Origin of the sequence: Cytobacillus oceanisediminis (genome assembly GCF_003182355.1) — a bacterium.
GTDB classification, from domain to species: Bacteria; Bacillota; Bacilli; order Bacillales; family Cytobacillaceae; genus Cytobacillus; species Cytobacillus oceanisediminis_A.
In genome coordinates this window covers 230,687-346,029 of record NZ_QGTW01000004.1, presented here as the reverse complement: position 1 = coordinate 346,029, position 115,343 = coordinate 230,687, and the positions used below count along the sequence as shown (strand labels likewise).

The 115,343-nt window shown below is 42.0% G+C and carries 116 protein-coding genes, 4 pseudogenes and 3 riboswitches (1 of these 123 cut by a window edge); of the genes and pseudogenes, 27 read left to right on the top strand and 93 right to left on the bottom strand.

The annotated features are described in order from the left end of the window. Positions 1 to 10 precede the first annotated feature (10 nt). The 3 genes from DFO73_RS10600 to DFO73_RS10590 all read left to right on the top strand — a co-directional run bounded on the left by DFO73_RS10600 (position 11) and on the right by DFO73_RS10590 (position 2,099). A complete protein-coding gene (locus DFO73_RS10600; protein WP_110064750.1) occupies positions 11 to 652 on the top strand; it encodes a hypothetical protein in 642 nt (213 codons plus the stop codon). A gap of 169 nt (positions 653 to 821) precedes the next feature. Next, entirely contained in the window at positions 822 to 1,298 is a 477-nt protein-coding gene (locus tag DFO73_RS10595) for a divergent PAP2 family protein (RefSeq protein ID WP_110064749.1), read from the top strand. Positions 1,299 to 1,313: 15 nt separating this feature from the next. Next, on the top strand, positions 1,314 to 2,099 hold the full coding sequence (locus DFO73_RS10590) for a cobalamin-binding protein (RefSeq protein ID WP_110064748.1): 786 nt from the start codon (positions 1,314 to 1,316) through the stop codon (positions 2,097 to 2,099). Between the two features lie 162 nt (positions 2,100 to 2,261). Here the strand turns inward: DFO73_RS10590 and DFO73_RS10585 are convergent, their stop codons facing one another. From DFO73_RS10585 to DFO73_RS10565, 5 genes are all read right to left on the bottom strand, one after another. Beyond that, positions 2,262 to 2,975, bottom strand: a complete 714-nt coding sequence (locus DFO73_RS10585; RefSeq protein WP_110064747.1) for a 3D domain-containing protein — start codon at positions 2,973 to 2,975, stop codon at positions 2,262 to 2,264. A 202-nt stretch (positions 2,976 to 3,177) separates the two neighbouring features. Then, positions 3,178 to 3,501, bottom strand: a complete 324-nt coding sequence (locus DFO73_RS10580) for a YuiB family protein (protein ID WP_110064746.1) — start codon at positions 3,499 to 3,501, stop codon at positions 3,178 to 3,180. A 377-nt stretch (positions 3,502 to 3,878) separates the two neighbouring features. Beyond that, complete coding sequence (locus tag DFO73_RS28600) at positions 3,879 to 4,004, bottom strand: YuiA family protein (RefSeq protein ID WP_158638743.1); 126 nt, start codon at positions 4,002 to 4,004, stop codon at positions 3,879 to 3,881. 160 nt (positions 4,005 to 4,164) lie between these two features. Further along, complete coding sequence (locus DFO73_RS10570) at positions 4,165 to 4,656, bottom strand: NUDIX domain-containing protein (RefSeq protein WP_110064744.1); 492 nt, start codon at positions 4,654 to 4,656, stop codon at positions 4,165 to 4,167. Positions 4,657 to 4,777: 121 nt separating this feature from the next. Further along, positions 4,778 to 5,995, bottom strand: coding sequence for an NAD(P)/FAD-dependent oxidoreductase (locus DFO73_RS10565; protein ID WP_110064743.1), 1,218 nt, complete (start codon positions 5,993 to 5,995; stop codon positions 4,778 to 4,780). A 394-nt stretch (positions 5,996 to 6,389) separates the two neighbouring features. Between DFO73_RS10565 and DFO73_RS10560 the strand changes: the two genes are divergently transcribed. After that, entirely contained in the window at positions 6,390 to 7,388 is a 999-nt protein-coding gene (locus DFO73_RS10560) for an NAD(P)/FAD-dependent oxidoreductase (RefSeq protein WP_110064742.1), read from the top strand. Between the two features lie 353 nt (positions 7,389 to 7,741). Here DFO73_RS10560 and DFO73_RS10555 read toward each other — a convergent pair whose 3' ends face one another. From DFO73_RS10555 to DFO73_RS10495, 13 genes are all read right to left on the bottom strand, one after another. After that, positions 7,742 to 8,104, bottom strand: a complete 363-nt coding sequence (locus DFO73_RS10555; protein ID WP_110064741.1) for a HesB/IscA family protein — start codon at positions 8,102 to 8,104, stop codon at positions 7,742 to 7,744. Between the two features lie 282 nt (positions 8,105 to 8,386). Continuing rightward, positions 8,387 to 9,811, bottom strand: coding sequence for a Na+/H+ antiporter NhaC (gene nhaC, locus DFO73_RS10550; RefSeq protein WP_258309379.1), 1,425 nt, complete (start codon positions 9,809 to 9,811; stop codon positions 8,387 to 8,389). Positions 9,812 to 10,082: 271 nt separating this feature from the next. Next, positions 10,083 to 10,364: a YokU family protein gene (locus DFO73_RS10545; RefSeq protein ID WP_110064739.1), complete on the bottom strand. Its 282-nt coding sequence runs from the start codon at positions 10,362 to 10,364 to the stop codon at positions 10,083 to 10,085. Between the two features lie 3 nt (positions 10,365 to 10,367). Next, positions 10,368 to 11,780 carry a lysine 2,3-aminomutase gene (ablA, locus tag DFO73_RS10540; protein WP_110064738.1) on the bottom strand — a complete coding sequence of 471 codons (1,413 nt, stop codon included), beginning with the start codon at positions 11,778 to 11,780 and terminating at the stop codon, positions 10,368 to 10,370. Positions 11,781 to 11,839: 59 nt separating this feature from the next. Next, positions 11,840 to 12,316: a GNAT family N-acetyltransferase gene (locus DFO73_RS10535; protein WP_110064737.1), complete on the bottom strand. Its 477-nt coding sequence runs from the start codon at positions 12,314 to 12,316 to the stop codon at positions 11,840 to 11,842. Between the two features lie 12 nt (positions 12,317 to 12,328). Further along, the gene (locus DFO73_RS10530) at positions 12,329 to 13,825 is read right to left on the bottom strand and encodes a M81 family metallopeptidase (protein WP_258309378.1); all 1,497 of its coding nucleotides are present in this window, start codon (positions 13,823 to 13,825) and stop codon (positions 12,329 to 12,331) included. A 19-nt stretch (positions 13,826 to 13,844) separates the two neighbouring features. Next, complete coding sequence (locus tag DFO73_RS10525; RefSeq protein WP_110064736.1) at positions 13,845 to 15,305, bottom strand: aldehyde dehydrogenase family protein; 1,461 nt, start codon at positions 15,303 to 15,305, stop codon at positions 13,845 to 13,847. Between the two features lie 4 nt (positions 15,306 to 15,309). Then, entirely contained in the window at positions 15,310 to 16,605 is a 1,296-nt protein-coding gene (locus tag DFO73_RS10520; RefSeq protein ID WP_110064735.1) for an aminotransferase class III-fold pyridoxal phosphate-dependent enzyme, read from the bottom strand. Beyond that, positions 16,602 to 17,978 carry an aminotransferase family protein gene (locus tag DFO73_RS10515; protein ID WP_110064734.1) on the bottom strand — a complete coding sequence of 459 codons (1,377 nt, stop codon included), beginning with the start codon at positions 17,976 to 17,978 and terminating at the stop codon, positions 16,602 to 16,604. Before DFO73_RS10515 ends, DFO73_RS10520 begins: the two co-directional genes overlap by 4 nt. Beyond that, positions 17,963 to 19,156: a thiolase family protein gene (locus tag DFO73_RS10510; RefSeq protein WP_110064733.1), complete on the bottom strand. Its 1,194-nt coding sequence runs from the start codon at positions 19,154 to 19,156 to the stop codon at positions 17,963 to 17,965. The genes DFO73_RS10515 and DFO73_RS10510 overlap by 16 nt, the downstream gene beginning before the upstream one ends. Beyond that, positions 19,156 to 19,830, bottom strand: coding sequence for a 3-oxoacid CoA-transferase subunit B (locus tag DFO73_RS10505; protein ID WP_110064732.1), 675 nt, complete (start codon positions 19,828 to 19,830; stop codon positions 19,156 to 19,158). Before DFO73_RS10505 ends, DFO73_RS10510 begins: the two co-directional genes overlap by 1 nt. Beyond that, positions 19,830 to 20,489 carry a CoA transferase subunit A gene (locus DFO73_RS10500; RefSeq protein ID WP_110064731.1) on the bottom strand — a complete coding sequence of 220 codons (660 nt, stop codon included), beginning with the start codon at positions 20,487 to 20,489 and terminating at the stop codon, positions 19,830 to 19,832. Before DFO73_RS10500 ends, DFO73_RS10505 begins: the two co-directional genes overlap by 1 nt. A gap of 383 nt (positions 20,490 to 20,872) precedes the next feature. Beyond that, on the bottom strand, positions 20,873 to 21,217 hold the full coding sequence (locus DFO73_RS10495; RefSeq protein ID WP_258309377.1) for a DUF3870 domain-containing protein: 345 nt from the start codon (positions 21,215 to 21,217) through the stop codon (positions 20,873 to 20,875). Positions 21,218 to 21,772: 555 nt separating this feature from the next. On the opposite strand from DFO73_RS10495, the gene DFO73_RS10490 reads away from it, so the two are divergent. Further along, positions 21,773 to 22,471 carry a DUF2225 domain-containing protein gene (locus DFO73_RS10490; protein ID WP_258309376.1) on the top strand — a complete coding sequence of 233 codons (699 nt, stop codon included), beginning with the start codon at positions 21,773 to 21,775 and terminating at the stop codon, positions 22,469 to 22,471. Between the two features lie 51 nt (positions 22,472 to 22,522). Here the strand turns inward: DFO73_RS10490 and DFO73_RS10485 are convergent, their stop codons facing one another. Beyond that, positions 22,523 to 22,762 carry a YuzB family protein gene (locus tag DFO73_RS10485; RefSeq protein ID WP_110064730.1) on the bottom strand — a complete coding sequence of 80 codons (240 nt, stop codon included), beginning with the start codon at positions 22,760 to 22,762 and terminating at the stop codon, positions 22,523 to 22,525. Positions 22,763 to 23,065: 303 nt separating this feature from the next. Here DFO73_RS10485 and DFO73_RS10480 point away from each other — a divergent pair, with 303 nt between their 5' ends. Then, positions 23,066 to 24,133: an NAD(P)/FAD-dependent oxidoreductase gene (locus tag DFO73_RS10480; RefSeq protein WP_110064729.1), complete on the top strand. Its 1,068-nt coding sequence runs from the start codon at positions 23,066 to 23,068 to the stop codon at positions 24,131 to 24,133. Between the two features lie 303 nt (positions 24,134 to 24,436). Here DFO73_RS10480 and DFO73_RS10475 read toward each other — a convergent pair whose 3' ends face one another. Then, positions 24,437 to 24,760, bottom strand: a complete 324-nt coding sequence (locus DFO73_RS10475) for a YuzD family protein (protein ID WP_110064728.1) — start codon at positions 24,758 to 24,760, stop codon at positions 24,437 to 24,439. 185 nt (positions 24,761 to 24,945) lie between these two features. Here DFO73_RS10475 and DFO73_RS10470 point away from each other — a divergent pair. Next, positions 24,946 to 25,167, top strand: a pseudogene (locus tag DFO73_RS10470) (NifU family protein); the annotation flags it as partial. A 59-nt stretch (positions 25,168 to 25,226) separates the two neighbouring features. Here DFO73_RS10470 and thrB read toward each other — a convergent pair. The 5 genes from thrB to yutH all read right to left on the bottom strand — a co-directional run bounded on the left by thrB (position 25,227) and on the right by yutH (position 31,013). Beyond that, entirely contained in the window at positions 25,227 to 26,168 is a 942-nt protein-coding gene (gene thrB, locus DFO73_RS10465) for a homoserine kinase (RefSeq protein WP_110064727.1), read from the bottom strand. After that, the gene (thrC, locus tag DFO73_RS10460) at positions 26,165 to 27,226 is read right to left on the bottom strand and encodes a threonine synthase (protein ID WP_110064726.1); all 1,062 of its coding nucleotides are present in this window, start codon (positions 27,224 to 27,226) and stop codon (positions 26,165 to 26,167) included. The genes thrB and thrC overlap by 4 nt, the downstream gene beginning before the upstream one ends. After that, the gene (locus DFO73_RS10455; RefSeq protein ID WP_110064725.1) at positions 27,223 to 28,521 is read right to left on the bottom strand and encodes a homoserine dehydrogenase; all 1,299 of its coding nucleotides are present in this window, start codon (positions 28,519 to 28,521) and stop codon (positions 27,223 to 27,225) included. The genes thrC and DFO73_RS10455 overlap by 4 nt, the downstream gene beginning before the upstream one ends. A gap of 440 nt (positions 28,522 to 28,961) precedes the next feature. Further along, the gene (locus DFO73_RS10445) at positions 28,962 to 29,930 is read right to left on the bottom strand and encodes a 2-hydroxyacid dehydrogenase (protein ID WP_110064723.1); all 969 of its coding nucleotides are present in this window, start codon (positions 29,928 to 29,930) and stop codon (positions 28,962 to 28,964) included. Positions 29,931 to 30,005: 75 nt separating this feature from the next. Further along, complete coding sequence (gene yutH / locus DFO73_RS10440; protein WP_110064722.1) at positions 30,006 to 31,013, bottom strand: spore coat putative kinase YutH; 1,008 nt, start codon at positions 31,011 to 31,013, stop codon at positions 30,006 to 30,008. Positions 31,014 to 31,213: 200 nt separating this feature from the next. Here yutH and DFO73_RS10435 point away from each other — a divergent pair, with 200 nt between their 5' ends. Next, a complete protein-coding gene (locus DFO73_RS10435; protein WP_110064721.1) occupies positions 31,214 to 31,717 on the top strand; it encodes a phosphatidylglycerophosphatase A family protein in 504 nt (167 codons plus the stop codon). Between the two features lie 35 nt (positions 31,718 to 31,752). Here DFO73_RS10435 and DFO73_RS10430 read toward each other — a convergent pair whose 3' ends face one another. From DFO73_RS10430 to DFO73_RS29265, 4 genes are all read right to left on the bottom strand, one after another. Further along, complete coding sequence (locus DFO73_RS10430; RefSeq protein ID WP_110064720.1) at positions 31,753 to 32,520, bottom strand: TIGR01457 family HAD-type hydrolase; 768 nt, start codon at positions 32,518 to 32,520, stop codon at positions 31,753 to 31,755. Between the two features lie 602 nt (positions 32,521 to 33,122). Beyond that, on the bottom strand, positions 33,123 to 33,749 hold the full coding sequence (locus tag DFO73_RS10425) for a helix-turn-helix transcriptional regulator (protein WP_110064719.1): 627 nt from the start codon (positions 33,747 to 33,749) through the stop codon (positions 33,123 to 33,125). 108 nt (positions 33,750 to 33,857) lie between these two features. Beyond that, on the bottom strand, positions 33,858 to 34,298 hold the full coding sequence (gene hepT / locus DFO73_RS10420; RefSeq protein ID WP_110064718.1) for a type VII toxin-antitoxin system HepT family RNase toxin: 441 nt from the start codon (positions 34,296 to 34,298) through the stop codon (positions 33,858 to 33,860). A 209-nt stretch (positions 34,299 to 34,507) separates the two neighbouring features. Then, positions 34,508 to 34,663, bottom strand: a complete 156-nt coding sequence (locus DFO73_RS29265) for an EAL domain-containing protein (RefSeq protein WP_258309373.1) — start codon at positions 34,661 to 34,663, stop codon at positions 34,508 to 34,510. Positions 34,664 to 35,130: 467 nt separating this feature from the next. Between DFO73_RS29265 and glpX the strand changes: the two genes are divergently transcribed. Both glpX and DFO73_RS10405 read left to right on the top strand, forming a co-directional pair. After that, the gene (glpX, locus tag DFO73_RS10410) at positions 35,131 to 36,099 is read left to right on the top strand and encodes a class II fructose-bisphosphatase (RefSeq protein WP_110064717.1); all 969 of its coding nucleotides are present in this window, start codon (positions 35,131 to 35,133) and stop codon (positions 36,097 to 36,099) included. A 54-nt stretch (positions 36,100 to 36,153) separates the two neighbouring features. Continuing rightward, on the top strand, positions 36,154 to 36,420 hold the full coding sequence (locus tag DFO73_RS10405; RefSeq protein ID WP_110064716.1) for a DUF3055 domain-containing protein: 267 nt from the start codon (positions 36,154 to 36,156) through the stop codon (positions 36,418 to 36,420). Positions 36,421 to 36,540: 120 nt separating this feature from the next. On the opposite strand, the gene DFO73_RS10400 is transcribed toward DFO73_RS10405, so the two are convergent. Beyond that, positions 36,541 to 36,816, bottom strand: a complete 276-nt coding sequence (locus DFO73_RS10400) for a YutD family protein (RefSeq protein WP_110064715.1) — start codon at positions 36,814 to 36,816, stop codon at positions 36,541 to 36,543. 167 nt (positions 36,817 to 36,983) lie between these two features. Here DFO73_RS10400 and DFO73_RS10395 point away from each other — a divergent pair, with 167 nt between their 5' ends. After that, entirely contained in the window at positions 36,984 to 37,670 is a 687-nt protein-coding gene (locus DFO73_RS10395) for a YhcN/YlaJ family sporulation lipoprotein (RefSeq protein ID WP_110064714.1), read from the top strand. A 121-nt stretch (positions 37,671 to 37,791) separates the two neighbouring features. On the opposite strand, the gene lipA is transcribed toward DFO73_RS10395, so the two are convergent. Beyond that, the gene (gene lipA / locus DFO73_RS10390) at positions 37,792 to 38,760 is read right to left on the bottom strand and encodes a lipoyl synthase (RefSeq protein WP_375137317.1); all 969 of its coding nucleotides are present in this window, start codon (positions 38,758 to 38,760) and stop codon (positions 37,792 to 37,794) included. A gap of 302 nt (positions 38,761 to 39,062) precedes the next feature. On the opposite strand from lipA, the gene DFO73_RS10385 reads away from it, so the two are divergent. Beyond that, the gene (locus DFO73_RS10385; RefSeq protein ID WP_110064712.1) at positions 39,063 to 40,055 is read left to right on the top strand and encodes a M23 family metallopeptidase; all 993 of its coding nucleotides are present in this window, start codon (positions 39,063 to 39,065) and stop codon (positions 40,053 to 40,055) included. Between the two features lie 53 nt (positions 40,056 to 40,108). Here the strand turns inward: DFO73_RS10385 and DFO73_RS10380 are convergent, their stop codons facing one another. Together DFO73_RS10380 and DFO73_RS10375 are read right to left on the bottom strand one after the other, a co-directional pair. Then, positions 40,109 to 40,216 (bottom strand): methionine/alanine import family NSS transporter small subunit, encoded by a 108-nt coding sequence (locus DFO73_RS10380; protein WP_110064711.1) that lies wholly within the window; start codon positions 40,214 to 40,216, stop codon positions 40,109 to 40,111. Next, positions 40,216 to 41,727 (bottom strand): sodium-dependent transporter, encoded by a 1,512-nt coding sequence (locus DFO73_RS10375; RefSeq protein ID WP_110064710.1) that lies wholly within the window; start codon positions 41,725 to 41,727, stop codon positions 40,216 to 40,218. Before DFO73_RS10375 ends, DFO73_RS10380 begins: the two co-directional genes overlap by 1 nt. A 532-nt stretch (positions 41,728 to 42,259) precedes the next feature. Here DFO73_RS10375 and DFO73_RS10370 point away from each other — a divergent pair. Next, a complete protein-coding gene (locus DFO73_RS10370) occupies positions 42,260 to 43,138 on the top strand; it encodes a YsnF/AvaK domain-containing protein (protein WP_110064709.1) in 879 nt (292 codons plus the stop codon). Positions 43,139 to 43,280: 142 nt separating this feature from the next. On the opposite strand, the gene DFO73_RS10365 is transcribed toward DFO73_RS10370, so the two are convergent. The 29 genes and pseudogenes from DFO73_RS10365 to DFO73_RS10220 form a co-directional block, all read right to left on the bottom strand. After that, positions 43,281 to 44,861 (bottom strand): Na+/H+ antiporter NhaC family protein, encoded by a 1,581-nt coding sequence (locus DFO73_RS10365; protein WP_110064708.1) that lies wholly within the window; start codon positions 44,859 to 44,861, stop codon positions 43,281 to 43,283. Between the two features lie 173 nt (positions 44,862 to 45,034). Beyond that, a riboswitch (Lysine riboswitch) is annotated at positions 45,035 to 45,241 on the bottom strand. 67 nt (positions 45,242 to 45,308) lie between these two features. After that, positions 45,309 to 46,055 (bottom strand): sporulation protein YunB, encoded by a 747-nt coding sequence (gene yunB, locus DFO73_RS10355; RefSeq protein WP_110064706.1) that lies wholly within the window; start codon positions 46,053 to 46,055, stop codon positions 45,309 to 45,311. A 71-nt stretch (positions 46,056 to 46,126) separates the two neighbouring features. After that, the gene (locus DFO73_RS10350; protein WP_110064705.1) at positions 46,127 to 47,221 is read right to left on the bottom strand and encodes an HD-GYP domain-containing protein; all 1,095 of its coding nucleotides are present in this window, start codon (positions 47,219 to 47,221) and stop codon (positions 46,127 to 46,129) included. A gap of 344 nt (positions 47,222 to 47,565) precedes the next feature. Then, on the bottom strand, positions 47,566 to 47,868 hold the full coding sequence (locus DFO73_RS10345; RefSeq protein ID WP_110064810.1) for a YunC family protein: 303 nt from the start codon (positions 47,866 to 47,868) through the stop codon (positions 47,566 to 47,568). A 129-nt stretch (positions 47,869 to 47,997) separates the two neighbouring features. Then, positions 47,998 to 48,843, bottom strand: a complete 846-nt coding sequence (locus DFO73_RS10340) for a DUF72 domain-containing protein (RefSeq protein WP_110064704.1) — start codon at positions 48,841 to 48,843, stop codon at positions 47,998 to 48,000. Positions 48,844 to 49,345: 502 nt separating this feature from the next. Beyond that, positions 49,346 to 50,251: pseudogene (locus DFO73_RS10335) on the bottom strand (Ger(x)C family spore germination protein); the annotation flags it as partial. A gap of 18 nt (positions 50,252 to 50,269) precedes the next feature. Then, the gene (locus DFO73_RS10330; protein ID WP_110064702.1) at positions 50,270 to 50,515 is read right to left on the bottom strand and encodes a hypothetical protein; all 246 of its coding nucleotides are present in this window, start codon (positions 50,513 to 50,515) and stop codon (positions 50,270 to 50,272) included. Next, a complete protein-coding gene (locus DFO73_RS10325) occupies positions 50,502 to 51,599 on the bottom strand; it encodes a GerAB/ArcD/ProY family transporter (RefSeq protein ID WP_110064701.1) in 1,098 nt (365 codons plus the stop codon). The genes DFO73_RS10330 and DFO73_RS10325 overlap by 14 nt, the downstream gene beginning before the upstream one ends. 336 nt (positions 51,600 to 51,935) lie before the next feature. Next, a complete protein-coding gene (locus DFO73_RS10320; RefSeq protein ID WP_110064700.1) occupies positions 51,936 to 53,501 on the bottom strand; it encodes a spore germination protein in 1,566 nt (521 codons plus the stop codon). A 561-nt stretch (positions 53,502 to 54,062) separates the two neighbouring features. Continuing rightward, positions 54,063 to 55,460 carry a Fe-S cluster assembly protein SufB gene (gene sufB, locus DFO73_RS10315; RefSeq protein WP_110064699.1) on the bottom strand — a complete coding sequence of 466 codons (1,398 nt, stop codon included), beginning with the start codon at positions 55,458 to 55,460 and terminating at the stop codon, positions 54,063 to 54,065. Positions 55,461 to 55,791: 331 nt separating this feature from the next. Continuing rightward, positions 55,792 to 56,241: a Fe-S cluster assembly sulfur transfer protein SufU gene (gene sufU / locus DFO73_RS10310; protein WP_110064698.1), complete on the bottom strand. Its 450-nt coding sequence runs from the start codon at positions 56,239 to 56,241 to the stop codon at positions 55,792 to 55,794. Further along, a complete protein-coding gene (locus tag DFO73_RS10305; protein ID WP_110064697.1) occupies positions 56,231 to 57,460 on the bottom strand; it encodes a cysteine desulfurase in 1,230 nt (409 codons plus the stop codon). Before DFO73_RS10305 ends, sufU begins: the two co-directional genes overlap by 11 nt. After that, on the bottom strand, positions 57,460 to 58,770 hold the full coding sequence (sufD, locus tag DFO73_RS10300) for a Fe-S cluster assembly protein SufD (RefSeq protein ID WP_110064696.1): 1,311 nt from the start codon (positions 58,768 to 58,770) through the stop codon (positions 57,460 to 57,462). Before sufD ends, DFO73_RS10305 begins: the two co-directional genes overlap by 1 nt. Positions 58,771 to 58,787: 17 nt before the next feature. Continuing rightward, positions 58,788 to 59,573 (bottom strand): Fe-S cluster assembly ATPase SufC, encoded by a 786-nt coding sequence (gene sufC / locus DFO73_RS10295; protein WP_110064695.1) that lies wholly within the window; start codon positions 59,571 to 59,573, stop codon positions 58,788 to 58,790. Between the two features lie 483 nt (positions 59,574 to 60,056). After that, positions 60,057 to 60,197: a hypothetical protein gene (locus DFO73_RS28595; RefSeq protein ID WP_181395979.1), complete on the bottom strand. Its 141-nt coding sequence runs from the start codon at positions 60,195 to 60,197 to the stop codon at positions 60,057 to 60,059. A gap of 389 nt (positions 60,198 to 60,586) precedes the next feature. After that, a complete protein-coding gene (locus DFO73_RS10290; RefSeq protein ID WP_110064694.1) occupies positions 60,587 to 60,958 on the bottom strand; it encodes a carboxymuconolactone decarboxylase family protein in 372 nt (123 codons plus the stop codon). Between the two features lie 150 nt (positions 60,959 to 61,108). Beyond that, complete coding sequence (locus DFO73_RS10285; RefSeq protein ID WP_110064693.1) at positions 61,109 to 61,954, bottom strand: MetQ/NlpA family ABC transporter substrate-binding protein; 846 nt, start codon at positions 61,952 to 61,954, stop codon at positions 61,109 to 61,111. An 11-nt stretch (positions 61,955 to 61,965) separates the two neighbouring features. Further along, positions 61,966 to 62,634 (bottom strand): methionine ABC transporter permease, encoded by a 669-nt coding sequence (locus DFO73_RS10280; protein WP_110064692.1) that lies wholly within the window; start codon positions 62,632 to 62,634, stop codon positions 61,966 to 61,968. Then, entirely contained in the window at positions 62,627 to 63,652 is a 1,026-nt protein-coding gene (locus DFO73_RS10275) for a methionine ABC transporter ATP-binding protein (RefSeq protein ID WP_110064691.1), read from the bottom strand. Before DFO73_RS10275 ends, DFO73_RS10280 begins: the two co-directional genes overlap by 8 nt. 177 nt (positions 63,653 to 63,829) lie before the next feature. Next, positions 63,830 to 63,933, bottom strand: a riboswitch (SAM riboswitch). A gap of 146 nt (positions 63,934 to 64,079) precedes the next feature. Then, on the bottom strand, positions 64,080 to 65,396 hold the full coding sequence (locus DFO73_RS10270) for an O-acetylhomoserine aminocarboxypropyltransferase/cysteine synthase family protein (protein WP_110064690.1): 1,317 nt from the start codon (positions 65,394 to 65,396) through the stop codon (positions 64,080 to 64,082). 380 nt (positions 65,397 to 65,776) lie between these two features. After that, a riboswitch (SAM riboswitch) is annotated at positions 65,777 to 65,880 on the bottom strand. A gap of 52 nt (positions 65,881 to 65,932) precedes the next feature. Continuing rightward, complete coding sequence (locus DFO73_RS10260) at positions 65,933 to 66,271, bottom strand: hypothetical protein (RefSeq protein ID WP_110064688.1); 339 nt, start codon at positions 66,269 to 66,271, stop codon at positions 65,933 to 65,935. Positions 66,272 to 66,678: 407 nt separating this feature from the next. Next, the gene (locus DFO73_RS10255; RefSeq protein WP_110064687.1) at positions 66,679 to 66,984 is read right to left on the bottom strand and encodes a thioredoxin family protein; all 306 of its coding nucleotides are present in this window, start codon (positions 66,982 to 66,984) and stop codon (positions 66,679 to 66,681) included. A gap of 10 nt (positions 66,985 to 66,994) precedes the next feature. Continuing rightward, entirely contained in the window at positions 66,995 to 67,348 is a 354-nt protein-coding gene (locus tag DFO73_RS10250) for a toprim domain-containing protein (protein ID WP_110064686.1), read from the bottom strand. Between the two features lie 599 nt (positions 67,349 to 67,947). Further along, positions 67,948 to 68,187, bottom strand: a complete 240-nt coding sequence (locus DFO73_RS10245; RefSeq protein ID WP_110064685.1) for a YusG family protein — start codon at positions 68,185 to 68,187, stop codon at positions 67,948 to 67,950. 370 nt (positions 68,188 to 68,557) lie between these two features. Further along, positions 68,558 to 68,941 (bottom strand): glycine cleavage system protein GcvH, encoded by a 384-nt coding sequence (gcvH, locus tag DFO73_RS10240; protein WP_110064684.1) that lies wholly within the window; start codon positions 68,939 to 68,941, stop codon positions 68,558 to 68,560. Between the two features lie 89 nt (positions 68,942 to 69,030). Then, a complete protein-coding gene (locus DFO73_RS10235; RefSeq protein ID WP_110064683.1) occupies positions 69,031 to 69,390 on the bottom strand; it encodes an arsenate reductase family protein in 360 nt (119 codons plus the stop codon). A 618-nt stretch (positions 69,391 to 70,008) separates the two neighbouring features. Then, positions 70,009 to 71,793: an acyl-CoA dehydrogenase family protein gene (locus tag DFO73_RS10230; protein WP_110064682.1), complete on the bottom strand. Its 1,785-nt coding sequence runs from the start codon at positions 71,791 to 71,793 to the stop codon at positions 70,009 to 70,011. 363 nt (positions 71,794 to 72,156) lie between these two features. Next, on the bottom strand, positions 72,157 to 73,332 hold the full coding sequence (locus DFO73_RS10225) for an acetyl-CoA C-acetyltransferase (protein WP_110064681.1): 1,176 nt from the start codon (positions 73,330 to 73,332) through the stop codon (positions 72,157 to 72,159). A 39-nt stretch (positions 73,333 to 73,371) separates the two neighbouring features. Then, positions 73,372 to 75,753, bottom strand: coding sequence for a 3-hydroxyacyl-CoA dehydrogenase/enoyl-CoA hydratase family protein (locus DFO73_RS10220; RefSeq protein WP_110064809.1), 2,382 nt, complete (start codon positions 75,751 to 75,753; stop codon positions 73,372 to 73,374). Positions 75,754 to 76,067: 314 nt separating this feature from the next. Here DFO73_RS10220 and DFO73_RS10215 point away from each other — a divergent pair, with 314 nt between their 5' ends. From DFO73_RS10215 to DFO73_RS10205, 3 genes are all read left to right on the top strand, one after another. After that, the gene (locus tag DFO73_RS10215; protein ID WP_110064680.1) at positions 76,068 to 76,199 is read left to right on the top strand and encodes a YuzL family protein; all 132 of its coding nucleotides are present in this window, start codon (positions 76,068 to 76,070) and stop codon (positions 76,197 to 76,199) included. A gap of 248 nt (positions 76,200 to 76,447) precedes the next feature. Continuing rightward, positions 76,448 to 76,720 (top strand): hypothetical protein, encoded by a 273-nt coding sequence (locus DFO73_RS10210; protein ID WP_110064679.1) that lies wholly within the window; start codon positions 76,448 to 76,450, stop codon positions 76,718 to 76,720. Positions 76,721 to 76,735: 15 nt separating this feature from the next. Further along, on the top strand, positions 76,736 to 77,089 hold the full coding sequence (locus DFO73_RS10205; RefSeq protein WP_110064678.1) for a spore coat protein: 354 nt from the start codon (positions 76,736 to 76,738) through the stop codon (positions 77,087 to 77,089). A gap of 174 nt (positions 77,090 to 77,263) precedes the next feature. Here the strand turns inward: DFO73_RS10205 and DFO73_RS10200 are convergent, their stop codons facing one another. The 5 genes from DFO73_RS10200 to DFO73_RS10180 form a co-directional block, all read right to left on the bottom strand. Then, complete coding sequence (locus tag DFO73_RS10200; protein WP_110064677.1) at positions 77,264 to 77,515, bottom strand: YusU family protein; 252 nt, start codon at positions 77,513 to 77,515, stop codon at positions 77,264 to 77,266. A gap of 13 nt (positions 77,516 to 77,528) precedes the next feature. Continuing rightward, positions 77,529 to 78,278 (bottom strand): IucA/IucC family C-terminal-domain containing protein, encoded by a 750-nt coding sequence (locus DFO73_RS10195; protein WP_110064676.1) that lies wholly within the window; start codon positions 78,276 to 78,278, stop codon positions 77,529 to 77,531. A 2-nt stretch (positions 78,279 to 78,280) separates the two neighbouring features. Further along, positions 78,281 to 79,099 carry an ABC transporter ATP-binding protein gene (locus DFO73_RS10190; protein ID WP_110064675.1) on the bottom strand — a complete coding sequence of 273 codons (819 nt, stop codon included), beginning with the start codon at positions 79,097 to 79,099 and terminating at the stop codon, positions 78,281 to 78,283. An 84-nt stretch (positions 79,100 to 79,183) separates the two neighbouring features. Continuing rightward, positions 79,184 to 80,239 carry a FecCD family ABC transporter permease gene (locus DFO73_RS10185; RefSeq protein WP_110064674.1) on the bottom strand — a complete coding sequence of 352 codons (1,056 nt, stop codon included), beginning with the start codon at positions 80,237 to 80,239 and terminating at the stop codon, positions 79,184 to 79,186. Then, on the bottom strand, positions 80,239 to 81,240 hold the full coding sequence (locus DFO73_RS10180; protein ID WP_110064673.1) for a FecCD family ABC transporter permease: 1,002 nt from the start codon (positions 81,238 to 81,240) through the stop codon (positions 80,239 to 80,241). The genes DFO73_RS10185 and DFO73_RS10180 overlap by 1 nt, the downstream gene beginning before the upstream one ends. A 294-nt stretch (positions 81,241 to 81,534) precedes the next feature. Between DFO73_RS10180 and DFO73_RS10175 the strand changes: the two genes are divergently transcribed. From DFO73_RS10175 to DFO73_RS10160, 4 genes are all read left to right on the top strand, one after another. Further along, complete coding sequence (locus DFO73_RS10175) at positions 81,535 to 82,506, top strand: ABC transporter substrate-binding protein (protein ID WP_110064672.1); 972 nt, start codon at positions 81,535 to 81,537, stop codon at positions 82,504 to 82,506. 438 nt (positions 82,507 to 82,944) lie between these two features. Beyond that, entirely contained in the window at positions 82,945 to 84,438 is a 1,494-nt protein-coding gene (locus DFO73_RS10170; protein ID WP_110064671.1) for a spore germination protein, read from the top strand. Between the two features lie 63 nt (positions 84,439 to 84,501). Beyond that, the gene (locus DFO73_RS10165; RefSeq protein WP_110064670.1) at positions 84,502 to 85,608 is read left to right on the top strand and encodes a GerAB/ArcD/ProY family transporter; all 1,107 of its coding nucleotides are present in this window, start codon (positions 84,502 to 84,504) and stop codon (positions 85,606 to 85,608) included. After that, on the top strand, positions 85,605 to 86,660 hold the full coding sequence (locus DFO73_RS10160) for a Ger(x)C family spore germination protein (protein ID WP_110064669.1): 1,056 nt from the start codon (positions 85,605 to 85,607) through the stop codon (positions 86,658 to 86,660). Before DFO73_RS10165 ends, DFO73_RS10160 begins: the two co-directional genes overlap by 4 nt. Positions 86,661 to 86,693: 33 nt before the next feature. Here DFO73_RS10160 and DFO73_RS10155 read toward each other — a convergent pair whose 3' ends face one another. The 3 genes from DFO73_RS10155 to DFO73_RS10145 all read right to left on the bottom strand — a co-directional run bounded on the left by DFO73_RS10155 (position 86,694) and on the right by DFO73_RS10145 (position 89,808). Beyond that, positions 86,694 to 87,866 carry an FtsW/RodA/SpoVE family cell cycle protein gene (locus DFO73_RS10155; protein ID WP_110064668.1) on the bottom strand — a complete coding sequence of 391 codons (1,173 nt, stop codon included), beginning with the start codon at positions 87,864 to 87,866 and terminating at the stop codon, positions 86,694 to 86,696. Between the two features lie 283 nt (positions 87,867 to 88,149). Beyond that, a complete protein-coding gene (locus DFO73_RS10150; protein ID WP_110064667.1) occupies positions 88,150 to 88,932 on the bottom strand; it encodes a DUF4931 domain-containing protein in 783 nt (260 codons plus the stop codon). Between the two features lie 105 nt (positions 88,933 to 89,037). After that, positions 89,038 to 89,808 (bottom strand): FixH family protein, encoded by a 771-nt coding sequence (locus DFO73_RS10145; protein ID WP_258309370.1) that lies wholly within the window; start codon positions 89,806 to 89,808, stop codon positions 89,038 to 89,040. A gap of 543 nt (positions 89,809 to 90,351) precedes the next feature. Between DFO73_RS10145 and spoIIP the strand changes: the two genes are divergently transcribed. Genes spoIIP through DFO73_RS10135 form a run of 3 tightly spaced genes read left to right on the top strand, consistent with a single transcriptional unit; the run spans position 90,352 to position 92,470 of the window. After that, the gene (gene spoIIP / locus DFO73_RS10140; RefSeq protein ID WP_110064666.1) at positions 90,352 to 91,488 is read left to right on the top strand and encodes a stage II sporulation protein P; all 1,137 of its coding nucleotides are present in this window, start codon (positions 90,352 to 90,354) and stop codon (positions 91,486 to 91,488) included. Further along, positions 91,472 to 91,657 carry a hypothetical protein gene (locus DFO73_RS28290; RefSeq protein WP_142669521.1) on the top strand — a complete coding sequence of 62 codons (186 nt, stop codon included), beginning with the start codon at positions 91,472 to 91,474 and terminating at the stop codon, positions 91,655 to 91,657. The genes spoIIP and DFO73_RS28290 overlap by 17 nt, the downstream gene beginning before the upstream one ends. A gap of 57 nt (positions 91,658 to 91,714) precedes the next feature. Beyond that, positions 91,715 to 92,470 carry a (S)-benzoin forming benzil reductase gene (locus DFO73_RS10135; protein ID WP_258309369.1) on the top strand — a complete coding sequence of 252 codons (756 nt, stop codon included), beginning with the start codon at positions 91,715 to 91,717 and terminating at the stop codon, positions 92,468 to 92,470. A 355-nt stretch (positions 92,471 to 92,825) separates the two neighbouring features. On the opposite strand, the gene DFO73_RS10125 is transcribed toward DFO73_RS10135, so the two are convergent. From DFO73_RS10125 to DFO73_RS10100, 7 genes are all read right to left on the bottom strand, one after another. Then, a complete protein-coding gene (locus DFO73_RS10125; protein WP_110064663.1) occupies positions 92,826 to 93,461 on the bottom strand; it encodes a histidine kinase in 636 nt (211 codons plus the stop codon). A gap of 74 nt (positions 93,462 to 93,535) precedes the next feature. Next, positions 93,536 to 94,216, bottom strand: a complete 681-nt coding sequence (locus DFO73_RS10120) for a GNAT family N-acetyltransferase (protein ID WP_258309385.1) — start codon at positions 94,214 to 94,216, stop codon at positions 93,536 to 93,538. A 50-nt stretch (positions 94,217 to 94,266) separates the two neighbouring features. Continuing rightward, on the bottom strand, positions 94,267 to 94,413 hold the full coding sequence (locus tag DFO73_RS28590; RefSeq protein WP_181395976.1) for a hypothetical protein: 147 nt from the start codon (positions 94,411 to 94,413) through the stop codon (positions 94,267 to 94,269). A gap of 234 nt (positions 94,414 to 94,647) precedes the next feature. After that, a complete protein-coding gene (locus DFO73_RS10115; protein WP_110064661.1) occupies positions 94,648 to 95,382 on the bottom strand; it encodes an amino acid ABC transporter ATP-binding protein in 735 nt (244 codons plus the stop codon). A gap of 24 nt (positions 95,383 to 95,406) precedes the next feature. Beyond that, the gene (locus tag DFO73_RS10110) at positions 95,407 to 96,108 is read right to left on the bottom strand and encodes an amino acid ABC transporter permease (protein WP_110064660.1); all 702 of its coding nucleotides are present in this window, start codon (positions 96,106 to 96,108) and stop codon (positions 95,407 to 95,409) included. Further along, a complete protein-coding gene (locus tag DFO73_RS10105; RefSeq protein ID WP_110064659.1) occupies positions 96,095 to 96,925 on the bottom strand; it encodes an amino acid ABC transporter substrate-binding protein in 831 nt (276 codons plus the stop codon). Before DFO73_RS10105 ends, DFO73_RS10110 begins: the two co-directional genes overlap by 14 nt. 187 nt (positions 96,926 to 97,112) lie before the next feature. Then, positions 97,113 to 97,937 carry a DUF2935 domain-containing protein gene (locus DFO73_RS10100; RefSeq protein WP_110064658.1) on the bottom strand — a complete coding sequence of 275 codons (825 nt, stop codon included), beginning with the start codon at positions 97,935 to 97,937 and terminating at the stop codon, positions 97,113 to 97,115. Between the two features lie 132 nt (positions 97,938 to 98,069). Here DFO73_RS10100 and DFO73_RS29260 point away from each other — a divergent pair, with 132 nt between their 5' ends. Continuing rightward, positions 98,070 to 98,201: a hypothetical protein gene (locus DFO73_RS29260; RefSeq protein ID WP_258309368.1), complete on the top strand. Its 132-nt coding sequence runs from the start codon at positions 98,070 to 98,072 to the stop codon at positions 98,199 to 98,201. Between the two features lie 36 nt (positions 98,202 to 98,237). On the opposite strand, the gene DFO73_RS10095 is transcribed toward DFO73_RS29260, so the two are convergent. From DFO73_RS10095 to DFO73_RS10055, 10 genes and pseudogenes are all read right to left on the bottom strand, one after another. Then, positions 98,238 to 98,450 (bottom strand): hypothetical protein, encoded by a 213-nt coding sequence (locus DFO73_RS10095; RefSeq protein ID WP_110064657.1) that lies wholly within the window; start codon positions 98,448 to 98,450, stop codon positions 98,238 to 98,240. Between the two features lie 105 nt (positions 98,451 to 98,555). Next, positions 98,556 to 99,134, bottom strand: a complete 579-nt coding sequence (gene def, locus DFO73_RS10090) for a peptide deformylase (protein WP_110064656.1) — start codon at positions 99,132 to 99,134, stop codon at positions 98,556 to 98,558. Beyond that, positions 99,127 to 99,318, bottom strand: coding sequence for a helix-turn-helix transcriptional regulator (locus DFO73_RS10085; RefSeq protein WP_110064655.1), 192 nt, complete (start codon positions 99,316 to 99,318; stop codon positions 99,127 to 99,129). The genes def and DFO73_RS10085 overlap by 8 nt, the downstream gene beginning before the upstream one ends. Positions 99,319 to 99,531: 213 nt before the next feature. After that, positions 99,532 to 100,890, bottom strand: coding sequence for a DUF4179 domain-containing protein (locus DFO73_RS10080; RefSeq protein WP_110064654.1), 1,359 nt, complete (start codon positions 100,888 to 100,890; stop codon positions 99,532 to 99,534). Continuing rightward, positions 100,883 to 101,404 (bottom strand): sigma-70 family RNA polymerase sigma factor, encoded by a 522-nt coding sequence (locus tag DFO73_RS10075; RefSeq protein ID WP_258309367.1) that lies wholly within the window; start codon positions 101,402 to 101,404, stop codon positions 100,883 to 100,885. The genes DFO73_RS10080 and DFO73_RS10075 overlap by 8 nt, the downstream gene beginning before the upstream one ends. Before the next feature lie 124 nt (positions 101,405 to 101,528). Then, positions 101,529 to 103,019 carry a potassium/proton antiporter gene (locus tag DFO73_RS10070; protein ID WP_110064653.1) on the bottom strand — a complete coding sequence of 497 codons (1,491 nt, stop codon included), beginning with the start codon at positions 103,017 to 103,019 and terminating at the stop codon, positions 101,529 to 101,531. 16 nt (positions 103,020 to 103,035) lie between these two features. After that, positions 103,036 to 103,593 carry a tyrosine-type recombinase/integrase gene (locus tag DFO73_RS10065; protein WP_110064652.1) on the bottom strand — a complete coding sequence of 186 codons (558 nt, stop codon included), beginning with the start codon at positions 103,591 to 103,593 and terminating at the stop codon, positions 103,036 to 103,038. Positions 103,594 to 103,705: 112 nt separating this feature from the next. Then, positions 103,706 to 103,867, bottom strand: a complete 162-nt coding sequence (locus DFO73_RS28585; protein ID WP_181395975.1) for a hypothetical protein — start codon at positions 103,865 to 103,867, stop codon at positions 103,706 to 103,708. Between the two features lie 4 nt (positions 103,868 to 103,871). Next, complete coding sequence (locus tag DFO73_RS10060) at positions 103,872 to 104,159, bottom strand: hypothetical protein (RefSeq protein ID WP_110064651.1); 288 nt, start codon at positions 104,157 to 104,159, stop codon at positions 103,872 to 103,874. Continuing rightward, positions 104,156 to 104,652 (bottom strand): annotated as a pseudogene (locus DFO73_RS10055) (HIT family protein). Before DFO73_RS10055 ends, DFO73_RS10060 begins: the two are co-directional and overlap by 4 nt. 174 nt (positions 104,653 to 104,826) lie before the next feature. Here DFO73_RS10055 and liaG point away from each other — a divergent pair. Next, a complete protein-coding gene (gene liaG / locus DFO73_RS10050; protein ID WP_258309366.1) occupies positions 104,827 to 105,684 on the top strand; it encodes a LiaG family protein in 858 nt (285 codons plus the stop codon). 129 nt (positions 105,685 to 105,813) lie between these two features. Next, a complete protein-coding gene (locus tag DFO73_RS10045) occupies positions 105,814 to 106,497 on the top strand; it encodes a C39 family peptidase (RefSeq protein WP_110064650.1) in 684 nt (227 codons plus the stop codon). Positions 106,498 to 106,933: 436 nt separating this feature from the next. On the opposite strand, the gene DFO73_RS10040 is transcribed toward DFO73_RS10045, so the two are convergent. After that, positions 106,934 to 107,926 carry an LLM class flavin-dependent oxidoreductase gene (locus DFO73_RS10040; protein ID WP_110064649.1) on the bottom strand — a complete coding sequence of 331 codons (993 nt, stop codon included), beginning with the start codon at positions 107,924 to 107,926 and terminating at the stop codon, positions 106,934 to 106,936. 140 nt (positions 107,927 to 108,066) lie between these two features. Between DFO73_RS10040 and DFO73_RS10035 the strand changes: the two genes are divergently transcribed. Then, positions 108,067 to 108,783, top strand: a complete 717-nt coding sequence (locus tag DFO73_RS10035; protein ID WP_110064648.1) for a 3-ketoacyl-ACP reductase — start codon at positions 108,067 to 108,069, stop codon at positions 108,781 to 108,783. Positions 108,784 to 108,819: 36 nt separating this feature from the next. Here DFO73_RS10035 and DFO73_RS10030 read toward each other — a convergent pair whose 3' ends face one another. The 5 genes and pseudogenes from DFO73_RS10030 to DFO73_RS10010 form a co-directional block, all read right to left on the bottom strand. Then, a complete protein-coding gene (locus DFO73_RS10030) occupies positions 108,820 to 109,776 on the bottom strand; it encodes a nuclease-related domain-containing protein (protein ID WP_110064647.1) in 957 nt (318 codons plus the stop codon). Between the two features lie 224 nt (positions 109,777 to 110,000). Then, positions 110,001 to 113,127: pseudogene (locus DFO73_RS10025) on the bottom strand (MMPL family transporter). Between the two features lie 3 nt (positions 113,128 to 113,130). After that, positions 113,131 to 113,592: a MarR family winged helix-turn-helix transcriptional regulator gene (locus tag DFO73_RS10020; protein WP_110064646.1), complete on the bottom strand. Its 462-nt coding sequence runs from the start codon at positions 113,590 to 113,592 to the stop codon at positions 113,131 to 113,133. Positions 113,593 to 113,778: 186 nt separating this feature from the next. After that, on the bottom strand, positions 113,779 to 114,720 hold the full coding sequence (gene rbsB / locus DFO73_RS10015) for a ribose ABC transporter substrate-binding protein RbsB (RefSeq protein WP_110064645.1): 942 nt from the start codon (positions 114,718 to 114,720) through the stop codon (positions 113,779 to 113,781). Between the two features lie 38 nt (positions 114,721 to 114,758). Beyond that, positions 114,759 to 115,343: the 3' portion of an ABC transporter permease subunit gene (locus DFO73_RS10010; RefSeq protein ID WP_110064644.1), read on the bottom strand. It continues 360 nt past the right edge of the window; only the last 585 of its 945 coding nucleotides appear in the window; its start codon lies beyond the right edge, outside the window; it ends in the stop codon at positions 114,759 to 114,761.

The following is a 115,343-nucleotide window of genomic DNA, read 5'->3' as shown; positions in this document are numbered from 1 at the left end:
GGAGAATTTTATGGACACGATTTTATTTGCCGGATTCGCCATCACTTATACACTGCTTTTCGTATGGGCACTGGTTTTGGCAAAAAACAGCGGTTCAGTGAGTGCTGCATTCTTGTTGCCCGTTATCGCCGGCCTGATTTATGATAACGGTATTTTGGCAGCCGGCCGTTTTATCGGAGAGGGGCATACGCTTGAAAACCTGAATTATGCCCGCTTCTGGATTCATGCCTTTTTCACACCTCTGCTTGTTTTTTATTCTTGGATTACCTTGAAGCAGGCAGGCATTGATTGGGCCAGAAAAGGCTGGCTGAAGACTATAGTATTTCTGCTGACTGCCGGGTTAATGATGTTCGGGCTTTTTACAGAAGTGTTTGGTCTTAAACTAGAGCCGCAATGGGAATACAATGTCCTGAGTTATAGAAGTGCGGAAACCGAGAGCAGCCCCCCAATCATGGTGCTGGTCGTTTCTGCTGTTTTGCTGGCATCCTCAATCATGGTTTGGCGCAAACAAAAATGGTTTTGGTTTTTTGCCGGATCTTTTATCATGATTATCGGGAGCGCCATAAAGCTCCCAATTGAAAGCACAGCAGCTGTCAATGCGTTTGAATTAATCCTTTTACTTTCCCTAACTGCTACATCACATTTTCATTAACGGGCAGGCTCTTCATAATGCTTCCATCAGAACTGCTTGCAGGAAGAAGAAAACTGTTAGAGAATATTAGATATAAGTTTTAAGAAATTTCAGCTAATCTGCTGAACTGCATTTTGTAAAAAAATGCAGGCTCCAATGAAAGCATCATACAACTTAAAGGTGGTCTCAAATGGAATTATTGACAAATTTTCCCTTATGGTCTGCACTCGCAGCCATCTTTTTTGCTCAATTTGTAAAAGTGCCAATTCAATTTATCGCTACCAGACGAGTTAATTGGTCACTGCTGACGAGTACCGGGGGGATGCCAAGTTCCCACTCTGCAGCGGTTACCGCCCTTTCCACTGGGGTAGCACTTGAAACCGGAATGGGCTCCGCTGTGTTTGCCATCTCTGCCGTTTTTGCCATCATCACGATGTTTGATGCTACCGGCGTTCGCCGCCAGGCGGGAGAACAGGCCATTGTCCTGAATCAGCTTGTTGCCGATTTTAATAAATTTGTTGAAGAAGCAAAGATGTGGCAGAAGAAAGAGGGACAGGAAAAACAGAGAGAATTGAAAGAACTGCTTGGCCATAAGCCAGTTGAAGTTTTATTTGGCGGCTTAACCGGCATCCTATTAACTTTATGCCTTCATTATTTATTATCCTGAAAGGTGTGAGCTGAAATGAAAATCCTTTCTTTATGCCCGAGCAATACAGAGTTAATGGAATATTTAGGGTTTACGCATATGCTGGCAGGTGTAGATGATTACTCGGATTGGCCTGATCAAATAAGCGGGCTTCCGCGGCTGGGGCCCGACTTGTCCATCAATATGGATAAGGTTGAGGAATTGAAGCCTGACCTGGTGCTTGCATCTTTAAGCGTACCGGGTATGGAAAAGAATGTGGAGGAGCTGAAAAAAAGACACATTCCCCATATTGTTTTAAATCCGCAAAGCCTTGAGGATATTGAGCAGGATTTAATCACAGTTTCCGAAAAAGTCGGAAAACCTGAAGCAGGCATTTCTGCCGCTAAGGGCTTTCGGGCAAAAACAGAAGAACTTAAGAAAATCTCAGCAGGTATAAAGGAAAAGTCCAGCTTATATTGGGAATGGTGGCCAAAGCCTGTTTTCACACCAGGAAAAATCAATTGGCTCACAGAGATCAGTGAGATTGCAGGAGCTAAAAATTTATTCAGTGATGTTGAGCTTGCAAGTGTTCAGACCGATTGGGATGATGTGCTGAAGAGACAGCCGGATTATATTTGCCTCGCCTGGGTAGGGGTCAGAAGGGAAAAGGTAAATCCGGAAATTGTGTTGAAACGTCCCGGCTGGAGCGAGTTAGAAGCAGTAAAGCAGAATAAGATTCTTGTCCTTGAAGAAGAACTCTATTGCAGGCCATCCCCACGGTTGATTGAAGGAGCCGTTGGATTAGCTAAGAAAATTCATCCAGAGGCATTCTCTTCGTTATAAAACCAGGCTGTATTAAAGCTAAACATTGATTTAGCACTTTTTGATTGGAGCGGAAATCAATACTCAAGTTTAGCAGATCCTGAAGCTGAAAAAGGCAAATCCGTTTTGATTGCGGATTTGCCTTTTTCATCTACTACTTTCAAGCGTTCATTAAACGCTTTTTTATTTTTGCTCGGATTTAATATATTTCTGCCTAAAAACCTGCATCGATTCATTTTCATTCAGTATTCTTAAATCTTCTTCCGTCAGGGTGCCATCGCCCATTTCAATGATATAGACATCAAGCGTCTTTTTTCCCCAATTATTATAAACATCATCGACCGTTTCATAATAAAGGTCCAGTTTATTTCCTTTGATGGCCCCGCCTTTATCGGCCACGACGCCATATCCATATCCAGGAACAAACAGAATTGTCCCAATCGGAAAAACATTTAAATCTGCTGCGACAGTAGAATATAAATCTCGTTTAACTTTAACACCTGAGTATGTAATGCCGAATGACGGGTGATCGGGATTTTTACCCGTGGATTCAAAATATGCCGTATATCCCGTCGCAATCACTTGCTTTGTCTGATATTGCGTCCAGTCAATCGATTCCTCCAAGGTTGGGGGCTGACTCGCCACCGCTTCGCTTGCAGAAATCTTTGGATCCAGACTGGCTGCACGCTGCAAAAATTTAAAGGCTACACCAACCGATTTAAATGTATGATCAAAACCTGAACGCTCATCCTTGCCAGCTTGTTCAGCTTCACTTTGATAAAAGTTAACGATCGATCTCGCTTCTACTCCAGATATCGAGTGAAAAGTCGTTAACAATGCTCCTAAAAATAAAGCTGACATGATAGAACGCTTTGTCCATTTCTTTAATCTGTTCATCTAATACACTCCTCCCAAAGTTATTCATTTCCCATCTTTCAGAGAAATATTCATAACTTTAAGGAGCAAAAGGCTTCCAGCAAGCATTTACAGACAGCAGAAAACCAATGATGCCAAGGGCTGATCCATTTTGAGCACACTATTCAAAAAAAATAAAAAACCCCTGCTATTAGCAGAGATTTAGTTTATATGAATGGAATTTTTAAAACATACGATAACCCTTTTTACGGAGCAGCCTTATTGTAATTCCAGCGACAATAGCCCCTGCCATCCCGCTGCTTAAAATGAGGATATCCGCCAAAGCAAGGCTGGATAACTCGACACCCAGACTTGAAAGGGCTTCACCCGTATTTTGAAAATATTCAATAAACCGGACCTTATCAATAATAAAAATCGCAATAATCGGATAAATAATGGCCATAATCCAGGACATTCTTAATAACATATTCAATATAAAACCTATCCCAAAAAACAGCACAAAAAACAGAAGCATAGAGATAGGCAAAACGAAAATCGTCATTTGCATGAACTTGTTTCCTCCCTTAACACATCAATAATTAGTGTACTTAATGTGGATTAGGGAGTCAATAAGAAAAGCACATGTACATAAAAGTCCCCAATTTTTGGACGACAGCTCTAAATAGAACTCCCGTCCTTCGGGCAACATACTTATTTTTCCAAATCTCTGCGAACTGGCCTGTTGAATTCTACTCCAGGCACTCAGCGAACCGATGGCGGTCTGGGAGCCTCCTCAAGCATTAAGCCTGTGAAGTCTCCCTTTAACTCGCTTTTGCCGCTGATGTCTTGCACCTTCCGTTCCAATCAACAGGCTGCCACTATCAACAACGAGCTTTAACAGACTCTTTTCAAAAGAAAAAACTTCGCTTCCCGCGAAGTTTCATCTTAGTCTTTTTTCTTGCCTGTACCGCCGCAGCATGAGCAGGTTTCTGAACCTCCCAATAGTAATTGGAAATATCCTTTACCTGAACAATACATACACTCTTTATTTTCATAATTCTTAGCTGCCATTTCGTTCATCTCCTTCGTTTTTTTGTAACTGAATTTTCTGATAATATACCAAGGATACGAATAAATGAAAAGCTTCAAATTTCTTGAAAAACTATCAATGGAAACGCATACAAGCATGTTTTGCTTCTGAAATCTCGCTGTATCTCAAAATTTCAGAAAATTATAAAAATACCTTGTAAGCTGTATAGCCAAATGTATCCCCCGGGTTAATTCCGTCTATTAAGGGTTTTACAGAGGAATCCGAAGAATTTAATATGTATTTTAGAAGGACAGAAGCATCCGGATCGCTTGCAAGCTCCCTCGGGTCACGGTATTGCACGTCAAAAAGCTCGCTCTCCTGAACATTTAAGGATTGCCCTGGCTCTGCTTCCAGCATAAAAAGGATCATATTATCACTGACTTCCCCTTTTATGACTCCTGTCCGCAAGCCAATCATGCCTTTCACTGTACATTTTACCCCTGTTTCCTCCTCAATTTCCCGAACTGCAGCTTCATCCGCTGTTTCTCCCGGCTCCACAAATCCAGCAGGCAGCGACCATTTTCCTTTCAATCCGCCGTATTTCTTTTTCACGACAAGCCACTTGCCATCATGAGTAATAACAAGCCCCGAAACAGCCAGCCAGACTTTACCTCTTTTAGGTTCCACTCCCATCTGATATCCCCCTTTTTAAAATATTGTATCATGAGCTTGATGGGATAGCTCTTTTATTAGGCATTAAAAAAGGGACAGACCTAATAGTCTATCCCTTCACTATTGTATAAGAGCAGTTATATTAAAGAACGTTGAATTTACCTTTTTTCAATACAAGGGAAGGTCCGCCAATCATATATAGAGCACGGTTATCAACCATTTTCTTCATAAATGATGCTTTGGAGCCAACCATCTTTTTGCCAAATGCAACACCAATTGCATCATCTTCACCAAGTGAGCAAACTGTTCCTTTGATATCAGGAGTGAATGTTTCCATCTCAGTCTTGTTTCGGATTAAAGCAGTTAAGTTTCTTGCACATACTTCACCCTGCTGCATAGCAATCTGTGCAGTAGGAGGATATGGACGGTTAATTTCTTCATTAATGATTAATGAGCAGTCACCGATGATAAATAGGTTGTCATGACCAGGAGCTCTTAAATCAGGCTGAACTTTTACACGCCCGCGCATTGCTTCAATCCCGGAATTTTCAATAATGGAGTTTCCGCGCACACCTGCTGCCCATACAACTGTTCCAGCTTTAATTTCTTCTACTTCATTTTCGCCTTTTCCAACGATGATGCCTTCTGGCGTAGCTTCCTTAATAGCCGTTCCGATCATGAATTGTACGCCTTTTTTCTCCAAGTGGGAAACAGCATAATTAACAAGCTCAGGATCGAATCCAGGAAGTACCATTGGCGCTGCTTCCACACATATTAATTTTACCTTATGGTAGTCAACATCGTACTCTTTGCAAAGCTCAGGAATACGGTTTGCCAATTCTCCAAGGAATTCAATTCCTGTGAAACCAGCTCCGCCGACAACGATTGTCAGGCGCTCGTCCTTCTTTTCAATTTCTGTATTATAAGTAGCAAATTGATACTCAATATGTTCGCGGATTTGGCGTGCTGCATTCACATTGACGATTGAAAATGCATGCTCTTTAAGCCCTTTGATTCCGAATGTTTCAGGCTCTGCGCCAAGGGAAACAACTAGATAATCATAGTCAATTTCGCCGCTCTCCATGATGACTTTCTTTTCTTCTGTTTTAATTTCCAGAGCAGTTCCCTGAACAAACTCTACCTTGTTGCGGTCGATAACATCTTTAATATCGTAACGTACACGATCATGATGAAGTGTTCCGGCTGATGCCTCATGCAGCCATGTTGTTTCGTAATGATAGTCATTTTTATTCACTAATACGATTTCTGCTTCATTCGTTCCTACAGATTTTTGCAAACGGGTTGCAACCATTAATCCGCCGTAGCCCGCACCCAGGATAACAATCTTTGGCTTTCTCAAGTGTATCACTTCCACCTTTTTTAAGTATTTTCTAATGTTTTTCTTATCTTCCGCTGCTTTATATTTTTTATTTCAAAAAATATAAAAAACTTTGTGATGTTATTCACGAACAAATTCAAAAAAATGACTTGAAATTGTCACAAAATATTAACATTATGCCTACAATACATATTATTCTACTTCCAATTGTTTTTCAAGCCTTAAAAAATAGTTGAAAAACTTAAAAATTTCGAGACTTTTTTAAGAGAATATACGTGTTTTTGATTATAAACCCTTTTGCTATCCTATTAGAGAGTTTTTATTATTCATAATATTTACCACGATTAGTGAGGTTTTTTTTGATTTATGATAAAATATAGATTGGAATTGCAATACATACTTGGGGGGATATAGCATGAAAGAAGATCAAAAAGTATATGACATAACCATTATTGGCGGGGGGCCAACTGGTTTATTCACTGCTTTCTACGGGGGTATGAGACAAGCTTCAGTAAAAATAATTGAAAGCTTGCCGCAGCTTGGGGGACAATTATCTGCTCTTTATCCTGAAAAATACATATATGATGTTGCTGGCTTCCCGAAAGTCCGCGCTCAGGAATTAATCGATAATCTGAAAGAACAAATGGCTAAATTCGAGCCGACTGTATCTCTTGAACAGTCTGTTGAAAAATTAGAAAAGCAGGCAGACGGCACTTTTAAGCTGACAACTAACAAAGAAGTCCACTATTCCAAAACGATCATTATCACTGCCGGAAATGGCGCGTTCCAGCCACGCCGCCTTGAACTGGAAAGTGCTGCACAATATGAAGGTAAGAACCTTCACTATTTCATCGATGACTTGAATAAATTCGCTGGCCAGAAAGTGGTTGTATTCGGAGGCGGAGATTCTGCTGTTGACTGGGCATTAATGCTTGAGCCAATCGCCGAAAAGGTAACCATTGTTCACCGCCGGGATAAATTCCGCGCACATGAGCACAGCGTAGAAAACCTGCAAAACTCCAAGGTGGAAATCAAAACACCTTACGTACCTGCGGAGCTAATCGGTGACGATGAAGGAATCAAGCAAGTCATTCTTGAAGGCGTAACAGACAAAGAAAAAGAAGTGTACGATGTTGATGCCGTAATCGTTAACTACGGCTTCGTTTCCTCACTTGGACCAATCAAGGAATGGGGATTTGAAATCGAAAAGAACTCAATTGTTGTTAACTCCCGAATGGAAACAAACGTTGAAGGCATCTATGCTGCCGGCGACATTTGCACATACGATGGCAAAGTGAAGCTAATCGCCTGCGGATTTGGTGAAGCACCAACTGCAGTCAACCATGCCAAATCCTTTATCGATCCAAAAGCAAAAGTACAGCCAATGCACAGCTCTTCCATGTTTGGGAAATAAGAATACGAAAGGGTGGCCCTTGATGGGGCCACCCTTTTTTGCTGGAATGAGATGATTAGTCTGGTCCGTATACTGTTTGCGTTGAAAATCCGATTTGGCGTCGATTAAGAGAGACTTTTATCGGGATTGGTTATGCGTCTTCCAACCTGCTTTAGTGTCTTTTCAGCTAATTTTTGAGTCCCGCCAAGCACATTTGCGCCTGGCCGATTTTTTGAGCCGTTCGTGACGTATTATGTGTCAATTCGGTACTGTATGCGTCACATCGGCCAACTTATGCATCAGCTTGCACGGCTTGTGCGTCACTTTTTAACATCACTCGTTGAATTACGGGGTCTAAGGATCTCCTGCCCCGATCAGCACTCTTCAGGCGTACCAGTATTTGTTGCCGTACGGAAGGATGATCCGCAGCCGCATGATGCGATGGCGTTCGGATTCTCGATGGTAAATCCACCGCCCATCATGGATTCTTTGTAATCAATTTTTGTGCCTTTTAAGATAGGCGCATCTTCCTTGCTGACAAGGACCTGAATGCCATGGTGTTCTGCCTGGATATCATTTTCCTCGACTTCATGGGCAAATCCCATACCGTATGAAAGACCGCTGCAGCCGCCTCCCTTTACCGCCACACGCAAGAAAGCATCTTCTTCTTCGTTTTGTTTCATCATTTCTTTTATATGCAAAGCCGCTGCTTCTGTAATTACCACTACTTGTTCCATTTCATTTCCCTCCTGTCAATGTAAGGATACCTCTATATTCATAGTATATACAGTAAATGTTATGCGCTCAACTTAAGAAGCTTAACTATGTTATCTAAACTTTCCATCACTCGCCAAAATCAGTTCTACTTACTTAGTTTTAAATTCAGCCTGATTTACATACCCGTATTTAAGGATGAACGAACAAGAAAAAAAACTGACTTAAAAAGACATGTTTAAATGACCTTTTAAGTCAGCCTCCTTTACGCTGTCCTTTCCAAGGAAAGCAAAGGTTGTTTTTTCTTATACAGCATCTTCCACTTCATTTGTGATTCTTTTTGCATTTATATCTGACAGCTTGACTACAGAAAAGCCAATCATTGAAAAAATAATAGAAATAATAGGAACCGAAAAATTTAAAATAGCATATGGGGCATAAGCAAATGCAGAAACGCCTAATGTACCGAATATGAAAACTCCACAGGTATTCCAAGGAACAAAAACGGACGTAATGGTTCCGCCATCTTCTAAAGCACGTGAGAGATTCTTTGGATGCAAGTTTCGATCCTTATAGGCCTTGGAGTACATACGAGATGGTACAACAATGGATAGGTATTGGTCAGCTGATGCAATATTGGAAAAAAACGCTGTCAAAACGGTGGAAGATAGTAATCCTTTGTCTGACTTTACCAACTTTAAAATTTGCTTTACAATCGCTTCTAGCATTCCGACACTCTCCAGTACACCTCCAAAGGCAGCAGCAACCAGAATTAAAGAGAGGGTATACATCATGCCATCAATGCCTCCGCGGTTCAGCAGGGTGTCCACCATCTCATTTCCCGATTCCAGGGTAAAGCCTGCCTGCAGAGCAGTAACGGCTTCCCCTACTGAACTGCCCTGTATGAAAACCGAAGCCAATGAACCAAGGATAACACCTAAAATAAGAGCTGGAAGAGCCGGGACCTTGCGTGCAACTAGAACAATAACAATAACAGGGATCAGAAGAAGAAATGGAGAAATTAAAAAGTGCTCTTGCAGGGTTTTCAATACACTGTCTATTTCTCCGGTCCCAGTTGTTGCAGATGAAAATTGTCTCCCAAGATACCAATAGACGCCAAGTGCAATAATGAGTCCCGGGATTGTGGTATAAAGCATATGCCTAATATGTTCAAACAAGTTCGAACCTGATAGGCCTGATGCTAAAACCGTAGTATCAGATAAAGGTGACATCTTGTCCCCAAAATATGACCCGGAAATGACAGCCCCTGCAATCATGGGAGCAGGAATCCCCATACTCATACCAATTCCCATTCCTGCTACCCCGATTGTAGCCATAGTAGACCAGGAGCTGCCGATAGCCAAGGATACAACACTGCAAATTATTGTAATAGCCACCAGAAAATAGGATGGGGATAGCAGCTTTAACCCGAAATAAGTCATTGATGCGATAACTCCGCCGCCGATCCATGATCCAATAATCATTCCAACCACAATAAGAATCAGCACAGCAGGTAAAACTAAACGTATCCCTTTGTATAATCCTTCTTCGATATCCTTCCAGCCATATCCAACTCTCCATGCGATGAAGGCAGCGATCAATGTACCAAAGATTAGCGGAACATGGGGACTGCCCTCAAAAACGATTATCGTAATAGCCATGGCAGCCATCATCGCAGCCAAAGGTAAAATAGCCAAACTAAAGGAAACTTCTTTCTTTTTAGTATCCAAGTGTTTTCCTCCTTCATTGAATATGGTGCCATTCCAGGTATTTGTGAAAGTTTCCAGCCATTTAATCATAAAATACAAGAAAATGGAATATTTTATCTCAATATTCAGATTATTTAATCCGAATTAATCCTAATTGGCGAATCTTACAAACTATCTTTCAATTATAGAAAAAATTTATACGTTCCAAAAGACGGCAGTTCTCCACTGGAACAGCTCGTCTTTCAGAACGAATCCTCTTGCCCTTCATTAATTCTGCCGTGAAAAAGATTTACTAGTTATTGCTGAAATCAAAATAGTTTCTTTTTAATAAGCGAGGCTTTGACATTAATTCTCCATAGCTTAATTTTTTCTCCATATTACGTGTATCAATTAAATAAAGTTGATCTTCAATGGCTTTTACTGTTTCTTCTGATTGGTAATTCATTCCGCAACTTTGGCAATAGATTGATGGAGTCTCATTTATTTCAATAGACAGTTTCCCATCAGGCAATTCCCAAAAAACAGTATCTCTTGACTCTGCTACGATTCCTTCCTCACACCATTCACAAATCAAAGCTTACTCCCCCTTGCTTCCTGCACCGGCAAAGTACTTTTTCAATTGTGTTTGATATTTTTTCTCCTTTAACTCATCACGTTTATCCCGTTTGTTCTTAAGTGAATCATGGTTAGGGTTTTCTTTATAGGATTCACGTTTGTCCAATCTTTTTAGTCCTTCCGGCACGATATTGAAACTCTTATCATCCAGAATCGATAAAACGCCAGTGCTTTCATAATTTTCGTAGACTTCAGGGTATAACTTATTATAATAAGAATCCGCCTTACCAGGTTCGTAGGTGCTTGGTTCCGGATAAGAGGTAATGACCCCTTCAAAGTTTCGAAGAACGACTTTACCTGCACTTTGTGAAATGATGTAATTTGGCTGAAGCGGTATTTTGCCTCCGCCACCTGGTGCATCTACAACAAACGTTGGCACTGCATAGCCTGATGTATGCCCTCTCAAGCCTTCCATAATCTCTAAGCCTTTACTAATTGGTGCTCTGAAATGCCCAATCCCTTCGGATAAATCACATTGATAAATGTAATAAGGGCGGACTCTAATTTTGACTAAATCATGCATCAGTTTTTTCATAATCGGGACGCTGTCGTTAATACCAGCTAATATAACGGATTGGTTACCTACTGGCACTCCGGAGTTTACCAGCATTTCACATGCGCGTTTTGATTCTTCAGTGATTTCAATCGATGTATTAAAGTGTGTATTTAGCCAAACTGGATGATATTTTTTTAGGATATTACATAAATTTTCTGTAATTCTTTGAGGGAATACAACTGGTGCCCTTGTCCCGATACGAATAATCTCAACATGCGGAATATCCCTTAAATTTTTAAGAATGTACTCTAAAATATTGTCGTTAATTAATAAGCCGTCCCCACCGGAAATTAACACGTCCCTTACTTCAGGAGTTTCGCGAATATACCCGATTGCTGCGTCTAATTGCTTTTTAGGAACGCCCATTCCTATTTGGCCGGAAAACCTTCTTCTTGTACAATAGCGGCAATACATGGAGCATTGGTTAGTTACTAGAAATAATACTCGATCCGGGTATCGATGGGTTAATCCTGGTACAGGTGAATCTTCATCTTCATGAAGAGGGTCCTCTAAATCATATCTTGTTTTATTAATTTCGCTTGAAATTGGTACAGATTGCATGCGGATTGGACATCTAGGATCATCCGGATCCATTAAAGAAGCATAGTAAGGTGTAATATTCAATGGAATTGTTTTTGTAGAAATTTTAACTCCTTCTTCTTCATCAGGCGTTAAATTAATGATTTTTCTCAAGTCTTCTACATTTTTGATTGTGTTGGTAAGCTGCCAAACCCAATCATTCCACTGCTCATCTGTTACATCCTTCCACAGTTCAAATTCCTTCCAATGCTTTTTAGGTTTATAAAGTTGCTGTAACATATTGTTCCCTCCTAAAATAGGTTTTTTATTTAAATCCTAAAATCCAGAAATGATTACTATCAGATTTCCTTCTCCATATAATATCGGTCTTCACCTGCACCAAATTCAGAAAATCTGGTTCCTTTGATCTTAAACCCTGTTCGTTCGTATAGCTTTACAGCACTAGTATTACGGGTGCTGACAGTTAAGCAGACTTTCTTAAAGCGATCTTCTTTTAATATAGGGAAAATATCTCCTAAGAATTTTTTTCCGATCCCTCTGCCTTGCTGATCAGAACGAACATAGAATCCAAAAATATAAGCCTTGTTAACATCCTTGTAGTCCCTCATTAATTCACAGACTGCAATGGGCTTTGAATCTCCTTCCTCCCGATAAAGAATGATTTTTCCATATCTGGCCAAAGGAACAAGAGTCTGTTCATCGATGGCACCAATTCCAGGAAAGGCATCCTTCTCCATGGCCATCATAATCTGTAGCTGATCCGGGTTTAAGGAAGAAGGAACTTCAATGTAAAATGATTTCTCGGCTATCGTCATGTATTTTCCCTCCTAATGTAACGAGTAGGTTGGGCTCTTTAAGGGCCACATATTTTCCGGTATATTCCGATAATTGAAATTTAATAGGTTATTAGACGATACACCTGGTGCATCTACGTAAATCACTTTGCTAACCAAGGGATCAAAAGCTGCCCGAAAATGATTTTTTGCCTTTAAACCAAGAATTTTTTTGTTTTTTGGTTCAATCCCTATGTGGCGAAACAATTGAGGATCGTTAGCTGACATCGGCCTTCCAATAAGTAAGATATCAACTTCACCGACCCGGATATGTGCAGCTCCCTTAACATCCACTCTTAGATGTTCGTTCATGGGTCCGGTATTAAAAAATACTCCATCTGATAAAGCGATTACCTTAGCCATAACAGGGACAGGGAGCCCGAACTCAGGAGAGGTTTTCCCCCCGAGATTCAATTGGACCATTTGATTTACACCGGCCTTATTACATGCTTTTATAGATTGAGGGTCAGTTAGTGCCCCAAATAATGAATTTGGAACATTTGCTTCAATCATCTCTCTTAATAAAAGAGTTGTATCTCCGCTTCCACAGCTTAAAGGATTATCAGATATATCAGCCAGTACAATCGGTTTATCCGCATTCAGAGATAACGCAAGCTGTAATCCTTCTTTTGCGCTTGGAAGCTTTACGATGAATTCCTCTCTAATATCCCAGTATTGCTTTGCAAGAAAATCAGCTGTATCTTCAGCCGCTTTTTTGCTCCTACCGATAACATGGACACTTGCACCAGCCATCGGGATATCTGAATAAGGAAAACCGCCAAAAACGGACACATTTGCGATTTCTTCCTTGCTTTCCATTTTAAAAGCCAAATCGATCATTTCCTTCATGGGACCTTCTTCCGTCCTCATATTGATAGAAGGAGGCATCATTGGGAGCTTCCGGAAGGCTGAATAATAGCTCGCGTCTCCCCTGAGATGTTCGGCTAAAATTCTGGCAGCATTTATTCCTTGTTCATACATATCGGTATGAGGATACGTTTTAAACCCGAAATGATACGGTGTGTAACCCATCATTTTCTCACTTAGATTAGCGTGCATATCAAGCGTAGTGGCGATTGGTGTCCCAGGACTCAATTCCGATTTGATTTTTCCCATTAATACCTCTTCAGGATCAAACATGTCTTCAACGACCATCGCACCATGTAAAGCAAGTAACATTCCATCCAGGTGTGAAGCTTGTTGAATTGAATTGAGCATATCCTCCTCTATCATCATGTAAGCTTCTTTCGAAACAATACCTGATGGAGTAGCAGCTGCGCATAATAATGGAACGATTTCAATATCCTTTTCCTTGCTAAGCTGATCCAGGAACCCGCCAACTTCCGTCTTTGTGCCTTTATAGGCTTTCACAATTTGTTTGCCTTTAAAATACCCTTCATTTTCAAAATCGCTAATTTCAGTTTTCAAAGGACTAAAACTATGTGATTCATGATAGAAAAATGCGATTCCAATACGATAAGTCTTCATCATTTGTCACATCCAATGCCGATTAATAAGACGTATAAATTGATTTCCATTCTGTCATCACATCAAAAGCGTGATAAGAAACCTCACGGTGGCCATTGCCTGATTGTTTCATTCCGCCGAAAGCAACGCCGAGCTCAGCATTTGAAGTTCCGTTATTAATGTAAACAAGTCCGCTTTCTACATCTCTTGCTCCCATGTTTGCAAGCTTAAGATTATTTGTGAAAATAGAGGTTGATAGTCCATACACGGTATCATTATTTACTTCAATGGCTTCTTCAAATGAATCTACCTCAATAAAGGCTAATATCGGTCCAAAAATCTCTTCTTGAGCAATACGATGATGTGGCCTGACATTCGAAACAATCGTTGGTTCATAGAAATAGCCTTTTAAGCCATGCACCCTATTTCCGCCGTAAACAATTGTTCCGCCTTCTTCTGCTGCAATTTGCACATATTCTTCAACAATTTTCAGCTGATTTTTATTAACAAGAGGCCCGATATCGCTGTCTTCATTAAGCCCATTACCAATCTTTAATGACTTTGTAAGATTTACTACCTTATTTAAAAGTTCAGAGGCGATATTCTTTTGGACAATCACCCTGCTCGCAGCAGTACATCTTTGGCCAGTAGTGGTAAAAGCAGACTTTACAATTGCTTCAGCCGCCTTATCCAGATCAGCATCCTCCAGGACAATGACTGCATTTTTTCCTCCAAGCTCCAAAGAAATCCTTTTAAGAGTTTTACTGCATAGCTCTGACAGTTTACATCCTACAGAAGTAGATCCTGTAAATGAAACTCCATTTACATGTTTATGCATGGATAGCTTCTCCCCAACGGTTCTTCCAGAGCCCATAATGAGGTTCAGCACTCCTGGAGGCAGACCGATTTCATCAAAAACCTCTGTAAATAGTTTGGCGGATAGCGCTGTTTCAGAAGCCGGCTTCCAGACTACTGTATTTCCAGTGATTAAAGCTGCCAATATTTTATATCCGGCAAGAGCAACGGGGAAATTCCAAGGTGTGATGCATGCTACAACACCAAGCGGTTCCCTGATCATTAAGATATTCCGGTCAGGGGAACCGGATGGAACCGATTCGCCAAAAAGTCGTCGGCCCTCACCAGCCATATATTTACATGTTTCAATTACAACATTAACCTCTCCCAAAGATTCTCCAAGAACTTTTCCCATTTCCTTTGTCATCATTTCAGCGATTTCCATCTTTTTCTTCTCAAAAGCGTTAGCAGCCTTCCATAAATAATCCGCTCTTACCGATACTGGGGTTTTGCGCCAAGTTTTAAAGGCCCTTTTTGAAGCATCGACAGCCAAATCTATTTGAGCTACCGAAGCACTGGCACAGACTCCTGCTAATTCAAGCGTTGAAGGGTCAACACTATCGAAATAGGACTGATCGGGATCACAAACCCAGTTTCCATCAATATACAAGTCTGCTTTTTCAAGCTCAGCCTTTACGTTCTCGTACATAAAATTACCTCCCCCTTAAAACTGTAATAATGGACTTCTCTAATATGGTTAAGCCCTGGTCTAACTCTGCTTCATCAATATTTAAAGGAAGCATAAGCCGAATGGTTTGGCCTTGAACTCCGCAATTCATAATAAGCAGATTATTTTTCAGTGCTTCCTCTTTAATTTTAGGAACAACCTCCATGGCTAGCCTGGTGTCAAATTCAATGCCAATCATCATCCCTAACCCGCGTATATCAATGATTCCAGGAAGGTTCTCCAGCGTTTCTCTTAATCTATTCACGATCCTATTTCCTACCTGATGACTGCGCTCAACTAATTTCTCTTCTTCAATAATGTTAATATTGGCCAACGCAGCAGCACACGAAATAGGATTTCCTCCAAATGTAGAACCATGAGCTCCTGCACTCCATTTCTCGTGGAGCTCTCTGTTTGCTACAATTGCACCTAAAGGCATTCCCCCAGATAATGCTTTTGCCAAAACCAGAATGTCCGGTGTGACATTAGCATGTTCAGCAGCGAACATCTTCCCGGTTCTTCCAAAACCAGTTTGTACTTCATCAAAAACCAGCAATATTCCATGCTCCTCTGTTATCCTTCTGAGTTCTCGCAAGAACTCGGCTGGTGCAGGGTAATATCCTCCCTCTCCCATGACAGGTTCAATAATAATAGCAGCAACTCTGGATGGGTCCACCCTTAGATCAAACAATTTTTGAAGCTGGCTGAGACAATAGGAAACAACCTTCTCTTCATCAACTTCTTTCAATTGATTTGGGTTTGGATATGGTACATGGTATACCTCTCCCAAGATTGGCTCATAATGGCGCCTATATTTTGAACTTGAAGCAGTAATGGCTGTAGCACCCAGAGTACGACCGTGAAATGAACCTTCAAAGGCGATTATAGCCGGTCTATTTGTTGCCGCCTTTGCTAGTTTAATAGCTCCATCAATGGCTTCTCCCCCTGAATTAGAAAAGAAGACAGTGTCCAAATTACCAGGTGTGATTTGGGCAATTTTCTCAGCCAGATTGGCTGCCGTTTCATAGTATCCATAATTTAAGCCAAAATGGATAAGCGACTCCGCTTGTTCTTTAATCGCTTTAACCATTTGCTCGTGGGAATGGCCAACCGCATTTACCGCAACCCCTGATACAAAATCTAAATATTCCTCGCCATCTGCCGTCCAAAACTTGGCTCCTTTGGCCCTGTCAATAACCATTTCCGTCACTCTTGTCATAACAGGTGAAAGGTGTTTTTTGGATTTTTCAGCAATTTCAATTGATTTATTCTTCAATTTCATAGGGCTAACGCCTCCTTTAATTCATGTATAAGCAGTTTTAGTGAATGATCTAATATGATTATTATTTCATCAATTTCATCCTTCGAAATATTTAGGGGCGGACTAATAATAAAATGGTCCCCGGCCACGCCATCTATGGAGCCGCTTCCTGGATATATAACCGCACCCAGCTCCATGGCTAATTCATTTAATCGTTCTGAAATCTTATAATCTGCAGGAAAAGCAGCGGAAGGCTGTATACTTTTCAATAGTTCGATTCCAATTAGCAGCCCTTCGCCCCGAACATCTGCAATAATAGGATATTTTTCTTTTAGCTCAAGTAATTTGTGACGAAGATACGATCCCATTACCTTTGCGTTTTCCACAATATTTTCTCGCTCGTATATCCTTAATGCCGACAGTCCTGCTGCAACTGAAACTGGATGACCACTATATGTGTACCCATGAATAAACTTCCCTTGGCTGTTCTGGATAAGACTGTCAATAATCTTGTCACTTGCGATCATTCCTGCTAAAGGAGCATATCCTGCTGATACCCCTTTCCCAAAAGTAATAATGTCCGGAGTAATCCCAAAATGTTCTAATGCAAAATGTTTCCCAGTTCGCCCAAACCCCGTCATTACTTCATCTAGAATGAGCAGGATATCATAGCGGTCACAAATATCTCTAATTTCTTTAAAATAATCTTGCGGCGGGGCCACAGCCCCTAATTGGCTCCCTGTGATCGGCTCAGCAATAAAGGCTGAAATGTTCTCAGGGCCTATTTGCAGAATGAGACGCTCAAAGTCTTGGACGCATGACCAATCCCGATGCTGTTCGCAGTCTCCTTTTACCCTGTTATATGGACAATGGCGGCAATTTGGAGAATAGATATGTTCAAATGGCAAGAGATTAGGTGTATACGGCTGCCTTCTTTTAATATCCCCTCCCGCGGAGAGAGAGCCAAATGTATTGCCGTGGTAGGATTGCCAGCGGCCAATTACTACGTGTTTTCCCTGCTTGCCGGAGTCTTTATGATATTGCCTTGCCAGCTTGATTGCACTCTCATTCGCTTCAGATCCACCAGTAGTAAAATAAACCCTATTCAGCCCTTCAGGTGCTAATTTTCCAATTTTTTCCGATAATAAATGGAGTATGTCTGTTTCAAATCTCATCGTATGAACAAATGCGGCCTTTTTCGCTTGATCAGCAATAGCCTGGGCAATTTCCTCGATACCATGGCCAAGGTTGGCTGCAACTGCACCTGAACAAGCATCTATATAGCTTTTTCCATTTTTGTCGTATAAATAAATTCCCTTGCCATATGAAATGATTGGGTATTCTTTGGTAAAATCGCGATGAAACACATAGTCATTTGTCAGTATTCTTTCCATCTTTCCACCACCATGGCTATTCCTTGCCCTCCTGCAACACAAAGAGTCGCAAGGCCATAAGATAATTTTGTTTTGTCTAGTTCATGAAGCAAGGTCACTAAAATCCGGGCCCCCGAGCAGCCTAATGGATGCCCAAGTGCAATGGCTCCTCCATTTACATTGACCTTGTCCAAATTAACATCCCAGTGCTTTAAAACGGCTAAACTTTGAGCAGCAAATGCCTCATTAAGTTCAATCAAATCGATATCTGATAAAGTAAGACCTGCTTTGTCTAACGCTTTTTTAGTTGCAGATACTGGGCCTATTCCCATTTCACGCGGTGAAACGCCGGATAAAGCAAATGAACGGATGATTGCCATTGGCCTGACGCCTAACTCCCTTGCTCTTTCTTCTGCCATAAGCAGCAAAACAGCCGCTCCGTCATTTCTGCCAGATGAATTTCCAGCTGTCACCGTTCCGTTTTCTAAAAAAACAGGAGACAGTTTAGATAATTTATCTAAACTGGTATTTCTAGGATGCTCATCAACTGCAAACAGTCCAACATCCCCTATTCTTTTCTGAATACCAATCGGGACTATTTCATCAAAAAATTGCTGTCTTTCAATGGCTCGCCATGCTTTTTCCTGGCTTTTATAAGCAAAACGATCTTGCTCGTCTCTGGTTATCTTGTATTTTTCAGCTAGCCATTCAGCTGTTTCCCCCATCGAAAATTTCCCATAAATGCTTTCAGGCTGGGAGCATGGCTGGCTTCTTACATTAGAGTCGAACAAGGTCAGGTCCCCAGGCTTTATTCCAAATCGATTGCCTGTAAAGTAATAGGGGGCCTGTGACATATTTTCTACCCCGCCTGCCAAAATCGCTTGAGCATTACCCGTTAAAATAGACATTGCGCCATTTATAATCGCCTGCATCCCTGAGCCGCATTGAAGATGGACTGTATGCCCAACCACTTTTTCAGAAAAGCCAGCTTTTAATGAAGCAACTCGAGCGATATTGGGTGTTTCAGCGCTTTGCTTTGTTTGGCCTATAATGATTTCATCGATAATTTCTGAACCGTATCCTACAGAAGAAAGGTTGTTATTCATTACGGTTGTGAGCAAATCTTCGGGCTGTATTTCGGCTAAGGAGCCCCCGTATCTGCCTATCGGCGTTCTGAAGGCGTTTACAATCGCAATCATTATTTTGCCACCACTCCATCCAAGTCACTAATTTCAATCAGATTTTGATCCACTTCAAAATGTGCTCCTGTTTTTTCAATGATTTCTTGCAATGTGACATTCGGCGGTTTATCTATTAATAATAGGCCCTCCTCCTGGACGCTAAAGACTGCCAACTCTGTAATAATGAGGTCTACCTTTCGCCAGGAAGTAATCGGATAGCATAATTCCTCAACGATTTTTGGCTCTCCTTCATTTGTTGTGTGCATCGTTGTAACAATGACTTTTTTTGAACCTTCCAATAAATCCATTGCCCCTCCGACACCTAACACGCTTTTACCGGGAACTGCCCAATTGGCAACACGCCCATTCCTATCAACTTGAAGCACTCCAAGAATTGAAACATCGATATGGCCGCCGCGAATCATTCCAAATGACGCTGCACTATCAAAAAAGGATGCTCCTTCCTCTATAGTGACCGGCAGTTTTCCCGCATTCACAATATCCGGATCCACAGCGTCTGCTTTTGGTGCTGGACCAACCCCCAGAATTCCATTTTCAGAGTGAAAGAATACTTGAATATTTTCAGGAATATATTCCGCCACAAGTGTAGGAATGCCAATTCCCAAATTAACAATGTCCCTATTCTTCAGCTCCTTGCTTGCCCTCCTGGCAATTCTCTCTTTTGGTTTCATTACCTTCCTCCTCCCTTTAAAACCAAATAATCTACAAATAAGTGGGGTGTAACAATTTCTTCTGGTGATAGCTCGCCAGCCTTAACGATTTCTTCAACCTCTGCAATGACTATCTCTGCAGATGAAGCCATCAGGGGATTAAAATTCCTTGCTGATTTCGAGTAAGTTAAATTCCCAAGTTCATCTGCTTTACAAGCTTTTATTAAGGCAAAATCCGCTTTTAAGGGGGGTTGAAAAAGATAATGCTTATTATCAATTACTCTTTCTTCTTTTGCTGCTGCAAGCTCTGTGCCAGCTCCTACGGGAGTATAAAATCCTCCTATACCTGTTCCGCCGGCCCTTATAGCTTCTGAAAAGGTGCCTTGCGGAAGCAATTCCACTTCCAGTTCCCCTCTTTGGTAAGCTTTCACTACATCAGGGTTAGATGTGAAATAGGAGCCAATTGCTTTTTTTACTTTTTTCATTTGGACTAGCACCCCAAGACCTTTTCCTGGTTCACCAAGGTTATTGCTGATGATCTCTAACTGGTTTACATTGGTTTTCGTTATTTCTTCTATAATCGTTAAAGGACTGCCAACCAATCCAAATCCTCCAACCATGATTCTTGAGCCATTTTTAATTAAATTAGCGGCTTCCTTACTGGAAATGATCTTGTTCAAAGAGCCTTTCCCTCCCTTTTCCTCAATTTATTAAGAAAAGCGCAAGCGCCTTCGGAACAAGCAAAAACCTCTTGTTCCTGCGAAGTTCATCCAAGGAAGCTTTCCTTGGTGCTCACCCCCGACAAGCACAAGGCGAGCCTCACGGAAAGGCATTCTTTGCCTTTCTGGGAGGATTGGCTTGTGAACTCGAGGGGGTAGGCGCTGGAGCTAGACAGTTATCGAAGCTAAAATTATAAATTCTGATATTATTAAAAAAAGCCGAGCAAAACATGGCTCAGTCATAAAGACACCCAGGATGGGGTCCAAATGATTCTGCATGTTTGCCCGGCTTTAATAAGACCATGGAAGAGGGTAATCTCCCACTTTATTAGAACCAAACTCTGCTATTCTTCTATTTCTTTCGTGTTTGATATATTATCCCAGTACCTTTGGATTGCAGCTTGCAATGCTACAATAATTGCTTGCTGTGATGGAGCAAAATAATGGCGTTTTATTGTTTCTAAAAGAGGCTCTACTCCATCTTTTAGTGAGTATCCGATCAAAATCCTTTCAAAGAAGTCTTTTGTCAGCTCCGTTATGAATGTAAAATCAGCTCGAATAATCTCATGGTTCGTAAAGTTTATTTCCAATACTATACCAGCATGCTTATATACCTCATGCATAGATGTCCCTTGTGGAGCTTTTGCATACCCAGTCACAACTACTGATTCTAGCGCCAGGATAATCATTCCTCCCCTACAAGAAGCCAACTATTGACATTCGAAAATTCAGAATATTAATTTAAATTTATATTAAAGCCTTAATTCTGCGATGTCAATAGTGGATTCTATTTTTTTATTAAAAATTGTTTCTCCTTCGTTTTAAAAAGCTCTTGTTTGGATTTTCCACTATTTTATATATAAACCTTTATACCTCCTCTAAAGTCATATTTTGTTAAATCAACTTAATGTATCTTTATTGCAATAACTGTGCCAAGTAAAAACATAGATTAAACCGGCATCGGCTTAATGACAAAACCGCAAAAATAAATTGCACTGCAAAAATCTTTTTGAAAATACTGCAAATTTTTTTACCTCTCCTTCTTCGATTTCATAGAAAATTTATAGGCTCACAAATATGATTATGCATTTAAAAGAACTTTTCCCGTATCGGTCTTGTTTTACCATAAATAAAATATTAAATATAATTATCCTATTTCACTAAAAAACTTCTTATATGGTACAATTATCACATAATTTAATAGTTCAAAACTCTTAGTCATTTTCCCCGGAGGTGAAATTCAAATGATGCAGCAATTAGAACCTGCCTATGATAAAAAATGTGAATGTAAAGTATGCAAAAAGGGATTCAACACTAAAAAACTTCGCTCCAAATTTGTGAAAGTCTCCAGTTATGACAGTGATTTTTGCCCCAATTACTCTGATGAAGGCATGAACCCTCTTTATTACCATATCCATACCTGCCCTCAATGCGGCTTTTCTGAATCAGAAGATTTTTCACCTTATTTTCCGCCTGGTGCCTTGGAGCTTATCAAATCAAAAGTAGCCAATGCCTGGAAGCCTCGTGACTATAGTAGGAAAAGAAGCATAACTGATGCCATCAGTACATACAAGCTGGCCATACTTTGCGGGACATTAAAAAAAGAGAAACATCTTACGCTTGCCGGATTATACATAAGGCTTTCCTGGCTGTATCGCTCATTGGAAAATGCTGAACAGGAACAGCGCTTTATAAAGCTCGCTATAAAGGAATATATGGAGTCATATATGGCGGATGACTTTAAAGGATCTTCCGTATCGGAAACGAGGCTTTTCTATCTTATTGGGGAATTATCGAGGAGAACGCATCAAACCGAGCAGGCTGTTAAGTATTTGTCAAAAGTCATTGAAACGCAAAGCCGCTCCACTGAGCCTAAACTGATTGAAATGGCAAGAGAACAATGGTATGAATTAAGAGAAAAGCAAAAAACTGCAGCTAACTAAATCTGTTATCTCCAACAAAAAGGAGCGAAATCAATTCGCTCCTTTTTTATATTAAAACATCGGATTTTCTTCCAGATATTGATATATATTTTCAACCAGTTCATCTGGTGTTTCTCCCGTAACGACCTCTCCATTGACAAGCGCAAAAAGAGTGCTTGCACATTTTCCGCAGTAGCCCAGGCAGCCGTATTCTATAACATCAAGGTCATAATCCTTTTCCAGTGTTTCCAACGCTTTCTGGGAGCCGCTGGCCAAATTGCTGATACAAAATTCGATGATTGGCTTGATCATTATCTATCACCTCTCTACCCTGTTAATGCTACCTTTTTTAAAAGAAATCCGCAAGATTTGGATACCGATTCCCTTATAAGTGCACATATTTACCACTTCATGTCGTATATTGTCAAGTTTCCTACTTATATGTGTTGTGATTTTGTCACAATTTCGTTATACTTTTTATGGGTTTAAGGTTATTAATATCATTAATTTATTTTTTTAAAATAATTCACAAACGTTTTATTAAAAGTTCGGAAAGAAAAAAGAGAAAAACTTATTTAACAATTAAACAGTACGGACATAAAGGGGAATTATACTATGAAAAATCTTGTGATACTTGGCGGAGGCTATGGCGGTATGAGGGCGCTTGCCCGTCTTTTGCCTAACCAGCTTCCTGATGATGTCTCCATTACGTTAATAGACCGTGTTCCATACCATTGTCTGAAAACGGAATATTACGCGCTTGCTGCCGGCACTATTTCCGATCAGCACGTACGTGTATCTTACCCTGAACATCCAAGATTAACGATTAAATACGGCGAAGTAACAAAGATCAATATTGAGGAAAATAAGGTGCATCTGGAAGACGAAGAGCCTGTTTCTTATGACGATATAATAATTGGCCTCGGCTGCGAGGATAAGTACCATAATGTTCCTGGCGCGGATGTCCACACTTACAGCATTCAAACGATCGAAAAGTCCAGAAGAACATACCAGGCCTTAAACAATTTATCTCCAGGATCTGTTGTGGCGATAGTCGGAGCAGGATTAAGCGGTGTGGAACTCGCTTCCGAATTAAATGAAAGCCGGCCGGATTTGAAGATCAAATTATTCGACAGAGGGAAGCATATTTTATCAGCATTCCCTGAAAGATTAAGCACCTATGTGGAAAATTGGTTTGAATCACATAATGTTGAAATTATTAACCAATCGAATATAACTAAAGTTGAAGAGAATACCCTTTACAACCATGAAGAATCCATCCATTGCGACGCGATCGTGTGGACTGCCGGCATCCAGCCTAATAAGGTAGTCCGTGATATGGATGTAGAGAAGGACCAGCAAGGACGCATAGTTTTAACCAAGTATCACAATATCCCTGACAACGAACATGTATATGTAGTAGGCGATTGCGCAAGCCTTCCTCATGCACCGAGTGCACAGCTTGCTGAAGGCCAGGCTGAGCAAATTGTTCAAATCCTATTAAAACGCTGGAAAGGTGAAGAACTTCCTGAGTCGCTTCCTGTTATCAAGCTTAAAGGGGTTTTAGGTTCTCTAGGCAAGAAACATGGGTTTGGATTGGTTGCAGAACGCCCAATCACTGGCCGTGTAGCCCGCCTATTGAAATCCGGTATTCTATGGATGTACAAGTACCATAACGGTTGATTCAATAGTAAATTGAAAAGAGCCTCCTCGAAAGGAAGCTCTTTTTTTTATTAGCTGTTAAAGCTAGATATTGATTTAGCTATTTGTTGATTGGAGCGGAAGGCGCGAAATCCTCGAAAATGAATTCTCATTTTCTTCGTACGGTGTTTATTCGAGGATGCTTATTCAAAGTCCTGCGGGAGAAGCGCGTCAAAGGGAGACCTCACAGACGCGCGTCATGCGCCGAAGAGGCTCCCGGACCGCCCGCGGTTCGCCTGAGCTCCTGGAGCAGATATCATCACGCAACTTTAACAGAGCTTCTTATTAAACTGCCTGATAGCCGTGCTTTTCCATTTCAGCATAAATCGTTTTCAGCTTCGGATTGCCCTCCCCGACGATTTCATTCTCAATAAGAACGACAGGGTAGAACATATCCTCCTCAATGACCCGCTGTGCAAATTCCTTTTTATCCTCTTCGTCAGGCGGATTATGGATATCCACATAAACGATTTTAAAAGGCTGAACTGGAAACTTCCTGGATAGGGCCGCCTCCAGCCATTCGTAGGTCTCCTTTGATGAAGGAAGGTTCACGCAGCTTGCGCAAAGCTGTTCTGCGCCATACACGGTTATTTCTATTTCTTTCTTCATTTCATACTCCCCCTCTTTGCTCTCGCACTTCTTAGCTCCATTTTACAATATAAACAAACAGTTAACATAAGAAAAAATTTTTCCTAATGTGTGGAAATTATGTTCCGGGAATAGATTTTTAGGTTCGATTTGATTATAATAAATATAAGGAAAGGAGTCGATTTCACATGGCAGAACAAACGACTATGACTGAACAAGTTCAGGAAGTATTAGATAAATTGCGCCCGTTCCTACTTCGCGATGGCGGGGACTGCGAATTGGTGGATGTTGAAGACGGTATCGTTAAATTGCGCCTTCTTGGTGCATGCGGAAGCTGCCCGAGTTCAACAATCACGTTAAAAGCCGGTATTGAGCGTGCTCTTTTAGAAGAAGTACCTGGTGTAGTCGAAGTAGAACAAGTATTTTAATTCAATATTATAAAAAGCGATGTCGGTCTGATGACATCGCTTTTTTTTGCTTTCTTTTATTAAATATGGCCAAATTCCGGCTCCTGTTCTTCAGCTAGGCTTTTTTTTAAAACACTGCTGCCTTCCTGGTCAATTTGGAGGCAAAGGATATCCATGTCCGGAAGCAACTTTTCCAGCCCACCTGCTACTGATGGAGCTAATCCGGCTTCCGCAAGGCAGAGTACTGCTGGTCCTGCACCACTTAAGGCTACACCGAAAGAGCCCAGCCCTGGAGCCACTGTTTCAATGACTTCCAAATGGGGAACCATTTTTTTGCGGTAAGGATGGTGGTATAAGTCGGCTTTCATCATCTTCCCTGCCAGTGGATAGTTTCCGCTCAGCAAAGCTGCGACCATAACATTTCCTACCGCACCAGCTTGTACCGCCTCTTTAAAAGACCATTCTTCCGGCAGAACGCCTCTTGATTCTTTCGTGAGAAGCTCTTCCTTTGGTACAACTGCAACGATATCCAATGCCAGATTTTTAATCGATTGAACATTGACCTCTTCCTCTGACTGGCAGCCAATCACCATCCCGCCCAGCAGCGAAGCTCCTGCGTTATCTGGGTGGCCCTCCATACGTGAAGAAAGCTCCAGCTTCTCCTGCTGGCTTAAATGAAGGCCACAGAGCGAGTCTGCCAGCTCGATTCCTGCTACAATGGCTGCAGCACTTGAACCAAGGCCTCTTGTCAGCGGAATATCACTTGAAATCCTGGCTTTGCAGCCCGGAAGCTCTCTTCCGTACTTCTTTGCTGTATCCTTTGCAACTTGAAAGATGAAATTTGATTCATCTGCAGGGTAAATACTCAAAGGTGCTGATAAGGGAATCATTTCAAATGTGTCGGCTCTCTCCGCTTCGATAGTTAAGTATAAGTTTAATGCGAGGCCAATGGAATCAAATCCTGGCCCCAGGTTTGCCGTGCTGCCGGGAACTTTGATGACGAGCATTTCACCTTCGCTCATACATGGACGACTCCCTTAATATGCTCAGCCACCGCTTGTTCATCATTTGGCAGCAGCACCGGCTTAACAGGACTGCAATCGATGGCTGTGTTCGGGTCCTTTAGCCCATTTCCTGTCAGAATCGCAACAACTCTTGTTTTATGCGGAATTTCGCCATTGCGGAGCTGCTTGTAAATTCCCGCCAGAGAAGCACATGAAGCAGGCTCAGCAAAAATCCCTTCTGATGAAGCAAGCTTGCGATACATGCAAAGAATTTCTTCGTCGCTGACTTCGTCAATTTTCCCATTGGATTCTGCTAATGCAGCATTCGCTAAATGCCAGCTTGCCGGATTTCCGATTCTGATCGCTGTTGCAACTGTTTCCGGATTTTCAAAAACGCGGTTATGGACAATGGCAGCTGCTCCTTCAGCTTGGACTCCGTGCATTTTTGGAAGTCCAGTCTGGCGTGCTTCATGGTATTCTTTAAAGCCTTTCCAATAGGCAGAAATATTGCCCGCATTCCCCACTGGCAGAGCGAGGATATCTGGGGCTCCTCCCAGCTGGTCACAGATTTCAAAGGCAGCTGTTTTCTGCCCTTCAAGGCGATATGGATTAACCGAGTTTACGAGAGTGATAGGTTCTGTTTCACTAATTTTACGAACCATTGCCAGCGCCTGGTCGAAGTTCCCTTCGATTGAAACGACCTCCGCACCGTACATGACAGCCTGTGCGAGCTTGCCCATGGCGATTTTCCCTTCAGGAATAACGACAACGCATCTCATGCCCGCCCTTGCCGCATAGGCAGCCGCCGCAGCAGACGTATTTCCTGTAGAAGCACAAATAATTGCATCGCTTCCCTCTTCCTTTGCCTTGGCAACCGCCATGACCATGCCTCTGTCTTTAAAAGAACCAGTCGGGTTAGCCCCTTCTGTTTTCACATATAGGTCAATGCCCCAATCTCTTGAGAGTTTATCAAGCCTGATCAGGGGTGTATTGCCTTCATTTAAAGTAAGCAAAGGTGTATTTTCATTAACTGGCAGAAACTCTTTATAAGTCTTTATAAGACCTTCCCATCTCATACTCTTGCGCTCCCTTCTACACGGTAAGAACTTTTAATGTTTTGTACCGCAGGCAAATCTCTTAAATTCACTAAAATATCCTCGTAATCTTGCAGTGAAGCCTGATGTGTAACCAATACGATTTCAGCAAGCCCCTTCTCCTTTAAAGGCAGCTGCAGGATTTTTTCGAAGCTGACATGGTGGTCTGAAAAAATGGAAGTTATATTGGCAAAAGTCCCTACTTCATCTTTCACATGCAGCCTTAGGAAATACTTTGAATAAATTTCATCTGCATTTTTTAATTTCTTTTCATATTGAGGAGTTACGGCGCTTTTACCGTTAACGCCAAGGCGCATATTTTTCATAACACCAACCAGGTCGGATACAACGGCTGTGGCAGTTGGAAGGCTGCCTGCCCCAGGTCCGTAGAACATGGTTTCTCCTACAGCTTCTCCGTAAACATATACGGCGTTATATTCATCCTGAACGGACGCAAGCGGATGGGATTCGGCTAGCAAGGTCGGCTGTACACTTACTTCCACCTTTTCTCCTTCCCGATGGGCGATGCCGATGAGCTTCATTGTGTAGCCAAGCTGTTTGCCGTATTGAAGGTCCTCTTCAGTGATTTCAGTTATTCCCTTTACCTTCACGTCATCCAAGTCAATATTCATGGAAAAGCCGAGCGTTGATAGAATAGCCATTTTTCTAGCTGCATCAAGGCCTTCTACATCAGCAGTCGGATCACTTTCAGCATAGCCCAGATCCTGAGCTTCCTTCAGAACCTCTTCGTAGGCGCTGCCCTGCTTGCTCATTTTTGTCAAAATAAAGTTTGTTGTTCCGTTGACGATTCCCATCATTTTTGTAATTCTGTCCGAGGCCAAGCCGTCTACAAGCCCTCTCAGAATCGGAATACCGCCAGCAACACTTGCTTCATAAAAAAGGTCACAGCCATTTTGCGAAGCAGCAGACAGCAGCTCCGGACCGTAAACGGCCATAAGATCCTTATTGGCTGTCACCACATGCTTGCCGTTATATAAAGCTTTCTTTAGATGATCCCTTGTATCTTCTATTCCGCCCATAACTTCAATTACTACATCTATATCATTGTCATTTAAAATATCATCCGGATTCGCAGTCAGCATATTCCGGTCCACCTTGACCGCTCTTTCCTTTTCCAAATCTTTAACAAGCACCTTTTTAACAACAACCGGACAACCGACTTGGTGCATGAGCTTATCCTGATGTTTCTCAATGATTTGCACGACACCCGATCCAACTGTTCCTAATCCTAATAAACCAATTGAGATTGATTCCACGCTAGCTCCCCCTTTAAATGTTCACTATGTAAGTACATTTGTATTTGTATAGTAGACATTATATGGCTGGCCACCGATTTTTACAATAGGGAATTTTCCGATAAATTATATTGAAAACGCTTAATCACCTATCATAATGCGGTTTTAACTATAAAAATATTTTTTCTTTTACTCAAGCCTCTTTTAAATTCGGGTGTTGATTTCCGCAGCAGGCACTCAGCGAACAGTGTGCTTCCGACGCTTCTCGGCTTTTCACGCCTGCGGGGTCGCCTTTCGGTACGCTTTTCCGCAGAACTTTGAATAAACACGGCATGAAGAAAATGGGAATGCATTTTCTAGGATCTCACCCCTTCCGTCCAATCAGCACAGTGCTAAATCATCAACTAGCTTTAACACATCTAATAGAAAAAGCACCCGGCTATTTGGGTGCTTAGTGTAATTCATTTCTTTTTGACTGGTGTTTTAGGCGGATTCCCCGAAAGAACAAGGTCGATATTATCCACGCAAAGCTTCATCATGGCAAAACGTGTCTCCATACTTGCACTTCCGATATGGGGCATAGCCACTACATTCTTTAGCTCTAGGAGCGGGTGGCCGGAGCCAATTGGTTCTTCTTCGAACACATCCAAGCCGGCAGCAGCGATCTCTCCTCCCTGCAATGCTTTATATAAATCCTGTTCATTCACAACAGGCCCCCTGGAGGAATTAACGAAAACCGCTTGTTTCTTCATTTTTTTAAAAGCATCACGATTAAACAAATTTCTTGTCTCGTCCGTTAAAGGAGTCAGGCAGACAACGAAGTCCGAGCGCTCCAAAAGCTCATCAAAGCTGACATACTTGGCTCCAAGCTCCTGCTCAGCATCCGGTTTCCTTGAGCGGTTATGATATAAAATTTCCATTTCAAACCCGGTTGCGCGTTTTGCTACGGTATTCCCAATGTTCCCCATTCCAACAATGCCAATGGTCTTATGATGCACATCCTGGCCAGCCAGAAGCAGCGGACTCCAGCTCTTCCAGCTGCCCTCCTTCACAAACTCGGCCGCCTCTACCATCCTGCGGGCAGCAGCCAGCACAAGTGCAAAAGTTAAATCGGCGGTTGAATCATTTAATACATCGGGTGTATTGGTTACTGTGACTCCCAGCCTCGATGCTGCCTCAACATCTACATTGTCATAGCCGACAGCCATATTGGCAACAATTTTCAGCCTCTCCCCTGCATTAAGAACTTCTTCATTGACTGGTTCGGACAGCATCGTCAATAGAGCATCCGCCTTTTTTGCTTCCTCCAAGAATATGTCGTAAGGGACAGGCACATCTTCCTGGTCCCACATACGGACATCGTACTTTTCCTTTAAAATGGCAACTGCATCTTCAGGCAGCTTTCTGCTTATAAATATATATGGCTTCATACAGCATCCCCTCTTTATTTTCTCGGCTGTATGTTTCTTTCGCCAATACAAGCCTTTATCCCTTCCTCTTTTTCTTTAACTCCTGATCCAATCCAGAACCGGAATCCTGAATTTTTTCACCGGAACCTCGGCAAATTCGAAAAATCCGCCAAGAAAGCGTTCATGGTCATCAGACTGCCAAAGATACTTTTGAAGGCGCTCCTGCAGCATTAGCTTCTGCTGTTCAGAATCTGTCACATAATAGTCCTCAATCGTTTCAAAATAATGAAGCGGGAACAGAAGACGGGCGTAGTAGAGCCTCCAAGAAAAAGAAGACAGCGGTGCTACACTTTGATAATCCGATAAAAATTGGCGAAGCTCAGGCTGGTAGGTTTTTATATTATGGAAGTACCTTTCCCGTGTCCACTCGGCCAAATCTCTGGAGGAGTGGTCAAATACCCAGTCAAATGGATTCTTCATATAATAGGAGTCTCCCCAGGTAGAAGATAATAACCTGACATGGCAAACCGTTCCGCTGTCAATCATGCCCGGCTCATCATCCAGCTCTGCATCAACCAGATACTGAATTGAATTTTCGGCAAGCCCCATATAGTAAGGAAAGGATTCCAGAAACATCCGCTCAAAATCATTATCGGGCTTCTGGAACAGCATATCATTCCAAACCGTCTCCATTTGGTCCAGCCTCTTTTCCCAAAGCTGTTTCCATTGCCCAATTCTGCTCATTTTTTTCACCGGAAAAGAAATAGTCCTTCCTCTATAATGAAATTTGGCCAGCTTTCGGCCAAACTTAGTTCGTTTTCGGTTTTGGACATGCTGATTGACGAGAACACAATAACGGCTGTCCTGCCAATCAATGTATTGCTTTCCATCCTTCGTTTTTAAAAAGGCGCTAATGTTTCTGTCGCCGTTTTTCACAAGATGCTCAGCGACTTTTTCCAATTCTTCCAATTCCTCTACAGCTACATGTCCTGCAGGCACAAGCAAGTACAGCTGCCCCTGCTTTCGGCAGGCATCATACCTTCCGATCCGCATGGTATCTTCTGCCTCTATGCCAAATTGCTCCTTCAGCAACTTTTTTAACAATTTTACCACCTCGTTTGGGAATGGGTCCTTATGGAATATATATGAAAGAGGGCGTTAAAACTTGTTGTTTTCTTGAATAAGACTGTGTGCCATGGAGATATTGATAAAAGGAATGAAATTAATCTCATTTACCGGCAGCGGGCATATTTTTGCAAAAAAGGGTATATACATAGGGAAAATAAATAGAAAAGGTGACGCCAATGAATAAAGAAGAAAAAGTAGTAAGTGTTACAGAACGAACAGCGCGGAAATGGCTCCATGAAAGAGGAGTGGAAATTCAGGATATAGCCGATTTAGTCTTCTTTCTTCAGGAAAAGTATCACCCTGATCTAAAGATGGAAGACTGCATCAATAATGTCCAGAGGGTCTTATCAAAAAGAGAAGTGCAAAACGCCATTCTAACAGGCATTCAGCTTGATATGCTCGCAGAGGAAAAAAAGCTTTTGGAGCCGCTGCAGTCAATAATTGAAACAGACGAAGGGCTATATGGAGCGGATGAAGTACTGGCTTTATCCATTGTTAATGTATATGGATCAATCGGATTTACAAACTTTGGTTATATCGATAAATTAAAGCCTGGTATTCTCAAGGAGCTAAACGATAAGAGCTCAGACAGATGCCATACGTTCCTTGATGATATTGTTGGGGCTATTGCTGCGGCTGCCTCAAGCCGCTTGGCACATAGCGCTGCCCATGTAGAGTAGAAAAAGGATGGAGAGAGTTCTCCATCCTTTTTTATTTATTTGAAATCCCATTCTGCTAAAGAACCAAGCACAAATGTCGGCTTTTTTTCGTAGCCCTTAAGCAGTTCTTTCGTTGTCACGCCTGTATGGACAAGCAGCGTATCCATGCCTGCGTTCATGCCTGCCAATATATCCGTATCATAGTTATCTCCCACCATAAGTGTCTCTTCCTTCGCTGTGCCCAGCACCTTTAAAGCCTGTTCCATAATAATCGACTCAGGTTTGCCGATAAAGATAGGCTGGGTCTGAGTGGACACAGTAATGACAGAAGTTAATGAACCATTTCCTGGCAGCAGCCCTCTTTCAGTTGGAATGGCAATATCACCGTTTGTAGAAATGAATGTGGCTCCATTTCTAACGGCCAGACAGGCGATTGACAGCTTTTCATAGTTGATGGAGCGGTCAATCCCTACCACTACATAATCGGCATGCTCCTCGGCAAAGCTTAATCCTTTTTCAGCCAAAGCTTCACGGATTCCTTCCTCTCCAATCACATGAACAGATGCATCATTTTTCTTTTCATATATGTAATTGGCAGTTGCCATGCTTGTTGTAAAAACTTGTCCCTCTTCCGCCGGAATACCAAACTTAACAAGCTTATCCGCTACCTGTGCAGGAGTTCTTGAAGAATTGTTTGTCACAAACAAATACGGCAAGCCATACTCACGCAGCTTGTTCACAAAGTCAGCAGCCTCGCTGATCAGCTCAGTCCCGCGGTACATCGTGCCATCCAGATCTATTAAGTAGCCTTCATATTTTTTCAAAATGATCACTCCCAAGTTTATCATGGCCAAATTTATTATTTGTATGAGATTGGTTTTTTACCTATGTAAAATGCCCATAAAAGTTATCTTAAAGGATAGCAGAGTTTTGTGCAATTTTTCACGATTGGCCCTTCTCAAATTTGAGTAGGAATGTGTCTCCATCTATAAAAACATTTGGTCCCTTTAATTTATTCTAAAATCCCTTTCTCAGGCTCGTTCATTCCAGTTGGCTCCAGTCATCAATCAAAACCAAATTCAAAGGGCTCTATTCGCTTGGAATGTTCCGGTTATCCAGTTAATAGAGTCTTCATCGGCTCTACTTCCTCCCATTCGTTCCGGTCATACAGTTAATAGAGACTTCATCGGCTTTATTCACTCCGATTAGTTCCCATCATCCGATAAATAGAGCCTTCATCAGCTTTATTCACTCCGATTAGTTCCCATCATCCGATAAATAGAGACTTCATCGGCTCTATTCACTCCAATTAGTTCCATCGGCTCTATTCACTCCGATTAATTCCGATTATCTAGTAGAATGAGCTTTCATTAGCTCTATTCATCAGCCTGCTCAAAAAGAAAAAACTCCTTTAGCAGGAGCCATACTAGTCTTGATTGATTATATAATGGCAGCAGCCGTCACCAGCGGCCATGCAGGATTTGATTTCGACTTCTTGGGTATCAAGAAAGTCTTTGATAAATTCTTTTTCAGATTTGCATATTTGTTTAAATTCTGCCGCTGTTTCGATATAGGGGCAGTTGTATTCTTTCAGATGGATTTGCCCTTTTTCTTTTCGTATTTCAGGCATAAAGCCTTCCATTGATTGGATTTCTGTGAGGATTTCCAGTTTTTCCTCAAAGGTTTTCTCGGATGTTTGAATTTCATACTGCTGTACCAGGCGGTTTTTTCGTCTTGTGAACAATTCTGTGATTAAGCTTTCCTGCCCCATGCTTTTTAGTTCTTTTAGCAGCTCGACACTCAATTGCTTGTATTTTTTGGGAAATAGATCTTCGCCTTTTTTTGTAAGCTGATAAAGCTTTGAAGGACGTCCTTTTGTTTGCCTTAGAATAACTGACTCTATATAGGAGTCCTTTTCAAGAATCTGGATATGCCTTCTTACTGCCATTTCGGTTATCCCTAATTCGCTGGCTATTTCGATAATTGACAATCTTCCGGATGTCTTGATTAATCGCAGGATAAGATCTTTTGTAGATTTTGCTCCAACAAGCATGAAATTCACCGTCCTTCCTTTTATATTAGCTTAAAACTGCAATCCATCACAATTATTTATATATTTGATCCGTCCAGTTAGAAAAAAAGACCGGATTGCTCCGATCTTTTATTGCGGTTTAAAAGCAGAAACCGGTCCTAATTCACTGATTAAATATTCCCTTACACGGCCCGGGAATTCTTTTATCATCGGCAAATGTTTGCTGAATGCCGCTTTTACTTCCTCATGATTAACATTTGTATAGCTTTGAACGAGCATTTTACGGTATGTAATCACTTCTTTAAAACTTTCGCCCATCTCTTTGCTGATTACTTTTTCATCGTCAAGAATGTCGACAATATCTTCGTAGCTGCCTGGATCCCTCATGATAAAGCCGTCGATCATTGTATTACCTGTATCAAGGATGGCTTCGATCATAATTTGGGCAATACGCTCCAGCGCTGCCTTTTCAATAGGGGATATCCACTCTTTCACATCTTCAAAAAGGGAGATTTGCTGTTCCAAGTAGTTAAGCGTATCTTCTATTTTTTCCCTGTCTACGAAATACATAATGCTTCCTTCCTCCTATGAAGATTTCAGGCTCCTGGTTAAAGTATCTGGCCAAGCATAAAAATATCCCAGTGCTAAATCGACCTTGTTTCCGGAGAGATCAGACGTTTCCCCTTCATTTTCAATTCCCTCGGCAACAACTGGAGAACCCGCACTTTTCCCTGCTAAAAAGCAGGCCCTTCAGCATGGATTCTTTCACTGTGCTTGTATCAATGCCCTGAATGAACGGAACGGTCGATTTTAATAATATCCGGCATAATCTCACTTATGGAATGTAAACTGGCGCAACCTATGCCAGTGTCATCCACAGCCACCCGAAATCCCAAAGTTCTTAGTACCCTTATATTGTATATAAAGTTTTCCATCCCTTCAATGGAATCCCGCTCTGTAATTTTCGAGTGTAATCCGGCTGGGTAAGATACTTTTATTTTGGCCAGCTAGCGGCGGAAAAAAATTTATTTTATTTACGGGCAGCACAAGTTTTCCCTATTTTTCCAATCGGGTTTATTTTCTTCATGCATCATAGGACCATTGCTTTCATTTTCTCGGCTGTCGGCAACTGTACATCCTAAAAAAACATTTTCTGCCTTTGTATTCTATTATATCGCAGTATTTTGAACTAAACATTTTTTCCTGTAATAGAAATTTTAATGAACTGGAATATTGTCGAATTTGCCGGAATGAAGTTCAGTATTATGAATAATTCTGATAAGATAGAATAGGAAACGGAAACTGCATGCCAATGCAAGAATTTTATGTAAGCGCATTAGCCTATATGGATGTAATTTTACAAACAAAAAAGATAGAGTATATTTAACGGGAGGGAAGCCTGGTGGAACGTGAGCTGGCTTTAGAGATTGTCCGTGTCACCGAAGCTGCCGCACTTGCATCCGCTCAGTGGATGGGCAGAGGGAAAAAGAATGAAGCAGACGGTGCTGCCACAGCCGCCATGCGCGGAATGTTTGATTCAGTCAATATGGACGGCGTTGTCGTCATTGGGGAAGGAGAATTGGACGAGGCTCCTATGCTTTATATTGGCGAGAAGCTTGGCACAGGCATGGGGCCTAAGGTAGACATAGCCGTTGATCCTCTAGAGGGTACAAGTATTGTAGCAAAAGGGCATAACAACGCAATGGCGGTTATTGCTGTAGCTGATCAAGGCACATTGCTGCACGCGCCTGATATGTACATGGAAAAGATCGCAGTCGGAAAAAATGCGGCCGGGAAAGTGAGTTTGCTTGATCCAATCGAGAAGACCATTGACATTGTAGCCGAAGCAAATAATAAGCGTGTCCAGGATCTGACGGTTATTATACAGGAACGCGACCGACACGAAGAATTAATTGAAAGAATCCGGGCTAAAGGCTCCCGCGTTAAATTATTTGGCGATGGTGATGTTGGTGCCGCAATTGCGACTGCACTGCCACATACAGGGATTGATTTATTCGTCGGCATCGGCGGCGCTCCTGAAGGGGTTATCTCGGCTGCAGCCTTAAAAGCGCTCGGCGGAGATATGCAGGCACGTCTCGTCCCTTATACAAAAGAGGAAGAAGAACGCTGCATCGGGATGGGCCTAGAGGATCCGCGCCAGCTGCTATTCCTTGACGACCTTGTTTCTGGTGATGACGCGATTTTTGCTGCAACAGGCGTTTCAAGCGGAGAGCTGCTTGATGGGGTTCGCTTTCTTGGCGGGGATTTAGTTGAAACACACTCTATTGTAATGCGTTCCAAAACCAAGACCGTCCGCTACATTACGGCGCATCATCATCTTGAGCATAAGCCTCACCTCGTAATGCTGTAAATACCCTGGCTGAATGGGCGCATATTATTATTCCACAAAGAGGAGAGTGCAAATATGGCTGAACGCTTTTTCTTATACGATGACCTTGAAAATACAAAAACCCGGTTTGTCAGCTTTATGGGTGAAAATCAACGATTTGATCTCGCAATTATTCGTTCTGATCGTTATTATGGCAAACAATTGGTCCTTGATATTCAGGGAAGCCGCTTCGCGATCATTGGGGAAGATGATTTGAATGAAGAAGGCTACCTGGAGCACGTATTTCAGCTGTCAGAAGAAGATGCTGAAGAACTGCGATCATTTCTGATGGAAATCGTTTAATATTAAATTATAAACAAATACTAAAAGAGAACCCTTGTATATCATGGGTTCTCCTTTTTTTTATTCTGGCTGAGTTAAAGCTCAATGCTGATTTTGGCATTTTGTTACTTGGGCCCTATTTTAGCTTTTTACCTTCTTAACAACAAAATAGGCACAGCCAAAGTTACAGAATTCATACAGATATTCTGTTAATGTACTGATTTTTGTATCAAAGGATGCTTTCTGATTCTGGTCATCAAAAAACCCCCGGAGACGAAGCTGGCCATAACCCCAGTCGCCAACAATGTAATCGTATCTGGATAGGATCTCACTATATCTCCCCCTGAAGGCTTCTTCATTAAAGCCGTCCCGCTGCTCCTCGATTACTTCATAACAAATATTGTTAATGCAGACCATCTTTTTTCACCTCAACTTAACAGCGTATGTACCAGTATTATATTGAAAAATAACGGGATATGAAAACTGATTCTGAATGTCCTACTTAAATTATAACTGATTCCCCATCAATTACTAAGAGAAAAAAATTTACGGCTGGCAATTCTATAGATGAGGAGGTGTTTACAGTGAAAAAATCACTAATCATTCTTGGAATTTGCGGTATGGCTGCACTGACAGCATGTCAAAACAATGCTGCAAGGGAAGATATTTACGAAGAAAGCGGCAATACCATTAACGTGAATGACCAGCGTGCAGATTTATATAACCGGGATATGGGCAACGGCAGAAACGGACGAAACAATGTAGGCGAAGACTTCGGATATGTTCGCCATCAAAAAAGCCCGATCATGGGGGATAATGTCTCCGCCGACCATTATGCTGCAATTGACCGCGAACAAGTTGCTGATATTATTGGCAAATACTGTACTGAAGTTCCAAATGTCGATGATGTTTCTACCCTTGTTACAGATGAAGAAGTCTTGATTGTGTATGATACAGATACTGAAAACCGAAATCAAACAGCCGACCAGATCAAGAAAATGGCTATGTCGGTTGTACCTAGATGGTACCATGTATATGTAAGCGATGACACTTCTTTAAGAAAAAATGTGGAAAACTTTGCAACTGTTGATTCTGATGGGCGCAATGCAGAAAACGGCATTAACCAGCTAATCAAGCAAATGCTGAATTCACCTCAGGGTGAAAAAATGAGTGAAAGCGAAAATGAAAACGGTGAAATGCAAGGAGAAAGAAATGATGATACGGATCAGGACGACCTTGGCGAGTCTGTCCGCAAAGCAGGAAGCCGTTAACAGAAATGCGGATAGGACGGTTTATCTCTTATGACCTTGAGCCGATGTTGCTCATAACTAGACAACAGTATTTTCAAAAAAAAGAGTCCAGCGATATGGCGCTGAACTCTTTTTTATTAGGTTACGCTTCCTTAACTTCTTGTTCTCCCATTAGCTGCTTCTGTTTGGAAGCGGCATTTACCTGCTCGTCTGCATGGTAAGAAGAGCGCACAAGCGGGCCTGCTTCACAGTGGCTGAAGCCTTTACTCATGGCAATTTCTCTTAGCTCCTGGAATTCCTCTGGAGTATAATACTTTACAACTTTTATATGTTTCTTGGATGGCTGCAGATACTGGCCGATAGTCATGATATCAACGTCATGTGCACGCAGGTCATCCATTACTGCAATAATTTCCTCTTTTGTTTCCCCAAGGCCAATCATTAAGCTGGACTTCGTTGGGATATCAGGCTGCATTTCTTTCGCACGCTTTAAAAACTCAAGAGAACGCTTGTATTTTGCACGGGCTCTAACTCTTGGTGTAAGACGTTCAACGGTTTCAATATTGTGGTTAAGAATATCGGGACGGGCATCCATCAAAGTTTTCAGGTTTTCGTAAACTCCGCCCATATCAGATGGCAATACTTCAATTGTAGTAAACGGGCTTTTTCTTCTGATTGCACGGACTGTTTCCGCAAAAACAGCTGCACCGCCGTCCTTAAGGTCGTCTCGTGCCACTGCAGTTACAACAGCATGCTTCAGGTTCATCAGTGCAACCGAATCTGCTACGCGTTCCGGCTCTTGAAGATCCAATTCTGTTGGAAGGCCAGTTTTAACCGCACAGAAGCGGCAGGCACGTGTACAAACATCCCCGAGGATCATAAAAGTGGCAGTTCTTCTTACTGCCCAGCATTCGTGGATATTTGGGCATTTGGCCTCTTCGCATACAGTATGTAGGTTTTTCTCTCTCATCATCTTTTTTAGGCCATTATAATTTTCGTTCGTATTCAATTTTATTTTCAGCCATTCGGGCTTGCGCAAGTACTCTTCTTTTTTGCTCATTTTCCCACTCCTTAGAAAATCATAAGCGCAGTTATCATGCGCCGAAGCTATACGTATTAAAAAAGCCAGTCCTAAAAAATTTCCGACTAAGCTGATTAGGCTTCACCTGATGCCACTTTATCATAATGAATTAAAGAGGACAAGCCGAAGATATTGGGATTACCATTAATTGATATTTATTAAATTTTCCATTACTCACAAACTATATTAAGTAAAACTTCACTCAGTGGTTTTTTCACTGAGTGTTAGTTGAACTTATCGGGCCTATACGGGCAGTTTCCCGCTTATAAAACTTCTAGCTATACTGCCCGTTAGACTGCGATAGGCAGACCATATAAGAAGGGAGGATTTCCGTGCGGATATTACTAACCGCTGCTGCGGCCTTATCGTTTTTTCTGACTTCCTTTTGTACAGTAAGCGCTCAGGAAAATCAGGCAGATCCATATAAGCAAAGGATGGAGCTATATAAAAAAGTTGAAGCCATCACAAATATTCCCTGGTACTACCTTGCCGGAATTGACCAGTATGAACGGAATGTCAGGCAGGCCAGAAGGGATATACCAAAAGCTGAGGGCATTACCGGGATTTATTTTAAGCCTGAAGAATGGGCAGGGATATTAAATCCAAATCCAAGTGATGAGAATCCTACATCCATTCAATTTTTTGATGGAATTGGAATCGACGGGGATGGGGACGGAAAAGCCAGCCTGAAAAGCGATGAAGATGTCCTTCATTCCTTTGCAAATTTCCTTCTCTCCTATGGTACCGACCATGACAATTTAAAAATCGGATTGTGGAATTATTATAAGCGCGATAAAACGGTTGGCATTATAATTGGAAAAGCACAAGTGTATAAGCACTTTGGACGCCTTAACCTTGATGACCACGCCTTTCCCGTTCCTCTAAGGAGCAATTACAGTTATAGAAATACATGGGGCGATGCAAGGGGCTGGGGCGGAAGAAGAATTCACGAGGGAACCGATATATTTGCCAATTACGGAGTTCCTGTCCGTGCCACATCCTATGGTATTGTGGAAATGAAGGGCTGGAACAAATATGGGGGATGGAGAATCGGCATTCGCGATATAAATAATAACTATCATTACTTTGCTCACTTAAGCGGTTTTGCCAAGGAACTAAAACTCGGGCAAATCGTTGAGCCGGGAATGCTGATCGGCGGAGTTGGAAGTTCAGGCTATGGCCCGCCGGGTACTTCAGGAAAATTCCCTCCTCACCTCCATTACGGTATATACAAAGATAATGGTTATACTGAATGGTCCTATGATCCATACCCGCACTTAAAGTTATGGGAAAGACAGGACAGGATAAAGGCAAGAAAAAAGTAGCATAAACTAAAAAGGACTGCCCTTTCATAAGGGACAGTCCTTCTCTTTTAATGCTACTTAGCTTTTTTTGCTTTAGCAACTGCATTCATAATACTAGCAGCAAGGCCGCCCCAAATAATGAGCATCCCAATCACCATCATTGTAATAGCGCTTCCGGACATTATTGAGATACCTCCTTGTTCTCAGGGATTTCAAGCGTATTTTTTTGCCATTTGATGGACATGAAGACAAACCCAAGGATAACCGCTCCGATCGCTACTCCCCAGCCGGAATATAGCAGGAAGCTGGTAGGGTATCCTTCATAATTGTCTTTAATATTGGTAATAATATTTTGAACCATCATATAACCTAAAACTGCTGGAGTAATGATGCCCAAGCATACTCTCCACCAGCCGCCAAGGCGGATGTCAGACATGCTGTCTGCATGGTTTTGAAGATTCTTAAGCTCTTTCAGTACCCAAGCCACAATTACAACTTCAACCAGGCCTGCAAGCGCAACGCCGAATTGGTTGATGAAATAATCGGCCGCATCAAGGAAGTATAAACCGCCCTGAGTGGCAAACAAGATCGAGATAACTGCAGATAATCCACCGCCGTATAAAACCGCTTTTGTACGGGAAATCTTGAATTTGTCCTGTACCCCAGCAACAAATGTTTCCACGATTGAGATTAATGAAGACAATCCTGCAAGCACTAAACAGATGAAGAACAATGAGCCAAAAAGGCCATTTAAAGCAGGGAATTCATTTATGATCTGCGGGAAGACAACGAATGCCAAACCTACACCGCCAGCTACAACTTCACTGACTGGAACTCCAGCTTGATTTGCCATAAATCCAAGAGCAGCGAATACTCCGATACCGGCAAGCAACTCAAATCCTGAGTTGGCAAAGCCTGTGATAAAGGCATTGTTTGTAATATCCGTTTTCTTTGGAAGGTAGCTTGAGTAAGTTACCATGATCGCAAAGGCAATGGATAAACTGAAGAAGATTTGTCCATAAGCTGCTACCCAAACTTTTGGACTGGCGATCTGGCTCCAGTCAGGCTTGAAGAAAGCATCAAGACCCTGTGCGGCACCTTCCAATGTAAGGGCGCGAACTACGATAATTAAGAATAAGATAACAAGTGCAGGAATAAAGATTTTGTTCGCAATTTCAATTCCTTTTTTAATACCTTTAAATAGAACACCAAGTGCAATGACCCAAACGATAACCAATGGAATGAATACGCCTGGAACAATTGATCCAACCTGGCCAGGAGCTTCAGCTAAGTTCAAATAGCTTCCGAATAGGAACCCTTCTGGATCATCTCCCCATTTCAGGCTGAATGAAAAACCTGCAAATGACATTGCCCAAGCAATGATAACTGCATAATAAGTGGAAATAACAAATGATACGGCTACCTGCCACCAGCCAATCCACTCGTATTTTTTGCTTAATCTTGCGTAAGACAGCGGTGCAGATCCGCGATATTTATGGCCGATTGTGAATTCCATGACAAGCAAAGGAATCCCTGCTGTCAATAATGCAAATAAATAAGGAAAGAAGAATGCTCCTCCTCCATTTTCATAGGCTACTGCCGGGAATCGCCAAATGTTTCCCAAGCCGACAGCCGAACCTACAGCAGCTAAAATAAAGCCTGCCCTTGTACCCCACTGTGGACGATTATCCATAGTATTTTCTACCCCCTGTAAATAAATTACTTTTTTCCCAATTAAAAAGAACAATGGGAACTTTTTATATTTTCAGATAATTCTATCTAACATAAAACTAGTATAGCTATTTTTTTAAATTCTGTCAAAACATTATTTTGGCAATAATGATATTTTTCGAAATCCTTTAATCAAACACTCTACTAAAGTAAATCTTCTTTCAAAATTAGTATTTTTCTATTTTAATTTTCAGCAAGACCCACTGCTCCAGGAGCTATTTTACAAAAAGTTAATCTATTTAAGTTTTATCTTTTGTCCACACCTCCTTTATTAAACTTTATTCCCGCAAATCAAAAACTTTCATTAATTATTCAGAAAATTCAAATGTTAACCTTGTAATTTCTATATAATAGCTTACAGTCAAAATTTTGGACTAGTTTCCAATATTGTCCTTGTTTGGTTTATCAAGACCCGGGAATAAAACCAATGTGCTTCACTTTATCAAACACAAGTAAAGCGTAGAGCGCAACTTTACCTATGGGAGGTTATACAAATGGATGCCAATATTATCGGAGTTTATAATTCACAGCGAGAAGTAGTAGATGCAATTCAAGAATTGCAGAATGACGGATACCCGGTTCAGGACTTATCCATCATTGCGCAAACAGAACATCTAGATTCATCTCTTGAAGATAAAACAGGTGTTCACACAGAGACCTTCGAAACAAAGGATAGGGACAGCAGTGAAAGCGCAGGATTCTTAAACAGCTTAACATCATGGTTTGATGATGATCGTACAAATCAAGGATCTACAGTGGAAAAATTCAGAGAACTGGGCATGTCTGACGATGAAGCCCGCAAATACGAAACATATGTGAATGAAGGAAAAATCATCTTATATAGCGACAGAATGGATACCGCAACAGGGTTCACAACAGGCGGAACAACTGAAGCTAGAATGGAAAGCACTTATACTGATGGTTATGACCAGCGAAATGGTCTAATTGAAGATGAAGAGCAATCACTAAAGCTTCGTGAAGAACAGCTGGATGTGACGAAGAATCGTGTCCAGGCTGGAGAAGTGGAACTCCATAAAGATGTTGTTGAAGAACAAAAAACCGTCAACGTGCCGGTTGAGCATGAAGAAGTATATGTAGAAAGAAGAAAAGTGGATGATCCGACTGCAGCAAGTACTTCACCAATTGAGGATGATGAAACGATCCGTATTCCGATTACAGAGGAACGAGTGGAAGTTTCAAAAAAACCTGTCGTAACGGATGAAGTTGTTGTCGGCAAGCGTGAAGTACAGGAAACACAGCAGGTAACGGAGAATCTAAAAAAAGAAGAAGTTCATCTAGAAGGCGGCCGTGAGTACGTATCTGAAGAAGATAGGGACTTTCCGGTTAATAGAAGAGATAACGATAAATTGTAATAGGGTAAAGGGTCTCCGTAAAGGAGATCCCTTTTTATGTGGCAAGGGGGCTTACAATTTAAACTATATCTGGATGAAATAAAGGTTACCCATATAAAAAGGCTCTCTCACAAAGAGAAAGCCTTTTTTAAAGAGATATATTTTAGCTTGCCGTTTTTTCTTGCATTGTGCCATCTTTTTTATTGCCTGCTGCCAATGCGAAGGCAATTACCAGGATTGCAACAGCCAGCAATGCGAAGATCGTACTTCCTGTAAAACCGATGATCAGGTATCCGACAGATGCGATCCCTGCTGAGATCAGCGCATATGGAAGCTGCGTCATCACATGGTCAATATGGTTGCATCCCGCCCCTGTTGAGGAAAGAATGGTTGTATCAGAGATAGGTGAACAATGGTCGCCAAATACTGCCCCTGCAAGCACTGCTGCCATTGCCGGCAATAATAGATTGATGTCCGTAGCAGCAGCAATATCACCCGCGATCGGAAGCAGGATGCCGAATGATCCCCATGAAGTCCCGGTACTGAACGCCATGATTCCTGCAATAAGGAATAGGATGATAGGAAGCCATGAAGTACTCATATTTGAGCTTTCAACAATCCCGGCTAAGTATGTCCCAGTTTCAAGACGGCCAATCAGATCAACGATCGCCCAAGCAAATAATAAGATATAAACGGCCGGAAGCATGGACTTGATGCCTTCCCATACTCCTCTTCCGAAAACATTTGAATTAATTCCTTTTAATACAAACGCCTGGCGGAGGAATAAAGCCATTGTGACAAATAGCCCAATTAGTCCTCCAAGGATAAGTGATTTCGAAACATCTGTGTTTTCAAAGATTTGCAAAATCGTTGCGTTTCCTTCAACTGCTTGTGAACCCGTCCAGATCATAGCGCCTACTGTACCAATTACAAGAGCAACAATTGGCCATACAAGATCACCGACAGAGCCTTTTGTGCTTGTTGGAAGGTCATCTTTTAGTTCACCAGGTGCAGGCTTATCGGGATCCATGACTAACCCTTCTTCAACAGCACGCTTTTCATGAACCTTCATTGGCCCGATCTCAATTCTTCTTAATGCTACGATAAACACAATAGCCAAAGTAGCCCAAACATAAAGATTCATAGGAATCATCTGAATGAAAGCCGAGAATGCAGAATACTCGGTTACATTATGGGCAGCAAGGATTGTACCAATTAAAGCAATGATGTATGCTCCCCAGCTTGAAACCGGCGAAACAACACAAACAGGTGCTGAAGTTGAATCAATCAGGTATGCCAGCTTTGCACGGGATACACGCTGGCGATCCGTTATAGGACGTGAAATCTGCCCGACTGCCAGAGCATTGAAATAGTCGTCAATAAAAATGATAATTCCTAAAACAGCTCCGACAATCTGTGCGCCTGCACGGGTTTTTACCCTTTTCATCGCCCATTCGCCAAATGCGCGGCTTCCACCTGAGATAGATATAAATGCAGTAATAACTCCTAATACAAGCAAGAATAATATAATATAAACATTCCAGGTGTTTAGCTCTCCGTCTGAAACAAAAATTCCTTTTACTGCATCAAAAATAATGCTAAATGTTTCTGTAATGCTGAATTCAGCCAGTAACAGGGCTGCTGTGACGATCCCCACTCCCAAAGATAGCAGAACGCGCCTAGTCAGGATGACCATTGCGATTGCTACCAGTGGCGGCAGCAGGGAGAAAATCGTGTTTTCCATTACTTGTCCTCCTCTTGAATTGGATATAGTGTCCAGCTCCAGGCGCCGAAAAGCGGGCGCCTGGAGCTTTTCGCTAGGGGGAACAACGTGGATGATGACAGAGTCAAAATAAAAAAGAGCAACGATAGAGAAAAATCTATCATTACTCTTTTGAAGTAATTAGTTTCTCCATCACGATCTGTAGCTCCCCATTATGAAGGCTTTTACAAAGTATATTCATACTTTCCCCCCATAATGACAGTGTTACTCCTATTCGAAGTAACCCCAGCAAAATAAGTGTTGACCCATTTATTCTGCTTCGGCAAAATTCCCTTTCAGCTGCGGTCATGGTTGTCATCCTCACACAGCTTACTCTTGAATCCTGCGCCTCTACCCCATCGGATATGATAAGGTTTTTATGCAATTGTATTTAAAAGTATAGCAAAATACTAGTATCTTGGCAAGCTTTTATTGTCCTGCAGGAACCTCTATGGAAGGTGAAGTATCACCGCCGCCATTATAAAATTGCGGAACCTTTCCTGGGTAAATTCCATAAGCTGCAAGAACATCTTCCTGAACAGTAATAATTTTGGTCGCAAAAGGAATAATGATTTGAACCTGTACATCCAAACGGACCAATACCTTCACCTCTACATTATTGATGCCGTGGTCCTTTGTTTCGGTAATGAAATTGGATGTAACAGAACCAACCGCATTAAATTTGACCGGTATCCTCGGTCCCAAGTTACCAAGCAACGCATTATTGGTTGCCTGGCCAAGCGGCACATAATATACTATCCCATTTGAACTCTGCTTTTGTTCCGTATTAATTTCAACATCTGTAAAAGACTCTAACGCATCAAGATCTCCCTTCTCTGCTTTCTTAATATTATCCTGAACGAGCTCTGTCACTTCCGCTTTCACTCTATTCAGCTTTTCGACATTGATGCTCACTACTCCGCTCTCGCTAGCTTCAAACATATCTTCCAAATCCATAACATTTGTTATTTTTTTATTAATCGCATTATTGATAACCAATGATGCAATTTTTCTTGTCTGAGAATCGGCATAGCTCATGAGTGTGGGTTTAAGTCCTTCATTGATAATCCATAGGCCGGCAGCTGTTGAAAAAACAAAAAAGACGAAGGTCAGCAGAAAAACATACCGAAACGGCAGAGGACCTTTCCGGGGCAGCCGGCCGCGAAATTTTGCCAAAACAAATCCCCCCTTTACAAGCTATATGTATGCTGTAAAGGAGGGAACTAGGCTCAAAAATCCAAAATAGTTTATTGTTTTACAAAAGTAGTATCACAGCCTGTGATCACGAAATTCAGCTCAGTCCTTAAATCCACTTCATACGGGTTCGTACTGCTGCCTTTTTCCTCTAAAATGCGAATAACCGGTCTGTCGCTCAACCCTGGATTTTGCCTGCAGACTACCCCTTTTCTTCCGTCGTTTAATTCTACCGTTATTCCCACTGGGTAAATCGCAACCGCCTGGCGAAAGGACTCGATTAGCTTTGTTTCAAAAAGCGTACCTGCTCCGCCATATAAAATCTCCAAACCCTCATGCGGAAGCATCGCCTGCCTGTAAATACGGTTGGAGGTTACCGCATCAAATACGTCCGCTACGGCTATAATTTTTCCATAGTCATGGATCTGTTCCCCTTGCAGGCCTCTCGGATAGCCTGAGCCATTAAGGCGCTCGTGATGCTGAAATGCACAATGGGCAACAATAAGCGGTATAGTCTGGACTCCCCTTAAAATATTAAAGCCCTCTTCAGGATGTTTCTTTATCTCACCAAATTCCTCAGCGGTTAATTTGCCTGGCTTTAGCAAAATATCGGCAGGAATCCTCATTTTTCCGACATCATGCAAAATAGCCCCCAGGCCTAAAGTTTCCAGCTCCTTTGGCGCCATTTTCATCTCCATCCCAATCGCCAGAGAATAAAGGGTTACATTAAGGGAATGGGTGAAAATATAGTGATCATAGGTATAAACATCAGAAAGAATCGTCAGCAGCTCTTTGTTTCCCCTTACTTCCCCCAGCAGCAGGCGGATTAATTCAGAGAACCGCTTAGAAGCTTTCTCAATCACTAAGGAGCTTGTTAAATTTCTGTCTTCCTCCACTTGCTGGAAAACGGACTCAATCGTTTGAATGGCCTCCTTGCGTATTTGGGGCGGAAGAGGATCCTTGTATTTAATATCCTCGGTGCGGTGATCCTTTACATAAATATAGGCGATCCCCATTTCCTGCAGCCTTCTAATCAGCCTCTCAGCCAGTTCCACCCCTTCATTCAAGAGAACCTGCCCTTTATCATTATATATAGCCTTGGCCAGAACGCTGCCAGCCTCAATCGTTTCCGTTGCAGCTAATCTCATATGTATCTCCTGTATCCATTTTTGAAGTTGCACCCTTTTTAATCATATCGGGTCTTTATTGGGTTTATTTACATTATACGACAAAATTTTCAAGGTTCGGGTGAAAGGGTGCGTTTTATGTATGAAAGTTGGCTTGTTATGTTCAATGAGATGGGCGAAAGCTTATATGTAACTTTTCTGCCGGATTTTTGGGTGGTTTTTGGATTTATGTGCGCATAGCTGGGGTTTATATGCGGATAAAAAATTTTTATGTGCGGATAAATTTATTTATGTGCGTTTAGGCATTATTTATATGCGGTTAAGCTTTTTCGAATTGAAAAAGGCAGCCCTTATAAGGGATGCCTTTATAGCATTTTCAGAAGGGCTTCCCTTCCGATTGTTCCTTTATAGATGCCAAGCTCTTCAGCTTCGTAAGTGACAGACTCGAGAGGCGCATTTAGCAGCTGCTCAATGGTCTTTACGCCAACTGCCCTGCCAGCTATGACTTTGCGGTCCTTCAGCTTCTCATTAAGCAAGCCGACATCCAGCGCACCGCACATAATATATCCTTTATCATTGGTTACAACAAGTAAATTCGTTTTCGGCAATTGTACCGAAACACTTAAAAAAGTATGGCCATCTATATCAATCGGCTTTAAATCAATCAATTTTTCCGCCACTCCTTTCCCTCTTTCATTACAAAATATGTGCGGACAAGGAAAAGCGTGTATTTTAAAAGCGAAAAGTACCAGGTACCTATACCAGTTGGCTGAAGTGGTATAGGTACCTGGTACCGTTTAAAATAAATCGAGCTGTCTGGGAGCCAGTTGTCCGTATTCGATGTTTAGCAGATCAATCATGTGCTTTGCATTGTCTGCGGCGTCTCCGCCAGAGTTGTTGTTGAATACGACAAAGACGTTTTTGCAGGTCTTCTCGAGCTCCCTTAAATGGGACGCCCATTCGGTTAGCTCCTTTTCGTTATAGCGGTAAAGATAGCGGACTTCGCGCCAGTTATCGGCATTCTTCTTTTGCCACCCATGTAAGTTTCGGCCATGGAAGCGAACAAGCACTTTGTCAGGGCTGGACGTTTCCAAAACGGTTGGAACAGAGCCCTCGCCTGCTTGCGGCTCATCGCAAATGCTATGAATCCAGCCTTCCTCTCTCATAAATCTTAGTGTACTTTCCCTAAATTCAGGCCTGAACCAGGATTGGTGCCTGAATTCAAGCGCACATGGAATGTCATCCATCTGCTCCTTGCACCAGCGCAGGTAGTCTACATTTGCCTTTTTGCAATCAAACCAGGGCGGGAACTGAAACAGGACCATGGCAAGCTTTCCAGCTTGGATATATGGCTCCAAAGAATCTTTAAAGGCCTCAAACATCTCTTCTTTGTTTTCAAAGGGGATTTCTCCCCTTTGGTGGCCTGTCATGCCCTGATACGCTTTTACAATGAATTGAAAGGATGCTGGAGTGTCTTTTACCCATTTGGAGGAGTTCCTTTTCGGCTGCACCGCATAAAAAGCAGAGTCCACTTCAACCGTCGGAAAATGGCCTGCATACTCCTTTAATTTATCTCTAGGTGAAATACTGCCTGTATAAAGGCTATCGTGATCGCCCCAGCCTGTGACACCAATAATAATCATGGAAACACCTCTATTTTCTTGATGTATTCTAAAGAACGGGTCCTCTTCAATAAATAAAGTTGTATTTTAGTATTAAAAGTCTCTTAAGTAGAGGATTTTTTAAAAAGCTCCAATTTTAGCCTTTAAATGCCTCCATTATAAGTATAAGGAAGGCGTTTTTTCAGAAAAAAGGTAATATATCCTCAACTTTAACAATTTTATCGTCAACTTTCAAAATATATCATCAACTAGGGAGGTATCATCAACTTTTTCAATATATCAGCAAATAAAAATGAGTCAAGCAGACTTACTAAAGGCCCACAAAGCTGCTTTTTATATGCAAACTACAACCTCTTATCAATTAAAAACCCGCTTACCATGCTGGTAAACGGGATTTAATAAAAATATCAAGTAACCAATGGGACATTCCATTTCGAACTAAAGTAAAACTATTTAAGTTGAAGTTTTCTTGAATTGCACTTGACTCCATCATTATACAATGCAGATTTAATGACTCTTATTCCTATTTATTCATTTTTCTACCTTGTGTCTGGAATTGTCCAATCTTAACTTTCACATTAATATCAATTGAAGCTTCAGGAAACCGTTCTTCCCAATCTTTTTTTACTTTTTTCCACACTTTAGGTTTATTGATTCGTAAACTTTCTCCAAATCCAGCGACATCTACTTTTAAGTCTTGTTGGGTCTTGGTTAGTCCTGCTTCCATTAATCGCTTAAATTCTCTTTCAACCTCCTTTTCAGCATTCCGAATAAACTCCTCCTTAAAGGCATCACTATTTGGAATCCAATCTTCAGATAATCGTCCTTCGGTATTAATGTTTACTGTAAACGAAATATCCTCTCCATTCACCTTAGGCTTAATTGAACTTTTTAAGCTATCAATTTCATATGCAATGATTTTGTCCGTTTCTTTATCAACTCCTGTTACAGCACCAGCTGTAGCTTCACCTGTAATACAATTAATGCCAAACGTTTCATCTTCATCTAACTCCCCAATCATTTTCTGTGTTTTCCCTTTAATAACTGCTGCTCCAATGATTTGAACTTCCTCTTTATGTTTTTGCACTTTTTGAACCATAAAACTTGAACTGGCCGACATTTTTTCCGAGAAATCACCTAAGGATAGTTTCTGGGACATTTTTGCAGTTTTCGTTTCCATATTTTCCGTTATATACAATAGATTTAAAGCAGGAATTGGATCTTGCGCTCCTTTTAAGCTTAATATCTCACTTGCTTTCTCCTCTGAAATCAATACGTGAACTGTCCGTCTTATTTCATGATCGCGAAAGAAAAAATTCATTAACTGAAGCAAATTAATGGATTGGGCCGCTTCTTTACTGATTATCAATACTTTTAAATGGGAATAATTCGGACTGCGACTTGAAATTGTGGAGGCTTCACGGCCCCCTTCAAATAAAGAGGTTTCCTAAATCGTTAAATTGTGAAAAGCCTCTTCTTTAGTGCCGCCTCCATTCTCACCAGCCAACGCTTTTGGTATAACAAATTGAATTGTAAATTCAGGAGTTTGGCCGTTTATTGAATTTTCTTGATTATCCACTCCGACTCCCACAGCCAGACCTATATCGTCAATTTCAATGCTGTCCCAACATCCTCCGGTAAAAAGGATCGACATGCAGCAGCATATCATAAAGCCTTTTTTAATTCTTCGCATTTCGTTTCCTCCTTATGAAGGCAATCAATAAAAAAAGGACCGGGATAACTCCTGCAACTGCAATGGACATATTGCCAATAAAATCACCTAATTTAAAAAGCCTATTTATATCTTCTGGATACATCGCACATATGTATATGACTGGGACAAGACCATACACGAAAGGTTTGTACGTTCTCTTAAAAGCTTGACTTAAACCTAAACTCGCTAAATAAAAATTCATAATAAAGGATGTGAACGTTGTAATCACCCAAAGAATGATAAAAAAACTTTCAAGCCTTTCTAAAAAAAACAATTTCATTTCAATAGATTTGACAAGTTCTATCGTCGGCCATGTTAACAGCCTGACCTCATCAACTGTTAGCGCACCAATAACAGCTACCACAATTAAAATATAGAAAAATACTGTGATAAGTAGTCCCACGGCTGCAGCTTTCATAGCTTTTTTCGGTTGTTCCATATACGCCATTAAAATAAGATAAATTTCTGCTCCAGCAAGAGATAATGTTGTTGGCTTAACCCCTTTAATTACTGGTTTAAATCCTTCCCCTAAAACAGGGCGAAGATTATTGAAGTCAATATTTGTTATGCTAATTCCAATCATGAATAGAATAAATACCAAAACAACCGGAAAGTAAATTTGGAGTAATTTAGCAATAGAATAAATGCCACTAATCACGATATACACACCTACGCTGATATATACGATAATCATTACTCCTAACGGAGTTTTATCTAACAAATAAGCACGAAGCACTTCAGCCATTGATCGCGCCTGATATCCTGCAAGTAATATAAAATACAAAATGATAAATAGATTACAAACCAATCCTGCCGATTTACCAACCAAAATGGGACTAAATTGATAAATCGTGATTCCTTTAAATTGAAGACATACCTTTGTTATAAAAAAAGCAACAACAATAGATATACCACCACCAATGATCATACTAATCCAAATATCAGGCGTTTGAACTTCCTCTGCAAGAGCGCGGGGTAATGTTACAATACCAACACCAGTGATCGTCATGGTTAAAGCGATTGCTGCTTGGGTAGATGAAATTTTTTCATTTGAACCATCCATTGCGACCTTCCTTTCATTTTATGTGGCTTTTTTTATAACTGTCACGACCTTTTCTTCTTAATTAATGCACGAATCCAAAAACTTCAAACATGATCTCTGAAACAAATGCCAATTTCCCAATATAGTCGCGATATTTAAAAACACCATTGATATCTTTTGGATTCATCGGCGATATGTAAATGAACGGAAATCCCATACGAAAAAGCATTGGTTTAAGCCATTTAATACGGGTTTTAGCCCATCCCCTAACAGAGGACGGACATTATTGAAATCAAAATTAGCGACATTCTTAGACAAACATTGCAAGAAAAAAAACAATTTTTATCTATAGAATGATTATTTAATTCGAGTAGAGTCTTTTGGTTTTAACATTTCAGGTCTCTGTTTTAGAACTTTATATGGTAACCGAACTAGTGCATCCTTCCAATCTTTGACTTGATATGGAACAAATGGAGAGGTATATTCCACACCAAAACTTTTAAGCTTGACAAGATGAATCGATAAGGCAATCGCGAACATAATAATTCCATATAACCCTAAAAAAGCAGCTGAAAGCATCATTCCAAAGCGTAAAATACGAATCGCTATCCCTGCCCCATACTGTGGTATAGAAAAGGATGAAATTGCTGTTACTGCCACAACAATGACCATCATTGGGCTAACTAATCCCGCTGTAACTGCAGCCTCCCCAATAACAAGCCCTCCTACAATTCCAACTGTTTGTCCTATTGGTTTTGGAAGCCTGACTCCTGCTTCCCGTAATATTTCAATTGTGACTTCCATCATTAATGCTTCCACAATGCTCGGAAAGGGAACCCCTTCACGGCTTCCGGCAATCGAGATGACTAAATCTGTCGGAATTAACCCTGGGTGATATGAAACAAGTGCTACATATAAAGAAGGACCGAATAACGACACAAATATTGCTCCAAACCGCATGAGGCGAATAAGCGTACCAACGAACCACCGTTCATAATAGTCCTCTGGCCCCTGAAGAATAGACGTAATCGTGATTGGCAGCAGCAATACAAAAGGAGTTCCATCAACTAAAATTGCGACACGGCCTTCTAGTAATCCACTTGCTACTTTATCTGGCCTTTCAGTTGTTAGGAGTTGAGGAAACGGTGATAAAAAGTCATCTTCAATGAATTGCTCAATAATCCCAGATTCAAGTGTTTGGTCAATATCAATTTTTTCTAAACGATTTTTAACCTCTTTAATGATGCTGTCATTTGTAATATCCTTCATATAAGTAACGATAACAGTAGTTTGACTTCTGCGTCCGATTGTATATTTGTCTAATACTAAATTTGAGTCTTTAATCCGCCTTCGGATTAAAGACATATTTACAAGAATATTTTCTACAAATCCTTCTCTTGAGCCCCTAACAGTAGCTTCTGTAATTGGTTCTTCGATTTGACGTGATGGCCAATTTTTTGTTCCAAGTAAAAGGGATGTATCAACGCTATCTAGTAATAATGCGGTATCTCCATTCAAAATGTCCATTACGCATTCTTCTATATTTTTAATTTCTTTAACATCTGTAAGCGTTACAACATGGTCTTTAATGGTTTCTTTGATATTAGAGCGGCCGGCACGATCTTCTTTTTCAAAGCATTCTCTTTTTTGAAGTTCAAACATGATTGACTTTAATATTTGCTCATTTATTTGCTCTTTATCGGCAAGCCCTTTAATAAATACGACAGCTGCATAGACGTTATATATGTCAATATAAAATTTACGAATGGCGATATCTGGATTACTTCCTAAGATATTTTGTAATTGCTCGAGGTTATAATGCAAACTCGATGAAAAGGATACATCCTTTCCATGTTTCTTTGCTTGTTGATGAGTATTTTTCGTCACTTTATTCTTTTTTTGTAACCAAGTCCATCGATTCATCATCCTCACCTGCTTACGTGTAATATTTTTCGAATCGGTTTAAGGTTACTTTGAATTTGAATGTGGAATTTTATTTGAGAGAGGTACTAAATTCTTAATTAGATTTAGATGATCGTAACCATTTTGAAACTTTGGAAATCGAATAGGGAATAATAAAGGCTAAACAAGCACCTAAGAAATGTTCCCATTTTGGAAGGAAAGAAATTATTTTTTCCATAAACTCATCACCTGTTTTCTATTTTCACCTAACACCTTATTTTTCATGCATTTCCATAATCTCAACTAAAGAAAAAGGATAAATCAAATAGATTTTGGACCATCTAACATTCTTTTGATTTTTTTCCTGCTAACTAGCCAAACTGAAATCCTGGATATCTCAGATAAATGAAAAGATTGCGGCTTTTCATTAAGCCATTCTCTTATATGTTTTCCCGTGTTCTCCTCAGCTTCTCAGGTATCTTTACCTTCCCACCTATCTCCTTCATTCCACTGTGCATACATTTCATCGCACTAAAAAACCCGCTTACCATGCTGGTAAACGGGTTTTCATAAAAATATTTATTAACCGATGGAACCTTCCATCTCAAACTTGATCAGACGGTTCATTTCTACTGCATATTCCATTGGCAGCTCTTTCGTGAATGGCTCAATGAAGCCCATTACAATCATTTCTGTTGCTTCTTCCTCAGAGATGCCGCGGCTCATTAGATAGAATAGCTGCTCTTCGGATACTTTTGAAACCTTCGCTTCATGTTCTAGTGAGATGTTGTCGTTCAGGATTTCATTGTAAGGAATTGTATCTGAAGTTGACTGGTTATCCATGATTAATGTATCACACTCGATATTGGCACGTGCTCCATCAGCTTTTCGGCCGAAGTGTACAATACCGCGGTATGTTACTTTACCGCCCTGTTTGGAAATCGATTTGGATACAATCGTTGAAGATGTGTTTGGTGCAAGGTGGATCATTTTCGCACCTGCATCCTGGTGCTGCCCTTTACCTGCTAATGCAATGGAAAGGGTCATACCGCGTGCACCTTCTCCTTTAAGGATAACTGCCGGATATTTCATTGTTAATTTTGAACCGATGTTTCCGTCAATCCATTCCATCGTTGCGTTGGCTTCACAAACTGCACGTTTTGTAACCAGGTTGAATACGTTGTTTGCCCAGTTCTGTATGGTCGTATAACGGCAATATGCATCTTTTTTGATGATGATTTCAACCACCGCACTGTGCAGTGAGTTTGTTGTGTAAACAGGAGCTGTACATCCTTCTACATAATGGACATGTGCACCCTCATCAACAATAATTAACGTACGCTCAAACTGTCCCATGTTCTCGGAGTTAATGCGGAAATATGCCTGTAATGGCGTATCAACCTTAACACCTTTAGGAACATAGATGAATGATCCGCCAGACCAAACCGCTGAGTTTAATGCAGAAAATTTATTGTCTGTTGGAGGGATAACCTTCGCCCAGTGCTCACGGAAAATTTCTTCATTTTCGCGAAGAGCAGAATCTGTATCCTTGAACACGATTCCTTTAGCTTCAAGGTCTTCCTGCATGTTATGGTAAACAACCTCTGATTCGTACTGCGCAGATACACCAGCAAGGTACTTCTGCTCTGCTTCCGGAATACCCAATTTATCGAACGTTTGTTTAATTTCATCAGGTACTTCATCCCAAGAGCGTTCTGTCTTTTCAGAAGGCTTAACATAGTACGTAATTTCATCAAAGTTTAATGACGCTAAATCTCCGCCCCATTGCGGCATAGGCATGTTATAGAAATGCTCCAATGATTTTAAACGGAAGTCAAGCATCCATTGTGGCTCTTCCTTCAATTTTGAAATCTCTTCAACAATTTCTTTTGTCAAACCGCGTTTTGATCGGAAAATGGAAACGTCTTTATCGGCAAAACCATACTTGTAATCGCCGATCTCAGGCATCTTTTTTGCCATCGTCGTATTCCTCCATTCGTATAAGAAAGGGCCCTCGCCCAATCATTTCATAATATTTTATCACACAAGGCAGGTGAAAAAATTATTGAACAAAAGTTTGATTATTTTTTCTTTGGCTCTGTTAACATTGAGTGTTGATTTCCGCTGCAGGCACTCAGCGAACCGCGGGCGGTCCGGGAGCCTCCTCAGTGCATTCGCACCTGCGGGGTCTCCCGTTTACACGCTTCTCCCGCAGGAGTCTCACGCCTTCCGCTCCAATCAACACGGTGCTAAAATCAAAATTTAGCTATAAAACAGCTTTCCTAAAGGTTCAATCATCCGCTTGATTGAATTATTCCTGTTCTTCGTTCTCCTCATTAATGCCTTTCTCCATTGCTTTCCATGCCAATGTGGCACATTTGATTCTCGCAGGAAACTGGGACACGCCCTGAAGAGCTTCGATATCTCCTAGATCCAAATCATCTTCATCATATTCTTTTCCCAGCATCATGTCAGAGAAAACTTTAGAAAGCTTTAATGCTTCTTCAATATTTTTACCCTTAATGGCTTGAGTCATCATCGAAGCCGATGACATGGAAATAGAACATCCTTCGCCTTCAAACTTCGCATCTGATACTTTGCCATCTTCAAGCTTTAACGTCAATTGGATTCGGTCTCCGCATGTAGGGTTATTCATATTGATTGTCAAGCTGTCATCTTCGAGTACACCTTTATTTCTCGGATTTTTATAATGATCCATAATAACCTGACGGTAAAGGGTATCTAAATTTTTAGAAGACATCGCTGAAATACTCCTTTGTTTTAACAAGCCCTTCGACAAGCTTATCAATATCTTCTTCCGTATTGTACAGATAGAAGCTTGCCCGTGCAGTCGCTGAAGCCTTAAGCCACTTCATCAGCGGCTGTGCGCAGTGATGGCCGGCACGAACAGCAATCCCTTCTGCATCCAATACAGTAGCCACATCATGAGGGTGAACATCATCTATGTTGAAAGTGACAAGCCCTGCACGCTTTGCTGCTTCTTTAGGGCCGTAAATGGTCATTCCCTCAATCGTTGACATCTTTTCCATGGCGTAAGCAGCAAGCTTGTGCTCATGGGCTTCAATTTCATCCAAGCCGACTTGCTCAAGGAAATCAATTGCTGCACCTAATCCGATGGCGCCAGCAATGATTGGCGTACCGCCTTCAAACTTCCACGGAAGCTCTTTCCAGGTGGATTCATAAAGGCCGACAAAGTCAATCATTTCTCCGCCAAACTCGACCGGCTCCATCTTCTCCAGATGCTTTTTCATTCCGTACAGAACACCGATGCCTGTAGGGCCGCACATTTTATGGCCGGAAAAAGCAAGGAAGTCGCAATCCAGATCCTGAACATCAATCTTCATGTGAGGAGCGCTTTGCGCGCCATCCACAACCATGATTGCACCATTTTCATGGGCAATCTTCGCAATCTCCTTAATCGGGTTCATCACACCTAGTACGTTCGATACCTGCATAATGGACACGATTTTGGTATTGCTTGTCACAGTTTCCCTTACATCTTCAAGTGAGATCGTTCCATCTTCCTGAAGAGGAAGGTATTTTAGTGCAGCTCCAGTTTGTCTCGCAACCTGCTGCCAAGGGATGATGTTGCTGTGATGCTCCATATAGGAAATAACAATCTCATCGCCTTCTTTCAGGTTATCACGCCCGTAACTGGCAGCAACCGTATTAATGGCTGTTGTCGTTCCTCTTGTAAAAACAATTTCCTCTGTCGACTTTGCGTTAATGAACTTGCGGACTTTTTCCCTTGCACCTTCATAGCCATCCGTTGCTCTTGTTCCGAGTGTATGGACGCCTCTATGAACATTCGAGTTGTATTCCCGATAGTATTTATCAAGCGCTTCGATAACAGGAACAGGTTTTTGGGAAGTAGCCGCACTGTCTAAGTAAACAAGAGGCTTTCCGTTGACTTCCTGATCCAGGATGGGAAACATTTGCCGAATATCCCGGACATTCATTATTTAACTTTCCTTTCAATCACGGCTGTAAGCTGCTTTTTAACTCCTTCAATTGGAAGAGCATTAACAACCGGTGCAAGGAAACCATGAATAACAAGGCGTTCTGCCTCTTTTTGTGAAATCCCGCGGCTCATTAAGTAGTAAAGCTGCAAAGGATCTACGCGTCCGACTGAAGCTGCATGTCCTGCAGTAACATCGTCTTCGTCGATCAATAGAATTGGGTTGGCGTCTCCGCGCGCTTTTTCGCTTAGCATTAATACGCGTGACTCCTGCTCAGCATTTGACTTCGCTGCACCATGCTCGATTTTTCCGATTCCATTAAAGATGGAGGATGCAGAATCCTTCATAACACCGTGCTTCAGAATATATCCCTCTGAGTTCTTTCCATAATGGATGACCTTAGTAGTGAAGTTTTGCGTTTGTTCTCCGCGTCCGACTACAACTGTTTTTGTGTCTCCAAAAGAGCCGTCGCCAACAAGGTTAGTCGTATTTTCAGAAACCGTGTTGCCATCATTCATAAGGCCAAGAGCCCATTCAATGCGTGCATCGCGCCCTGCAACACCGCGGCGGTTCACATATGCAGTTGTGCCTTTTGCAAGCGTATCAACAGCACCGTATTGAACTTTAGCGTTTGCATTGGCAATCACTTCAGTCACGATATTGAAAATTCCGTTTGCTTCTTCAACCGTTGAAACATAGTTTTCAACATATGTGACAGAGCTGTTATCATCAGCCACAACCAATACATGGTTGAAAAGGTTTGCTTCTTTATTATCGTGGATATATACAGCCTGAATAGGTTCTGCAATTTCCACGTTTTTAGGAATATACAAGAAAGCTCCGCCGTTTAAAAGAGCAGCATGCAGCGCTGTCAAACGGTGCTCATCAGTTTTTACGCCATCCTTCATGAAGTACTTCTGCAGAAGGCCGCTATGTTCTCTTGCAGCAGTAAAGATATCAGTGAAAATAACGCCTTTTCCCTGAAGCTCTTTTGAAACAGACAAATGTGTCGGTCTGTTATTGCGCTGAATGTAAAGATTCTGGTCTCCAGCTTCCAGGTCAATCAGATTTCTTACATCCTCAGGAAGGTCGTTTAATGAAGCAAAGTCGTCGCTTCCTACAATGTGTTTTTCGAACTGTGTAAAGTTCCATTTATCTATTTTGGTTTTATCAGGCTTTGGCATTGGCAGGTTTTCCGCGTTTGCAAGCGCATTTAGACGGAGTTCTGTCAGCCATGCCGGCTCGCCCATATCTTTTGAGAAGGAATTTACATATTCCTTGTCAAATGGTAGTTTTATTTCCGTTGTCATAGTGATCCCCCTAACGCTTACGCTTCTTGCCCAACTGTTTCGTCTTCAATGCCCAATTCTTGTTTAATCCAGTCGTATCCTTCTGCCTCTAAACGCTGTGCAAGCTCTGGACCGCCTGATTTTACAACGCGTCCCTGCATCATCACGTGTACATGGTCAGGAGTGATGTAGTTAAGAAGGCGCTGGTAGTGAGTAATGATTAAGCATCCGAAATCTTCTCCGCGCATTTCGTTAATTCCTTTAGAAACAACTTTCAATGCATCGATATCCAAACCTGAATCGATTTCATCAAGGATGGCAATTTTCGGTTCAAGCATCATTAATTGAAGAATCTCATTGCGCTTCTTTTCTCCGCCTGAAAAACCTTCATTTAAGTAACGCTGAGCCATATCAAGGTCCATTTCAAGGAATTCCATTTTACTGTCCATTTTACGGATAAATTTCATTAAAGAAATTTCATTGCCTTCTTCCATGCGGCTGTTGATCGCTGAACGTAAGAAATCGGCATTTGTTACACCGCTGATTTCACTTGGATATTGCATTGCAAGGAATAGGCCAGCTTGTGCACGCTCGTCAACTTCCATTTCAAGAACATCTTTACCATCTAAAGTAATGCTGCCCCCAGTCACTTCATATTTAGGGTGGCCCATAATTGCAGATGATAATGTAGATTTACCTGTTCCGTTAGGCCCCATGATTGCGTGGATTTCTCCGCCTTTAATTTCAAGGTTTACACCTTTTAATATTTCTTTCCCCTCAATAGCAACATGAAGGTCTTTGATAGTTAGTACTGATCCTGCCATAATATATACCTCCGTCAATAAAAGAAGATTTGTGTAAATCGGCTGTCTGCCGCAAATCTCTATTCTCATTTTATTCTCATTACAATCTTATAACAAATGAAATTGCATAGCAACTCTTTAAGACCCTTTAACAAACTTTTCAAACATAAATGTTTAGAAAGCCTTTAAATAAAGATTTTATCATAGAACCTTTCCTTCTTCAAAGAGTGCGTCCTTTATAAAACAGTCATGTCCTATTTATTTTTTCCCCCGGCATTTGTTTCATGTATGGAAAGCATAAATGAGAATAGATTGAGACACTTTTAATAATAGCTCTGTTATTCTTGAGTGTTAACTTCCGTTCCATGCGCTTACTTTCCATTTCAATCAGCAAGAGGCCGTAATCAACAATGAGCTTTAACATAGCCTAATTATAAAAAAGAAACCAGCGCACAGAGCAGCTGGTTTCCATTTTTCTTCTTTATTATATATATGGTTTAAATCCTAGGAATGAATTTTTCTTTCAAAATCCGCAACTAAACGCTGGCTTTGGAGATAATCTTCTTCACGTTTCTTTTCAACTTCCATACGAACATCATGTTTCCGGCTGTACACTTCATATCCAACTCCATGGGCAGCTTGCATTGCTTTCTCCATTTCACTCGTGTAGTTCAGCTGTAACTGACTGATAATGAATCAATCCTTTCGGTTTTTATGCTTTCGCATTTAGTTTTTACATCTAAAATCTTAACACTCACCTTATACCCGGCACAAAGCTGAAAAAACCTGATTTTTTTAGCAAAATAAGGAACCAGAATTGGTGAAGCGCTTTCATCTCGCCTATTCTTAGAATAATGGCTATTTCCTCCTGATAAATGGTTGTTTCAAAAATTTTCTGAAATTAAACAGGCTTTTTCTTTATTATTTATGGTCTCTGTTAAAAACTTGTCCGTTAAATTCAACAGGTCCAAAAATCAATAAGGAGCACTAACATAAAAAAACTCCCGCTTTTTAGCAGGAGCTGAAGGTTCATTTTATTGTTTAAGCTGATTTAATTCGGTCATAGCTTCCTGGACAAGAGTAACTGCCTGGCTCATCGCTGCACCGCCGCCGAAAGCTGCCGTTACACCTACCGCTTCGAGAATTTCTTCTTCTGAAGCTCCCTGGTCCAGACATCCTTTTGTATGATAGATAATGCAGTATTCGTCCTGGGAATATAAACTGATTCCAAGGGCAATGAGCTGCTTCTGCTTTTGGCTTAATGTCCCTTCCTTAAAGCAAGCTTCCGTAAATGCATTATAATGTTGGGCTAAATCAGGCATTTTTTCAGTGAATACGCCCAATCCTGCTTTATAATCATGAATAGCTTCTTCTATTGAGTTTGAAGGTTCGTGATAATGTTCCATTTTGCTCCACTCCATTCAAATTAATATCAACGTTAGTATGTTTGATTGCTTTTCAAACTATGCGGATCAATCAGGCAACAGCCTATACATATAATGGAAACTAAAAGCATACAAAAAAAGCAGGCATTTGCGCCTGCTTTTTTAGCTGTATTATTCGGATACCGGTACAACGGCTCCTTCGTATTTTTCAAGAATGAAATCCTGGATTTCCTTGGAACGAAGCACTTCTACAAGAGCTTTAATTCCTTCTTTTTCTTCATCGCCGCTGCGGACTGCAATCACGTTTACATATGGTGATTCTTTATCCTCGATCGCAATTGAATCTTCTAATGGATTTAACCCTGCATCAATCGCATAGTTGGAGTTGATGAGTACAGCATCGCCTTCACCATTGTTGTAAATTTGCGGAAGAAGGGAAGCTTCATATTCTGTATCAAACTTTAATTTCTTAGGATTATCTTTAATATCTTCAAGAGTTGCTTCTGTTTTTTCTACATCTTCGTTTAAAGTAATAAGACCTTCTGCCTCAAGCATGGATAAAATACGGCCATGATCTGCTACAGAGTTGCTCATGATGATTGTTGCGCCTTCAGGGAGCTCTTCAAGGTTCTTGTATTTTTGAGAATACACACCGATTGGCTCGATATGGATACCGCCTGCATTTGTAAAGTCATAGCCATGCTCTGCTTTTTGTGACTCAAGGTATGGAATGTGCTGGAAATAGTTAGCATCAAGCTCTTCAGACTCTAAAGCCTGGTTTGGCAGGACATAATCCTGGAATGTAACAACATCAAGTTCAAAGCCTTTTTCTTCAAGAAGCGGTTTAGCTTCTTCAAGAATTTCCGCGTGAGGTACGTTGGAGGCTCCTACAGTAACTTTCGTGTTTTCTTTGCTTTCTCCGCCTTCACCAGCATTATTGCCTTCTTCTGATGTTCCGCAAGCTGCAAGTACTAGTGCCACTGCTAGTGCAAGAACGAGTGATAACCACTTTTTCATGTTAATCTCTCCTATCGTTTGTCTAGTTTTGTTGTTATTAAATCACCTATAAACTGGATGATAAATACGATGATAAGAATAATGATGGTCGCCATTAGTGTGACATCATTACGGCTTCTTTGGAATCCTTCAAGGTAAGCCAGATTTCCAAGACCTCCCGCACCGATAACCCCGGCCATGGCTGTGTAGCCAACAAGGGCAATGGCTGTTACCGTAATACCCGAAACAAGGGCAGGCATGGATTCAGGAAGAAGAACTTTCCAGATAATCGTGCTTGTTTTTGCTCCCATAGACTTAGCCGCTTCAATGACGCCTTTATCAATTTCTCTTAATCCAATCTCAACCATGCGCGCATAAAATGGCGCAGCACCAATAATCAATGCAGGCAATGCTGCATCCTCCCCAATCATGGTTCCGATTAGGAACTTGGTAAAAGGTATTAAAAGAACAATTAAGATAATGAACGGAATAGACCGAAAAATATTGACGAAAGCTGAAATCACTTTATTGACCGCAATGTTTTCCCAAATATTCCCCTTGGAGGTCAGGAAAAGCAAGAGCCCTAAAATCGCTCCCAAAATAAATGTTGCGATAACAGAAATGGCAGACATATATAGGGTTTCCATGGTAGCTTCCCACATGGAGTCCCATTTCACATTTGGAAACCATTCGTTAAGCATTGGAGATCACCTCCACGCCAACCTGCTGGGATTGGATATAATCAATCGCTTTGGCAACTTCCTCTGCATCTCCATCAACATGGATGAATAAAGTTCCGTAAGAACCATTTTGCGTCTGAGAAATCTTCCCTTGAAGGATATTGACCGTAACTTGGAATTTTCGGATCAAATTCGTGATTAATGGCTGTTCAGCCGCTTCACCGACAAATCCCAATTGCACTACTTTTCCGCGCGGATATAAATCCACCAAATGATCAATCGTTTCTTTTGTCTCCTCAGGCTCTGTGACCTGCTGGACAAAGCGTTTCGTAATCGCAGCTTTTGGATTTTTAAATACATCCAACACAGGGCCCATTTCAACAATCCGGCCGCCTTCCATCACAGCAACACGGTGGCAAATTTTACGGATTACGTGCATTTCATGGGTAATCAGAACAATTGTTAAACCTAAACGCTCGTTGATATCAACAAGCAAATCGAGAATCGAATCAGTTGTTTGCGGATCGAGTGCAGATGTCGCCTCATCACAAAGCAGTACTTTCGGGTTATTGGCAAGTGCTCTTGCAATCCCGACCCTTTGCTTTTGCCCTCCGCTCAGCTGAGAAGGATACGCATCCTCTCTGCCATCCAAGCCAACCAGCTTGATGAGCTCGTCCACTCTTTTCAGCCTTTCCTGCCGCGGAACACCTGCAATTTCAAGCGGAAATGCAATATTGTCCCTAACACTTCTGGACCATAACAGGTTAAAATGCTGAAAAATCATGCTTATTTCCTGGCGCGCTTTTCTTAATTTGCTGCCTTTTATTTTTGAAACTTCATTGCCGGCCACGATTACACTTCCCTGCGTTGGAAGCTCAAGGCCATTCAGCATGCGGATTAAGGTACTTTTACCCGCGCCGCTATATCCGATCACACCAAAGATTTCTCCCTCTTTAATCTCCAGGTTTACTTCATCTACTGCTTTCACCTGTCCCTTTTTAGAAGAATAAATCTTCTTTACATCTTTTATGGAAATCAACGTGTTGTTTCACCTCTTTAATTGAAGATACAGATTATAATTAATAGACCGCTTATATTTTTCTAGTTTTCGACTGCTATGCCGCTTTCATTCATGGGCAGAAGAACGGGCTGAGACCCGAAAAGCAAAAATGCCTTTCTGCACATGAGCAGAAAGGCATTAAAATTCAAGTCCTTTCTCTCATCTATCAAAGCTATGCTTTGAGTGAATTGGCACCATTTCAAATTAATGACGGTTGCCGGGCTTCATAGGGCACTTCCCTCCACCTCTCTTGATAAGAGCGTAACGTTTATATTAAATTAACACTTTAAATGATTTAAGCAGCTTTTTAATTACGTTTGCTATCGTATCATAGCTTTTAAAAAGGTGTCAACGATGAACTATTAATCTTTTTGAAAAAATGGACGGTAAATATTTCTTGCTATGATTAAGCTTTTGCAGCAAAAGAATTTATCCCTGTTGCAGCTTCTATAGCTTGCTCCAAATCCTCAATCAAATCCTCCGCGTTCTCGATGCCAATAGAAATGCGAATTAAATCTTCTGGTACCCCCGCAGCCTTTAATCCTTCTTCATCCAGCTGCTGGTGGGTCGTGCTGGCCGGGTGAATGATTAAGCTCTTTGCATCCCCGACATTGGCAACATGGGCCCAAAGCTGAAGACTATTGATCAGCTTTGCACCCGCTTCCCTGCCGCCAGCAATTCCGAAAACAGCGACAGCTCCTGCTCCTTTAGGCAAATACTTATCTGCCAGAGCTTTATCCGGATGGCTTTCATGGCCTGGGTAAAGCACCCAGTTAACCGCAGGGTGGGCTTCCAGGTATTCAACCACTTTCTTCGTATTGGCAATATGCTCCTTCATTCTCACATGCAAAGTCTCAAGTCCCAATGTGAACTGGAAAGCACTTTGCGCACTCATAGCTGGCCCCAAATCTCTTAGAAGCTGAACCCGTGCTTTAATAATATAAGCAGCCTCGCCAATTGCTTCACTATAAACAATATCATGGTAGCTTGGATCCGGTTCTGTGAAGCCGGGAAACTTCGGTGAATTCCAATCAAACTTTCCGCCATCAATAATAATGCCGCCCATTGTTGTTCCATTGCCAAGCAGCCATTTAGTCGCTGAGTGAATAACGATATCAGCACCATGCTCAATCGGCCTGCATAAATATGGTGTTGCAAAGGTATTATCAATAATTAGGGGAACACCATTTTCATGAGCAATAGCGGCCACCTTTTCGAGGTCAAGGACTTTCAAACTCGGGTTTCCAATCGTTTCAGCAAAAATGGCCTTGGTTTTATCTGTAATGGCGTTGCGGAAGTTTTCCGGATCTTTTGGGTCAACAAACTTAACCTCAATCCCATATTTGGGCAGTGTGACTGCAAACAAATTGTAAGTACCGCCATATAGATTGGAGGCAGCAACAATCTCATCACCTGCCTGAGCAAGATTAAGGATTGCCAGAGTGATAGCAGACTGACCGCTCGCAAGGGCTAGGGCACCAACACCGCCTTCTAGCAAAGCCACTCTTTCCTCAAATACACTTACAGTCGGGTTATGTATCCGGCTATAAATGTATCCAGGTTCCTTTAAAGCGAAAAGATCTGCCGCATGGTCTGTATTTTTGAATTGGTAAGCGTTGTTCTGGTAAATCGGTACAGCCCTTGCACCTGTAACCGGGTCAGGCTTCAGTCCTCCATGTACTCCTAGTGTTTCAAAACGGTAGCTTCTTTGTTTGTCAGTCATGTTCTCTCTCCTCTATTTATTATTTTTTTATAAAATTGCTCTGTTCAATTTTCCGCTCCAGGTGCTCAGCGAACCGCGGTCGATACGGGAGCGGCCTCGGCGCATAGCGCCTGCGGGGTCCCCCTTTGACACGCTCCTCCCGCAGGACATTGAATAGTCATCCTCGAATAGACAGCGCACGAAGGAAATGCGAATGGATTTCTGAGGATCTCTCGCCTTCTGCTCCAATCAACAGGGTGCCAAAATCCGTTTAGCTTTAACACAGCCAATAAAATAAATTCAGGTTCAAAAAGGAGGACTTCTATTTTCCTGGACTTTTTGAACTTCCCTTTAGAAGAGCCGAAAAAACCCTCTTCACAAGAAGAGGGATCTACCATCTCTCCTTATCTTTCCAGAGCCATATTGCTCTGCTGGATTTGGCACCGTGTAAACCACCGGTTGCCGGGCTTCGTCGGGCCAGTCCCTCCGCCTCTCTTGATAAGAATATTCAGTCAATTTAAAGTTAAGGTGATACTATCATACTTTTTAAAAAATGGTCAAGTGTTTTCATATGAAATCCTGCCCAAACAGAAAAAGGACTCAAGCAGAAGTTTTTTTCTGAAGGTAGCTTCTATTGCTATATCTTTCCGGGATAGGGCTTCTCTAAGCTTGACCTTGCCGGCAATTATTGAAAGAATGGCTTCTTCTGAACCGGTTATCATAATATCAAATTTTTTTATTCGGCTGACTTTCTTGATTTCCCCATTAGAAATCTGCAGAGGTATCTTTATATTTCCCGCTTGGATAATCAAAGAAAAAGTGGATTTTCTTAATAAATATCCTACATGGCCTTTAGTTTGATTCTCCCTGACAAATACATCTGCTAAATCTTCCATAGCCTCACCTCTCCTAACAGGTCTCTCCCTTTTATATTCAGTACTTACGTTTTACAGTCCTTTTATTTTTCTTCGACAAATACAAGCATAAAAAAAGACAATACCCCTTTTTTAACAGGCATCGCCTTTTATTTCCCGAGAAATATGTCAAATTTACACTGCTTTCACTGCAGGATTCGCAGCTTTTGTCTTATTGTAGCTTCTAAATACGAAGAAAAAGTAAAGAGATCCGATCAGATCCAATGAAGCAGTTATAGGGAATACGAGTGCGTAGCCCCAGCTTTTGGAATAACCGAGGTTATTTTAAAGAGTGAGTCTTCCCTGATTTTAAACAATAAAAAGCCAGATGCACTGAACACCTGGCTTTTGACAATATTCGGCGGTACCGCGATCTAGAATGATGGCACCTATATACTCCTGATCTTTTCCAATAAATAGGGAACAGATCGGAAGGCATAGAGCTTTTCGTGGATTTTTCCTTCCTTAAAGATGATGAGGCAAGGGACACTTTCGACTCCCCACTGTTCAGCGATTTCCGGCAAATAGTTTAAATCCGCTTTCCCCATTTCATTTTCCGGCAGCAATTCAGCTGCTACAGCTAGCATCTTGCCTGCCATTTGGCAGGTTCCGCACATAGGAGTATACAAATATAAAAGAGCGTTTTTTTGCCCATTTACCGCTTCCTCAATCTCATGCTGCGACCATTCCTGCATTTTATCATCCTTACCTATCTAAGTACTGTGTGTAAATGTCAATATTGGCTCCCAGCAAAACCGTAGCCAAATGATGTTCCGGAGCTGTGGCTACCTCTCTATACATCCTGTCGATGTATAGGTGCTCTGCCTCGGGAAACTCCCTTTTAAACTGTTTTCTCAGCTTTTCCCCTGCTGAGTCAGCATCCACCAATATATATACATCCTTATCAAACAGTGTGTCAATTAATTCGTCCAGCTTCGTAATACTGATTGTTCCGTTGGTGCAAATAATCTCAACCGGCTCTCTTATGATATTTTTAACCTTCGTTTTATCCGACTTTCCCTCAACAATAATAACTTTTTCCGGAATTGCCTCATTCATCGTCATCACCTGAAAGGAGTTATTTTGAAGCTGAAATGCTTTATTTTCAAAAAACGGTAAAGCAGTTGGTATTTATCCCAATATATTCATTATTCTCGATTAAGGTGTGAATCTCCTGCCTATTTTGAGCGGAAGAATCGTGCTGATTTATTATATTAGATGCCCTTTGTTGGTACAGAAAAGCTTTTTGAGTAAAATAATCATTCTACTGGCTCTGGTTTTTAAACTATAATTCGTTCTTTAGAGTGAATTCAAGTTTAACTTAATCTTACACGTTTCGAAATTTATCGCTTATTTTCAGCTAATAGGGCTGATTGTCTGATGTTATGTTCAATTTTTCATTTTTTGTACCGAATTCCGGATATAAGTACCCACTTTTCGGATTTATGAACTAATCAGGGGACTTTATTCACCAATTTCAAGATTATGAACCGGTTTCCGCAATTTATTTGCAGCTTTCCGGATTCATGAACCGGTTTCCGCAATTTGTGTCCTAATCTGGCGCGGTTTTTCAGATACCTCATTTACTCAATGTATGCACTTCCCTGTTGCTTTAGCATATTAAATAAACAGCGGAAATACTCCCGCTGTTTACGAAGTTAGCACCAGCCGCCTTCGTCACAGTCAGTGTAGCGCGCTTGCGCAGCATCTGTAACGGAAACGTTCTGATAAATTTTTTGCTGGTCAGTTTGGAAATGATGATCCAAATTAAAAGAAGAGCCTTCAGGCAGGCTTATTTGGCCTATTTTTTCATTTTCTAGGTAAAGCTCAATTTGGTTATTTTTCAGCTTGCCGACAACCCGGTCTGTAATATCGATTTTTTGCTGTTTCAATGTCATGGTAACCAATCCTTTCATGCCTTTTCGTACTCATAGTTTTGCCCTATCTCTTAAAAAGAAATATAGCAATTAAAGGCAAGGGGGTTATTTCAACAGCAAAAAAACCGGCTCATATTGAACCGGTTTTTCAGTAGGCTCTTTTCTCATAAATTGTTGTTTTTGCTTATGAATTCTGCCCGTTGATTTCCCCTACGGGCACTAAAGCGAACCCGCGGGGAGGAATGGGAGCCTCCTCGGCTTCGCCTGTGGGGTCTCCCACTTCCCTCTCTTCCCGCTGGAGTCAAGCGCCCTCCGCTACAATCAACTCAGATTGTTATACTAAGTGATCCATCAAAAACAACAAATTTTACGAAAACAGCCTTTCAGTAAATTAATCTTCGTTTGTCATTTCCTCATATTGCTCAGCAGTCATAAGCTTGTCAACTTCGCTTAAGTCTGAAGGCTCAACAACGACCATCCACGCTTTTTCGTATGGAGATTCGTTTACGAATTCAGGGCTGTCGTTAAGGTCTTCGTTAACTTCAACTACTTTTCCGCTGACAGGTGCGTATAGCTCAGAAACTGTTTTAACAGATTCAACGCTTCCGAAAGGCTCGTCTGCAGTTAGCTCATCGCCAACCTCAGGAAGCTCAACGAATACGATGTCCCCAAGTTCTGATTGCGCAAAATGCGTAATCCCAATGCGGACTTTCCCATCTTCTGTTTTTACCCACTCATGCTCTTCTGAATAACGTAATTCTTTAGGTGTGCTCATAATGTATCCCTCCACTTTTTATATTTCAATTTATGATCGTAAAATCGATCGCTTCATTCATGATGGCCTAAAGGAGCATAATACAGTCCTTAAGATAGCCATGCCTTTTCATAATCCTCTTCTTTGAAGCCGACTGTTACCTTTTGGCCGTCTGTCAGAACCGGACGCTTAATCAGCATGCCGTCTGTTGCCAAAATATCAAGCAGCTCTGCTTCTGAAGAGTTCTTCACCTTGTCCTTCAAGCCAAGCTCCCTATATTTCTGGCCGCTCGTATTAAAGAATTTTTTTATGTCCAATCCGCTGTTCTTATAAAGCGTTTCTAGTTCGCTTCGTGAAGGCGGATTCTCCACAATATGTACTTCTTCATAAGACAAGTTATGTTCATCGATCCATTTCTTGGCTTTCCGGCATGTCCCGCATTTGGGATACCAGTAAAAAGTCAACGCCATTTTTTCACCACCCAATGTTAGCATATCCAGGCTTACTAGAAAAGCGCAAGGCGCCTGCCTATCGGCGACAAGCATAAAGACGAGCCGGCATGAAGGTTGATTTTTACTTTCTTGACGGATTGGCTTATGACCTCGAGCAGATGGCGCCTCCTCCTAAAAGCTAACGCTTTTAGTCGTGCGAGGTTTATGCTGCCGAAGCATTCCCTGTGGAGCTAGACACTATCTGGCTTCAGAAGGGTAGACTTGTCTTCTAAAAAAATTGCTGCCTTTTAATTGAATACTACCATAAATGGATAACAATTCATAACAATGAACACCAAGATAATATTCGACATTTTTCTTCAGGTTCCTGCCGGCAGATTAAATTTCTAAAAAAGATTGGCTCTGTTAATCATGAGTGTTGACTTTTGCTGCAGGCATTACGCTTCCACGGGCTTCCGACTTTTCCGCAGGACTTTGAAAGAGCATCCTTTATTAAACTCCGCACGAAGGAAATGCGAAATGGATTTTCGAGGAATCTCACGCCTTCCGCTTTGATCAACACAGTGCCAAAATCAACAATAGCTTTAACAGAGCCAACAGAAAGCCCCCTTCACAGGGAAGGGGGCAAATTTATGATCAAACGACGTAACGTTCAGCGCCAGTTAGCTTCTCGGCTGCTTCACGCTTTTTAGCAATAACATTGATTGGCGTGTGGCGGGTAAATTTGCGAAGCGCGGATATCATCATCCGAAGAGCATCGCCATTTTCAACCGCAACTAGCGTTTCTTTAGCATCCTGCTCGATTTTGTTGAACGCTTCCTGACAGAAAATTTGTGTGTAAAGAAGCTTTTGCTTGCTCTTTTCAAGGCCCGCTTTTTCAATGGCCTTTTCTGTACGAAGAACTACTGATTCCATTGCATATGCATTTGAAATAATATCAGCAATGTTTACAAGAACTTCTTGTTCTTTATCAAGAGCCTTTCCGTATTTCTGAGCAGCTAAGCCAGCAGCAAGCAAGCCAATCTTCTTCGCGTTTTTCACTAAATATTTTTCCTGTGCCAATGGCTCATCGCCAGGCTCTTCAGGCATCATCATCATGAGCTCTTCCTGCAGTGCTTGAGCTTTTTGGAATAATGGAAGTTCGCCTTTTAATGCTTTGCGAAGGTATGTGCCAGGCACCAATAGACGGTTGATTTCGTTTGTGCCCTCAAAAATACGGTTAATGCGGGAATCGCGGTATGCTCTTTCGATTTCATACTCAGCCATGAATCCGTATCCGCCATGGATTTGAACGCCTTCATCTACCACATAGTCAAGAACTTCCGTGTTGAAGAATTTATTCATGGAGCACTCAATGGCATATTCAGCAATTGAATTAGCCACTTCTTTACCATCTTTCACTTCTTCATCAGTCAGCTTGCTCATACGGTCTTCGAATAAACCTACTGTACGGTACACTGCACTTTCAGCTGCATAGATTTTGGAAGCCATTGTTCCGAATTTTTCTTTCGTCAGGTTGAACTGGGCGATAGGTGTTTTGAACTGCTGGCGCTGGTTTGCATATTGAACAGCTAGTTCGAATGCACGCTTTGCACCGCCTACAGCACCTACTCCCAACTTGTAACGTCCGATGTTTAAGATGTTAAAAGCAATCACGTGGCCCTTGCCGAACTCGCCCAGCAGGTTTTCTTTAGGTACTTGGGCGTCTTCAAGGATTAATGTACGGGTAGAAGAGCTCTTGATACCCATTTTTTTTTCTTCTGCCCCTACAGATACACCAGGGAATTCTCTTTCAACAATAAAAGCGGAGAAGTGCTCTCCATCAATCTTTGCATATACAACGAATACATCTGCAAAGCCTGCATTTGTAATCCACTGCTTTTCACCGTTTAAAACATAATGAGTGCCTTCTGCATTCAGTTTTGCAGTTGTTTTTGCACCTAGGGCGTCTGAACCGGAGCTTGGTTCAGTCAATGCGTATGCAGCCAGCTTTTCACCTGTCGCCAATGCAGGAAGGTATTTTTGCTTTTGATCTTCGTTACCGAAAAGTACGATTGGAAGGGAACCGATCCCTACGTGTGCACCATGGGAGATGGAGAACCCGCCGGCACGCGCCATTTTTTCAGCGATTAGGGCAGAGCTGACTTTATCCAATGCAAGCCCGCCGTATTCTTCAGGGACGTCCGCTCCTAAAAGGCCAAGCTCACCAGCTTGCTTTAACAGCTTAACTGAACGGTCAAATTCATGGTTTTCCAAATGCTCGATCTGCGGAACTACTTCATTTACAACATAGTCTTCTGTCGTTTTAGCAATCATAACCTGCTCATCTGTATAGTCTTCAGGTGTAAACATACGATCATAGGAAACATCTTCGATTAAAAAGCTTCCGCCTTTAATTAGGTTATCAGTTTGATTTGCCATTTTATATTTCCTCCATTCTATATTGGTGAGAAAGCCTGTGGAGGCTTTTCTCCGTTATTTTTTAAGTTGACTCTTTACTCATAGATTTTTGTTTTAGCTTATGAATGTGCCGTTGATTTCCGCTGCGGGCACTAAGCGAACCCGCGGGGAGAGTGGGAGCCTCCCCGGCTTCGTCTGAACGGGGCCCCCCACTTCCCTCTATTCACGCAGGACATTGAATCAGCTTCCTCGAATAAACACCTCGTCGTAAGAAAATGCGGATCATTTTCGAGGATTAAGTCCCCTCCGCTGTAATCAACCCAGGTAGTTAAACTTAGTTAGCAGTTGAAAAGCAACAAATTTTACGAAAACAGCCTTAAATTATTAAAGAAGCTCAAATACTCCAGCTGCGCCCATACCGCCGCCGATACACATTGTAACGACACCGAATTGCTGGTTTCGGCGCTTCATTTCATGGATAAGGGATAAAGTCAGCTTTGCACCCGTACATCCAAGCGGGTGGCCAAGGGCAATCGCTCCGCCATTAACATTTACTTTTTCTTCGTCCAACCCCAGTTCGCGGATAATCTGGATGGATTGGGATGCGAACGCTTCATTCAATTCGAATAAACCAATATCCGAAAGCCCAAGCCCTGCAAGCTTAAGCGCTTTAGGAATTGCTACAACTGGTCCGACCCCCATGATTTCAGGAGGAACTCCGCCTACTGCGAAACTTCTGAATTTAGCCATCGGCTCTAATCCTGATGATTCTGCTTTTTCACGATCCATTACCATTACCGCTGCAGCCCCATCACTTGTTTGTGAAGAGTTTCCTGCTGTAACCGTACCAGTAACAGAGAATGCAGGGCGAAGCTTGCCTAGCGTTTCAACTGTTGACTCAGGGCGCACGCCTTCATCCTGGCTGAATTGAATTGTTTTTTCTGTTAGCTTATTGTCTTTTCCTACAGATCGTAAAATGACATCTACAGGAATGATTTCATCTTTAAATCGGCCTTCCTGGATGGCTTTTGCTGCCCTTTGGTGGCTTCTTACGGCAAAAGCATCTTGGTCTTGTCGTGAAATGCCATATTTCTTGGCAACTTCTTCTGCTGTATGGCCCATGCCCATATAATATTCAGGAGCGGTTTCCGCCAATCTGGCGTTCGGGCGGACTACATGCCCCATCATTGGTACAAGGCTCATCGATTCTGCTCCGCCAGCGATGATCGTATCTGCATGGCCGATCATGATTTTTTCAGCTGCATAAGCGATTGACTGCAAGCCTGAAGAGCAATACCGGTTGATCGTAATTGCCGGAACCTCGTAGGACAGTCCTGCAAGCGCTCCGATATTCCTTGCCATATTTAAGCCCTGTTCTGCTTCGGGCATTGCACACCCAATGATCAAGTCATCGATATTTCCTTCGTAATTCCCCGCACGTTTCAAAGTTTCCTTTACAACAAGCGCACCTAAATCATCCGGCCTAACATTCGCAAGCGTACCTTTTTTGGCTTTCCCGACCGGTGTCCGGGCCCCTGCAACAATTACAGCTTCTCTCATTTTATTCCCTCTCTTTCTACCAATGTTGAAATCTATTTATTAGTTGCGTAAAGGCTTTCCTTTTAAAAGCATGTGCTGCATACGCTGCTGTGACTTTGACTCAGCTACCAGGCTTAAGAAGGCCTCACGTTCAAGATTCAGCAAGTATTGTTCATCTACTTCCGTTCCGTATGGCAATTTACCGCCAGCAATCACATATGCGAGTTTTTTCGCGATTTTCAAATCATGCTCGGAAATATAGCCTGATTGGAACATGGCATGTGCACCAAGCAGCAGGGTTGCATATCCTGTTTCCCCGACAACCGGCACCTTCTTGCGTACACGCGGCTTGTAGCCTTTTTCATGTAGAGCAAGGACTGCCTGCTTTGCATCATGGATGAGGTGGTCTCCGTTCACGCTGATGCCATCGGCAATATTTAGGAAGTTATTATCGCGGGCTTCTTCACCTGAAGCGGAAACCTTTGCCATAGCGATTGATTCGAATACTTTATTGGCAACCTTTTGAAGATCAAATTCCACACCATTCGGCATGCTTTCAAGATGCTTAATATATAGTTCTTTGTTGCCGCTTCCACCTGGAATCAGCCCGACACCTACTTCAACAAGCCCCATATACGTTTCGCTTGAAGCCTGGATATGTGCTGCAGGCAGGCAAACCTCTGCCCCTCCGCCTAGCGTCATTCCGAACGGAGCAGCAACAATCGGCTTGGAGCTGTATTTGATTTTCATCATGGCATTCTGGAAGTGGCGGACTACCATATCAAGCTCGTAAATATTGTCATCCTGCGCTTCCATCAGGATCATTCCCAGGTTGGCACCTACACAGAAGTTCTTGCCCTGGTTCCCGATGACAAGGCCATTATAATTTCTCTCCACTTCATCAACCGCAAAATTAATCATTTGGATAATATCAAGCCCGATGGCATTGCTTTGAGAATGGAATTCCAGAAGGGCAACGCCATCGCCAAGATCGATAAGACTTGCGCCAGTATTCTTTTTAATAACTCCCTTTTGCTTTTTAAGCTGCTTTAGGTTGATCACTTTTGGATTTTCTTCCATTAATTTATATTCGCCATTGTGATAGAAATACTGCTGGCCCTCTTCTTCTTTATAGAAAGAAGTGATGCCTTTTTCGAGCATGTCTTTTACCCATGCAGGCACTTCTTCACCGGATTCTTCCATCTTCCGTACTGACTTTTCTACACCAATTGCATCCCATGTTTCAAACGGGCCAAGTTCCCAGCCGAATCCCCACTTCATCGCACGGTCAATCGCTATTACATCGTCTGCAATTTCACCCAGCAATTGAGCTGAATAAAGAAGTGCGGGACTAAGTATATTCCATAAAAGCTGGCCGGCGCGGTCATCCGCATATACAAGCGCTTTCATTTTTCTTGCAGTCCCTTTTTCCTGCTTGCTCATTTCTACTGAAGCTGTTTTAAGCTTTTTGCGGGGTCCGTATTCCAGGCTTTCCGGATCAAGCTCAAGAATTTCTTTTCCCTTTTTCAAGAAGAATCCCTGTCCGGACTTGCTTCCAAGCCAGCCTTTTTCCTGCATGGCCTTCATGAAGCCTGGCACTTCAAATACTTCCTTCTCTTTTCCTTCCACTTGCTCATAAACGTTGCCCGCAACGTGTATAAATGTATCAAGGCCTACCACATCCAGCGTTCTGAATGTTGCACTTTTCGGCCTTCCAATTAACGGGCCTGTAATAGAATCAACTTCACCGACGCTATAGCCGCCTTTCAGCATTTCCTGTACAGTTACCAAAAGTCCATAAGTACCAATCCGGTTTGCTATAAAGTTTGGCGTATCCTTTGCTTCGACAACACCTTTGCCCAGTACGTCCTCACCAAATTGCTTCATAAATGACATCACTTCAGGGTCCGTGTTTTTAGTAGGGATTACCTCCAAGAGCTTTAAGTATCGTGGCGGGTTAAAGAAGTGTGTGCCAAGGAAATGCTTCTGGAAATCATCCGAGCGGCCTTCCGACATTGCTTCAACAGAGATTCCTGAAGTGTTCGAGCTGACAATGCTTCCAGGCTTCCGGTACTGGTCCACCTTCTCGAAAACCTGTTTTTTGATATTCAGATTCTCCACTACAACTTCGATTACCCAATCGACATCTTTAAGGCGTTCCATATCATCATCAAAGTTGCCTGCTTCAATCAGGGCAAGGTTCTTTTTGGAGGTAAGAGGAGCAGGTTTTTGCTTTAATAATTTTTGGCGGCTGCTTTCACTGATGCGGTTTCGTACCGCTTTATCTTCAAGGGTAAGCTCTTTTGCTTTTTCAGCATCTGTTAGTTCACGAGGTACGATATCCAGCAATAATGTTGGTATTCCGATATTAGCCAGGTGCGCCGCGATTCCTGACCCCATCACTCCGGAGCCCAAAACTGCCGCTTTTTTAATTTGTTGGATCAACTTTATTTCCCCCTTTTGGCTTTTTGAATGAACACTCATTCATTTTATTATCAAAAAAAATATCCATCTGATTTGATCTGAATGAGTCCTGTTAGTTATAACTATAAAATATTTGCAAAATTTACGCAATGATTTTAAGCGGAAATTTGAAAATGTTTTGAATTTTTTTAAATAGACAAGATAACTGCCTAGTTCAATTAGGCGCAAGGATAAGGATCTTTTTGGACACTCTAAAAGGGAAACTTCCATCAGCGGCCGCGTTAATCTGCTGGTTGGAAGTGAAGGATTGCTTTTTACGGAGGTGAAGAACGATGGGAAAAATGAAAAAGGATCCATCCAGAGCTGGAGTTAGCGCGGCGAGTGTACAGGGTGATGCAGGCCCCACTGTCGAAAGGCAAGGTCCCAAAAAGGTGAACAGCCAGAATAATCAATATAAACGTTAATTTCGGGCTAGCCAACGCACCTGCTTATCGGTGCTCCAAGCTGGGAACCTGTTAATTCATTTTTTTAAAGGCTGGCTGCTGTCAGCCTTTTTTACTCCTTTTTCAATATGGTTATAGGGTAAATTATCAAATGCTCTTCCAATGGAATAGCAAACGATCTTCAGAGGAATGATATGGTCGAATAGAAATGCTTTTTTATTCCTCATGCCGTTTTTATCATATCCGGCAATTAAAATGGAGGGTTACTCATGCAGCAGCAAAATATGAATATACAAAATCAGCAGGGCATTATGCAGCAGCCTCCTGCCGTTGTTTCCACTAAGGATTCCCTGTATTTAACGGATATGCTTTCCTGGAATCTTCTCGCATTTAAAAAGGCGCATTTTTACGCACAGCAATGCCAGGATCAAGAGCTGAAGACACATTTCGACCAGTGCGGACAAATGCATCAACGCCATTATGAGCAGCTGCTTACCCATTTAAACCAGCAAAATCAGCAAAACTTTATGGGAATGCAATAAGAGGGGGACAAAAGAATGAACCAGAATCAGAACCAAAACCAAAATACGATCCAAAACCCTGAAACGCAGGTTAATAGTACTCCGCAAATGAACGACCGCGATTTTGCAAATGACTTACTATCAACTGAAAAATATATGACCAATGCTTATTCTGTTGCTATGAATGAAGCAAGACACCAGAGCCTTTACCAGGATATGCTGACTGTTTTTAACGAAACGCAAAACCAGCAGAGAGAGCTTTATAACCTTATGTTCAAAAAAGGCTGGTATAAAGTTGAAGCTGCTGACCAGCAGAAGCTTCAGCAATCTTATCAGCAATTCCAGGGTTATTCCAATCAGTTTCCGTATGGAAATAGCCAAATGCAATAAAGACGAAAACCGCTGCATCATGCCTGCAGCGGTTTTTTTTTAGGAGTTGCAAATAAAATTAAGGGTTTTGTAAATATAACGGAAATTTTCAAAAAAAGTACATCTGCATAGAAAAACTGCACGGACCCATTAATTTCAGCCTTATCAGAAAGAATTTAAAGAAGGCTAAATCCCCTAATTTGATCTTTTGCTTCTCAATTCTTCATTCATCATTTTGATTTCAGCAATTAGAGCCTTCATTTCCTCTTTTGCATCAGGATATGTATCGTTCCAGTGTTTGGCTAAAGGAGGCATGGATTTGGCGATAAAGGAATACAGCGCCCAGGCTTCGACCTTTTCTTTTAGTTCTGGATCACTCTCGCCAATTAGGAGTTCAGTATATTTTCCAAGCAATCCGTCCAGCTGCTCTTTTAATTTATCATTCATCACGTTTCCTCCTTTATAAGTTTTTGCAAACTTGAGGGCATGTGCCGCACCGTTTGCCGCTGTTCGTCAAGTAAGAAAAGCAGCATGTTTTTCGAGGCCTGATCATTTTCCCGGTGCTTTCAACAAAGATCTTCTTGTTATGATACCGTTTTAGCGGGTTTTCATTATAACGTCCGAACAAATCGCCAGATGCTTCTTCGATGATGAACTTGAAATCTTCAGAAGCCTGTCTTGCCAATAAGGGTTCTTCTGGCAAGACGGTTTCGTAAAGCCAGAATAGATAAATGACGATATTTTCCCAAAGAATCAGCTTTGAAATCTTCGCCTCTTTTGCTACACTGTCCAAAATTGGAAACACGTGAATACTGAACAGGGAGCGAATAGCATCTTCTCTCCATTGGTTTCTGTCCGCTCCTGCAGCTTTACCCCAAAGGTTTTTAAACCGAAAACCTGGCAGCCATAACCCATTCTTCTCTTGGCTTTCCAGGGATAGGTTCTCATGCGATATATCCAGCTTCAAATTCCAAGCTGTCATACAATATAAATAAGTCACGGGCAGAAACGCGTACCTTTTAACAAGAATGGATGCAGCTACCTTTTCATCAGCTGCACCAATATGCTGTTTAAGTTTAAGCAGGTACTCCCCCACTGTACCGGGGTCCAGCAATTCTTTTGTTTCTATAGAAAAAGAAGAGTTTTCAGCATTTGAAACGAGCCTAAATTGCCTGAGGGCATCCGCCTGTTCTTTAGTAAGCCTAATCATCCTTATATTCCCTGCCCTTTCAGGATGCACCTTCCTTTTCCGTATGGAATGCATAGCGGGGTGCCGAATAAAGGATCAATCGTGACTTCGCAGTCCATGCCAAACACATTTTTTACTAATCCACAATTGATGACATGTTCGGGCTTACCCTGCGCAAAAACTTTCTGTTCTTTTATGGCGACTATATTATGTGCATAGCGGCAGGCTAAATTTAGGTCATGCAGTACCATAACAATCGTACGCTGCTCTTTTTCATTTAATTCAAAGAGCAAGTCGAGAATCTCGATTTGATGGGTCATATCCAAATAAGTGGTTGGCTCATCCAGCAGTATAGTATCTGTGTCCTGGGCCAGTGTCATTGCAATCCAGGCTCTCTGGCGCTGCCCCCCTGATAAGGAATCAACCGTTCGATCCTTTAATTCCTCCATGCCAGTTGCTTTCAGGGCGTTCCTAACCTTTAGTTCATCTTCTGTTGACCATTGCTTCAGCCAGGTCTGATACGGATACCGTCCTTGTTTTACCAGCTGCAGCACTGTCAGGCCTTCAGGAGCTGCAGGAGATTGGGGCAAAATAGCCATTTTTCGGGCGACATCTTTGGTCGAAAGCCGGGCAATGGCCTCCCCTTCCAATAAAACCGCACCTGATTTTGGCTTCAGCAGCCGGGCAATGGACCGGAGCAATGTCGATTTTCCACACCCGTTCCCGCCAATAAATACAGTGATTTCCCCTTTAGGGATTTCCAAGTTAAGCTCGTTGATAATAATGGTGTCTCCGTAAGACAATGTTAAATCTTTTGTTGCGATCGCTTGCCCTGCTGTCATGCTTGCCCTCTCCTTTTTTTAAAAATATCTATATATATAGGCTATCCAGTTACCTGTTCCATACAATTTTTAAGCTTTTCCAAGTTATGAGTTTCTTGTTTTAAAAAGCAAATAAATAAAATAAGGTGCACCGATGCTGGCTGTAAAGACGCCGGCTGGGATTTCCAAAGGCGAAAATAAAGTCCTGCCAATCAAATCTGCTGCCATAACCAGGATTCCTCCGATCAATGCCGAAGCCGGGAGCAGTGCGCCAAAAGCTGAACCAACCAGCCTGCGCGCCATATGTGGTGCCATTAACCCCACAAAGCCAATTCCGCCGGCAAATGCAACGGCTCCGCCTATCAAAGCAGTACTCACCATCAAAAGCAGGAAACGGTATTTTTGCACCGTGCTGCCGACGCCTGTGGCAATTTCATCCCCAAGCTCCTGGATATTGACATTTCTGGCTAAAATAAATGCCAGAATCAAGAGGATAAGCGTCCATGGCACTAATATAGCGACGTTTCCCCAGTTAGAACCGTAAACAGTGCCGGTTATCCAAATATTTGCCTGGCTTGCCTGATAAATCGGGCCGAAAACCATCATCAAAGTAGTCAAGGCCTTCATCAAACTTGCGATGCCGATCCCGATCAAAACGAGGCGGACCGGTGATACTCCATCTTTGTATGCTAAAAAATAAACAAGAAAAGCTACAATACCAGCGCCCGCAAATGCCGCAAGAGGCATCCAATTTATACTTACGGTTAAAGCATTGTTTTCATCACTAAAAAAAGCAAGAAAACCGACTACCGCTACAGAGGCACCCCCTGTTATTCCGATAATGTCCGGTGAGGCAAGCGGGTTTCGGATCATCCCCTGTAAAATGCCTCCCGCTACCGCAAGAGCAATCCCTACCATGAGGGCAACGATAATTCTAGGAAGCCTGAAGGATTGTATAACGAGCCTTTCCATATCCGAGCCTCCGCCAAAGAAGACCTGCAAAACCTTCAGGGGGCCAATCTTCATTTCACCCGTCCCGGTACTAATGATAAAAACGCCTGCCGCCGCAGCAGCTAGAATAAGAAAAACCATAAGTGCCCTTCGGTTGATCAAGAAGGAAACTCTTTCGCCAAAAAGGCGCAGGTTATGGTATTTTTTCATTATTGATTGAACCCCCTTCTGGCTATGTAAACGAAGAAAGGAGTTCCGATCACAGCAGTCATGACCCCAACAGGAACCTCCTGCGGCATGATGATATATCTTGCTGCTATATCCGCGATTAAAAGGAGCATCCCGCCAAAAAGCCCTGCAAAAGGAATGACCCAGCGGTGATCAATGCCAACGACTGCGCGTGTAAGATGAGGAATGACAATGCCGAGAAAGCCAATCGGGCCGGCAACAGCTACTGCCCCTCCGGATAAAAGAACGACAATAATACCGGCACCCAGCTTAAGCAATCCAGTTTTTAACCCCAACCCCTTGGCTACATCCTCTCCCATGGAAAGAACGTTCATTTTTCCCGCGATAGCCAGAGAAAAAAACCAGCCTGCGAGGAGATATGGAAGTACCGCAATAAGAGTTTCTAATTTCCTTCCTGATACAGATCCGGCGAGCCAGAACAGAACCTGCTCAAGGGCAGTCTCGTTTAAAACAAGAAATCCCTGTGTCATGGATGCAAACATGGCACTCATTGCCGCACCGGCAAGCGTCAGTTTCATAGGGGTTAACCCTTCCCTCCCAATCGAACCAATAATATAGACGAGGATAAATGAGACAGCAGCCCCCAGAAATGATATCCAAGTAAAAAACTGAAGATTGCTGATCGATAAAAGGGAGACTGAGATAACAACAGCAAATCCCGCCCCTGCGTTAATCCCAAAAATTTCGGGAGCAGCAAGCGGATTCTTTGTCAGTGTCTGAAGCAATACCCCTGCTATGGCCAGACTTGCCCCCACCGCAGCTGCAATTAACGCCCTTGGGAAGCGGACAGATTGTATAATGATATGTTCATTGGATCCATCAAATTCTGTAAACGCATTGATGGCCATCTTCCAGGTTGTGTCCGTATATCCGTATACAATACTGAAAGACATTAATACTAATAGCAGGATTATAGCTAAAATAAGCCCTGCCCATCTTAGGGAGTTCGTTTTTAATAGCATAGTGAAAACCTTTCTAGCTTCTATTTTATAAGGTTTATTTACAATATCAGTCTATTGTACAGACTCATGTGCTGTCAATGAGTTTGAAAATCATTTTCACTGGCAATTCATCTCGTTTAAAGTATGAGATGATTTTCCATAGACTGGTGTTTCCCAAATTTAATTAGAAAAGTCTCTAAAAAATAATTGAAAATGATTTTCATTTACCCGTTGACATATGGAAGAATCCATTTTATTATAAAGGTGTCAAATGAAAATGATTATCATTAACAATACATATTGGAGGATGCACTTATGAAATTTAAATCTTTACTTGCAATTTTTTCAGTATTGACTATCTTGTTCTTGGCCGCATGCGGAAATAACAATGAACAAGATGATCAGGCTGCTGAAAAAGAAAACGAAGGAAACAAAACAGAAGATACAAGCTATACAGTTGAGCACGCAATGGGAACAACAACGCTAGAGAAAAGTCCTGAAAAAGTCGTAATCCTTACAAATGAAGGAACCGAAGCTCTTTTATCAATGGGTGTTACACCAGTAGGAGCCGTTCAATCCTGGACAGGTGATCCTTGGTATGAGCATATTGCAGACGACATGAAGGATGTCCAGGTAGTTGGAACAGAGAGTGAAGTTAATGTCGAAGCAATCGCAGCCCTTCAGCCGGATCTGATTATCGGAAACAAAATGCGCCAGGAAAAAATCTACGATCAATTAAATGACATTGCCCCTACCGTTTTTGCTGAAACATTGCGCGGAGACTGGAAAGAAAACTTTGAGCTTTACGCAAAAGCACTTAATAAAGAAGAAGAAGGCAAAAAAGTCCTTTCAGATTATGACAGCCGCATCGAAGAAATCAAAACAAGCCTTGGTGACAAAGTAAATCAGGAAGTTTCCATTGTCCGCTTTATGGCTGGAGATGTCCGCATCTACCATAAAGATACCTTCTCTGGTGTGATCCTTGACCAAATCGGTTTTGCCCGCCCTGAAAGCCAGGATGTAGATGATTTTGCTGAGAAAAATGCTACAAAAGAACGCATCCCTGCCATGGATGGGGATATCCTATTCTACTTTACTTATGAGACAGGTGATGGCGAAGCAAGCCAGCTTGAAAAAGAATGGATTGAAGATCCATTATTCAAAAACCTGAAGGTTGCCCAGGAAGGCCATGTTTATAAAGTAAATGATACAATCTGGAATACAGCCGGCGGTGTCATTGCAGCAAACCTGCTTCTGGATGATATTGAAAAATATTTTGTGAAGTAAAATAAACTCGAGATTGCGCTCCCATAATACCCCCTCTTTTTATGAGAGCTCATATATAAAGGAACCTGCCTTGGGCAGGTTCCTTTTTTGCGGGCAAATTTACTTTTTTTAATAGGCCATGTTAAAACTTATTTTTGATTTGGGCACCCTGCTGATTGGAGCGGAAGGCACGAAAATGCATTCGCATTTCCTATGTGCGGTTCAAAGAAGCATATTCAAAGTCCTGTGGAAGGAGCGTCGTACCGCGCGGAAAGCTAGTACCTGGAGCGGAAATCAACTGGCCATATTAACAGATCCTTAAAATAAAAATATTGCTCCGTTTCCCTTTTCAAAGAACTCCCCCCCCCCCAAATAGGCTCTTTTTTATTGTCTGCCATTCATAAGTTTTCCAAAACCGGCAACAATAAGCGTAATGCCGAAAATGATGGTGATTTTCCTATGAAAAGATGGTTGAAGAATAAGCGAATTAAAGAGGATATTGAGCACAAGGAATGGGAACAATCCTTTATCAAATCCAAGGATTTCAAGAAAGTTTTTTATTATAACCAAAAAACGAATGTGCGTTTTGGGCTTACATTCATGGCTACTTTAGTGGATGAGAATATCATACAAGAAGGCATTCTCCCCAATCTGCTGGGAGAGGAATTTCGGGAAATTGAGGACATTAAACTGCTTGTCCCTGTTGCCGATGTCCAAATTTGTGATGATCCTTCTTTAATTGAACAGAAAATAATGAACGGTTATGTGATGCTGACAATTGAAACGGAGCTCAAGCATTTCGGCTTTATAGCTGCACAAAAAGAAATTGTCAGGGCCATCAGCCAGCCGGAAGTTGAATTTTCCGTGATTGGGCCTAAGGAAGCGTTTGTCGAGTCGCTCGGGCAAAACTTGAATTTAATCCGAAAGCGGCTGCCCGTAAAAGAACTGATTATTGAAGAGTTTACTCTTGGCAGCTTGTCAAAAACAGGCGTTGCGATGCTGTATGTGGAAAATATTACAAACGAAGACAATGTGAATACTGTCAGGCAGCGGTTAAAAAATGTAAAGTTTGATGCCATAACAGACAGTTCCTACATTGTTCAGCTCATTTCGGATAATTCGAACTCCCCTTTTCCGCAGCTGCTTGATACGGAAAGGCCTGACCGGGTTGCGGGAATTTTGGCTGAAGGGAAAGTTGCCATTGTAGTGGATGGATCGCCTCATGTTCTCATTACGCCAACAACACTTGTTGAGTTTTTTAGTTCATTCGAAGATTATTTTTTAAATTGGATATTATCTTCCTTTTTCCGTTTGATCCGCTTATTTGCGGTTGCCTTTTCGATTCTTGTTACACCTATATATGTAGCAGCTTTATCATATCATTATGAGCTTATTCCAAAAGATTTGATGAGTACTTTAATTACATCAAGGAGGGAAATTCCCCTCCCTCCTATTCTTGAAGCCTTGTTTCTCGAACTGACAATTGAATTGCTTCGTGAGGCCGGAGCCCGGCTGCCTACGAAGGTCGGCCAGACAATCGGCATCGTGGGAGGAATTGTTATCGGGACAGCTTCAGTAGAGGCTGGCCTGACAAGTAACGTCCTCCTCATTATTGTTGCCCTTGCTGCTCTTGCTTCCTTTACGACGCCTGTATACCGGATGGGCAACACAATCCGTTTGCTCCGCTTCCCTTTCTTATTTTTTGCTGAGCTATGGGGGCTGCTGGGAATCGTGTTTTGTTTCTGTTTACTGCTGACCCATTTAGTGCGGCTGACTTCACTCGGAAGGCCTTTTCTGGAGCCGCTTTATCCTCCTCGTGTAGTAGATATGAAAGATGCACTAATCAGGCTTCCATTCGAGAGACAGTCCAAGAGGCCATTATTTTTAAGGACGAAAAACCCTTTCCGTTTTAGCAAGAAAAAGGCGCAAGAGAAAAAGGATATTGATGAATAACACGAAAGTATGAACCCAGAAGTAATACAGCCCGTTAACAAGCATGAAACGGAGGTGAACCAGATGCAGGAGCAGCCAATTCCAGACAGATTGAAAATATCACCTTTTTTAGTCTTTTATTTAATTATGTCTATGCAAATTGGAATCGGGGTCCTTGGCTATCAGCGAATTATCGCACTGAAAGCGGGATATGATGCCTGGATGTCCATTCTATTAGCAGGGGGGTGCATCCATGTCATTGTGTGGATGATTTATAAAATTGGCGAAACAGTAGACGGAGATATTGTCACAGCACATAAATATATTGCCGGAAATTTTTTCGGCAAAGTGCTCAGCTCTATTTTTATCGGCTATTTTACCTTATACAGCTTAACGGTAGTCCGGACATTCATTGAGGTAATTCAAGTATGGATGTTCCCGGAAATGAGTACTTTCTGGTTCTCCTTTGGTTTTATGATTCTGTGTGTTTATATCATTTTTGGCGGGTTTCGGACTGTTGTCGGAATGGCTTTCTTCGGACTTGTCCTGCCTGCTTATCTGCTCTTGACATTTGGATGGGCAATCAAATTCGCCAACTTTTATAATCTCCTGCCCATTTTGGACCATTCCATTAAAGAGGTGCTGACAGCATCCTATTATATGTCGCTTACCTTTATCGGGTTTGAGATCATATTGTTTTTTTACCCTTTTATAAAAGAACCAGAAAAATCCAAAAAGTGGGCACATTTGGCGGTTTTGACAACGACCCTCATTTACACTGTTTTAGCAATCATCACTTTTGCTTATTTTGCGGAAGAACAGCTGCAAAAGCAGATATGGGCAACCTTGGCCATGTGGAAAATAGTTGAGATGCCCTTTGTGGAACGATTTGAATATATCGGGATTGCCAACTGGAATTTGATCATCCTGCCCAATGTGTGCATTTCCGTATGGATTGCTTCACGCCTTATTAAAAGAATTATGAATGTCAGGCAAAAAATCGGCGTTTTTTTCATTGTTGGTCCGGTTCTGTTTTTAATCAATTTCCTGGATACCCGGGAGAAAATAAATATGCTTAACGACTATATTGGCAAAATGGGATTTGCTTTTACCTTTATTTATATTCCAATGCTCTTTGCCGCAGTTATGATAGCCAAGAAGGTAAAGAAGAAAAAGGGGAAGAGGAGATGAAAAAGTTAGTACTACTTTTGGTTGCCATCCTTCTAACCGGGTGTGTCGAAAAAGAAATTATCGATGATATCAATATTGAAGTAGCAGTTGGTTACGACAAAGCCGATGATCGGGAAGGATATAAAGGGACTGTTCTATTTCAGCAATTTCAGCCCGATCAGAGCGTGCAGAATGTAACTTACTCCGGCGAAGGTAAGTTAAGGCAGGACCTACTATTAGATGTTTCAAAACAATCATCAGAACCCGTTGTTACAGGCGGTTTAAAACTTGCCATTTTCGGGCCTGAACTTGTGAAGGAGGGAATCTATGATCTTGTTGATTCTTTTCAAAGGGATGCCAGCATCGGTGCCAGATTATTTCTGGCAACCTCAGAAGGAAAAAGTGGAGATCTATTAAAGGGCGAATATGGTACAAGAGGAAACTCCACATATATCTATAATCTCATTAGCCATAATGTTGAAAAAAGGGACATCCCCAAAACAAATCTTCACCTGGCAGCCCGGGATTTTTATCAAAAAGGAAAAGATCTTTTCCTCCCGCGTTTAAAGCAGGCAGGCCAGAATGAAGTTGAAATAGTTGGCATCAGCCTATTCAAGGATGATAAGGAAGTAGATATACTGCCTGTTAAGAAGATGTTCTTTTTTAAATTATTAGTGGATAAGTACAGTGAGGGTAATTTTGATGTTAAAACTTCTGAAGAAGCTCGTGCTGCTATTCAAAGTATAAGATCAAAGCATAAAATCAAGGTTTCAAATAGACATGCGAAAATAAATATAGAAATTGACGGAATTATCCGGGAATATACCGGGAAAGCTTTAACACCTGAGATAATAAAGGAAGTTGAGAAAACACTGGAGGATCAAGTGGAAAGAGAGTCCGTAAAACTGCTTAAAAGGTTTCAGGAGCTTGGGATCGATCCTTTAGGCTTCGGTCAAAAGATGAAACAGCAACACAGAAAGTTTGATTTTAATAAATGGGAAGATGAGTACAAGCAATTGACCTTTGATGTTAAATGCGATGTAGTGATATCTGAAACAGGAGTTATTGAATAAAGAAGAGCGGGCTTCTGAGCCCGCTCTTTCTGTTTAATCACTGGTTGAGAACATATATTTTTTATAATGGTAGCGGATTGAGAAAATCAGCCCCATAGCCAGCATATTGCCCATTAGCGAGCTTCCCCCATAGCTAATGAACGGGAGCGGGATGCCCGTGATCGGTAAAAGGCCAATAGTCATGCCGACATTTTGAAAGACATGGAAGGTGACCATGCTAATTACACCCACACAGATGTAGGTATAAAAATTGTTTTTTGTTTCCATGCCAATCTTGGTAATATGGTAAATCAGCAGGAAAAAAAGGCTGACTACGATGCTTGCTCCTATAAATCCAAACTCTTCGCCTACAATACTAAAGATAAAATCTGTATGGCTTTCCGGCAGGTATACTTCTCTCGTTCCATACCCTTTGCCGCTTGTTTCCCCTGATCCTATAGCCAGGAGAGAACGGGTGAGCTGGAAACCTGTTGAGCTCTGGTAATTGTACGGATCAATCCAAGAATAAATACGCGCAAACTGATATTCCTTAACCCCTAAATACTTCTCAAGAATATCGGGATGCCAGAGGACGAAATAAAAGATCGTACCGGCCAGTGCTGCTCCTGTGCCAAAAATGGGAGCCAGCAGCTTCCAGCTGATTCCCGATATGAAAATCATCCCGAGCATAATCGCGAGAAAAACAAGGCTTGTACCCAAATCCGGCTGCTGCATAACCAGCATGAGCGGTACCATGGTTAAACCAACCAGTTTAATGAGCAGCCATAAATCAGTCTGCATCGTTTTAATGGCATTTTTTTGATGATGGTCATCAATCGTTTTTGCCAGAACAAGGATAATAAACACCTTAACGAGCTCAGCCGGCTGCAAAGAGCCCATCCCAGGCACCTTGTACCAGGCCTTGGCCCCGTTAATAACAGGAGCAATGCTGCTGGGAGCAATAATCAAAAAGCCCAGCAGCAGGATTCCCAAGCCATAGACGTACCAGGAAATCTTCTTTAACTGGTCAGAATCAAGCGTAATGACCGCTGCAATGATCCCTGTTCCAACCATATACCAGACAATCTGCTTCAGGAGGAAATTTTCGGTGTACTGCCCGGTTGTCTGGGCGCTGTAAATCGAGATCGCGCTCACTAAAAATAAAAGCATCAATATTAATACTAAGCCCCAATCAAGCTTAGGAGGTGTATGTCGATTTGAGGTCATGATCATTCTCCTTTAAAAACAAAAACCATTTGCCTTAAGGATTTTTTCCGGCATAACGGAATATGAAGCAGCTTAAGAAATAGAGGAGGGCTAAAATCGAGAAATTCCCTTTTGCACTTCCTATAATTCCTCGCTACAATATTTCATTATATTTTTTATAGAGATAAATCACAACTTCTAAAGAGCTAATGGATATTATTTCAAGTTTTTCCGAAATTTCAAAATGATGATTTTAACCTAATAGGCATTGCTGCAAAACCATATCTGTATTTCTTCAGGTGTATTAGGGCCTATTTTTAAAATCCCCGCTGAAATAGCGTAATTTAATATCATCTCTCATCCACTCCAGGTTATTGGGTACCTGAGGAATGCTATAGCCGATAAAAATGGGAGTGGTTACATAACGTGGAACAATTTTTGCGTAAATATCCTTGCCCAGCTTGTAAAAGAACAAATTGTAGCTGTTGCTTGGGAAAGGAAAGGCATTCAAAATATAATGGGCGGCAGCTTGAATGCATTTGGCGAAGGCGGGAATTTCATCCTCGTCGGCAAGCTTGACATTGAATTCATAGAAGCCGATTCTTGGTGATGTTGATAACGTGAAGACCGTGCCGCCTTCTTCATGGATGAGAAGCCCTTCAAAATCGCTTGCATGGACTTTTTCCTTATAATCGATATTTTTCAGCCCGACAATTTGCATATGAGGATGGGCGATGCTTCCTCCCGATAAAGGCCCATGGTTTTTAAAGAACAAAACAGATTCATATTCCCCGCCTTCTTCCATCTCAAGCCAATGTTTTAGGCCAAATGAAATGAGCCTGATTAAATGCTCCCCGGAATAAACGGACAGCTCGCTGTCACATTCATCCGTTTCAATCAAAACCGTTTGATAAGCATTTTCAAGCACAGGGTATTTATTTTTCAATAAAATGATTGAATCCTCTGCCGCGATAATATCTGTAAGCTCATCCCTAGCACAAAAAGGGCAGCTTATATCCTTATTCCGAATACTATTGGGCTTCTGGACTCCAATCCCGGTATTAAAATGCAAATGCGTATCTGACATTACTCTGACACCTGCTTCTCTATAATCTCTCCTTTTATTTTATCATGAAAACGAGTACCAGGTACCAATACCAGTTCAATCAACTGGTATTGGTACCTGGTACTTTTATTCAACCGTTACTACAGTTTCCGTGTGCTGGTGGAGGTCATGGCCTTTTTCGGCATGGATGGTAATGCTGTATGTGCCTTTCTCCGGAAATTGATGGGCAGCTGTGTATTTTCCTTCTTCACTTTCGGTTAGGTTAACCCATTCAGGTATAGAACCATTAAGGGAGATTTCAAGCTTAACTTTAGCCTCTGTTAGCGGTTTACCTTCTTTATCAAGCATGACTGACAAATCAGTCTGCTCCTTTGCATGAACATGGTCAGGTGTCTTCAGCTCCATGGATACTTCTTCGTCATGGCCGTGGGAGTGGCTTTCTTCATGCCCTTCTTCCTTATGTTCATGCTGATGTTCATCAGCCTCAGCATTTACCTCGCCAACTTGGATTGAAGCCTGTGGCATCGTATGCTGCCTTCTTGCGGTAACATGGGATTGTACATAGTAGATCCCTTCCTCCGTGAACACATGATCAGCCATGTATTTCCCCTCTGAATCATGCTTCGCTTCCACCATTTCACTATTTTCTTCTTGGCCTTCGATCCAAACCTCAAATTTCACTTCATCCGCATCCGTTACGGCCTCATTTCCTTGTCTCACGGTAACAGCAAGGGAAGCTTCTTCACCTGCATCGATTGTTTCAGGAACCTTCAAGTCAGCCTCAATGACTTGTACAGCTGTTTCCTCACTATCTTTGGATTTCCCTTGTTCAGGCTTGCTGCTGCATCCTCCAAGGATAAAGATGCCAGCCATCATAATCAACAACGCATTTCTCATTCTGTATTCCTACTCTCTTTTGTATTTACTGTTAATAACCTAAATATAAAGGCAAATTGTGATAAAAAAATGAAATCTTTCTAAAAAAATGGCTCTGTTAAATTTACCTGTTGATTTCCGCTGCAGGCACTCCCTTTCCGCGGGCGGTCCGACGCTCCTCGTCGCTTTTCTCCTGCGGGGTCTCCCATTGATCCGCACTCCCGCAGGACGTTGAATAAGCATCCTCGAATAAACACCGCACGAAGAAAATGCGAATGCATTTTCGAGGAGTTCGTGCCTTCCGCTCCAATCAACAGGGTGCTAAAAAACAATAAGCTTTAACAGAGCCAAAAAAATAAAGACCCGCTTTGAGGTCTTTTAAATTGCAAATTATGCTTTGGCAACCAAAGCCAGGATACGAGAATACAAGCTGCTGTAAATGCCCATCTCTCCGGACCGTTGTATGACCTTCTTTTATTCGTCTCCCACCTCCCTTTTTTTCCTTCCTGCTCATCTTCTAAATTAGCGTATCCGTCATATATTTGAAGAGATGGAGGGATCCAAATGAATTCAAAATTAAGAGTCCATTCTGTTTTCTTTTACATAAACAGCTGGCTGTTCAGTATTTGTGCGGTTGTAGTTCTCGCCGGGATTGTTACGGTTTATCCATCCGCCTTTACCTCATCCCATGTGAATTTACTGCTTAAGGATATTAAGGCAGACCAGCTGTTCATCCACTTCCTGAAAGCAGAGAACCATTATTTTTACCGGGATATGCCCACGGAAACCTACTCCCTTCCTGGAACTCTCTTTAAGCTGGCCACCAACACCCAGCCACAGGATGTCAGAACGTTCCTGGGCCGTGAACTGCCTGGTTTTTCTATCTTTGACACTGGCATTGCCGTTGCCGGAGAAGGAACCGATTTTACCAACCTTCCAGTAGAGTCTGCACCGCCTCTTGAAGTTCTTTTAAAAGAAAGAGAGCTTGCTCTGGATAATGGGGATGGCGGGAGCACCGCCGCGCCGCCAGCCATTCCGGATAAAAAAAGTGTCCTAATCTATCATTCTCATAGCTGGGAGTCATTTGCACCGCTTTTAAAAGATGTAAAGGATTCAAATGAAGCGGTTAGCCCCAATGAACAGGTTAATGTGATAGCTGTTGGGAAAAAGCTGAGCGAGGAGCTTGCGAAAAAAGGCATCGGTGCTGAGCATGATAAAACCAATACAGCCGCAGAGCTCAAAAAGAAGGGCTGGAGCTGGGAAAGCTCTTATTCACTTTCGAGGGAGACTGTCCAAACTGCCATGACTGAGAATAAAAACGTAAAGTTTTTGATTGATATCCACAGGGATTCACTTCCCCGGGAGGAAACAACTGCCTTAATCGGCCAGAAGCAGTATGCACGCCTGTTTTTTGTCGTAGGAAAAGAGCATAAAAATTACGAGCAAAACCTGAAAGTAGCTTCGGAGCTCCATAAAGCACTTGAGGCAAAGTATAAAGGGATCAGCAGGGGTGTCTTTGTAAAAGGAAAAAGCGAAGGCAACGGCATTTATAACCAGGATCTTTCCGAACGCGCACTTCTGCTGGAATTCGGAGGAGTGGAAAATAACCTGGATGAGCTGAATCATTCAATTGAAGCTTTTTCTGAAGTCTTCAGCGAATATTACTGGAAGGCAGAGACAGTCAATGCAGAAGGAAATTAAAGCTAGTCATTACTGTCTCCTGTTTACATTTTTCAGCACCCTAATCATCTACCTTTTGTTTGGCTTCAGCACCATCACAGTTTCCTGCCTATTCTCGGGAGTCATTCTCTCGATTATCAATTTAATTGAAGACGAAATGAAACAATACGGACCAGACCGCAATGGCTGATACAGGCAAAATTTATTATTTTCTGTTTTAATAGACATAATAAGACAGGAAATAGGAGTGATTGAATTGAAACTGGCCATTATTACAGGCGCCTCCAAAGGCCTTGGTGCTTCCATTGCAAAGAGAATGATCAAAGAAGGAACAGGAATCATCTCTGTATCAAGAACTGAAAACCCGGAACTAACTGAGCTTGCTGCAGAGAACCAGGTCTTGTACGGACACTATTTCTGCAACCTGGCTTCGCCTGAGGAAGTGGAATCCGTATTTGGGGAAATTATAGGGCTTTTGCGGGAGAAGCAGCCGGAAGCCCTTTATGTTTTTAACAATGCAGGAGTCATTGATCCGATTGGAACTGCCGGCAACCTGGACCATAAGGCTTTAATCCAAAATGTGCACGTCAACTTAATCGCACCTTTTATGATCTCTAATATGCTGCTGAGTGAAGCTTCACGGGATATGACAATCGTTAATATTACTTCTGGCGCGGCAGAAAGGCCAATTCAGGGCTGGAGCGCTTATTGCAGCACAAAGGCTGGAATAAATATGTTCACAGAAACAGCTGCACTCGAACAGCAAACAGCAGGCAGCAGCCATAAAATCATCGCTTTCAGTCCTGGTGTCATGGACACAGATATGCAGGACGTCATCCGCTCATCGGCAAAGGAAGATTTTCATGACCTTGAAAAGTTCCAAACATACAAAGAAAAGGGCATGCTGAGAGATACAGATACCGTGGCAAATGCATTGATTGATCTTCTGCTGAAGAAGGAGATTGAAAGCGGAAAAGTTTATTATGTGAACGATTTGATCTGATTTTGGCGCCAATAGCGAAGCCGGCCGTTCTTTGAACAGCCGGCTTTTTTATATAGGCTCTTTTCTAAAAGATTGTTGTTTGTGAATAGGTTCTGTGAGATAAACAAGGTTGGTTGATTGGAGCGTAAGGTGCGGGATCCTCGAAAATGCATTCGCATTTTCTTCGTGCGGTGTTAATTCAAGGAAGCTTATTCAATGTCCTGCGGGAGGAGCGGGACAGGAGAGACCCCACAGGTGCTGCGCCTCCGTGAAGGCTCACCGCCCGCACCGCAGTTCGCTGAGCATCCTGGAGCGGAAATCAACCTCTTCTCACTACTATTAAAAAGCAACAAGTTTCCGAAAACAGCTTTTATGTTTATTCTTCTCCTAAGATATCACTGTCCACGACACCATGATGAATCCGGACGACTTCATGGTTTTTATCTTTTTGAATAACGAAAAACCCGTTCGAGAAGTCTGAAGATAATTCTTTGAAGAAAATTCCGTCGATACCCCTCTCATGCTTTTCGCCGATTGTTAAATGGTATTCAGAACCTTTTTTGACAAGCTGGGCCGGAAAGCCTTTATCCCAATCCTCTGATGGATTATGGATCTTTCTGGTTACCTCCACTGCATGGACGTCCACCCCTTCCAGCAGCTCGAATAAATCATTGATCAGCGAATGCTTAACCATTCGTTCAAGCTTGGTCTGGACAGCCTGCCCAAGTATAATCTGGGTGATCTTATATTGCTGTGCCGTGTCCGCTATCACCTTGGCAATTTTTTTGCCTTCTGAATACTTCGATAGCATTTGCAGTCCGTATTTTTCTGCCAAACTTTCGAATAAAAACTTTGTTTGCAGCTCATTAAAGTCAAGGTCTTCATCCTTCTGGTTTTCTACCGAGAGAATATACCCTTCCCCCTGGAAAGCGTCTTTTAAGATTTTTCCTCTTCGGGCCAATCTTTCCGCATTGTTGGGATTGCTGACACATACTAAAATATTTTCTCTCATCTCCACACCTCTCTCACCTGATTCTATAATTAGTATAGCACGCAAACATAGGAATAAACCTTATTCTTCCAGAGCTAAGCCTGTGATGTTAGCGGATGCTTAAAATTGGCCGGAAGCATCAATTCTTCCGGGGTACGGATAAAAAGCACCTCATCCGGATGAAAGCTTCTTGCTGCTGGATTAATATCCGGAAAGCCAGGGGTAAAATGGAACAAAATTTCTTTCGTCCTCCCGGAAATGAATTTGGAAAGGACCGGTTTTATATGTATTTTTGCTTCGGAGATCACATCGTAAACATGCAGCGTTTCCTGCTCTTCTTTTAATAGAACGATCGCGTTTTCATCCTCCATCAAGTAAATATCCTCATTGAAAACATTGCTGCAGTAAAACATAAGAATGTTCTCAGTACCTTCAGCTGCCAGTTTGGAAGAGAGGAGAATTCTCTTCGAGGCAAATTCATGAATGAATTTCAGGTCATTGCTGTTCATACCATTTAGCTTTCGGACGCCATTCGCTGGTGAAGGCTTAAGTTCATCTGTTCCGATCCAAAACTGCCTTTCTTCATAAGGCTTAAATCCAAACTTCGGGTAGAAGTTAAGCACAGACCTGTTGGCGAATAGGTACATTAGATCGCATTTATTTTCATAATCACTGATTACTTTAGTCATCAAACCTGCGGAAAGTCCTCTGCCCCGGTAATCCGGATGTGTCATTACTGTCCCGATTTGGATCGCTTTATAGGTTTCCCCCTGAATCAGTAAGTTAACATGATTGACAGATACATTGGCGACAATCTGATTTCCGTCTAATATGAATACGGATTATAGCTATCTCCCCAAAACCCTTGCCTATACCAGCTTTCAAAAGTGACTCCAAATACTTTACAGGCAAGGGTGTTAAAGCTTTCCCGGTACTGTTCATCGTCCTTATAGTCTTTGATAAAATTAAGCATAGGCAATCCTCCTTCCCCCTATAGTATTTAGAATAGCAGATTTTTTTGAATTTTTTATAGAAACATGAATAAAGGATAAACGGGCTGGCCATACTATTCCTACAAGTGTAAATCCCCCTTTTTTTCGCTTCCAAATTGGAAGCATTTTTTTTGCAAAAGAAAACAATCGCCATTCTATAAGGGGAAACTCAGATAATATTAAAAAACTCCGCTGTTTATCAGCGGAGTTTTTGTTTATTGGATCAGATTTAAAAATTGTTTGGTGCGAGCCTCTTTTGGATCAGAGAATATCTGTTCAGGATTGCCGCGTTCCACGACTACGCCGGCATCCATGAAAATGACTTCATCTGCTGCTTCTCTGGCAAATCTCATTTCATGGGTAACAACGACCATTGTCATTCCTTCATTGGCAAGATCCTTCATCACCTTCAGCACTTCCCCAACAAGCTCAGGGTCAAGGGCAGAAGTGGGCTCATCAAAGAGCATGACCTTGGGTTCCATAGCAAGTGCCCTTGCAATCCCTACCCGCTGCTGCTGGCCTCCCGAAAGCTGAAAGGGATAATAATGGATCTTATCACCCAAACCTACTTTCCCTAAAAGCATTTCAGCCTTTTTTCTGGCAGCTTCCTTCTTTTCACCTTTAACTGTTACAGGTCCTTCCATGATATTTTCGAGTGCAGTCATATGGGGAAAGAGATTGTAGTTTTGAAATACCATTCCGGTAAGGCGGCGAAAAGAAGGGATCTTCTTCTTTGGCACTTGCTGTGAGAAATCAAGAATTTGATCCTCAATCGCAATTTGCCCGGATGTGGGCTGTTCCAGCACATTCAGGCAGCGCAATAATGTTGTTTTCCCTGATCCAGACGGTCCAATCACCACTACAACTTTTCCTTTAGCCACTTCAAGATTAATTCCTTTTAATACTTTTAACTGATCAAACTGCTTATGCAAATCCTTTATTTCAATCATTGAATTGCTCCTTGTCTAGCCTTTTCATGAAGAAACATACCGGTCAAGGCGGTTTTCAATCCTTCCCTGCACGATGGAAAGCAAAAAGCAAATTACCCAATAAATGAGGGCAGCCTGCGTATACAGGAGCAAAAATTCATAATTGGTTGCTGCTATTTCCTGTGCTCTTCTGAACATCTCTGTAACCAGGATCATGGAAGCCAGAGATGTATCCTTTACAAGACTGATAAATGTGTTAGAAAGAGGCGGTATCGATACCCTGGATGCCTGCGGAAGAATAATCCTCTTAAGGGTTTGCGGATATGACATTCCAATTGAGTATCCAGCCTCCCATTGCCCTTTGGGAATCGATAATATTGCTGCACGTATGATTTCAGAAGCATATGCCCCTACATTTAACGAAAACCCTATAATAGCAGAAGGGAATGGGTCAATAATGATTCCGATTGTCGGCAGCCCATAAAAAATAATAAAAAGCTGAACAAGCAACGGGGTTCCTCTTACTGCTGATACATAAATTCTAGCTATTGTCTGCAGCACCTTATTGCCTGAAATTCGTGCTAGAGCCGTTAAAATCGCCAATGCCAAACCGCACACAAATGAAATCAGCGTTAATGGAATGGTATAAATAATGGCACCTTCAAGTAAAGGCTGGAATGAATTCTTTCCAATCTCCATAAGCCTTGCGACCCTTTCCGGGTCTAAAAAAATACTACTTAAGAACATCTTCGCCAAACCATTTTTCCGAGATTTTTAGATACGTGCCATCCTCAATCATTTCATTTAAGGCTTTGTTAACTTCTTCCACCAATGTGTTGCTTCCCTTTCGGAACATCAAGCCGCTTTGAGAAGCATCTTCAGATTCCGCAACTATTTTAACAGGAGCATCAGGTTTTTGTTTTTTGAAATCTAAAAACGATAAATTATCGTTGATTGTAACATCTGCACGCTTTGAGTTTATTAGCTCAATTGCTTGATTAAATCCTTCCACACCCACAATTTCTGCTCCATTGGACTTTGCAAGATCGGCATAATTACTTGTCATGGATTGGGCAGCTTTTAATCCTTCAATATCTTCAAAGCTCGTAACAGTATTATTGGATTCATGAGTGATCAGTACTGCGGCTGAAGAAATATATGGATCCGAAAAGTCGTACTTTTCCTGACGGTCAGGCCGAATTCCAACTTGGTTTGCAATCATATCAAAACGTTTTGAATCCAAACCGGCAAACATTGCGTCCCATTGTGTTTCCAGGAATACTGGCTCCACATCAAGCCTTTTGGCAACTTCCTTCGCAATTTCAACATCAAAACCGGTCAGTTCCCCTTTATCGTCATGGAATGTAAATGGAGGGTAGGTCCCTTCAGTTCCGATTAACAACTTTCCTTCATCCTGTACTTTTGCCCATAAATCCTGGCTTTCCGTTTTTTCCTCTGAAGCATTTTGCTTCTGAGTTTCTGGATTAGCTTTATTTGTTCCACATCCTGAAATTAATAAGACAAAACTAAATAAAATGGCAAAAATGATATAAAACTTTCTCATCTGTAATACCTCCTATTTCTGATTGGATTAATCAGTATTTATATACTATTATAGGGTTTTTCTTCTGTCAAAGAAAAAATTTCATTACTATTCTTTCCCAAAGAACTTACTTTACTACTTATCTTTTTTGCATCAGAATAAAATAAAACCCTTCTTTTTATAAGAAAGGTTTAGAATAGGGCATTCTTTAATAAGAAGGCTTTTTAAGCGAGCATTTGGAAGCTTCTTCAACCAGCTCCGGAGCATAATAACTTAGCTTTTTTATCAAATAACAGGCTTCCGGAAAATGGTGCTCAAGGAACCTTAACGTCGTTTTATTAAGGATCCTTTTGCCAGCGTATTTTTGGACAATCCCTTTAATATATTCATTCATTTCAATTACAGCCAGTCCGACATCACGGGCCAATTCCTGCTGGCGCGGAAATCCCGGCTGGGCGAACCTCAGATATCCTTTCATATGGCGGTTCTGTACCATGAAGCCCTGGAAAATCCGTGTATAGATTTCTGCCTGCTCTTCAATAAAAACCTCAATCGGATCAATCGAATTTCGCAGCAGGACAATATGGCCAAGCTGGTCCTCCAGCCATAAATCCAGCAGGTCAACAAGAGACTGCGGCGGCGGTGTTAACCCTTTCGCGTAATAGCTCAGCAGCCGCAAGTATTCCTGATTCTCGCTTAATGTACCGTTAAAGTATGTCGGCGAGAGGTTAATATTGATCACATTATTAATTCTTAAATTCTGCAGCTTCCCTTCGAATTGAAAATAGCCGTTTGCAATCGGCCAGACTTCCATTGCAAAAGAAACCGCTTCCCGGGAATTTGCCTGTGCAGAAGGCGGAAATTGGTTCAGCCTTCTGCGCAGATTTCGAAAAGCTTGTCTATAATCATCCGCTCTCTTTACATATTTGGCTTCGGTCGGCGAAAGATGGTCTCTTACGAAAATCGCATGGTCCTCGAGAATTTCCAGCCAAAAGGCATGCTCCTCCCAAGGCGTCAACCCCATTTCATTCATTCTGCTATCCCCCCATAATAATCCTTTTAGATGTATATGCTTTTCGAAAAGGAATCATGAATGAGGAAGCCCGGATAAAAAAAGAGTGAATTAGAAAAAATAAGGGAGCATTTTTAAGAAAGGAGAATGAACATGACGAAAAAATATAACAAAGGCAGCAAAAATCAAAACTCCCCAAAAGGAAACCAATCACCGATCAGTGGAGATAACAGCAAAGGAAATAAGAGAAATAAAGATCAGAACGATAAAACGGATATGGATTAAAAGAAAAACCGGCTTTCCATTCAAAGCCGGTTTTTCCTATTCGTCATCGCCTGTAATTTTAATAGCAGGCGTTTCATTATACAGATATGTCGGAGCCATGTTCTGGTGCTTCTCCCTATTATTCATTACTTCCTGAAGCTTAAGATTGGCGTCCTCTGTTTCCGTCTTGCTGTTCTTTTTAGAGTGGACATTCTGATCTTCCAGCTTTTCATTCAGTTTTATATTCGTTTCAGCAGCTTTCTCATCCATTTCCGATTCCTCCTTTTTCATTTTAGTGTGTGATAAATAAGTATTAAATATTTACCACATCTGTATGCCGGTAAAACAAAAAAGCATAGAACGCAGTGTTCTATGCTAAAAGTTTTCCATAACAGAATTTTCCGGCACCTTAAATGGGTCGTTTTTATCGATTCTGTCATAAAACATGATCCCGTTCAGATGATCGATTTCATGCTGCATAATAATGGATGGGACGCCCTTGAATCGGAGAGTCACTTCTTCTCCGTCCAGGTTATAGGCTTTTACCTTAATGCGTTCATAACGCGGCACATAGCCTTTAACATCCCGGTCTACAGACAGGCAGCCTTCCCCATCCGGCAGGAAAATCACGCCCACTGAGTGGCTGATGATTTTCGGGTTAATCACATAATGTTCCTGCGGCTCGCCTTTTTCATTGGTAAAATACGCTGCAAACATGCGCTTGTTCAGGCCGATTTGGTTTGCAGATAAACCGACCCCCGGGCGCAAGCCATATTTTTTTGCCGTCGCAGGATCCTGGCTGTTTTTCAAATACTGCATCATTGCGATTAAGGTTCCACGGTCCTCTTCAGTAAGCGGTATGGGAACTTCTTTCGTTGCCTCGCGCAGAATGGGATCTCCTTCTCGAACAATCTCTTTCATGGTGATTATCGTATTTGCGTCAAATTTACTCATAAATAAATAATTCATCTACCTTTACATTTAATGTTTTGGAAATCCTGAATGCCAGCTCCAGGGTCGGGTCATATTTATCATTTTCAATGCAATTGATCGTTTGCCTGACCACGCCGCACTCTTTTGCGAGCATTTCCTGTGTAATCCCCAGCTTTTTCCGCATTTCTTTTATTTTATTCTTCATACTATTATCGTATCATTTTGTCAACGGAGATGTCCAATTATTTGGACATTCTTCTTCGTGGAAAAAATTTATTCGCGGAAAATTAAAAATAACCGCGAAATTTTTGATTTTATGCGCGGTTTCTTTACAGACATCCGCTAAAATCTCCATATATCCGCACACCGGCTATTTAGCAAAAAACCAGTGTGGTCGCTCGCCCACACTGGTATGAAGTTACTTAACCCTCAATTTCACATCACCTTCAATCCAGGCAGGAAAGAAAGAGAGTTCCAATCTTAAAGGATTTTTATAATCGGCTTCCTCTTTTGAAGGGAGTGAGATTCCGACCACCTGCTTATTCTCTTCTTCCCGGTACGACGTCCCCATGTCTCCGAAAATACCTTTTCCTTCTGCATCTTTAATACCGTTAAAAATCATGTAATTAAATTCTTCGCTAGTATCCAGCGTAAACATCAGCATATCGTCTTCCCATCCGACATGGGAAAGCTTCGAACCCTTTGGCTGCTTGAGAATTTCTTTTTTATCCGTGTCAACTAAGACATATGCTTCATCCTTATCAACAGCCTGAATCTTATTTATAGCCAGGTATAATTCTTTCGGCTCCTTAAAGTAATTGCTTTGGAGGTAAAGAATATCCTCGTTATCGCTGACATGGCTGGCTGTTATGCCATTGGAAATCTTCGTCCAGGACTCTCCGTTTTCATCGACCAGGCGGATATCCTGAAACTCAAAGATTTTCTTGCTATTGTTCGGGTCATAAGCAAGATGGACCGCGACTCGGAGCGGATACACCGTTATGTCCTTTACCGTAATTTTCTGCCCTTCAAGTGTCACCGTTTCGTTCAATTCATATGTTTTTTTGACTTTCACAGGCTTTTCAATGGAAAAAGGAAATTGAAACGTTTCATCGAAGTCATCCGTTTTAACATTTATGGATAGATTAAACTTCTTCGTAACCAGCTTCTCCTGAAAAAATAATTCTAGCGCAGAGGATACTGACTTTCGCGGCTGGTCCTGATATGGTGAATGCGAACCATGACTGGAAGACCCTAAAACAAATTTTGTACCATCTGCTGGCGTTAATTCCACATCTTCAACATAAAAATTACTCTGGTTCTTTTCTGCTTCCATTGTATAAAAAATGACTAATCCGGTTTCATCCGCAATGACTGAATCCACGGTAACTTTCAAGCCGTTCTTTTCCTCGGTGATGCCTACTTCCTGCAAATAATCATTCTCAACTGCCGACATTAGCCCTTTATCAAAGCGGATCAGATCAACTATTTTTTGCATGCCTGGAAGTTCGGCTACATAATGGGCAAATGCCGGGGAGACCCTAATGCTGGTCAGAAAAACAATCGCCAGTACAGCTGCTGCCACACTGGGAAGAAGCCACGGTTTCCTGCGCCGGCGGGGTTTCTTTTCAGTCCTTGCAGGTTCTTCAGGTGTCTCTTCCTTTTTTGCTTTTTGGAATCCGGACAAAATAGCTGAATTAATTTTATCCTCTGGAATCGTTATTTTATTAAAACTCTTCTTCATTTTTGCAAGGTCCTGTTCTTCTTTTTTAAACATGAGACATTCCCCCTTTCTCCTCGAGCTTCTCTCTTAGAGATTTAAGCGCTTTGTTCAGCCAGGTTTTCACGGTTCCTTCCGGACAATCAAGCGTGCCTGCGATATCTTTAATCTTCAGATCATGAAAATATTTAAGTGTCAGGATTTCACGCGAGCGCTCATCAAGAGCCTGCATCGCATCCTGGATTTCCATCAAAGAATAATTCTCCGACTTTCCCATTGTCAGAAGCAAATCCTCATTCAAAACCATCCGCTTTTGCATCTTCAATGTATCGTTGCAGTAATTGATCATGATGCGGATTAGCCATGTCTTAAAATATGAAGGATCCTTTAAATCCTTCAGCCCTTTATAAGAACGGAATGTTACTTCCTGAATCGCCTCAATTGCATCTTCCTTATTCCGCAAATAAGCAAGAGCAGTTTTATATAACTCTATTTTTACAGTACCGATGATTTGCAAAAAGGCATCATCATCGCCTTCCTTAGCCTTCAGCACCAGCTGCTCAATCGCCAAACAGGGGTCCCCCCTTCAATTCTCTCTGTACATTAGACTTACAAAACGGAAAAAAGTTTTATCTATTTTATTTTCTTTTTAACTAAAAAAAGACCTGCCCATCAAAGACAGATCTTTTCCTTGGCTAAGCTTCTGCTTCTGCCAGTTCTTCAGTCAGTTTTTTCTTTTTCAGCAGCTGCTTAAGCTCCTTTTTATGTTTTCTTTTTGTGAGGATATAGAGAAAGTCACCCTGCTCAATAGTTGTGTTGCCTGTCGGGGTAATGAGCTCATCTTTACGGATAATGGCATTGACGAGTGCACCTTCAGGAAAAGGAATCTCCAGGAGTGTATGCCCGATAATAACGGCATCTTCTTCTATTTCATATTCAATCATTTCCGCATCAGCCTTGCCGAGGGAAACAAGCTCAAGAGAGTGCATAGGCGCTGCTTTTTCTGGCCCTGAGAGACCAAGTTTTTCAGCAAGGATGGTGATCGTGGACCCCTGGACAAGGGCGCTGGTCAGGACAACGAAAAAGACAACATTAAAAATTTCATGGCTTCCTTCCACACCCGATAGCAGGGGAAAAGTGGCAAGTACGATTGGTACTGCTCCTTTCAATCCGGCCCATGATAGAAAAATTAATTCTTTATGAGTGTAGCCCATTTTAATGGTAGACAGGTAGACTGCAGCAGGTCTGGCAACAAAAATAAGAAGAGCAGAAATGGCAAGCCCTTTTAACAATATGTCCGCATGAAAGAGCTCATCCGGAAAAACAAGAAGCCCGAGAATGACGAACATCGAAATTTGCATCATCCATGCGAAGCCTTCGGTAAAACGAAAGACGGAATGGCGGTAAGCAATATCCGTATTTCCGATGATAATTCCAGCAACATATACAGCCAGAAGCCCGCTTCCACCGAAAAAAGCAGTAATGCCATACGTCAGCATTGCAAAACCGGTTGCGAACACAGGATAAAGACCGCTGGAATCCAAATTGATCCTGTTGAGCGCAAAGACAGCCAATTTACCTAACAGCATCCCGAGCAGCAACCCGACGCCCATCTGGATAAAGAAAGAACCTATGAGAGAGAACATGCTGGATTCGGGAATCGTAATTAGTTCAATCATGGCAACTGTCAGGAACACAGCCATCGGATCATTGGAGCCTGACTCAGCCTCCAGGGTTGAAGCGATTCTTGGCTTAATATTTTGGCCTTTTAATACAGCGAAAACGGCAGCGGCATCTGTTGAACCGACAATCGCACCAAATAGAAGGGCAACCACCCAGTCCACCCCGAGAATGAACTTGGCAGCGACTGCAACGAGCCCTGCTGTGATAAGAACTCCAAGGGTTGCCAATGATAAGGAAGGTGCAACAACGGTCCGGACTGTTTTCCAATTTGTCTGCAGCCCGCCCTCAAACAGAATAATGATAAAAGCAAGAACGCCAATCATCTGTGCAAGCCTGGCATTATCAAAATAGATGAAATGCCCCAATGCCATCCCGACTGCAATAAAGAGAACAAGAGCCGGCACACCAAGTCGCGCAGAGAACTTCGTTGTCAGAACACCGATTATAAAGAGTATGGCAGCCAATAAAATAAGCGCATCTGTTTGCCAAATAAATTCAGCCACGGTTATCACCTTCTTTCTACAGATTTACATCGAGAACAATAGGAATGGAATGGCGGTCAGAAATGCCGAGGTAAGCCAGGGTTTCTGCAGGCGAAGATTGCTGGAGCCTTTTTTGGATCAGCGAGATCGCTATTCCCTTTCGATAAGCATGCAAGGCAAATGTTTTTCGCAGGGTATGAGTTCCAACCGGGCCTTCTATCTCCGCTACTTTTGCTGCTTCATTTAAAATACGGTAGGCCTGCTGGCGCGTAATCGGCGCATTGGCCTTTCTGGATTTAAATAAGTAATCATCTGATAGAAGGGATCCTTCTTCAATCCAGTTTAGGATGGATTGGCGGACATTTGGATTTAAATAAACGGGCGGATTATTGTATTGAGCAGAATTAAGAAAGGGAAGAACATGATCGTTTTCATCAAACACATCCTTGACAAGGAGGTTCAAGAGGTCATGGATGCGTACACCGGTGTTTATGCCAAAAAGGAATAAACAGTAGTCCCGGGAAGACCTGTGCTCCAGATATTTTTTCATCACTTCCAGCTTGTGAATATCTTTAATCGCTTCAACTGTCTTCATTTGATCACCCTATAATGTAACATAAGTTTATTATACACTATATTATGTAACATTACATTACATATGCACACCAAAAATGCACAAAAAAAGGACCTGCCCCAAGGCAAATCCGTTAGATCGATTTGGACAGATGGATCATCCCTTCTTCCTGTAAATATTCCTTGTATCCGCAGCTTTTATAGAGTGTGACTGCGTTTTCCCAGGCAAAATGGGTTTCAAGGACGATTTTTTTATAGCCAGCTGCTTGTGCGTGGCTCTCCAGTACCTGTACCATCTTTCTAGCAAGCCCTATTGCGGAATGCTAATTTCACCGACATTCGCTGGAGCCTGCAGGTGTCCCCGCTCTCTTTTGTCAGTGCACCTGTGCAAACCAGCTGTTCCTCAATCAAACCAATTAGAAAAAGACTTCCTTCCTTGTTATATGTTTCCGTTATATTATTTAGATCCGGATTTAAGGAGTGGTCGATGAAGCCAAAGCGCTCGAGAAATCCTTCGAGAATTAGCTCTTTAGCGGCAGCTTCATACTTCTTTGTCATTTTAAATGTCATTAAATCTGTTTTATTCATGAGGTTTTTTCCCTGTTTAACTCTTCAGTCAACATGGCAATCGCCTTTCTTACTTCCGACAAGTTTTCACCATGGTTCATATGGTTTCTTGCATGCAGGAGCACGGGCCGAACCGACTCAACCGAACGGCCAAATCGATGCATCCATTCATATCGCGGCACCATCCATGTATGAAAATGGTGGGTCGTATCTTCATTATAAAAATAATAAACATGCTCAATCCCCAAAACTTGCCTCTGTGCTTTACGGATTTTTGTTAATAGATTTACATATTCAAGCCTTCCTTTTCGGTCAGTTCATCGAGGCATAGGATATGCCTTTTGGAAGCCAGAATGACCAGCCCCTTAACAGGGTAAGCCACATCCTGGTGGGCATGGAAATGCTCTGTTTCAATGATGGTCCCACCCTCTGGTTCTGCCACTCCGCTCGTAACAGCACAGCTCAGGCATTCCACTTCAATTGTTTTCCCATTTGCAAGCGTAATTGATTTCATCATATCTCCTGTTTTTTCCTTTTATGATAAAATGTAGAATACAAAAATAAAACCCTTTTTTACAAATCTATTAAGCCTCAAGTCTTAGCTGGAATTAAATCTGCGGCTCAATGTGCTCAGCTTAGCATTTTCATAAAATAAAGATAAGAAATCTAAAGAATGAAAGCAGGGATTATGTTGAAAAGGATTTTTATGATTTTTATTATCTTGGTCGGCTCCTATCTATTGTTCAATGGCGTCACTAGCTGGATGACATCCGGAGGCGGGGCAACGGATGCACCCATTAATGATCGAACGGACTTGATCAGCATCAATATTTCCGGTTCAGATACAGTGATTATTCCCGAAAAGCGCAGTGATGTCAGGGCTGAGCTTGATGGAAAAGGCAACGTAACAGTAAATAAGTCCGGGAATGAAGTTTATGTGGAATACAAACGCAGATGGCTGGACGGCTTCCAATTTTTCAACAGCAAAAGCAACTTGAAGATCTATATTCCGGAAGATTACAGCAACTCCATGTCGATTAATATTGGATCTGGGCGTTTAGATTTTGCAGGTGAATCTGAGAGCCAGCCTTTTGAGCTCGAAAAACTGAATGTCGATATGAGCTCTGGAAAAGTCAGCCTTTCAAATATTAAAGCGGATGAATTTGAGCATGAAGGTTCCTCAGGGATGATGGATGCCGATCATTTAATAACCCGCAGCGGGGAATTTGATATGAGTTCGGGAAGAGTGAATATCCGAAACTACCAAGGGAAACTGGATGCAGAAGTTTCTTCCGGGCAGCTTGATATTATGATTGATAAACTGACTGATTCCGTAAATATGGAAGCAAGCTCGGGCTTCGTTCGCCTTGATTTGCCTGATGACGCTGACTTTACTTTGAAGGGAAAAGCGAGCAGCGGACATATTATCAGCAAATTTGAATTAGAGGATGAATCTCGCAATAAAAATGACATTTCCGGCAAGCATGGGTCAGGAGAACATGATATTAATGTGTCGGTGTCGAGCGGGAAAGCGGAAATTCAATAGAGTGGTTAAGTATAGCCCGGGACAGCCGGGCTTTTTTATGTGCTTTCTGGGGTTAACAGCAGATCCCATGGGGAAATAGTCTTATAACTGATATTTTGATAAGCGAAATTTTCAAAAGGAGGGTATGTTTTGAAGAAAGCCATTATACTGGCCGCTGTCCTGCTAACTGGCTGTTCAGCACCTTTCGGAGACACAAGCGAAGAAGCTGAAAAAGCACAGCAGAAGGATGAAAAAGTATTGATTGATGCTCCCCATTATTTGCAAAAACCTGAGCTGGAAAGAGGCTGTGAAGTCACCAGTCTGGCCATGCTTTTAAATGAAGCAGGAGTGGAAACGGATAAAATGACACTGGCAGAAGAAATTAATCGGGTCCCTTTTGAAGAGAACGGCTATAAAGGGAACATCCATGAAGGCTTTGTAGGCAACATGCGAACGTTGGATGAACCCGGACTCGGAGCCTACCACGAGCCAGTTGCAGAACTCGCTGAAAACTATCTGCCTGGAAAAATCAAAGATCTGACTGGCAGTGACTTTGATAAAGTCTTCGAACAGCTTGACGATGGACGCCCAGTATGGGTAGTCATAACAAGCACTTATGGCGTCTTGCCTGAATCGGAATGGGAAACCTGGGAAACAAAAGATGGGCCGGTAAAAGTCACCTACCGGATGCACGCCGTTTTAGTCACTGGCTATGATAAGGAACACATCTATGCAAACGACCCGCTTAAAGAGAAAAACACACAATACCCAAAGGATGAATTTATTGCCGGCTGGGAGCAGATTGGAAAACAGGCGATTACGTATATGGAGTGAGAAATGATTCTGTGAGGAAAAGCATCCGAGTGGGGATAACTTTTGGGAAGTGAACAGGTGGTGGATTATTATGTTGTGGATTACTTTTCGAAAAAGAAGCAAATATGCTGGTTATCCACCAATTGTGGATTATTTTAATTGAAAGCACCATGTATTGTGGGTAATTTCTGAAAAATAAAAAAATTATGTGCTAGTTATGCACAATAAGAAAGAATCCTCTAGTTTGGATTGCCTTACCCTCATGTGGTGGATAAGTTGTGCATAATTAAATAAGGTTGGATATGCTGAATGACTTTATAAGTAAAAATTGATGGATTACCTGTGTAAAATTAGATTAAATCCATTCCTTGCATTTTATAAAATGCTACTTATCCCCGTGCCGTGGATTACTTGTGCATAATGAAAAAAGATCCCCGTTGCGGGGATCTTTTTTACGTTATGCGAAAGCTTCGGACAGAAGTCTATAGGAATTCAGCTTGTCCTGAAAATCATATATATTAGTGATGACCATGAATTCATCTGTTTGATAGATCTCGCTGAGCAGCTGCAATTCTTTTTTTACCTTTGCAGGAGTGCCGATGATCATCCGCTTGCGGTTTTCAGCTGTTTTTGCTTTTTCCTCCGGTGTCAGAGTGATGCTTTTTGCCTCTGCAGATGAAATAATCCTTGTATCCTTCCCCTTTTCTACCGCCATCAGCCACATATCCTGGCTTAAAGCCAGCTCTTCCGCCCTTTCCTGTGTTTCGGCACATACGACAAAAATGCACACATTTGCCTTTGGTTTTGATAGGCCTACTGAGGGGTGGAATTGGCTAAAGTACGTATCCATGACTCTTTTTCCGTTGGAAGGAGTTATGAAGTGTCCGTATGTAAATGCGGTTCCGCACTCGGCAGCCAGCCGCGCACCCCGATGCGTTATACCCAGCATCCACATTCGGGCTGGATCTTCCACCTGTGGAAAAGCTTCGACACTCCGATAAGGATGCCCTTCCGGCAGTTTCTTGTATAAAAAATCTTGGAGGTCCTTTACCTGCCTCGGAAATTCGTTCAGGCTTTTTCTTAATCCATCAGTCAGCGCGAGCCGGGTTGATGCGGAGCCTCCGGGTGACCGGCCTACACCGAGATCGATCCTGCCCGGGAAAAGGGTTTCTAGCATATTAAAGCTTTCGGCAATTTTAAACGGGCTATATTGAGGCAGCAGAACTCCCCCTGAACCAACCCGGATTTTGCTGGTGCTTGACGCAATATGGGAGATGAGCACTTCTGGAGAGGTGCCTGCTATGCCATTGGAATTATGGTGCTCGGCTACCCAAAAACGGAGGTAGCCAAGCTCTTCCACGGTCTGTGCCAGCTTTACCGTTTTACGGAGAGCATCCCGTGCAGATTCCCCTTTCGTAATGACTGATTGGTCCAATACGCTAAGTTTCATGGGCAGCCCTCCTTTGTTGAAAATGATCTTACCATACGGAGAGCGTTGTTCTCAAATATGCAATTTAGGCAGGCGGTTTATTAGGAAATTTACATTTTTTTTGGTAGTATATGAATGATTTTTTTAGAGGAGGAAAAACGATGCATACATTAAAAGGCAAAACAGCACTGATTACCGGAGCTGGCAGAGGAATCGGGCGTGCAACGGCTATCGCGCTTGCAAAAGAGGGTGTTAACATCGGATTGCTTGGCCGCACAATTGAAAATCTTGAAAAAGTGGCGGATGAACTAAGCCAGTACGATGTGAACGTTTCAGCGGCTGCGGCAGATGTTGCCGATCTTGAGGCTGTAACTCATGCTATTGAGCATATTAAATCGGATCTTGGCTCTGCGGATATCCTGATTAACAACGCGGGGATTGCCAAATTCGGCGGCTTCCTTGACCTTTCCCCAGAGGAATGGGAAAGTATTATCCAAGTTAATTTAATGGGGGTGTATAATGTTACAAGAGCAATTCTGCCAGATATGATCGAACAGAAATCCGGCGACATTATCAATATCGCATCCACCGCAGGCCAAAAAGGCGCTCCTGTCACAAGCGCGTATAGCGCATCCAAATTTGCCGTTCTTGGCTTAACGGAATCTCTCATGCTTGAAGTGAGAAAACATAATATCCGCGTAAGTGCACTGACCCCAAGCACAGTTGCAACTGACCTTGCGATTGAAACAAACCTGACTGACGGCAACCCTGAAAAAGTGATGCAGCCGGAAGACCTTGCAGAATTTATCGTGGCACAGCTGAAATTGAATCCGCGTGTGTTTGTGAAAACGGCTGGCATGTGGTCGACAAATCCATAAAATATTAATGGCAGATCCGGAATGGATCTGCTTTTTTTAGAGGGTATAGCGTTTGCCTTTATTTTTGCCGGTGGACTCTTTGGCGGCGGAGCGGAGGAGTCTTGATGTTAAGTGAATATCTGAAATGTTGAGGAAATCTCTAACCTCACTACTCGACACTTCGGAATTGATTAATAGGGAGTAATCTTTTAATGAGGAAAGGTGAGCGTCCTTTGATATAAGGCTGCAATTTGGGCAATGCCAATTGCCGTAAATTCTTGCAAGAGGAATAAATTCGCAAGCCGGGCAATGAACTCCTTTCCGTAATTGCTCCCGAGTTACGTTAAACCTTTCAAGGATTGAATGATCAGCCGCCTCATGTTGCTTATTTAGCTGACGTATCCATTTTTTTAGTTCCTTTTCAGAAAGCTGATTTTTTAGATATAATTTTTCAAGCTGACGAATTCTTTCAGGAAGATAGTCGCGATGAAGCACTTTTTGCGAGAGGCTTTTATATTGGGGTGATGTTCTGATGATTGAACCTGGGTTGCTAATGATAATTAAAGAATGGATAGGAACTGCGGGCAAACGATTAAGCGCCATCCAATTTTTCAGCTGTGTCTCCTGCCGTTGAACTTGAATAAGCGGGTCAGGAAAAGCTTTTTCAATTCCATTTTTAGTGCGTATCAGCTGGTTGAATTCCTGATCAAAGTATAATGTTCCAGCTATGTTTTTCACCTCTAGAATTAGAATAAAGTTTTGGGATAGAACCAAAGTGTCGATTTGGAAAAAATGCTTGGAATCTTTAAGCCTTAGGTCGTGTAAAATAAAATATTTATTCTCCTGAAGAAAGCTTAGTGGATAATCGAGGGCGGTTTCGCCTTTATAGCCAGCCATGGTTTTCGAGAGGTTCTCCTGAATGAAGGGGTATTTTGGATGATTTCGGGGTGTTCTTCTTACTAAAGCCTGCAATTTTTGAATTGAGAGTGAAACTTCTCTCTTTTTTATAATCATTTTACTGCTCCTTTCGTGGATTAGCAGGAGATTTCGCTTTTTAAAGCTGGAAATCCTTCTTATGAGCAGTAAAATTTCATTATATTAGCAAGTTAGAGGATTATATTAGCAACTTTCTAATTTTATTAGCAACTTCCTCCTGTTTATTAGCAACTTCTTTATTTTATTTGCAACTTGTAATTATTCTAAAAAGAGGCTACCCAACAAGGATAGCCTCTTCCTCTTTAATTAGCGTTTCTTTTAAACGGCCACCAGTTTGCCTGGCCGAAGTTTTTGACCATGACCGGGATGAAGGGGCAGCATGACAAGTGCGTATAGCATGAGTCCGATAAGGACGATGGACGCGATCTGTAAAAGTGATAGCATTCCGGATGGCATCATGGCGGCGAATGTTCCGCCAAGGATGACAGCAGCCGAGATGATGACGGTACCCATCTTTTTCATGGATAGCAGCATGGCATCTGCGATTGATAGATCACGATACTCGTTAAAGCGGTCCATTAAGAAAATACTGTAGTCTACGCCAAGCGCAACTAAAATAACAAATGCGAAGAATGGAACCGCCCAGCTGATGCCTGTGTATCCGAGAAGGTTCACGAAAATGGCTTCGTTCATCGCCATGCTCGTATAGTACGTCAAGATGAGTGAACCAATTAGATAGATTGGCATAATAATGGATCTGAAAAGGAACACAAGGATGATGGAAATACCAAGAAGCATCAATACAACTGTACGGGAGTAATCCTGATCTGACATTGTGCTCAGGTCAGCATTCGTACTTGTAATACCTCCGACTGCCACTACGGCATTTTCAAGTTTTGTACCTTTTGTTGCTCTTTCCACCGCTTCTTTTATCTCATCGACCTGGCCGATGGCTTCATTGGAATACGGGTTAGCTTCCAGCACAACGTCCATTGTCATGACTTTGCGGTCCTCAGACATATAAGTATCGAATACTTGAGCAAACTCTTCATTCTCCAGAACTTCCGGCGGCAAATAGAAACCATCCATATTTTCCGAACTTGATAGACCTGCCAAGTACTCCTGTGCGGAGCCAAGGCCTTCAGATACCTGTTCCAGTCCATCCGCGCTCTGGCCAAGGCCATCTGTCAGCTGGCTGATTTGCCCGCCCAGGTCTCCAAAGCCGGCAAGGAGCTGTTCCTGACCGCCATTGATTCCAGCTAAACCGTTTGTCAGCTGAGGGAAGCTATTAACGATTTGCCCCTGGCCGTTGGCAAGCTGATTTAAGCCTGCCTGCTGGGCTTCGATTCCCTCGATTAGCTGCTTAAGGCCTGCAACTAAGTCTTTTTGACCGGCAATCGCCTGTACAAATCTTTCATTTGCTGCACCTAGGCCTTTCTGAAGTTGTGTTAATCCTGCGCTTGCTTGATTGATTCCTGTGGAAACATTAGGCAGCTGCTGCTGAAGACCTTCTACCGTACCTCTTATTTCTTGATACTGCTGATCTTGTGCCAAATCTGGATTTTTGGCTTCAACATAGCCAAATAGTGTATTATTTGCTTGTTTAATGTTATCTGATAGCCTATTCAAGTTACCCTGGATTTTTTGATAGCCTGCAATTAAATTAGGAATAGATTCTTCTGCAGATTGATAACCTACCAGCAGCTGCTGGTAGCCTTCAAGCAGCTCTTCCGCTCCCGCTTTGGATTTAGCCAAACCATCCTTAATTTGATCAGATCCTGCAGATCCCTGGCGAATACCGTTTTCAATTTTAGCAAGGTTCGTTTGGATTTCGGCCATTCCGGACTTAATTTCATTTGTACCGGAAATTAGATCATTAATACCTTTTGTGGCACCCTGCAGTTCCGGCTCCGACTTTGCCAGTTCACTGCTTGCTTCATTCAAACCTTCTGAGATTTTATTAAGTCCGTCTTTTCCTTCGCCAAGTCCTTCTTCAAGCGTTTCTGCCTGTTTGGCAACAAAGAAGTCTTCGATTGGCTCGCCCGTTGGTCTTGTGACAGAGCGGACTGTATCAACTAAGTCTACTTTTTCGACTTCTCGGCTAATTTTTTCAGCCAGGCCTACATATTCAGCTGAATCCATCGCCTCGTCATTTTTCAAAACGATTTGCGCTGGCATGGATTCCCCTGGGCCAAAGCTATCGGCAATCGCATTAAAAGCCTTGATGGAGTTTACATCTCCGCCAATTTCCTCGAGTGAGTTATAAGAGAGTTCCCCGTCATATGTGACCAGGAACGGTACGCAAACAGCAGCCACGATAAGCAATGCCAGGAATGGGCGTGCCAATGAGAAGCGGCCGACTGTGCCCCAAATCTTGCTCTCGCCGTGCTCCGCGCTTTTTTTCGATGGCCAGAAAACCTTCTGACCCAATACAGCCATAAAGAAAGGCACAATCGTAAACAGGGCAATCAGAAGAATCGCTACCCCAATTGCAACAGCGGCAGCGGATTGATAAAGAATAAATTGAGAAAAACCAATCGCAGCAAAACCGATCATAACAGCCACACCGCTGAAAAAGACGGTGCGCCCCGCATTACGGTAAGTAGATACTATGGCATCTGCTGTGTTTTCGTTATGTGACAGTTCTTCTTTAAAACGGCTCAGCAGCAAAATGCAATAGTCTGTTCCAATTCCGAACAATACGGCAACAAGAAAAATCTGTGTATAGTTTGAAATTGGAAAATCGAGCCTATCAACTAAAAACGAAACAATTGATTGTGATGCCAAATAGGTAAATCCTACTGTCAATAACGGGATGACCGGTGCAATCACCGATCTGAACACCAGCAGCAGGACACCCAAAATGAAGACAACGGTTATGCCTTCCGTCTTCTTTAGCCCTTCTTCTGAGCTCTTCATCAAGTCCTCATTAATGAGCCACTCGCTCGTATAATAGTAATCTACTTTTACATCTTCAATCGCAGAGTATAAATCCTCGCTAAGCTCAGCTGGTTCGCGGTCATTCCAGCTGACACTGACTGAAGTAAGTATGGATTTTCCGTCATCTGAAACCAGCTGTTCCTTTAAACTTTCTTCGTTAAAATGAGTCAGGATTTCCGTAATGCCAATCTCATCGCTTTTTTCTTCAAGCGTTCGGATTGCTTTTTCCGCTTCTTTTATTTCTGCATCTGTGAGCTTCCTATCATTATGAAAAACAAGTGCAACCTGGGTTTCATCGCCTCCGCCTTCCTGCTTCTGCACTTCTTCCATAATCTCGCCGGCAAGGGTGGAAGAATACTCATCCGGCACGGTAATCTGGCCCTTTTCACGGACGAGTTCAGCCATGTTTGGTGCTGCCAGAAATAAACCGGCAACGACGGCAATCCAGGCAACAATGACAAGCCATTTTCTTTTAATAATCGTATGCACTCTTTATTCCCCCGCTTTATCATCTTTGCTTTCTAAAAGGACTTGGTTCAGTTTTTCAAAGGTTTCAATAAACTTCTGAATTTCAGCCTGATCAAATCTTGTTATCAGAGATTCTACAAGCTTATGGATCTTTTCCTCTGTTTTGGCATATAGCTCATTGCCTTTTTCGGTAAGAGTCAGATAAACAACCCTGCGGTCATTTTCATCGCGCGTCCGCTGGATCAGCCCCTTCTCCCACATCCGCGTAATCATCGCGGTAATTGCACTCTTTTTCACATCAAACACTTCCGCAAGCTCGGACGAAGTACAAGAACCCACCTGATTTATGTACCTCAGCGTATAATGCTGATCATTGGTAAGGTCACTGCCAATCTGCTCCTTCACAAGCGACGCTGCCTTTTTCTCCACAGAAAAAGAAACCGCTATATACCGGTCCACCAGCTCTTTAATATTCGGCACACTCACTTATATATTCACCTCACACTTAAATTATTCTATTATTTAACTGTTCAATCATTTAACTATTAACTCTGTTAACTTTAATGGATGGATGGGGGGATTGTCAATGAAATTACACCAGGAAGAATAATAAATTATTTTAAAAAAACATCAAAAAACCCTTCCAACTAGGAAGGGTCCACTCATTAACCTTTACTTTTTAATCAACTCAAGTTCTACCGGGATAAATTCCTCTAGTTCTTCACCAGCAAGAACTTTAGAAGCTGCATCAATAGCTTGCTCTCCCATTAAGTCAGGCTTTTGAGCTACTGTAGCAGCCATTTTTCCGTCTTCTACTGCTTTTACTGCATCGTCCGTAGCATCAAAGCCAACAACGATCACGTCATCCATGCCAGCTGCAGCTAATGCTTGCACAGCCCCAAGAGCCATTTCATCATTATGGGCAAAAACAGCTCCAAAGTCACTTGTGCTTTGGATGATATTTTCCATAACTGTCAGTCCTTCTGCACGGTCAAAGTTTGCTGATTGTTTTGCAGCAACTTCAAAGCCTTCAGCTGCTGCGACTGCATCGTTAAAACCTTGGCCTCTTTCACGGGCAGCAGATGAACCAGGTATTCCTTCAAGTTCTACTATTTTACCAGAGTCACCAAGCTGTTCAATGATGAATTCACCGGCCATCTTTCCGCCTGCTGCGTTATCTGAAGCAATATGTGTAACAACTTCGCCGCCTTCAGCGCTGCGGTCAACCGTAATGACAGGGATACCTGCATTGTTTGCTGATTCAATTGCTGATGCAATAGCTGCAGAATCTGCCGGGTTTACTAAAAGAATATCTACACCTTGCTGAATTAAGTCTTCAATATCACTTACTTGTTTTGCAGGATCATTTTGTGCATCTACAGTCGTGATTTCAAAACCAAGTTCCTTTGCTTTGGCCTCAGCCCCATCACGTAAGGTAACAAAGAAAGGATTGTTTAAAGTCGAGATTGATAATCCAATTTTCTGTATACCTTCATTTTCTCCGCTATTTTGATCTGATGATTTCTCTGTGCTGCCTCCGCCCTGTTCTAAAGAACATGCACTTACAACCATAGCGACAATTGCCACGATAAAAAACTGAAATAATTTTTTCACTCTAAAGACCCCCTTGAATTTTTTTCATTAATTTATTATTAAGCAGCTTTTTTCCGATCCAGCAGAACTGCCAGAAGAATAACGCCGCCTTTTACCACTTGCTGATAGAAAGATGAAACATTTAATAGGTTTAGGCCATTATTTAAAACGCCAATGATTAATGCGCCGATTAATGTACCGAATATCCATCCCCTGCCGCCAGACAGGCTAGTTCCTCCTAATACAACAGCTGCAATGGCATCCAGTTCATAACTCATCCCCGCAGTTGGCTGGGCTGAATTCAAACGTGAAGTTAGGGTAATCCCAGCTAATGCAGAAAGGAAACCTGTAATGGAGTAGACTCCTATTTTTAAGCGATCTACTTTAAGCCCGGATAGCCTTGAGGCTTCTTCATTTCCGCCAATTGCATAAACTCCGCGGCCAAATGTTGTTTTTCTTAAAATGAAGAATAATACAAAGTAAGCAATTAACATCGTTACGACTGGAAAAGGAACTCCAAGGAAATAGCCCTTACCCAGCATCTGAAAGCTAACAGCATCTGATAATCCAGTGATAGGACGGCCATCCGTATACACAAGTGTAAAACCCCTGAATATTGTCATCGTTGCGAGTGTGGCAATAAA

Excerpts from the sequence above, each read along its gene's own strand:
- DFO73_RS10600 (WP_110064750.1), top strand. The coding sequence starts at position 11 with ATGGACACGATTTTATTTGCCGGATTCGCCATCACTTATACACTGCTT.
- DFO73_RS10595 (WP_110064749.1), top strand. The coding sequence starts at position 822 with ATGGAATTATTGACAAATTTTCCCTTATGGTCTGCACTCGCAGCCATC.
- DFO73_RS10590 (WP_110064748.1), top strand. The coding sequence starts at position 1,314 with ATGAAAATCCTTTCTTTATGCCCGAGCAATACAGAGTTAATGGAATAT.
- DFO73_RS10585 (WP_110064747.1), bottom strand. The coding sequence starts at position 2,975 with ATGAACAGATTAAAGAAATGGACAAAGCGTTCTATCATGTCAGCTTTA.
- DFO73_RS10580 (WP_110064746.1), bottom strand. The coding sequence starts at position 3,501 with ATGCAAATGACGATTTTCGTTTTGCCTATCTCTATGCTTCTGTTTTTT.
- DFO73_RS28600 (WP_158638743.1), bottom strand. The coding sequence starts at position 4,004 with ATGGCAGCTAAGAATTATGAAAATAAAGAGTGTATGTATTGTTCAGGT.
- DFO73_RS10570 (WP_110064744.1), bottom strand. The coding sequence starts at position 4,656 with ATGGGAGTGGAACCTAAAAGAGGTAAAGTCTGGCTGGCTGTTTCGGGG.
- DFO73_RS10560 (WP_110064742.1), top strand. The coding sequence starts at position 6,390 with ATGAAAGAAGATCAAAAAGTATATGACATAACCATTATTGGCGGGGGG.
- DFO73_RS10555 (WP_110064741.1), bottom strand. The coding sequence starts at position 8,104 with ATGGAACAAGTAGTGGTAATTACAGAAGCAGCGGCTTTGCATATAAAA.
- ablA (WP_110064738.1), bottom strand. The coding sequence starts at position 11,780 with ATGTTACAGCAACTTTATAAACCTAAAAAGCATTGGAAGGAATTTGAA.
- DFO73_RS10535 (WP_110064737.1), bottom strand. The coding sequence starts at position 12,316 with ATGACGATAGCCGAGAAATCATTTTACATTGAAGTTCCTTCTTCCTTA.
- DFO73_RS10530 (WP_258309378.1), bottom strand. The coding sequence starts at position 13,825 with ATGATGAAGACTTATCGTATTGGAATCGCATTTTTCTATCATGAATCA.
- DFO73_RS10525 (WP_110064736.1), bottom strand. The coding sequence starts at position 15,305 with ATGTACGAGAACGTAAAGGCTGAGCTTGAAAAAGCAGACTTGTATATT.
- DFO73_RS10520 (WP_110064735.1), bottom strand. The coding sequence starts at position 16,605 with ATGAAATTGAAGAATAAATCAATTGAAATTGCTGAAAAATCCAAAAAA.
- DFO73_RS10515 (WP_110064734.1), bottom strand. The coding sequence starts at position 17,978 with ATGGAAAGAATACTGACAAATGACTATGTGTTTCATCGCGATTTTACC.
- DFO73_RS10510 (WP_110064733.1), bottom strand. The coding sequence starts at position 19,156 with ATGATTGCGATTGTAAACGCCTTCAGAACGCCGATAGGCAGATACGGG.
- DFO73_RS10505 (WP_110064732.1), bottom strand. The coding sequence starts at position 19,830 with ATGAAACCAAAAGAGAGAATTGCCAGGAGGGCAAGCAAGGAGCTGAAG.
- DFO73_RS10495 (WP_258309377.1), bottom strand. The coding sequence starts at position 21,217 with ATGATTATCCTGGCGCTAGAATCAGTAGTTGTGACTGGGTATGCAAAA.
- DFO73_RS10490 (WP_258309376.1), top strand. The coding sequence starts at position 21,773 with ATGATGCAGCAATTAGAACCTGCCTATGATAAAAAATGTGAATGTAAA.
- DFO73_RS10485 (WP_110064730.1), bottom strand. The coding sequence starts at position 22,762 with ATGATCAAGCCAATCATCGAATTTTGTATCAGCAATTTGGCCAGCGGC.
- DFO73_RS10480 (WP_110064729.1), top strand. The coding sequence starts at position 23,066 with ATGAAAAATCTTGTGATACTTGGCGGAGGCTATGGCGGTATGAGGGCG.
- DFO73_RS10475 (WP_110064728.1), bottom strand. The coding sequence starts at position 24,760 with ATGAAGAAAGAAATAGAAATAACCGTGTATGGCGCAGAACAGCTTTGC.
- thrB (WP_110064727.1), bottom strand. The coding sequence starts at position 26,168 with ATGAGCGAAGGTGAAATGCTCGTCATCAAAGTTCCCGGCAGCACGGCA.
- thrC (WP_110064726.1), bottom strand. The coding sequence starts at position 27,226 with ATGAGATGGGAAGGTCTTATAAAGACTTATAAAGAGTTTCTGCCAGTT.
- DFO73_RS10445 (WP_110064723.1), bottom strand. The coding sequence starts at position 29,930 with ATGAAGCCATATATATTTATAAGCAGAAAGCTGCCTGAAGATGCAGTT.
- DFO73_RS10435 (WP_110064721.1), top strand. The coding sequence starts at position 31,214 with ATGAATAAAGAAGAAAAAGTAGTAAGTGTTACAGAACGAACAGCGCGG.
- DFO73_RS10425 (WP_110064719.1), bottom strand. The coding sequence starts at position 33,749 with ATGCTTGTTGGAGCAAAATCTACAAAAGATCTTATCCTGCGATTAATC.
- hepT (WP_110064718.1), bottom strand. The coding sequence starts at position 34,298 with ATGTATTTCGTAGACAGGGAAAAAATAGAAGATACGCTTAACTACTTG.
- DFO73_RS29265 (WP_258309373.1), bottom strand. The coding sequence starts at position 34,663 with ATGGAAAACTTTATATACAATATAAGGGTACTAAGAACTTTGGGATTT.
- DFO73_RS10405 (WP_110064716.1), top strand. The coding sequence starts at position 36,154 with ATGGCTGAACGCTTTTTCTTATACGATGACCTTGAAAATACAAAAACC.
- DFO73_RS10400 (WP_110064715.1), bottom strand. The coding sequence starts at position 36,816 with ATGGTCTGCATTAACAATATTTGTTATGAAGTAATCGAGGAGCAGCGG.
- DFO73_RS10380 (WP_110064711.1), bottom strand. The coding sequence starts at position 40,216 with ATGTCCGGAAGCGCTATTACAATGATGGTGATTGGGATGCTCATTATT.
- DFO73_RS10375 (WP_110064710.1), bottom strand. The coding sequence starts at position 41,727 with ATGGATAATCGTCCACAGTGGGGTACAAGGGCAGGCTTTATTTTAGCT.
- DFO73_RS10370 (WP_110064709.1), top strand. The coding sequence starts at position 42,260 with ATGGATGCCAATATTATCGGAGTTTATAATTCACAGCGAGAAGTAGTA.
- DFO73_RS10365 (WP_110064708.1), bottom strand. The coding sequence starts at position 44,861 with ATGGAAAACACGATTTTCTCCCTGCTGCCGCCACTGGTAGCAATCGCA.
- DFO73_RS10350 (WP_110064705.1), bottom strand. The coding sequence starts at position 47,221 with ATGAGATTAGCTGCAACGGAAACGATTGAGGCTGGCAGCGTTCTGGCC.
- DFO73_RS10340 (WP_110064704.1), bottom strand. The coding sequence starts at position 48,843 with ATGATTATTATTGGTGTCACAGGCTGGGGCGATCACGATAGCCTTTAT.
- DFO73_RS10330 (WP_110064702.1), bottom strand. The coding sequence starts at position 50,515 with ATGCGAAGAATTAAAAAAGGCTTTATGATATGCTGCTGCATGTCGATC.
- DFO73_RS10325 (WP_110064701.1), bottom strand. The coding sequence starts at position 51,599 with ATGGATGGTTCAAATGAAAAAATTTCATCTACCCAAGCAGCAATCGCT.
- DFO73_RS10320 (WP_110064700.1), bottom strand. The coding sequence starts at position 53,501 with ATGAATCGATGGACTTGGTTACAAAAAAAGAATAAAGTGACGAAAAAT.
- sufB (WP_110064699.1), bottom strand. The coding sequence starts at position 55,460 with ATGGCAAAAAAGATGCCTGAGATCGGCGATTACAAGTATGGTTTTGCC.
- sufU (WP_110064698.1), bottom strand. The coding sequence starts at position 56,241 with ATGTCTTCTAAAAATTTAGATACCCTTTACCGTCAGGTTATTATGGAT.
- DFO73_RS10305 (WP_110064697.1), bottom strand. The coding sequence starts at position 57,460 with ATGAATGTCCGGGATATTCGGCAAATGTTTCCCATCCTGGATCAGGAA.
- sufD (WP_110064696.1), bottom strand. The coding sequence starts at position 58,770 with ATGACAACGGAAATAAAACTACCATTTGACAAGGAATATGTAAATTCC.
- sufC (WP_110064695.1), bottom strand. The coding sequence starts at position 59,573 with ATGGCAGGATCAGTACTAACTATCAAAGACCTTCATGTTGCTATTGAG.
- DFO73_RS28595 (WP_181395979.1), bottom strand. The coding sequence starts at position 60,197 with ATGCAAGCTGCCCATGGAGTTGGATATGAAGTGTACAGCCGGAAACAT.
- DFO73_RS10290 (WP_110064694.1), bottom strand. The coding sequence starts at position 60,958 with ATGGAACATTATCACGAACCTTCAAACTCAATAGAAGAAGCTATTCAT.
- DFO73_RS10285 (WP_110064693.1), bottom strand. The coding sequence starts at position 61,954 with ATGAAAAAGTGGTTATCACTCGTTCTTGCACTAGCAGTGGCACTAGTA.
- DFO73_RS10280 (WP_110064692.1), bottom strand. The coding sequence starts at position 62,634 with ATGCTTAACGAATGGTTTCCAAATGTGAAATGGGACTCCATGTGGGAA.
- DFO73_RS10270 (WP_110064690.1), bottom strand. The coding sequence starts at position 65,396 with ATGACTGACAAACAAAGAAGCTACCGTTTTGAAACACTAGGAGTACAT.
- DFO73_RS10260 (WP_110064688.1), bottom strand. The coding sequence starts at position 66,271 with ATGGAAGATTTAGCAGATGTATTTGTCAGGGAGAATCAAACTAAAGGC.
- DFO73_RS10255 (WP_110064687.1), bottom strand. The coding sequence starts at position 66,984 with ATGCAGGAATGGTCGCAGCATGAGATTGAGGAAGCGGTAAATGGGCAA.
- DFO73_RS10250 (WP_110064686.1), bottom strand. The coding sequence starts at position 67,348 with ATGAATGAGGCAATTCCGGAAAAAGTTATTATTGTTGAGGGAAAGTCG.
- DFO73_RS10245 (WP_110064685.1), bottom strand. The coding sequence starts at position 68,187 with ATGACATTGAAACAGCAAAAAATCGATATTACAGACCGGGTTGTCGGC.
- gcvH (WP_110064684.1), bottom strand. The coding sequence starts at position 68,941 with ATGAGCACACCTAAAGAATTACGTTATTCAGAAGAGCATGAGTGGGTA.
- DFO73_RS10235 (WP_110064683.1), bottom strand. The coding sequence starts at position 69,390 with ATGGCGTTGACTTTTTACTGGTATCCCAAATGCGGGACATGCCGGAAA.
- DFO73_RS10230 (WP_110064682.1), bottom strand. The coding sequence starts at position 71,793 with ATGGCAAATCAAACTGATAACCTAATTAAAGGCGGAAGCTTTTTAATC.
- DFO73_RS10225 (WP_110064681.1), bottom strand. The coding sequence starts at position 73,332 with ATGAGAGAAGCTGTAATTGTTGCAGGGGCCCGGACACCGGTCGGGAAA.
- DFO73_RS10215 (WP_110064680.1), top strand. The coding sequence starts at position 76,068 with ATGGGAAAAATGAAAAAGGATCCATCCAGAGCTGGAGTTAGCGCGGCG.
- DFO73_RS10210 (WP_110064679.1), top strand. The coding sequence starts at position 76,448 with ATGCAGCAGCAAAATATGAATATACAAAATCAGCAGGGCATTATGCAG.
- DFO73_RS10205 (WP_110064678.1), top strand. The coding sequence starts at position 76,736 with ATGAACCAGAATCAGAACCAAAACCAAAATACGATCCAAAACCCTGAA.
- DFO73_RS10200 (WP_110064677.1), bottom strand. The coding sequence starts at position 77,515 with ATGAATGATAAATTAAAAGAGCAGCTGGACGGATTGCTTGGAAAATAT.
- DFO73_RS10195 (WP_110064676.1), bottom strand. The coding sequence starts at position 78,278 with ATGATTAGGCTTACTAAAGAACAGGCGGATGCCCTCAGGCAATTTAGG.
- DFO73_RS10190 (WP_110064675.1), bottom strand. The coding sequence starts at position 79,099 with ATGACAGCAGGGCAAGCGATCGCAACAAAAGATTTAACATTGTCTTAC.
- DFO73_RS10185 (WP_110064674.1), bottom strand. The coding sequence starts at position 80,239 with ATGAAAAAATACCATAACCTGCGCCTTTTTGGCGAAAGAGTTTCCTTC.
- DFO73_RS10180 (WP_110064673.1), bottom strand. The coding sequence starts at position 81,240 with ATGCTATTAAAAACGAACTCCCTAAGATGGGCAGGGCTTATTTTAGCT.
- DFO73_RS10175 (WP_110064672.1), top strand. The coding sequence starts at position 81,535 with ATGAAATTTAAATCTTTACTTGCAATTTTTTCAGTATTGACTATCTTG.
- DFO73_RS10170 (WP_110064671.1), top strand. The coding sequence starts at position 82,945 with ATGAAAAGATGGTTGAAGAATAAGCGAATTAAAGAGGATATTGAGCAC.
- DFO73_RS10165 (WP_110064670.1), top strand. The coding sequence starts at position 84,502 with ATGCAGGAGCAGCCAATTCCAGACAGATTGAAAATATCACCTTTTTTA.
- DFO73_RS10160 (WP_110064669.1), top strand. The coding sequence starts at position 85,605 with ATGAAAAAGTTAGTACTACTTTTGGTTGCCATCCTTCTAACCGGGTGT.
- DFO73_RS10155 (WP_110064668.1), bottom strand. The coding sequence starts at position 87,866 with ATGACCTCAAATCGACATACACCTCCTAAGCTTGATTGGGGCTTAGTA.
- DFO73_RS10150 (WP_110064667.1), bottom strand. The coding sequence starts at position 88,932 with ATGTCAGATACGCATTTGCATTTTAATACCGGGATTGGAGTCCAGAAG.
- DFO73_RS10145 (WP_258309370.1), bottom strand. The coding sequence starts at position 89,808 with ATGAGAAATGCGTTGTTGATTATGATGGCTGGCATCTTTATCCTTGGA.
- spoIIP (WP_110064666.1), top strand. The coding sequence starts at position 90,352 with ATGAATTCAAAATTAAGAGTCCATTCTGTTTTCTTTTACATAAACAGC.
- DFO73_RS28290 (WP_142669521.1), top strand. The coding sequence starts at position 91,472 with ATGCAGAAGGAAATTAAAGCTAGTCATTACTGTCTCCTGTTTACATTT.
- DFO73_RS10125 (WP_110064663.1), bottom strand. The coding sequence starts at position 93,461 with ATGAGAGAAAATATTTTAGTATGTGTCAGCAATCCCAACAATGCGGAA.
- DFO73_RS28590 (WP_181395976.1), bottom strand. The coding sequence starts at position 94,413 with ATGCTTAATTTTATCAAAGACTATAAGGACGATGAACAGTACCGGGAA.
- DFO73_RS10115 (WP_110064661.1), bottom strand. The coding sequence starts at position 95,382 with ATGATTGAAATAAAGGATTTGCATAAGCAGTTTGATCAGTTAAAAGTA.
- DFO73_RS10110 (WP_110064660.1), bottom strand. The coding sequence starts at position 96,108 with ATGTTCTTAAGTAGTATTTTTTTAGACCCGGAAAGGGTCGCAAGGCTT.
- DFO73_RS10105 (WP_110064659.1), bottom strand. The coding sequence starts at position 96,925 with ATGAGAAAGTTTTATATCATTTTTGCCATTTTATTTAGTTTTGTCTTA.
- DFO73_RS10100 (WP_110064658.1), bottom strand. The coding sequence starts at position 97,937 with ATGAATGAAATGGGGTTGACGCCTTGGGAGGAGCATGCCTTTTGGCTG.
- DFO73_RS29260 (WP_258309368.1), top strand. The coding sequence starts at position 98,070 with ATGACGAAAAAATATAACAAAGGCAGCAAAAATCAAAACTCCCCAAAA.
- DFO73_RS10095 (WP_110064657.1), bottom strand. The coding sequence starts at position 98,450 with ATGGATGAGAAAGCTGCTGAAACGAATATAAAACTGAATGAAAAGCTG.
- def (WP_110064656.1), bottom strand. The coding sequence starts at position 99,134 with ATGAGTAAATTTGACGCAAATACGATAATCACCATGAAAGAGATTGTT.
- DFO73_RS10085 (WP_110064655.1), bottom strand. The coding sequence starts at position 99,318 with ATGAAGAATAAAATAAAAGAAATGCGGAAAAAGCTGGGGATTACACAG.
- DFO73_RS10080 (WP_110064654.1), bottom strand. The coding sequence starts at position 100,890 with ATGTTTAAAAAAGAAGAACAGGACCTTGCAAAAATGAAGAAGAGTTTT.
- DFO73_RS10065 (WP_110064652.1), bottom strand. The coding sequence starts at position 103,593 with ATGAAGACAGTTGAAGCGATTAAAGATATTCACAAGCTGGAAGTGATG.
- DFO73_RS28585 (WP_181395975.1), bottom strand. The coding sequence starts at position 103,867 with ATGGTACAGGTACTGGAGAGCCACGCACAAGCAGCTGGCTATAAAAAA.
- DFO73_RS10060 (WP_110064651.1), bottom strand. The coding sequence starts at position 104,159 with ATGAATAAAACAGATTTAATGACATTTAAAATGACAAAGAAGTATGAA.
- liaG (WP_258309366.1), top strand. The coding sequence starts at position 104,827 with ATGTTGAAAAGGATTTTTATGATTTTTATTATCTTGGTCGGCTCCTAT.
- DFO73_RS10040 (WP_110064649.1), bottom strand. The coding sequence starts at position 107,926 with ATGAAACTTAGCGTATTGGACCAATCAGTCATTACGAAAGGGGAATCT.
- DFO73_RS10035 (WP_110064648.1), top strand. The coding sequence starts at position 108,067 with ATGCATACATTAAAAGGCAAAACAGCACTGATTACCGGAGCTGGCAGA.
- DFO73_RS10030 (WP_110064647.1), bottom strand. The coding sequence starts at position 109,776 with ATGATTATAAAAAAGAGAGAAGTTTCACTCTCAATTCAAAAATTGCAG.